At 50.6% G+C, this 115,343-nt stretch carries 111 protein-coding genes and 2 pseudogenes (2 of these 113 only partly in view); 46 read left to right on the forward strand and 67 right to left on the reverse strand.

The window, feature by feature from the left end; genetic code table 11:
- The 12 genes and pseudogenes from M975_RS23390 to M975_RS10120 form a co-directional block, all read left to right on the forward strand.
- On the forward strand, positions 1 to 995 hold the final stretch of the coding sequence (locus M975_RS23390) for a phage tail protein (RefSeq protein WP_064559078.1). It extends 1,273 nt beyond the left edge of the window; the window shows 995 of its 2,268 coding nt (coding positions 1,274–2,268); the start codon falls outside the window, past its left edge; the stop codon is at positions 993 to 995.
- Between the two features lies 1 nt (position 996).
- On the forward strand, positions 997 to 1,398 hold the full coding sequence (locus M975_RS10085) for a tail fiber assembly protein (protein WP_064559079.1): 402 nt from the start codon (positions 997 to 999) through the stop codon (positions 1,396 to 1,398).
- A gap of 141 nt (positions 1,399 to 1,539) precedes the next feature.
- A pseudogene (locus M975_RS23395) lies at positions 1,540 to 2,232 on the forward strand (DUF3383 family protein); the annotation flags it as partial.
- Complete coding sequence (locus M975_RS23405) at positions 2,227 to 3,486, forward strand: phage tail sheath subtilisin-like domain-containing protein (protein WP_342446894.1); 1,260 nt, start codon at positions 2,227 to 2,229, stop codon at positions 3,484 to 3,486. The pseudogene M975_RS23395 and the gene M975_RS23405, both read left to right, overlap by 6 nt.
- A 9-nt stretch (positions 3,487 to 3,495) precedes the next feature.
- A complete protein-coding gene (locus tag M975_RS10095) occupies positions 3,496 to 4,011 on the forward strand; it encodes a phage major tail tube protein (protein WP_064559080.1) in 516 nt (171 codons plus the stop codon).
- Between the two features lie 56 nt (positions 4,012 to 4,067).
- The gene (locus M975_RS10100; RefSeq protein ID WP_064559081.1) at positions 4,068 to 4,400 is read left to right on the forward strand and encodes a phage tail assembly protein; all 333 of its coding nucleotides are present in this window, start codon (positions 4,068 to 4,070) and stop codon (positions 4,398 to 4,400) included.
- 14 nt (positions 4,401 to 4,414) lie between these two features.
- Complete coding sequence (locus M975_RS22380) at positions 4,415 to 4,537, forward strand: GpE family phage tail protein (RefSeq protein ID WP_074388356.1); 123 nt, start codon at positions 4,415 to 4,417, stop codon at positions 4,535 to 4,537.
- Positions 4,530 to 7,385 (forward strand): phage tail tape measure protein, encoded by a 2,856-nt coding sequence (locus M975_RS10105; RefSeq protein WP_064559082.1) that lies wholly within the window; start codon positions 4,530 to 4,532, stop codon positions 7,383 to 7,385. The genes M975_RS22380 and M975_RS10105 overlap by 8 nt, the downstream gene beginning before the upstream one ends.
- Positions 7,385 to 7,849 carry a phage tail protein gene (locus M975_RS10110; RefSeq protein ID WP_064559083.1) on the forward strand — a complete coding sequence of 155 codons (465 nt, stop codon included), beginning with the start codon at positions 7,385 to 7,387 and terminating at the stop codon, positions 7,847 to 7,849. Before M975_RS10105 ends, M975_RS10110 begins: the two co-directional genes overlap by 1 nt.
- Positions 7,846 to 8,946 carry a phage late control D family protein gene (locus M975_RS10115; protein ID WP_064559084.1) on the forward strand — a complete coding sequence of 367 codons (1,101 nt, stop codon included), beginning with the start codon at positions 7,846 to 7,848 and terminating at the stop codon, positions 8,944 to 8,946. Before M975_RS10110 ends, M975_RS10115 begins: the two co-directional genes overlap by 4 nt.
- Positions 8,947 to 9,023: 77 nt before the next feature.
- Entirely contained in the window at positions 9,024 to 9,248 is a 225-nt protein-coding gene (locus M975_RS22385; RefSeq protein WP_074388357.1) for an ogr/Delta-like zinc finger family protein, read from the forward strand.
- Positions 9,249 to 9,357: 109 nt separating this feature from the next.
- The gene (locus M975_RS10120; protein WP_083967875.1) at positions 9,358 to 10,395 is read left to right on the forward strand and encodes a phage integrase; all 1,038 of its coding nucleotides are present in this window, start codon (positions 9,358 to 9,360) and stop codon (positions 10,393 to 10,395) included.
- Positions 10,396 to 10,744: 349 nt separating this feature from the next.
- Here M975_RS10120 and M975_RS10125 read toward each other — a convergent pair whose 3' ends face one another.
- Genes M975_RS10125 through yobA form a run of 3 tightly spaced genes read right to left on the reverse strand, consistent with a single transcriptional unit; the run spans position 10,745 to position 12,363 of the window.
- Entirely contained in the window at positions 10,745 to 11,086 is a 342-nt protein-coding gene (locus M975_RS10125) for a YebY family protein (protein ID WP_064559085.1), read from the reverse strand.
- 25 nt (positions 11,087 to 11,111) lie between these two features.
- Positions 11,112 to 11,984, reverse strand: a complete 873-nt coding sequence (copD, locus tag M975_RS10130; RefSeq protein WP_064559086.1) for a copper homeostasis membrane protein CopD — start codon at positions 11,982 to 11,984, stop codon at positions 11,112 to 11,114.
- A 4-nt stretch (positions 11,985 to 11,988) separates the two neighbouring features.
- Positions 11,989 to 12,363, reverse strand: coding sequence for a CopC domain-containing protein YobA (yobA, locus tag M975_RS10135; protein WP_064559087.1), 375 nt, complete (start codon positions 12,361 to 12,363; stop codon positions 11,989 to 11,991).
- A gap of 158 nt (positions 12,364 to 12,521) precedes the next feature.
- Between yobA and M975_RS10140 the strand changes: the two genes are divergently transcribed.
- The 3 genes from M975_RS10140 (at position 12,522) to exoX (ending at position 14,316) form a co-directional block, all read left to right on the forward strand.
- Complete coding sequence (locus M975_RS10140) at positions 12,522 to 12,752, forward strand: DNA polymerase III subunit theta (RefSeq protein ID WP_064559088.1); 231 nt, start codon at positions 12,522 to 12,524, stop codon at positions 12,750 to 12,752.
- 131 nt (positions 12,753 to 12,883) lie between these two features.
- Positions 12,884 to 13,615: a carbon-nitrogen hydrolase family protein gene (locus M975_RS10145; protein WP_064559089.1), complete on the forward strand. Its 732-nt coding sequence runs from the start codon at positions 12,884 to 12,886 to the stop codon at positions 13,613 to 13,615.
- Positions 13,616 to 13,653: 38 nt separating this feature from the next.
- Positions 13,654 to 14,316, forward strand: a complete 663-nt coding sequence (gene exoX / locus M975_RS10150; protein ID WP_064559090.1) for an exodeoxyribonuclease X — start codon at positions 13,654 to 13,656, stop codon at positions 14,314 to 14,316.
- A 16-nt stretch (positions 14,317 to 14,332) separates the two neighbouring features.
- Here exoX and ptrB read toward each other — a convergent pair whose 3' ends face one another.
- The 3 genes from ptrB to M975_RS10165 all read right to left on the reverse strand — a co-directional run bounded on the left by ptrB (position 14,333) and on the right by M975_RS10165 (position 17,640).
- A complete protein-coding gene (gene ptrB / locus M975_RS10155; protein ID WP_064559202.1) occupies positions 14,333 to 16,381 on the reverse strand; it encodes an oligopeptidase B in 2,049 nt (682 codons plus the stop codon).
- A 93-nt stretch (positions 16,382 to 16,474) separates the two neighbouring features.
- On the reverse strand, positions 16,475 to 17,173 hold the full coding sequence (locus M975_RS10160) for a tellurite resistance TerB family protein (protein ID WP_064559091.1): 699 nt from the start codon (positions 17,171 to 17,173) through the stop codon (positions 16,475 to 16,477).
- Between the two features lie 116 nt (positions 17,174 to 17,289).
- Entirely contained in the window at positions 17,290 to 17,640 is a 351-nt protein-coding gene (locus tag M975_RS10165; protein ID WP_064559092.1) for a YebG family protein, read from the reverse strand.
- 138 nt (positions 17,641 to 17,778) lie between these two features.
- Here M975_RS10165 and purT point away from each other — a divergent pair, with 138 nt between their 5' ends.
- A complete protein-coding gene (gene purT, locus M975_RS10170) occupies positions 17,779 to 18,957 on the forward strand; it encodes a formate-dependent phosphoribosylglycinamide formyltransferase (RefSeq protein ID WP_064559203.1) in 1,179 nt (392 codons plus the stop codon).
- A 154-nt stretch (positions 18,958 to 19,111) separates the two neighbouring features.
- Here the strand turns inward: purT and M975_RS10175 are convergent, their stop codons facing one another.
- The 3 genes from M975_RS10175 to zwf form a co-directional block, all read right to left on the reverse strand.
- Positions 19,112 to 19,750, reverse strand: coding sequence for a bifunctional 4-hydroxy-2-oxoglutarate aldolase/2-dehydro-3-deoxy-phosphogluconate aldolase (locus tag M975_RS10175; protein WP_064511934.1), 639 nt, complete (start codon positions 19,748 to 19,750; stop codon positions 19,112 to 19,114).
- 62 nt (positions 19,751 to 19,812) lie between these two features.
- Entirely contained in the window at positions 19,813 to 21,624 is a 1,812-nt protein-coding gene (gene edd / locus M975_RS10180; protein WP_064559093.1) for a phosphogluconate dehydratase, read from the reverse strand.
- A 379-nt stretch (positions 21,625 to 22,003) separates the two neighbouring features.
- Complete coding sequence (zwf, locus tag M975_RS10185) at positions 22,004 to 23,479, reverse strand: glucose-6-phosphate dehydrogenase (RefSeq protein ID WP_064511936.1); 1,476 nt, start codon at positions 23,477 to 23,479, stop codon at positions 22,004 to 22,006.
- A 412-nt stretch (positions 23,480 to 23,891) separates the two neighbouring features.
- Here zwf and M975_RS10190 point away from each other — a divergent pair, with 412 nt between their 5' ends.
- The gene (locus M975_RS10190) at positions 23,892 to 24,761 is read left to right on the forward strand and encodes a MurR/RpiR family transcriptional regulator (protein ID WP_064511937.1); all 870 of its coding nucleotides are present in this window, start codon (positions 23,892 to 23,894) and stop codon (positions 24,759 to 24,761) included.
- A gap of 130 nt (positions 24,762 to 24,891) precedes the next feature.
- Positions 24,892 to 26,334 (forward strand): pyruvate kinase, encoded by a 1,443-nt coding sequence (pyk, locus tag M975_RS10195; protein ID WP_064511938.1) that lies wholly within the window; start codon positions 24,892 to 24,894, stop codon positions 26,332 to 26,334.
- Between the two features lie 58 nt (positions 26,335 to 26,392).
- On the opposite strand, the gene lpxM is transcribed toward pyk, so the two are convergent.
- The 3 genes from lpxM to znuA all read right to left on the reverse strand — a co-directional run bounded on the left by lpxM (position 26,393) and on the right by znuA (position 29,773).
- Entirely contained in the window at positions 26,393 to 27,367 is a 975-nt protein-coding gene (gene lpxM / locus M975_RS10200; protein WP_064559094.1) for a lauroyl-Kdo(2)-lipid IV(A) myristoyltransferase, read from the reverse strand.
- Between the two features lie 123 nt (positions 27,368 to 27,490).
- Positions 27,491 to 28,813, reverse strand: a complete 1,323-nt coding sequence (mepM, locus tag M975_RS10205; protein WP_074388358.1) for a murein DD-endopeptidase MepM — start codon at positions 28,811 to 28,813, stop codon at positions 27,491 to 27,493.
- A gap of 15 nt (positions 28,814 to 28,828) precedes the next feature.
- On the reverse strand, positions 28,829 to 29,773 hold the full coding sequence (gene znuA / locus M975_RS10210) for a zinc ABC transporter substrate-binding protein ZnuA (RefSeq protein WP_064559204.1): 945 nt from the start codon (positions 29,771 to 29,773) through the stop codon (positions 28,829 to 28,831).
- Positions 29,774 to 29,852: 79 nt separating this feature from the next.
- Between znuA and znuC the strand changes: the two genes are divergently transcribed.
- Positions 29,853 to 30,608, forward strand: a complete 756-nt coding sequence (gene znuC / locus M975_RS10215) for a zinc ABC transporter ATP-binding protein ZnuC (protein WP_064511941.1) — start codon at positions 29,853 to 29,855, stop codon at positions 30,606 to 30,608.
- On the forward strand, positions 30,605 to 31,390 hold the full coding sequence (znuB, locus tag M975_RS10220) for a zinc ABC transporter permease subunit ZnuB (RefSeq protein ID WP_064559096.1): 786 nt from the start codon (positions 30,605 to 30,607) through the stop codon (positions 31,388 to 31,390). Before znuC ends, znuB begins: the two co-directional genes overlap by 4 nt.
- A 61-nt stretch (positions 31,391 to 31,451) precedes the next feature.
- Here the strand turns inward: znuB and ruvB are convergent, their stop codons facing one another.
- From ruvB to aspS, 6 genes are all read right to left on the reverse strand, one after another.
- The gene (gene ruvB, locus M975_RS10225; protein WP_064559097.1) at positions 31,452 to 32,462 is read right to left on the reverse strand and encodes a Holliday junction branch migration DNA helicase RuvB; all 1,011 of its coding nucleotides are present in this window, start codon (positions 32,460 to 32,462) and stop codon (positions 31,452 to 31,454) included.
- 22 nt (positions 32,463 to 32,484) lie between these two features.
- Positions 32,485 to 33,096, reverse strand: coding sequence for a Holliday junction branch migration protein RuvA (gene ruvA, locus M975_RS10230; RefSeq protein WP_064511944.1), 612 nt, complete (start codon positions 33,094 to 33,096; stop codon positions 32,485 to 32,487).
- A 79-nt stretch (positions 33,097 to 33,175) separates the two neighbouring features.
- Positions 33,176 to 33,697 carry a crossover junction endodeoxyribonuclease RuvC gene (gene ruvC, locus M975_RS10235; RefSeq protein ID WP_064559098.1) on the reverse strand — a complete coding sequence of 174 codons (522 nt, stop codon included), beginning with the start codon at positions 33,695 to 33,697 and terminating at the stop codon, positions 33,176 to 33,178.
- Positions 33,698 to 33,740: 43 nt separating this feature from the next.
- The gene (locus tag M975_RS10240) at positions 33,741 to 34,484 is read right to left on the reverse strand and encodes a YebC/PmpR family DNA-binding transcriptional regulator (protein ID WP_064512136.1); all 744 of its coding nucleotides are present in this window, start codon (positions 34,482 to 34,484) and stop codon (positions 33,741 to 33,743) included.
- Positions 34,485 to 34,503: 19 nt separating this feature from the next.
- Positions 34,504 to 34,962, reverse strand: coding sequence for a dihydroneopterin triphosphate diphosphatase (gene nudB / locus M975_RS10245; RefSeq protein ID WP_157093366.1), 459 nt, complete (start codon positions 34,960 to 34,962; stop codon positions 34,504 to 34,506).
- Between the two features lie 116 nt (positions 34,963 to 35,078).
- A complete protein-coding gene (aspS, locus tag M975_RS10250) occupies positions 35,079 to 36,851 on the reverse strand; it encodes an aspartate--tRNA ligase (RefSeq protein ID WP_064559100.1) in 1,773 nt (590 codons plus the stop codon).
- Positions 36,852 to 37,111: 260 nt separating this feature from the next.
- Between aspS and M975_RS10255 the strand changes: the two genes are divergently transcribed.
- The 5 genes from M975_RS10255 to cmoB all read left to right on the forward strand — a co-directional run bounded on the left by M975_RS10255 (position 37,112) and on the right by cmoB (position 40,860).
- A complete protein-coding gene (locus M975_RS10255) occupies positions 37,112 to 37,678 on the forward strand; it encodes a hydrolase (protein ID WP_064559101.1) in 567 nt (188 codons plus the stop codon).
- A 138-nt stretch (positions 37,679 to 37,816) separates the two neighbouring features.
- Complete coding sequence (locus tag M975_RS10260) at positions 37,817 to 38,635, forward strand: DUF72 domain-containing protein (RefSeq protein ID WP_064559102.1); 819 nt, start codon at positions 37,817 to 37,819, stop codon at positions 38,633 to 38,635.
- A 70-nt stretch (positions 38,636 to 38,705) separates the two neighbouring features.
- A complete protein-coding gene (locus tag M975_RS10265; RefSeq protein WP_064559103.1) occupies positions 38,706 to 39,101 on the forward strand; it encodes an MAPEG family protein in 396 nt (131 codons plus the stop codon).
- A gap of 47 nt (positions 39,102 to 39,148) precedes the next feature.
- Positions 39,149 to 39,892 (forward strand): carboxy-S-adenosyl-L-methionine synthase CmoA, encoded by a 744-nt coding sequence (cmoA, locus tag M975_RS10270; RefSeq protein ID WP_064559104.1) that lies wholly within the window; start codon positions 39,149 to 39,151, stop codon positions 39,890 to 39,892.
- A complete protein-coding gene (cmoB, locus tag M975_RS10275; protein WP_064559105.1) occupies positions 39,889 to 40,860 on the forward strand; it encodes a tRNA 5-methoxyuridine(34)/uridine 5-oxyacetic acid(34) synthase CmoB in 972 nt (323 codons plus the stop codon). The genes cmoA and cmoB overlap by 4 nt, the downstream gene beginning before the upstream one ends.
- A 32-nt stretch (positions 40,861 to 40,892) precedes the next feature.
- Here the strand turns inward: cmoB and fumD are convergent, their stop codons facing one another.
- From fumD to cutC, 7 genes and pseudogenes are all read right to left on the reverse strand, one after another.
- Positions 40,893 to 41,105: a fumarate hydratase FumD gene (gene fumD / locus M975_RS10280; RefSeq protein WP_064559106.1), complete on the reverse strand. Its 213-nt coding sequence runs from the start codon at positions 41,103 to 41,105 to the stop codon at positions 40,893 to 40,895.
- Positions 41,106 to 41,205: 100 nt separating this feature from the next.
- Positions 41,206 to 41,424: an acyl carrier protein gene (locus M975_RS10285; RefSeq protein WP_064559107.1), complete on the reverse strand. Its 219-nt coding sequence runs from the start codon at positions 41,422 to 41,424 to the stop codon at positions 41,206 to 41,208.
- Positions 41,425 to 41,441: 17 nt separating this feature from the next.
- Positions 41,442 to 42,878, reverse strand: coding sequence for an AMP-binding protein (locus M975_RS10290; RefSeq protein WP_064559108.1), 1,437 nt, complete (start codon positions 42,876 to 42,878; stop codon positions 41,442 to 41,444).
- Entirely contained in the window at positions 42,875 to 43,996 is a 1,122-nt protein-coding gene (locus M975_RS10295) for an MBOAT family O-acyltransferase (protein ID WP_064559109.1), read from the reverse strand. Before M975_RS10295 ends, M975_RS10290 begins: the two co-directional genes overlap by 4 nt.
- Positions 43,997 to 44,123: 127 nt before the next feature.
- The gene (locus M975_RS10300; RefSeq protein WP_064559110.1) at positions 44,124 to 45,263 is read right to left on the reverse strand and encodes a D-alanyl-lipoteichoic acid biosynthesis protein DltD; all 1,140 of its coding nucleotides are present in this window, start codon (positions 45,261 to 45,263) and stop codon (positions 44,124 to 44,126) included.
- 318 nt (positions 45,264 to 45,581) lie between these two features.
- Positions 45,582 to 45,944 (reverse strand): annotated as a pseudogene (locus M975_RS10305) (DUF1003 domain-containing protein); the annotation flags it as partial.
- 90 nt (positions 45,945 to 46,034) lie between these two features.
- Positions 46,035 to 46,784, reverse strand: coding sequence for a copper homeostasis protein CutC (cutC, locus tag M975_RS10310; protein WP_064559111.1), 750 nt, complete (start codon positions 46,782 to 46,784; stop codon positions 46,035 to 46,037).
- 148 nt (positions 46,785 to 46,932) lie between these two features.
- On the opposite strand from cutC, the gene M975_RS10315 reads away from it, so the two are divergent.
- Positions 46,933 to 48,075 carry a MalY/PatB family protein gene (locus M975_RS10315; RefSeq protein ID WP_064559112.1) on the forward strand — a complete coding sequence of 381 codons (1,143 nt, stop codon included), beginning with the start codon at positions 46,933 to 46,935 and terminating at the stop codon, positions 48,073 to 48,075.
- Positions 48,076 to 48,149: 74 nt separating this feature from the next.
- Here M975_RS10315 and M975_RS10320 read toward each other — a convergent pair whose 3' ends face one another.
- On the reverse strand, positions 48,150 to 48,713 hold the full coding sequence (locus M975_RS10320; protein ID WP_064559113.1) for a VOC family protein: 564 nt from the start codon (positions 48,711 to 48,713) through the stop codon (positions 48,150 to 48,152).
- A gap of 249 nt (positions 48,714 to 48,962) precedes the next feature.
- Here M975_RS10320 and argS point away from each other — a divergent pair, with 249 nt between their 5' ends.
- Positions 48,963 to 50,696: an arginine--tRNA ligase gene (argS, locus tag M975_RS10325; protein ID WP_064511961.1), complete on the forward strand. Its 1,734-nt coding sequence runs from the start codon at positions 48,963 to 48,965 to the stop codon at positions 50,694 to 50,696.
- Between the two features lie 46 nt (positions 50,697 to 50,742).
- On the opposite strand, the gene lpxA is transcribed toward argS, so the two are convergent.
- From lpxA to flhB, 6 genes are all read right to left on the reverse strand, one after another.
- Positions 50,743 to 51,534, reverse strand: a complete 792-nt coding sequence (lpxA, locus tag M975_RS10330) for an acyl-ACP--UDP-N-acetylglucosamine O-acyltransferase (protein WP_064559114.1) — start codon at positions 51,532 to 51,534, stop codon at positions 50,743 to 50,745.
- 298 nt (positions 51,535 to 51,832) lie between these two features.
- The gene (gene bglB, locus M975_RS10335) at positions 51,833 to 52,972 is read right to left on the reverse strand and encodes a beta-galactosidase BglB (protein WP_064559115.1); all 1,140 of its coding nucleotides are present in this window, start codon (positions 52,970 to 52,972) and stop codon (positions 51,833 to 51,835) included.
- Entirely contained in the window at positions 52,972 to 54,561 is a 1,590-nt protein-coding gene (locus M975_RS10340; protein ID WP_064559116.1) for an MFS transporter, read from the reverse strand. The genes bglB and M975_RS10340 overlap by 1 nt, the downstream gene beginning before the upstream one ends.
- Positions 54,562 to 54,832: 271 nt before the next feature.
- The gene (flhE, locus tag M975_RS10345; protein WP_064559117.1) at positions 54,833 to 55,225 is read right to left on the reverse strand and encodes a flagellar protein FlhE; all 393 of its coding nucleotides are present in this window, start codon (positions 55,223 to 55,225) and stop codon (positions 54,833 to 54,835) included.
- Complete coding sequence (gene flhA / locus M975_RS10350) at positions 55,225 to 57,306, reverse strand: flagellar biosynthesis protein FlhA (protein WP_064559118.1); 2,082 nt, start codon at positions 57,304 to 57,306, stop codon at positions 55,225 to 55,227. Before flhA ends, flhE begins: the two co-directional genes overlap by 1 nt.
- A complete protein-coding gene (gene flhB / locus M975_RS10355) occupies positions 57,299 to 58,450 on the reverse strand; it encodes a flagellar biosynthesis protein FlhB (protein WP_064559205.1) in 1,152 nt (383 codons plus the stop codon). The genes flhA and flhB overlap by 8 nt, the downstream gene beginning before the upstream one ends.
- Positions 58,451 to 58,911: 461 nt before the next feature.
- Between flhB and M975_RS10360 the strand changes: the two genes are divergently transcribed.
- The 4 genes from M975_RS10360 (at position 58,912) to M975_RS10375 (ending at position 64,026) form a co-directional block, all read left to right on the forward strand.
- The gene (locus tag M975_RS10360) at positions 58,912 to 59,478 is read left to right on the forward strand and encodes a fimbrial protein (protein WP_342446893.1); all 567 of its coding nucleotides are present in this window, start codon (positions 58,912 to 58,914) and stop codon (positions 59,476 to 59,478) included.
- 135 nt (positions 59,479 to 59,613) lie between these two features.
- Positions 59,614 to 60,309 (forward strand): fimbrial biogenesis chaperone, encoded by a 696-nt coding sequence (locus tag M975_RS10365; RefSeq protein ID WP_064559120.1) that lies wholly within the window; start codon positions 59,614 to 59,616, stop codon positions 60,307 to 60,309.
- On the forward strand, positions 60,309 to 62,864 hold the full coding sequence (locus M975_RS10370; protein WP_064559121.1) for a fimbria/pilus outer membrane usher protein: 2,556 nt from the start codon (positions 60,309 to 60,311) through the stop codon (positions 62,862 to 62,864). The genes M975_RS10365 and M975_RS10370 overlap by 1 nt, the downstream gene beginning before the upstream one ends.
- On the forward strand, positions 62,854 to 64,026 hold the full coding sequence (locus M975_RS10375; protein ID WP_064559122.1) for a fimbrial protein: 1,173 nt from the start codon (positions 62,854 to 62,856) through the stop codon (positions 64,024 to 64,026). The genes M975_RS10370 and M975_RS10375 overlap by 11 nt, the downstream gene beginning before the upstream one ends.
- Positions 64,027 to 64,063: 37 nt before the next feature.
- Here M975_RS10375 and cheZ read toward each other — a convergent pair whose 3' ends face one another.
- The 11 genes from cheZ to M975_RS10430 all read right to left on the reverse strand — a co-directional run bounded on the left by cheZ (position 64,064) and on the right by M975_RS10430 (position 75,742).
- Positions 64,064 to 64,708 carry a protein phosphatase CheZ gene (gene cheZ / locus M975_RS10380; protein ID WP_064559123.1) on the reverse strand — a complete coding sequence of 215 codons (645 nt, stop codon included), beginning with the start codon at positions 64,706 to 64,708 and terminating at the stop codon, positions 64,064 to 64,066.
- 10 nt (positions 64,709 to 64,718) lie between these two features.
- Positions 64,719 to 65,108 (reverse strand): chemotaxis response regulator CheY, encoded by a 390-nt coding sequence (gene cheY, locus M975_RS10385; RefSeq protein ID WP_064559124.1) that lies wholly within the window; start codon positions 65,106 to 65,108, stop codon positions 64,719 to 64,721.
- 17 nt (positions 65,109 to 65,125) lie between these two features.
- Positions 65,126 to 66,175 carry a protein-glutamate methylesterase/protein-glutamine glutaminase gene (locus tag M975_RS10390; RefSeq protein WP_064559125.1) on the reverse strand — a complete coding sequence of 350 codons (1,050 nt, stop codon included), beginning with the start codon at positions 66,173 to 66,175 and terminating at the stop codon, positions 65,126 to 65,128.
- Positions 66,172 to 67,038: a protein-glutamate O-methyltransferase CheR gene (gene cheR / locus M975_RS10395; protein ID WP_064559126.1), complete on the reverse strand. Its 867-nt coding sequence runs from the start codon at positions 67,036 to 67,038 to the stop codon at positions 66,172 to 66,174. The genes M975_RS10390 and cheR overlap by 4 nt, the downstream gene beginning before the upstream one ends.
- 19 nt (positions 67,039 to 67,057) lie before the next feature.
- A complete protein-coding gene (locus M975_RS10400) occupies positions 67,058 to 68,662 on the reverse strand; it encodes a methyl-accepting chemotaxis protein (RefSeq protein ID WP_064559127.1) in 1,605 nt (534 codons plus the stop codon).
- A 42-nt stretch (positions 68,663 to 68,704) separates the two neighbouring features.
- Positions 68,705 to 70,366, reverse strand: coding sequence for a methyl-accepting chemotaxis protein II (tar, locus tag M975_RS10405; protein WP_064559128.1), 1,662 nt, complete (start codon positions 70,364 to 70,366; stop codon positions 68,705 to 68,707).
- A gap of 85 nt (positions 70,367 to 70,451) precedes the next feature.
- Positions 70,452 to 71,429, reverse strand: a complete 978-nt coding sequence (locus M975_RS10410; protein ID WP_064559129.1) for a Csu type fimbrial protein — start codon at positions 71,427 to 71,429, stop codon at positions 70,452 to 70,454.
- Complete coding sequence (locus tag M975_RS10415; RefSeq protein WP_064559130.1) at positions 71,426 to 73,822, reverse strand: fimbria/pilus outer membrane usher protein; 2,397 nt, start codon at positions 73,820 to 73,822, stop codon at positions 71,426 to 71,428. Before M975_RS10415 ends, M975_RS10410 begins: the two co-directional genes overlap by 4 nt.
- Positions 73,798 to 74,550 (reverse strand): fimbrial biogenesis chaperone, encoded by a 753-nt coding sequence (locus M975_RS10420; RefSeq protein ID WP_064559131.1) that lies wholly within the window; start codon positions 74,548 to 74,550, stop codon positions 73,798 to 73,800. Before M975_RS10420 ends, M975_RS10415 begins: the two co-directional genes overlap by 25 nt.
- Positions 74,551 to 74,565: 15 nt before the next feature.
- Positions 74,566 to 75,048 carry a Csu type fimbrial protein gene (locus M975_RS10425; protein WP_064559132.1) on the reverse strand — a complete coding sequence of 161 codons (483 nt, stop codon included), beginning with the start codon at positions 75,046 to 75,048 and terminating at the stop codon, positions 74,566 to 74,568.
- Between the two features lie 121 nt (positions 75,049 to 75,169).
- A complete protein-coding gene (locus M975_RS10430; protein WP_064559133.1) occupies positions 75,170 to 75,742 on the reverse strand; it encodes a spore coat protein U domain-containing protein in 573 nt (190 codons plus the stop codon).
- Positions 75,743 to 76,150: 408 nt separating this feature from the next.
- Here M975_RS10430 and M975_RS10435 point away from each other — a divergent pair, with 408 nt between their 5' ends.
- The 8 genes from M975_RS10435 to M975_RS10470 all read left to right on the forward strand — a co-directional run bounded on the left by M975_RS10435 (position 76,151) and on the right by M975_RS10470 (position 83,049).
- Complete coding sequence (locus M975_RS10435) at positions 76,151 to 77,413, forward strand: dicarboxylate/amino acid:cation symporter (RefSeq protein ID WP_064559134.1); 1,263 nt, start codon at positions 76,151 to 76,153, stop codon at positions 77,411 to 77,413.
- 376 nt (positions 77,414 to 77,789) lie between these two features.
- Positions 77,790 to 78,947: an amine dehydrogenase large subunit gene (locus M975_RS10440; RefSeq protein WP_064559135.1), complete on the forward strand. Its 1,158-nt coding sequence runs from the start codon at positions 77,790 to 77,792 to the stop codon at positions 78,945 to 78,947.
- A gap of 1 nt (position 78,948) precedes the next feature.
- Positions 78,949 to 79,506 (forward strand): MauE/DoxX family redox-associated membrane protein, encoded by a 558-nt coding sequence (locus M975_RS10445; RefSeq protein ID WP_245164394.1) that lies wholly within the window; start codon positions 78,949 to 78,951, stop codon positions 79,504 to 79,506.
- Entirely contained in the window at positions 79,503 to 80,108 is a 606-nt protein-coding gene (mauD, locus tag M975_RS10450) for a methylamine dehydrogenase accessory protein MauD (RefSeq protein WP_064559136.1), read from the forward strand. The genes M975_RS10445 and mauD overlap by 4 nt, the downstream gene beginning before the upstream one ends.
- A 13-nt stretch (positions 80,109 to 80,121) precedes the next feature.
- Complete coding sequence (locus M975_RS10455; RefSeq protein WP_064559137.1) at positions 80,122 to 80,664, forward strand: methylamine dehydrogenase light chain; 543 nt, start codon at positions 80,122 to 80,124, stop codon at positions 80,662 to 80,664.
- The gene (locus tag M975_RS10460) at positions 80,657 to 81,100 is read left to right on the forward strand and encodes a c-type cytochrome (RefSeq protein WP_083967878.1); all 444 of its coding nucleotides are present in this window, start codon (positions 80,657 to 80,659) and stop codon (positions 81,098 to 81,100) included. Before M975_RS10455 ends, M975_RS10460 begins: the two co-directional genes overlap by 8 nt.
- A 2-nt stretch (positions 81,101 to 81,102) precedes the next feature.
- Positions 81,103 to 81,549 (forward strand): c-type cytochrome, encoded by a 447-nt coding sequence (locus M975_RS23210; protein ID WP_209438128.1) that lies wholly within the window; start codon positions 81,103 to 81,105, stop codon positions 81,547 to 81,549.
- Between the two features lie 30 nt (positions 81,550 to 81,579).
- Positions 81,580 to 83,049 (forward strand): multicopper oxidase family protein, encoded by a 1,470-nt coding sequence (locus M975_RS10470; protein ID WP_064559138.1) that lies wholly within the window; start codon positions 81,580 to 81,582, stop codon positions 83,047 to 83,049.
- Positions 83,050 to 83,100: 51 nt separating this feature from the next.
- Here M975_RS10470 and cheW read toward each other — a convergent pair whose 3' ends face one another.
- From cheW to flhD, 6 genes are all read right to left on the reverse strand, one after another.
- On the reverse strand, positions 83,101 to 83,601 hold the full coding sequence (cheW, locus tag M975_RS10475; protein ID WP_064559139.1) for a chemotaxis protein CheW: 501 nt from the start codon (positions 83,599 to 83,601) through the stop codon (positions 83,101 to 83,103).
- A 29-nt stretch (positions 83,602 to 83,630) separates the two neighbouring features.
- Positions 83,631 to 85,652, reverse strand: coding sequence for a chemotaxis protein CheA (gene cheA, locus M975_RS10480; RefSeq protein WP_064559140.1), 2,022 nt, complete (start codon positions 85,650 to 85,652; stop codon positions 83,631 to 83,633).
- Between the two features lie 10 nt (positions 85,653 to 85,662).
- Complete coding sequence (motB, locus tag M975_RS10485; protein ID WP_064559141.1) at positions 85,663 to 86,592, reverse strand: flagellar motor protein MotB; 930 nt, start codon at positions 86,590 to 86,592, stop codon at positions 85,663 to 85,665.
- Positions 86,589 to 87,482, reverse strand: a complete 894-nt coding sequence (gene motA / locus M975_RS10490) for a flagellar motor stator protein MotA (protein ID WP_064559142.1) — start codon at positions 87,480 to 87,482, stop codon at positions 86,589 to 86,591. The genes motB and motA overlap by 4 nt, the downstream gene beginning before the upstream one ends.
- 128 nt (positions 87,483 to 87,610) lie before the next feature.
- Positions 87,611 to 88,189, reverse strand: a complete 579-nt coding sequence (gene flhC, locus M975_RS10495; RefSeq protein ID WP_064559143.1) for a flagellar transcriptional regulator FlhC — start codon at positions 88,187 to 88,189, stop codon at positions 87,611 to 87,613.
- Between the two features lie 4 nt (positions 88,190 to 88,193).
- The gene (gene flhD, locus M975_RS10500) at positions 88,194 to 88,544 is read right to left on the reverse strand and encodes a flagellar transcriptional regulator FlhD (RefSeq protein WP_064559144.1); all 351 of its coding nucleotides are present in this window, start codon (positions 88,542 to 88,544) and stop codon (positions 88,194 to 88,196) included.
- An 806-nt stretch (positions 88,545 to 89,350) separates the two neighbouring features.
- Between flhD and uspC the strand changes: the two genes are divergently transcribed.
- Positions 89,351 to 89,773 carry a universal stress protein UspC gene (uspC, locus tag M975_RS10505; RefSeq protein ID WP_064559145.1) on the forward strand — a complete coding sequence of 141 codons (423 nt, stop codon included), beginning with the start codon at positions 89,351 to 89,353 and terminating at the stop codon, positions 89,771 to 89,773.
- Positions 89,774 to 89,996: 223 nt separating this feature from the next.
- On the opposite strand, the gene otsA is transcribed toward uspC, so the two are convergent.
- The 10 genes from otsA to M975_RS10555 all read right to left on the reverse strand — a co-directional run bounded on the left by otsA (position 89,997) and on the right by M975_RS10555 (position 102,780).
- Positions 89,997 to 91,421, reverse strand: a complete 1,425-nt coding sequence (gene otsA / locus M975_RS10510; RefSeq protein WP_064559146.1) for an alpha,alpha-trehalose-phosphate synthase — start codon at positions 91,419 to 91,421, stop codon at positions 89,997 to 89,999.
- Positions 91,396 to 92,199 (reverse strand): trehalose-phosphatase, encoded by an 804-nt coding sequence (otsB, locus tag M975_RS10515; RefSeq protein ID WP_064559147.1) that lies wholly within the window; start codon positions 92,197 to 92,199, stop codon positions 91,396 to 91,398. Before otsB ends, otsA begins: the two co-directional genes overlap by 26 nt.
- Before the next feature lie 153 nt (positions 92,200 to 92,352).
- Positions 92,353 to 93,618, reverse strand: a complete 1,266-nt coding sequence (locus M975_RS10520; RefSeq protein ID WP_064559148.1) for an HAAAP family serine/threonine permease — start codon at positions 93,616 to 93,618, stop codon at positions 92,353 to 92,355.
- Positions 93,619 to 93,846: 228 nt separating this feature from the next.
- Entirely contained in the window at positions 93,847 to 94,866 is a 1,020-nt protein-coding gene (gene araH, locus M975_RS10525; protein ID WP_064559149.1) for an L-arabinose ABC transporter permease AraH, read from the reverse strand.
- Positions 94,867 to 94,880: 14 nt separating this feature from the next.
- Positions 94,881 to 96,395, reverse strand: coding sequence for an L-arabinose ABC transporter ATP-binding protein AraG (araG, locus tag M975_RS10530; protein WP_064559150.1), 1,515 nt, complete (start codon positions 96,393 to 96,395; stop codon positions 94,881 to 94,883).
- Between the two features lie 95 nt (positions 96,396 to 96,490).
- Complete coding sequence (gene araF / locus M975_RS10535; RefSeq protein ID WP_064559151.1) at positions 96,491 to 97,480, reverse strand: arabinose ABC transporter substrate-binding protein AraF; 990 nt, start codon at positions 97,478 to 97,480, stop codon at positions 96,491 to 96,493.
- A 369-nt stretch (positions 97,481 to 97,849) separates the two neighbouring features.
- Positions 97,850 to 98,407 carry a DJ-1 family glyoxalase III gene (locus M975_RS10540; protein WP_064559152.1) on the reverse strand — a complete coding sequence of 186 codons (558 nt, stop codon included), beginning with the start codon at positions 98,405 to 98,407 and terminating at the stop codon, positions 97,850 to 97,852.
- 43 nt (positions 98,408 to 98,450) lie between these two features.
- Positions 98,451 to 99,656 (reverse strand): glycoside hydrolase family 88 protein, encoded by a 1,206-nt coding sequence (locus M975_RS10545; RefSeq protein WP_064559153.1) that lies wholly within the window; start codon positions 99,654 to 99,656, stop codon positions 98,451 to 98,453.
- A gap of 14 nt (positions 99,657 to 99,670) precedes the next feature.
- A complete protein-coding gene (locus tag M975_RS10550) occupies positions 99,671 to 100,951 on the reverse strand; it encodes an oligosaccharide MFS transporter (RefSeq protein ID WP_064559154.1) in 1,281 nt (426 codons plus the stop codon).
- Complete coding sequence (locus M975_RS10555) at positions 100,948 to 102,780, reverse strand: DUF2264 domain-containing protein (protein ID WP_064559155.1); 1,833 nt, start codon at positions 102,778 to 102,780, stop codon at positions 100,948 to 100,950. Before M975_RS10555 ends, M975_RS10550 begins: the two co-directional genes overlap by 4 nt.
- 229 nt (positions 102,781 to 103,009) lie before the next feature.
- Here M975_RS10555 and M975_RS10560 point away from each other — a divergent pair, with 229 nt between their 5' ends.
- The 3 genes from M975_RS10560 to M975_RS10570 all read left to right on the forward strand — a co-directional run bounded on the left by M975_RS10560 (position 103,010) and on the right by M975_RS10570 (position 106,278).
- A complete protein-coding gene (locus M975_RS10560) occupies positions 103,010 to 103,870 on the forward strand; it encodes an AraC family transcriptional regulator (protein ID WP_064559156.1) in 861 nt (286 codons plus the stop codon).
- A gap of 369 nt (positions 103,871 to 104,239) precedes the next feature.
- Positions 104,240 to 104,743: a non-heme ferritin-like protein gene (locus M975_RS10565; protein WP_064559157.1), complete on the forward strand. Its 504-nt coding sequence runs from the start codon at positions 104,240 to 104,242 to the stop codon at positions 104,741 to 104,743.
- A 191-nt stretch (positions 104,744 to 104,934) separates the two neighbouring features.
- Complete coding sequence (locus tag M975_RS10570; protein ID WP_064559158.1) at positions 104,935 to 106,278, forward strand: anaerobic C4-dicarboxylate transporter; 1,344 nt, start codon at positions 104,935 to 104,937, stop codon at positions 106,276 to 106,278.
- Between the two features lie 39 nt (positions 106,279 to 106,317).
- Here M975_RS10570 and M975_RS10575 read toward each other — a convergent pair whose 3' ends face one another.
- Positions 106,318 to 106,569 (reverse strand): DUF2766 family protein, encoded by a 252-nt coding sequence (locus M975_RS10575; protein ID WP_064559159.1) that lies wholly within the window; start codon positions 106,567 to 106,569, stop codon positions 106,318 to 106,320.
- Positions 106,570 to 106,777: 208 nt separating this feature from the next.
- Here M975_RS10575 and M975_RS10580 point away from each other — a divergent pair, with 208 nt between their 5' ends.
- A complete protein-coding gene (locus M975_RS10580; protein ID WP_064559160.1) occupies positions 106,778 to 107,089 on the forward strand; it encodes a hypothetical protein in 312 nt (103 codons plus the stop codon).
- Complete coding sequence (nadS, locus tag M975_RS10585) at positions 107,090 to 107,383, forward strand: NadS family protein (protein ID WP_064559161.1); 294 nt, start codon at positions 107,090 to 107,092, stop codon at positions 107,381 to 107,383.
- 6 nt (positions 107,384 to 107,389) lie between these two features.
- On the opposite strand, the gene M975_RS10590 is transcribed toward nadS, so the two are convergent.
- The 6 genes from M975_RS10590 to azuC form a co-directional block, all read right to left on the reverse strand.
- Positions 107,390 to 108,367: an ABC transporter ATP-binding protein gene (locus tag M975_RS10590; protein ID WP_064559162.1), complete on the reverse strand. Its 978-nt coding sequence runs from the start codon at positions 108,365 to 108,367 to the stop codon at positions 107,390 to 107,392.
- Positions 108,354 to 109,337: an ABC transporter ATP-binding protein gene (locus M975_RS10595; protein WP_064559163.1), complete on the reverse strand. Its 984-nt coding sequence runs from the start codon at positions 109,335 to 109,337 to the stop codon at positions 108,354 to 108,356. The genes M975_RS10590 and M975_RS10595 overlap by 14 nt, the downstream gene beginning before the upstream one ends.
- A complete protein-coding gene (locus tag M975_RS10600) occupies positions 109,330 to 110,175 on the reverse strand; it encodes an ABC transporter permease (RefSeq protein ID WP_064559164.1) in 846 nt (281 codons plus the stop codon). The genes M975_RS10595 and M975_RS10600 overlap by 8 nt, the downstream gene beginning before the upstream one ends.
- Before the next feature lie 4 nt (positions 110,176 to 110,179).
- The gene (locus M975_RS10605; RefSeq protein ID WP_064559165.1) at positions 110,180 to 111,133 is read right to left on the reverse strand and encodes an ABC transporter permease; all 954 of its coding nucleotides are present in this window, start codon (positions 111,131 to 111,133) and stop codon (positions 110,180 to 110,182) included.
- 66 nt (positions 111,134 to 111,199) lie between these two features.
- Positions 111,200 to 112,792 (reverse strand): ABC transporter substrate-binding protein, encoded by a 1,593-nt coding sequence (locus M975_RS10610; RefSeq protein ID WP_064559166.1) that lies wholly within the window; start codon positions 112,790 to 112,792, stop codon positions 111,200 to 111,202.
- Positions 112,793 to 112,993: 201 nt separating this feature from the next.
- Positions 112,994 to 113,077, reverse strand: a complete 84-nt coding sequence (gene azuC, locus M975_RS22945; protein ID WP_004136622.1) for a stress response protein AzuC — start codon at positions 113,075 to 113,077, stop codon at positions 112,994 to 112,996.
- A 215-nt stretch (positions 113,078 to 113,292) separates the two neighbouring features.
- Between azuC and M975_RS10615 the strand changes: the two genes are divergently transcribed.
- Positions 113,293 to 114,711 (forward strand): MFS transporter, encoded by a 1,419-nt coding sequence (locus M975_RS10615; RefSeq protein ID WP_064559167.1) that lies wholly within the window; start codon positions 113,293 to 113,295, stop codon positions 114,709 to 114,711.
- A gap of 59 nt (positions 114,712 to 114,770) precedes the next feature.
- Here M975_RS10615 and M975_RS10620 read toward each other — a convergent pair whose 3' ends face one another.
- Positions 114,771 to 115,343, reverse strand: the 3' portion of a protein-coding gene (locus tag M975_RS10620; RefSeq protein ID WP_064559168.1) for an RpiB/LacA/LacB family sugar-phosphate isomerase. It continues 66 nt past the right edge of the window; only the last 573 of its 639 coding nucleotides appear in the window; the start codon falls outside the window, past its right edge; the stop codon is at positions 114,771 to 114,773.

Consider the following 115,343-nt stretch of genomic DNA (forward strand, 5'->3'; position numbering starts at 1 on the left):
CAGTCACTGATGCCATTATTAATCTTGCAACTAAGCAGGCGCTAAATGAGGGGCTGGCGCTGAAAGCAGGAACAGATGGCTGTGAACTTGTGGGCTTCTTTGGTGATGATGAAGGTCGTCCCTATGTCAGACGAAAGTCATCGGGCACCAATATCATTCTTGCCACCGCCGACAGTGTAACGCAGCGACTGGAACAGAAAGCAAATCTTGCCAGTCCTGCACTGACCGGAACACCGACAGCACCGACAGCAGCCCAGACGGTGAACAGTACGCAAATTGCCACCACAGCATTTGTAAAAGCGGCTTTGTCTGCCCTGGTCAATTCGTCCCCGGCTGCGCTGGACACACTCAAAGAGTTGGCTGACGCTTTGGGTAATGATGCAAATTTTGCCACGACAATGACTAACGCGCTGGCAAATAAGATTGATGGTGATACCTGCGGGGCGGCGGGGTTTGTTGGCGGTGCGGCAGGCTCGCCATATTTGCGACATAAAACCACCGATACTGTCATCACGATTGCCACTACGGCGGCAATGAATAACGGTCTTGCACTGAAACCCGGCACGGATGGTTGTGAACTGGTGGGCTTTTTTGGTGGTGATAAAGGTCGCCCGTATGTCAAACAGAAATCATCGGGTGAAAATATCGTTCTTGCTACAGCGGAGAATCTTACCAACCGACTTGCTGAGAAAATGGATACCAGTGGTTTTGCCGGAACACTGGGGCCAACAACCGGTAACCAGCAGTTAGGTGCCGGGAAATTAATCGTCCAGTACGGGGAGTTTTCTATCGGTGCTGCTGCGGGTTCAAATACCACCGTCACCTTTAACCGGGCATTTCCAAACGCCTGTGTGGCTGTTATCCCAACGCCGGGTAGCGGGGGTTCCTCAGAACAACTGGGGGCATCCGGGAAAAACAAAACACAGGCAACGATTACAAAAGGGATCGGGGACGTGAATGCACGCGCCGGGTTCTATGTGGCGCTGGGGTACTAATATGAAAAAGATATTTTTTTGCGCGAAAACGAACGGTTTTTATCCTGAAGAATTTCAGGAGCAGTATGTGGATGCAGGGACGTGGCCAGAGGAGCTGACCGAAGTCAGTCATGAGCAGTATCAGTTTCTGATGGGGGCACAATCACACGGGAAAATCATTGTACCGGATGAGGATGGTTACCCCGTGCTGAGTGATCCGGAAACTGACTTTACTGCGGTTGCTGTACAACGACGCGACAGTGAAATGGCATTAGCCAGTGCGCGTATAAATGCACTGACTGACGCGCAGGATGATGGTGATATAACACCTGAAGAAGTGGAAGAGCTTGCCGCATTACGTGAGAAGCGCACCAGACTGCGCCGCCTAGACCTGACCACAGCCCCGGATATTGACTGGCCATAACACATAAATGCTTACCGATGGCCTCCAGTGTGGGGCCGTTTTTTTATGGCTGTTGTGTGAACGCTGACACAATGGCCAGTGCGTGAACCAGCCTCAAAATGACAGCAACATGGAGCGGAAACCTCATGAGGAGAGCCGCACATGCAAGATTACCATCACGGTGTCCGCGTCACCGAGATTAACGAAGGTACGCGCACCATCCGCACAATTTCAACAGGCATCATCGGTATGGTCTGTACCGCTGACGATGCAGACGCTGAAACATTCCCGCTAAATAAAGTCGCCCTGATTACCAATATCCAGAGCGCGATGGCAAAAGCTGGCCGCAGCGGCACGTTGTATAACGCCCTGGATGCCATTGCTGCACAAACTAACCCTGTCGTGGTCGTGGTCCGTGTTGCAGAAGGTCAGGACGCTGCCGAAAACACCAGTAATGTGATTGGTGCTGCGGTTTCCGGTGTTGCCACTCCTGCTTCTTCAGCCAGCCTGACGGGTGCCGCACTCACTCAGAGTGAACTGAATTTTGCAGCCTTCAAAGCCGTGAAAAGCGGCATTCTGAAAATCAGCGTTGATGGCCAGACGCAGTCCTTTGCGGATGTGGATTTGTCAGGTATTGCTGCCGGAACGGATGCCGCCAACATGGCCGCCGTTGCCGCAGCCATTACGGCAAAACTGTCCGGCGCCACGCTGGCCTGGAACGGGTCCAGCTTTATTATGGCATCAGCATCAACCGGCATTCCTTCCATGCTGGGTGTGGCCATGGCAGTCAATGTGGTAACCGACGCCGGTCCGCTGCTGGGACTGGACGCCGCACATAATCCAGTTGCTGTGGCGGGTGCCGCGATTGATGGTAGCAACCCTGCCACCTCCGGCACGCTGACAAGCCCCGCACTGACCTCAAATGAAAAGCTGATCGCCCGCTTCAATGCGGTCAAGAACGGCACACTGAAAATCACCATTGATGGCGCGCTAAAAACCATCACCGGGCTGGACTTTTCCGGTGCGGCTGACCTTGCCGCTGTTGCGGCAGCTGTGACCGCAAAACTGACCGGCGCTACCGTATCGTGGGACCAGTCAGCCGGTAAATTCACTGTCACATCTGTATCTACCGGGGTGAATTCGAAAGTGGTCGCCGCGCAGCCAGTGACCAGCGAAACCGATTTGGGTCCGTTGCTGGGGCTGGATGCTGCACACACGCCGGTCGTGAAAAACGGTACCGCAGCCTCGGCGGCGGTCAGTTCGCCAACGGGCCTGAAAGCGCTGCTGACTGCTGCGCAAAAACTGGGCGTGACACCGCGCATTCTGGGTGCGCCGGGTCTGGACAGTCAGCCGGTGGCGGCAGAACTGATTTCTGTTGCCAAAAAACTGCGCGGCTTTGCCTACATTTCAGCGTGGAACTGCGCCAATTTCGTGGAGGCGATGAACTACCGCGATAATTTCGGTGACCGTGAAGCCATGCTTATCTGGCCTGACTTCATCAACTGGGATACGGCAAAGAACGCCGAAACCATTGCGTGGGCAACCGCCCGTGCGCTGGGGTTGCGTGCGCTGGTTGATGAGCAGACCGGCTGGCATAAGTGCCTGTCCAACGAAGTTGTGCAGGGTGTGACCGGCATTTCCAAAGATGTGTACTGGGACTTGCAGGACCCGAACACCGACGCCGGTCTGCTCAACGGCAAGGATGTCACCACGCTTATTCGTCGTGACGGTTTCCGTTTCTGGGGTGTGCGCACGCTCAGTGCTGACCCACTTTTCCAGTTTGAGTGTTACACCCGCACCGCCCAGGTGCTGATGGACACCATGGCCGAAGCGCATTTCTGGGCGATGGATAAACCGCTCACCCCGTCACTGGCACGCGACATTATTGAAGGTATCAACGCCAAACTGCGCGAACTGGTCAGCCAGGGTTATCTGCTGGGTGGTCAGGCGTGGATTAGTGACGATGCCAACAGCAAAGACACGCTGAAAGCCGGGAAGCTCACCATTGATTACGACTACACGCCGGTTCCACCGCTGGAAAACCTGATGTTACGCCAGCGTATTACCGACTCTTATCTGATGGACTTCACCAGCCAGGCGAAAGGCTAAGGGGATTAAATGGCACTGCCACGCAAAGTTAAATATCTGAACCTGTTTAATGACGGCATCAACTGGATTGGGATTGTGGAATCACTGACCCTGCCGAAACTGACGGAAAAATTTGAGAAGTACCGGGGCGGCGGGATGCCCGGTGCAGTGGATATCAGTCTGGGTCTGGATGATGGCGCACTGGATACAGAATTCACCATTGGTGGTACCGAAGCGCTGCTGTTTAAGCAGATGGGTACCGTCACCGCTGATGGCGTGATGCTGCGTTTTACCGCATCCATTCAACGTGATGATACCGGTGAAATTCAGGCGCTGGAACTGGTGACCCGTGGGCGCCATAAGGAACTGGACTCCGGTGAATTTAAGCAGGGTGACAGCTCTACCACCAAAGTATCCGGCACCAACACCTACGCCAAACTGACCATTGATGGTGAGGTGCTCTATGAAGTGGACCTTATCAACATGATCTGGATTGTGGACGGCAAGGACCTGCTGGAAGCACATCGCGCAGCCATTGGCCTGTAATTATCACGGGCGCGGTCACCGCGCCTGAAACCTTTTCTAAGTAACCGGATAACACCATGAAAGACGACGCTATCACTACCGAAAACACCGAACTGCCAAAAACTGAGGCAACCGTCAAACTGGATAACCCACTTCTGCGCGGCGCTAACACCATCACTGAAATCATTGTCCGCAAACCGCAGTCAGGCGCATTGCGCGGCACGCGCTTGCAGGCGCTGATGGATATGGACGTGGATTCCATGATGATTGTGCTGCCCCGTGTCACCACGCCGTCATTGACCAAAACCGAAATCATGCTGATGGAGCCTGCCGACCTGTTGCAGCTATCTATTGAGTTAGTCTCTTTTTTGTTGCCGAAGTCGGTGACGTTGGATTCCCCACAGAACTAACGGTTGATGACCTGGTGGCAGATATCGCCACCATCTTTCACTGGCCGCCCGCTGTAACCGGTGAAATGTCACTGACGGAGGTTCTGGCGTGGCGGCACAAAGCCATTATGCGAAGCGGAGCCGCCACAGATGAATGACCGTAACCTGCGCTTGCAGGTCGTGATGAGTGCCATCGACAAACTTACCCGCCCGTTTAAACAGGCGCGTGCCAGCACCCAGGAGCTGGCCGCGTCGGTCAAAAAATCCCGTGATGCCTTAACCCAGCTGAACCAGACCAGCGCCAAACTCGACGGCTTCAAAAAACTCCAGGCAGAAAACCAGAAGTTGGGTGACCGCCTCAACTACGCACGCCAGAAAGCCAGCCTGATGAATCAGGAGCTGGGCGCATCCGGTCCACCGTCACAACGTCAGGTGCTGGCACTCGAAAAGCAGCGCCTTGCTGTCCAGCGGCTGGAAGAACGCCAGGGCAAACTACAGACAAAAACCGCCCAGGTTCGCGCCGAGCTTTACCGCGCTGGTATTTCTGCTAACGATGGCGCCAGTGCTACCGCCCGTATAACCCGTGAAACCGAACGCTATAACCGCCAGTTGTCGGAGAACGAAGCGCGTTTGCGACGGGCTGGCGAACAGCAGCGAAAAATGACGAACGCCCGTAACCAGTACAGCAAAACTCTGGAAGTTCGGGACCGGGTGGCGGGTGCAGGTGCGGCCATGACAGGTGCAGGTGTGGCGATAGGTGCGCCGGTCGTGTCTGCGGTGAAAGACTACGCCAGTCTGGAAGATGCCATGAAGGGTGTGGCCAAACAGGTTAACGGTCTGCGCGATAACAACGGCAACCGCACGGCACAATTTTATGAAATGCAGGCAGCCATTAAAACCGCCAGTGAACAGCTGCCGATGCAGAACGGTGCGGTAGATTACGCCGCACTGGTTGAAGGTGGTGCTCGTATGGGGATCGGAGCCAATGCGACATCGTGGGCCGAGCAGAAAAAACAGTTGCTGGATTTTGCCTCTACTTCCGCGAAAGCTGCCACCGCATTTGAATTACCCGCAGACCAGCTGGCTGAGAACCTCGGAAAAATTGCGCAGTTGTACAAAGTCCCCATCAGCAATATTGAGCAACTGGGTGATGTTATTAACTATCTGGATGATAACGCGATGTCCAAAGGGGGCGACATCATTGATGTGCTGCAACGCATGGGGGATACCGCCAACCGCCTGGACTACCAGAAAGCCGCTGCACTCGGCTCGACATTCCTGTCATTAGGCTCGGCACCCGACGTGGCCGCCAGTGCCGCAAAAGCCATGGTGCGTGAATTATCTATCGCCTCCATTCAGAGCGACCGTTTTCAGGAAGGTCTGCAAACACTCAAACTTGATCCGTTCAAATTGCAGAAATCCATGGTCAACGACTCCATGGGCACCATTATGACCGTGCTGGAGCAGGTCAATAAGCTGAAACCGGAGGAGCAAACCCCACTTCTTACTCAGCTGTTTGGTAAAGAGTACGGCGATGACGCCACAAAACTGGCCAATAACCTGACCGAACTGCGCCGCCAGTTGGAACTGACGCAGGGAACAGGTGCTAAAGGTTCTATGCAGAAAGAATCTGATATCAATAAAGATTCTCTGTCTGCTCAGTGGATGCTGGTTAAAGCTGGCACTGAAAATGTCATGAGTGGTCTGGGGGAAACCCTGCGCCAGCCGCTGATGGATATCATGGATAACGTCCAGCGTGTCACCGATGCTATTCGCCGCTGGGTGGAGCGCAACCCGGAGCTGGCTGGCACCATCATGAAAGTAGTGGCTGGAATGGCGGCTCTTGCCGTAGCTTCGGGTGCGCTGATGATAGGGTTTGCAGCAGTGCTTGGTCCGATGGCATTAGTGCGTCTGAGTCTGAAGACGTTAGGCATCCAGTTTATTCCCACTGTCATTTCGGCTGTGACCCGACTGGGTAGCGGTATTTCATGGCTGGCCAGAACACCGTTCACGCTATTGCGTGGTGCATTATCGTTTTTACTTTCACCGCTCAGTCTGGTGCGTACCGGGTTGATGTTTATCGGGAGTGTCATGGGCGTGCTGTTATCGCCCGTTACGCTGGTTATTGCTGCACTGGCAGGCGTGGCACTGGTTATCTGGAAATACTGGCAACCCATCAAGGCATTTCTGGGGGGTGTGGTGGAGGGTTTCAGCGCCGCTGCAGCACCTATCATGGCAGCGTTTGCACCGTTACAGCCTGTATTTGGCTGGATAGGGGATAAGGTAAAAGCCCTGTTTGGCTGGTTCAGTGATCTGCTAACCCCTGTGAAATCAACCGCCGCAGAACTGGATAACGCCGCAGCCATGGGCAAAAAATTTGGTGAATGGCTGGCGGCAGGTGTGAACATTGCACTGACGCCATTACAGGCTGTTGTCAAAACAGTTTCATGGTTACTGGAAAAAATGGGGGTGATAAAAGCTGAGTCAGCCACATTACCGAAATCAGACAGCCTTCAGCGGCCAACCGCCCCAACGGTCACACAAGATGGAAAAGTGCAGCTTCCACCGGGTGGTTTCCCAATGATGTACCCGCGTTTGTATGATTCTGGCGGTTATATCCCGCGTGGCCAGCTCGGTATTGTGGGTGAAAATGGCCCGGAACTGGTGAACGGACCGGCAAATATTACCAGCCGCCGCCGTACTGCTGCACTGGCAGGAGCGACCGCGCTGGCCTTTGGCAGCCTGGCAACACCGGTTGCGGCAAAACCATTGCACCCGTTCAGCCTGCCGGTTCAGGAATACCGTGAAAGCGCACAGCCTGCACGGCAGAGCGGAGCCACAACAGCGGCAGCAACACCGCCACCGACGATTATCAATGTTTACCCAACACCAACCCAAAGCAGCGCTGATATTGCCCGTGAATTGGCCCGTCTGCTGGATGAACGTGATCGTAAAGCGGCGGCCCGCACCCGCAGCAGTTTCAGAGACCAGGGAGGAAATGACTGATGATGATGACACTGGGGATGTTCGTTTTTACACTGAAAACGGTACCGTACCAGGAATTGCAGTACCAGCAACAATGGCGACATGCCAGCAACAGCCGGGTGGGTTTACGCCCAACGTTGCAGTTTCTGGGGCCGGATACCGACACCATTACACTTTCAGGCGTGTTAATGCCATTCATTACAGGCGGCAGCATTTCTATGTTGACTCTGCAACTAATGGCTGCAACGGGTAAAGGCTGGCCGCTGATTGAAGGGTCTGGAACCATATATGGAATGTATGTGATCGAAAGCATCAGCCAGACCAAAAGCGAGTTTTTCAGTGATGGTGCGCCCAGGAAGATTGAGTTTACTCTCACCCTGAAACGTATAGATGAATCACTGGCTTCCATGCTGGGTGATATGTCAGGGCAACTCACTGAACTGAAAGATAGCGCAATAAATATGGCCGGAGGATTATTGTCATGACTGATTTTAGCTTTGTGACCGGCACAGCCCTGATTCCAGCTTTTAGGGTGACGCTTGATGATAAGGACATTACCACTTCACTGGAAGAACGCCTGATTTCACTGACGCATACCGATAACCGGGGGTTTGAAGCTGACCAGCTGGATATTGAATTAGATGATGCTGATGGCCAGTTGCAACTGCCACGCCGTGGTGCGGTATTATCGCTGGCTCTGGGCTGGCAAGATGAACCATTAATTGTTAAAGGCAAGTTTACCGTTGATGAGGTTGAGCATTCTGGCAGCCCGGACAGATTAACCGTTCGTGGCCGCAGTGCGGATTTCAGGGAAACACTGAACATCAAGCGGGAGCGTTCATGGCATGAAACCACCGTTGGCGCAGTGGTGAATGAAATAGCCACCCGCCATAAACTCACCGCAGCGCTGGGTAAAGAACTGGAAGCGCAGGCGGTGGAACATTTCGACCAGACCAATGAATCTGACGGTAGTTTCCTGATGCGCCTGGCAAAAGAGTATGGCGCCATAGCGGCCATCAAAAATGGCAATCTGTTATTTATTCGTCAGGGGCAGGGTAAAACCGCCAGTGGCAGACCATTACCGGTAATGACAATTACCCGTTCAGTCGGTGATGGACATCGGTTCAGCCTGGCTGACCGTGGCGCTTATACCGGGGTTACTGCCAGTTGGTTACATACGCGAGAGCCAAAGAAAAAAGAAGCGGTGAAGGTAAAGCGCCGCCGTCGCAAAACCACGAAAAAAGAAACCAAAGCCCCAGAACCCAAGCAAGGGGAATACTTAGTGGGTTCTGATGAAAACGTATTGGTGTTGAGCCGGACCTATGCGAGCCGGGCGAATGCCGAACGGGCAGCTAAAACAACATGGGAGCGGATTCAGCGCGGTGCTGCTTCGTTCTCAATACAGCTGGCAAAAGGTCGTGCTGATTTATTTCCTGAATTACCCGTCAGGGTGAATGGCTTCAAAAGCCAGATTGATGAAGCTGACTGGATTATCACAACAGTGACAAACAGCATTAGTGATAGCGGATTCACGACTTCACTGGAGCTTGAGGTGAAAATTAGCGATTTAGAGATGGGGTGATTCATTTGCAAGTTTGATTTCGCATTTGCATACATCGTATGTAAAATGACTGAATTAAACTCTGGGAGGTTGAAGTTATGATGAATTGTCCTAAGTGTGGTCAAGCGGGCCATACCAGAAGTAGTCACTCGGCTTCAACTACTACTAAAGAGCGCTATTACCAGTGCCAGAATATCAACTGCGGAAGCACATTCATCACACTTGAAACGTTCGTCAGATATATTGCCAGACCAGAGTTAGTTTTTGCCGCCCCGCCCCATCCAACCAGCGACGGTCAGGAAACATTCATTTTTGAAGCATAATCTATCCCGCCACGGCGGGATTTTTATTGTGTGAATTTGCAAAATCAAACATTGAATACTGGTTTTGTATACAGTAGATTTCATAAACTTGATTTAGCAGGATTACCACATGACCGTACGCAAGCAACCTGATGGCCAATGGCTTTGCGATGTCTATATTGATGGACGGGGCAGCAAGCGAGTTCGCAAAAAATTTACTACCAGAGGTGAAGCTCTGGCCTTTGAAAATTACCAGCTGGAACAGGTAAAAGAGAAACCCTGGTTAGCTGATAAAGAAGACAATCGACGCTTAAGTGAGTTAATTGAACTTTGGTATAAATTGCATGGATGTTCTTTAAATGACAAAAAAGGACGTTTGGGCAAACTTAATATTATCTGCAATGGGTTAGGTGACCCAATAGCATCGCAGATAACAGCTAAAGATTGGGCGCATTATCGGGATAGACGACTCACCGGCCAGATTGCTAACGGTTATAAAACCAGTGAAAAATCACTCAAGGTTTCCATCGGAACGGTCAACTGTGAACATGCTTTTCTACGAGCAGTGTTTAATGAGTTAACCCGGCTTGGTGAGGTTAACTACCCTAACCCACTCAAGAATATTCGTGAGTTTGATGAGCCTGAAAAAGAGATGTCCTGGCTTACTGACGATGAAGTGAAAAGATTGATGGGTGCGTGTCGTGGTCATGGAAATCCTGAATTAACCCAGATTGTAAAAATCTGCCTTTCCACCGGTGCACGCTGGAGTGAAGCGGCAAATCTTAAGAAATCTCAACTCTCACCTAATAAGATTACTTTCGTAAACACGAAGGGCAAAAAAAACCGAACAGTTCCAATATCTGATGAGTTATATAAAGAGCTCATCAGCCGTGACGGTAAGCCTTTTGAGCAATGTTACCGCCAGTTTTATCGCGTAATAAAAATTGCCGAACTTCAATTACCAGAAGGCCAAATGAGTCATGTACTTAGGCATACATTTGCAAGTCATTTTATGATGGGAGGTGGGAATATTATTGTCCTGCAAAGAATTTTGGGGCATTCTGATATTCGAGTTACGATGCGTTATGCCCATTTTGCGCCTGATCATCTTGAGGATGCGCTTATATTAAACCCGCTCAGTAAGCTTGGCGGGGCGTCCACAAAGTGACTACAGAGCATCATATTGGGTGTAATGGAGTGCAACAGGATGTGCGGTAAGTAACTGAATTTATTATAAGTCGCTGATTTTAATCAGCGAATAAAAAAAGACCGAATACGATTCCTATATTCGGTCCAGGGAAATGGCTCTTGGGAGAGAGCCGTGCGCTAAAAGTTGGCATTAATGCAGGCAGACATCGCCTTGCCTTCTAAGAATAGTTTACCGGCGCAGGTTTTCCAGTCCGGCGCAAAAGTGTTCGGAAAAAAACTGCGTTACAGGTGACATTTAAGATAAAAACCGCAATACCCGGTTGATGGGTATTGCGGTTTTTTATTGCTGATGAATAAGTTAGCGCGTTTTAGCTACATAACTTTTCTGCACGCTCAATAAATGGAGCAAGGCTCTTTTTTTGCCCTGGCATGTTCGGATCATCAATCTGAATCACAGATATTGGTTGACCAGTTGTTTTGCCGCTGCTGACTTGTTGCTGTGCTACGTCATTTAATGGGTATTGCATCAATGTGCTGGGGTTGATTGCAAACAATGCGTGGCCCGGGCGACAACTTAACATCACCTCTTCGCGGTTAAATGCCCAGTTATCTTTACCCATTTCGAAACGGCTAACGGTGATAATCTGTGGTGCGGCTAACGCACTCCCCGCACAGGCCAGCAATAACAACGTCAAAATACTTTTTTTCATGAATGTCTCTTGAGCTCAAACACTTTCAGTACGGTTCCCAGGTCGCGAAAATGCTAACCGCAAGGAGAACCAGCACCGACAAAATGACTTCCAGCCAGGTTAACTGGATAAACTGTTTTGTTGCTGTTGGTGCTCGATTAAAGCGCGGCACCAAAAAATAGCGGTTATACAAGGCGATGATAACCATCACGGCAACAAAGACAACCTTCACCAACAGGAAGCGCACATAGTCGCTTTCCAGGGGCAATGACCAACCCAAAATCATCAGGGAATTGATTAAGCCGCTCAGCAATATGGCGGCAACTGCCAGGTGCCCGTACCGCGAAAAACGCATCATCGTGGTAATCGCCGCCTGTCGCCATTGAGGTTTATGTGCCATACGCATACACATTAACAGCGGCAGTAATCCCCCAACCCACCAGCCTGCACTAAGTAAATGCACAGCATGGTTTACACGTTGTAAGCCACCCACGAAACCTTCGCGCATCGCCGCGTGCCCAACGCCCGCCAGTAAAATCAGCTGTGCCGCCGCCAGAATAAGCAACATGGGCTGTAAGATGCGGGGTTTAATCAGTAATACTACGACGGTAATAACGCCCAAAAGGATCTGCCATAGCCACACAGAACCAAAACGAGTGCCAAGCACGGCCAGCCAAATCTGGGGGTTGATAACATCTCGCCAGCCGCTGCCCATCATTCCAGCCTGAGCGCATAGCAGCAATATTGCGCTTAGCGCTGTCATCCACACGGCAGAATGCCACAGCCATTTCAAACGACGAATAATCACGGGTTTAAATTGCTGTGGCGCCAGGAACGAGCACGATATGGTGCTGCCCAGCAGCACCATAAGAGCCGTGAAATGAATAAATCGCAGCGCGATATAAAGACCAGGCAACATCGGTTTATTTCACCGAGAAGTGGTACTTCCCTTTTGTCTTATGCCCGTCAACCGACACGACATGCCAGTCAACTTGATAATCACCCGGTTTCATTGCTTCTTCGACCGGAACAATCAGCTGCTTGTCATCTTTTTCGTTACGTTTAGCCGTACCCGTTTTCACCACAGCTTGCTGTGGCCCGGTCAGCGTAAGTCCGCTAAAATTCGCCTCAACACCTTCAGAAAAATTAAGGGTGATCGCCTGAGGTGAAGCCGTCACTGCCGCATCTGCCGCCGGATACTGGTGCTTTAAATGCGCATGGGCAAAAGCAGCGCCGGGTACTGCGAGGGCGGCAAAGAGTGTAGAGAGGGTAAAGAGACGAGTTCGAGTGAAAGCCATATCAACTATTCCTTTTTCTTATTCGAGACGGCAAAAGGATAACCTTGAGGCCAGGTTAAGTCGAGATGAGAACAGCTATCAATGATTGAATATTGCCGTAAAGGGTTGTCATCTACGGCAGCAACCAGTACCTTTGCGGCACAAAACAGGAGGCCAATATGAACCACAATCTTGCTGAATTACCAATGGACGAAATGGATAAGATCAATGTGGATCTTGCCGCGGCAGGAGTAGCCTTTAAGGAGCGCTACAATATGCCTGTTATTGCTGAAGTCGTCGAACGCGAGCAACCCGCGCACCTGCGTGATTGGTTCAGAGAAAGGTTGATTGCACATCGCCTGGCGTCGGTAAACCTGTCGCGTCTGCCATACGAACCTAAAGTGAAATAAATATTAGCGGTACTAAACTTCCTTACATAATTGGTGTTAAGATTTTTCTCGGTTTAAATATCCAAACACAGGAATTACCTGTAGCGGCCATAGGATGATGGCCGTTAGGTAGATAGATTAAGGAAGAACGTATGCCTTTCTGGAATGTTGCTGCGGCGCAGTATGGCGCCACGCCCAATGACCTTGATTCGAATATCTCACATCATCTGGATTTTGTTCGTTGCGCCGTTGCCGAACAAATCGATCTATTAATTTTCCCCGAGCTATCTCTCACCGGTTTCAACGTTGAAAATCAGCACCAGCGCGCCCTTCACTTTACCGATGAACGACTCAATCCGCTGCAAAATGCTGCCGTTGAACACCAAATGACCATTGTGGTTGGCTTACCTCTACAATGCGAAAAAGGCGTTTCACCCGGTTCCGTGGGCTTTTTACCTGACGGTTCCCGAGTTGCCTGCTGCAAACCACTCGCCCGCGATATCGACCTGCCCGGCCAACACACGCCGCTGGTTGGCATGCACAACCGTAGCGTGGCGATGGGTTTTAGCACCGACAGCGATGAAGAAACCGGGCCGCGCAGTGCAGCTGAAATGGGTGCAAGTCTCTATGCCACGGGGAAATTCATTAATGAAATCAGCTACCAGAAAGATGAAATGTATCTGCAACGCTGGGCCCATAAATACAATTTGCCCGTTTTATTAGCTAACCACGCGTTTTCTAGCGGCGAATATCGGTCTGCGGGGCGCAGTGCTTGTTGGGACGATCGCGGTGAATTAGTTGTTCGCGCCGATCATGGCGAGCTACTTGCAGTTGGAAGACGTGATGCAAAAGGTTGGCACGGTGAAATCATTCCATTACGCTAGCGCATAAATGAAATTCGCGAAGGTTTGATGGAGTAAGTATGCTGCGCATTATTGATACGGAAACCTGTGGTTTACAGGGTGGCGTGGTGGAAGTGGCGTCCGTCGATATCGTAAACGGTAAAATTGTAAACCCGATGAGCGATTTGGTACGACCGGACCGCCCTATTAGCTACCAGGCAATGGCCATCCATAAAATTACCGAAGAGATGGTAGCGGATAAGCCATGGATCGAAGAGGTTATTCCACGCTATCACGGCAGCCCATATTATGTTGCGCATAACGCCAGTTTTGACCAGCGTATGCTGCCTGAACTGCCCGACAGCGAATGGATTTGTACTGTGAAACTGGCGCGCCGTTTATGGCCAGGCATTAAGTACAGCAATATGGGTTTATACAAGTCACTCAAGCTGAACGTAGAAACGCCTGCCGGTCTGCATCATCACCGCGCGTTATTTGACTGCTATATCACTGCCGCATTACTGATTCGCATTATGGATGAGTCAGGCTGGACGCCGGACCAAATGGTGACCATTACTGGCCGCCCGGCGCTGGTCAAAACTATGGCTTTTGGCAAATACCGTGGTGAACCTATTGCCGAAATTGCGGATAAGGACCCGGGCTACTTGCGCTGGATGTTAAATAACATCAAGGAACTCGCACCGGATCTCAGAATGACGCTAAAGCATTATCTCGAAGATTAACTAAGTACTTTCCCGATTACCCTGGCAGCGTGCCTTGCGCCAGGGCAATCAGGAAGGCAAATTCCAGTGCCACGCCCTCATAAGATTTAAATCGCCCCGACTTCCCGCCATGCCCTGAGTCCATATCCGTGCACAGCAGCAGCAAATTGTCATCGGTACGCATCTCGCGTAGTTTAGCGACCCATTTTGCCGGTTCCCAGTATTGCACCTGCGAGTCATGTAAGCCGGTGGTCACCAGCATATGCGGGTAGGTTTGTTGACTGATTTGATCATACGGGCTGTATTGTTTGATGTAGTGGTAGTACTCAGGATCTTGCGGGTTGCCCCACTCTTCAAATTCGCCAGTGGTCAGCGGAATTGACTCATCAAGCATCGTCGTCAACACATCAACAAAGGGAACCTGTGCCACCGCACCGTGGAACAGCTCCGGGCGCATATTAATCGCGGCACCTACCAGCAGGCCACCCGCGCTACCGCCCATCGAATAGAGCAAGTTTTCATTGCCGTATCCCTGTTTAAGCAAGCTGTCACAAACATCGAGATAATCATTGAAGGTGTTCATTTTCTTCAGGTACTTACCATCTTCGTACCATTGCTGGCCCAGCTCGCCCCCTCCCCGTACGTGGGCAATCGCAAAAACAAAACCACGATCTAACAGGCTCAAACGACTGCTGCTGAAATCGGCATCCATGCTGCTGCCATAGGAACCATAACCGTAGACCAGTAACGGGTTTTTCCCTCGCTGGAAGTGGTCGCGGTGGTAGACCAGGGAAACCGGCACCTGCACACCATCACGCACCGTGACCCATAAATGTTCGCTGCGGTAATGGCTGGCATCAAAACCCGCCACTTCAGTTTGTTTGATCACGCGACGCTCGCCGGTATCCATATCCAGCTCAAACAGCGTATCAGGGGTTGTCATTGACGAGTAACCGTAACGCAGACGTGAAGACTCTGGTTCAGGGTTGTGCCCAAGCCATGTTACATAAGCCGGATCGTCAAAGGCTATGCCGGTGACTTCATGCGTTTTGCGATTAATTTGCCGCAGGCTGGTCAGCCCTTGCTGACGCTCCTCAACCACCAGCCAGTCAGTAAACAGGGTAAAGCCTTCCAGCATCACCTGCTCACGCGGAGGAATCAGCTCTTCCCATTGGCTTTCATCACGCACTTTTGTGCGGTACAAACCAAAGTTTTTGCCTGCACGGTTAGAGCGGAGATAGAAATGATGCTGATAGTGATCAAGCGTGTATTCGTGGTCTTTGCGGCGCGGTGCAAAACTCTGCGGTTGCGCGTCTACCAGTTCAGCATCGAGCAACAACACTTCGCTGGTCGTGGCGCTGCTGAGGTAAATCAGCACGAAGTGCTTCGACGTGGTTTTATGGACGCTGACATAAAACATTTCGTCTTTTTCTTCGTAGACTAATTCATCTTCAGACGATGGGTGCCCTACGGTGTGGCGCCAGACCTGGAAAGGTAATAACGTTTTCGGGTGCTTGCGAACGTAGTAAAGCGTGGCGGAATCATTTGCCCAGACAAAACTACTTTCAACATTATCCAGCACTTCCGGATACCAGTTCCCCGTTTCCAGGTTACGGAAGCGCAGGCCGTACTGGCGGCGAGAAAGAAAATCTTCGGCCAGTGCCATGACGGTGTTATCAGGCGTAATACTCATGCCGCCCATGGTGTAAAACTCGCTGTGGGCCGCGCGGCGGTTACCATCAACCAGCGTGCTCCACTCTTCCCACTCCTCCGACACCACAGACTGGCGCTGATAAATAGCGTATTCATTACCGGTTTCGAAAACCTGACGATAGCGATAGCCATTTTGCGTGTAAGGCGCTGACACATCACGCTGGGGAATACGGTCGATCATCTCTTTGAGCAGACGTTCTTGTAACGCCTGTTGCGTGCTCATCACCTGATGGCCGTAGTCATTTTCCTGATGAAGATAATCAAGGACCTGCGCATCTGCACGCTCGTCGTCGCGCAACCAATAATAGTTATCGATGCGGGTATCACCATGTACGGTCATGGTATGCGGAATTTTTTTAGCTTTTGGTGGCATGTCGATTTTCATTTTTGAGTTAACACCCTGTAAGGGTGGCAAATTCAGACAGCCTTGCAAGCGTAACGTAGGATTTTGAGAAAAAAGCCGGGGTTAACCCGGCAGATCGCGTTTTTGTTGCTGGATATCGTGTTCAATGCCTTCGCGCACATCCTGTGGGATTTTTAAGGCATCACCCAGCGCGTTGAGATAGCTGCGTTCCATAAAATGATCGATATCGATTGCAGCACAGCTCAGGAAGTAAAGCTCCAGTGCTTCTTCTTCATTATTAACGCCTTCGACCAGGCGTTGAGGATCGAGTGGCTGATCGATAGCCTGCTGGATAAGGTTTCGCCCCGGCCCTTCAATCCCTGCATCACGAAGCTGCTGTTCAATGATCTGGCGTTCTTTGTCGTCAATGTGCCCATCGCTTTTGGCAGCGAATACGAGTGCCATAACCAGGCGTTGCGTACGAACATCAACCGGTGACTGCTGCTGCCCAAACTGCGGCTCACCCTGATGGGCTTCACGCACTCGGTCTTTGTACTTGTTCCACAGGACACTTCCCGCCACCGCACCACCGCCGACCAATAACGCGCTGGTGCCGAACTTTGTCAGTAGTTTCCGTGACGATTTGCTCGCCAGCAGCAAACCCGCTAACCCACCCAGTGCGCCAGGCACCAGTAACTTACTCAACCCCTGAGAGCCATTACCCTGGGGAGAATGTGAGGATTGATTTTGCCCGGTGTGATTCTGGACGGATTGCGTCGCTTGCCCCAGCATAGACTGAAGTTGCTGTAACCAATTGCTCATAGAAGACACCCTTTGTGAGAACTTAACTTCTGAGGTTAAGCGAAAGGCTGTCAAGAAGTGTCTGATGAGGCTAAAGATGAGAAAAGAACCGCGCCGGTAAACCGACGCGATAACACTCAGGCCGCTTTCGTGCGCTTACGTGGGTGTTCAGCCACTTTATCGTCTGCAACAGACTCTTCAGTGTTATCGGCTTCATCTGCGGGTTCACCGGCAGTTTCAGTACTTTCCAGTTCTGGCAATTTACCGCTTTTCAGCACGCTGGACAGCACGTCTTTGTTTTCTGCCATCCACATAGCCAGCACATCGCTTTGCCCTTCTTCGAAAGCAACAGGGCTGTGTACGAGCCACTCGCTCAACACTTCTGCCAGATCGAGCATTTTGTCGTAGGCGTCTGCATCTTTTTTACTGGCAAAAGACATTTTTTCTTGCCCCTCTCGTACAACAACGTATTTGATTTCAACCGCCATTTTGCAGCTCCGGTTTAACTGTTTATTTAAACAGTGTAATGATATTACCCCTGCTGTGCAAGCGGGAAAATCACTGTGCACGCAAACGTTTTCGTTTATAATTCGCCGGTCTATTTTCTCCGTTCGGGTATACAGATTATGTCAATTTTGGGAACAGCGCTTCGTCCTTCAGCTACACGAGTCATGTTGTTAGGATCAGGTGAATTAGGAAAAGAAGTGGCTATTGAATGTCAGCGTTTGGGTCTGGAAGTGATTGCCGTAGACCGCTATGCCGATGCCCCCGCGATGCATGTTGCTCACCGCAGCCATGTCATCAATATGCTGGACGGTGCCGAGCTTAAAAAACTGGTTTCCGTAGAAATGCCGGATTTCATCGTTCCCGAAATTGAAGCGATCGCAACAGACATGCTGGTTGAGCTTGAGCATCAAGGTCAGTGCGTGGTGCCTTGCGCGCGCGCAACCAAACTGACCATGAACCGCGAAGGTATTCGCCGCCTGGCCGCAGAAGAACTCGCTCTGCCAACCTCTAGCTTCCGCTTTGCCGATAACGAAGCTGCATTTTTACAGGCAGTTGAAGAAATCGGCCTGCCTTGCATCGTTAAACCGGTGATGAGTTCTTCCGGCAAAGGGCAAAGTTTTATTCGTACAGCCGACCAGTTAGCCAAAGCGTGGGAGTACGCTCAGGAAGGCGGTCGCGCAGGTAAAGGCAAAGTTATTGTCGAAGGTGTGGTGAATTTCGATTTCGAAATCACCCTGCTGACGATTAATGCTGTCGATGGCGTACATTTCTGTGCCCCAATCGGCCACCGCCAGGAAGACGGTGACTATCGCGAATCCTGGCAGCCGCAACAAATGAGCGATGCAGCTCTTGCCCGTGCGCAAGAAATTGCTGAAAAAGTGGTGAAAGCGTTGGGGGGTTACGGTTTGTTTGGCGTCGAACTTTTCGTGTGTGGCGATGAGGTTATTTTTAGTGAAGTCTCCCCTCGCCCGCACGACACCGGTATGGTGACGCTTATTTCTCAGGACGTTTCGGAGTTTGCATTGCACGTCCGCGCTTTCCTCGGCTTGCCGATTGGTGACATTCGCCAGTATGGCCCGGCAGCTTCTGCGGTGATCCTTCCAGAATTGAGCAGCGATAACGTGCAGTTCGGTAATGTGGGTGCGGCAGTAGGCGCAGGTTTGCAAGTACGGCTTTTCGGTAAGCCTGAGATTAACGGTAAACGCCGAATGGGTGTGGCACTGGCAACAGGTTCCAGCGTGGAAGATGCCATTGCACGTGCTATCGCTGCAACCAAAGCCATAATCGTCAAAGGATAAAAAAAATCCCCGCTCATCTGAGCAGGGATTCAATAACACGAATCATTCGAGTCGTAGGAAGGCGGCAAGAGAACGAATCCCCGGGAGCATAGATAACTATGTGACCGGGGTGAGTGAACGTAGCCAACGCATCTACGGCTCGAAGGATGACGTGTTATTTCGCGCCTTCGACAGCTTCACGGGCGAGAGTAGTAATACGATCGTAATCGCCAGCTTCCAGCGCGTCAGCCGGAACCAACCATGAACCACCGATACACAGCACGCTTTTCAGCGCCAGGTAGTCACGGTAGTTAGCCGGTGTGATACCGCCAGTTGGGCAGAAACGAACCTGAGAGAATGGACCTGCGATAGCTTGCAGCGCTTTGGTGCCGCCATTTGCTTCAGCCGGGAAGAATTTGAATTCTTTCAAGCCGTAGTCCAGACCCAGCATCAGTTCAGAAACAGTGCTGATACCTGGGATCAATGGAATGGAGCCTTCGGTTGCTGCTTTCAGCAGTGGCTCGGTCAGACCTGGGCTGATGGCGAACTGCGCGCCAGCTGCAGTCACTTCTGCCAGTTGCTCTGGGTTCAGAACGGTACCCGCACCAATAATCGCTTCTGGTACTTCTTTAGCGATTGCACGGATTGCGTCCATTGCGCATGGAGTACGCAGAGTCACTTCCAGAACGCGCACGCCGCCAGCAACTAATGCTTTAGCCATTGGTACTGCGTGTTCCAGTTTGTTAATTACGATAACCGGGACAACCGGTCCTGTTTTCAGGATCTGTTCCGCAGTAGTTTTCCAGTTTTTCATCTCAAGCCTCTTCAACCAACTTTATAATTCGTTTCCAGCGCAGCAAGTGCTGCATCCGGTCCTTAAAATTTAATGCAGGTCGCGCCCTGTTCCGCGCCAGATAACTGCTCGCGTAACGCGCTAAATAGTTCACGGCCGGTTCCAACACGATCCGCGCTGAGATCCGGGTGGTATGCAGTGCGTTTTTCCAGCTCGGCATCATCGACCAGCAATGTCAGTTCACCCGTTTGCCCGTTGACGCGAATCATATCGCCGTCCCGGACTTTTGCCAGTAGCCCACCATCATAAGCTTCTGGGGTAACATGGATGGCAGAAGGCACCTTACCTGAAGCGCCCGACAGCCGTCCATCAGTGACTAACGCTATTTTGAAACAGCGGTCCAATAATACCCCAAGTGGCGGCATAAGTTTATGTAATTCTGGCATGCCGTTAGCTTTTGGCCCTTGATGGCGGACAACAACCACGCAATCACGGTCCAGATGGCCTGCTTCAAAAGCCGGTAAAACGTCATGCTGGCTTTCGAAAATGACCGCAGGCGCTTCAATAATTTGGTTTTCTACCGGCACCGCAGAGGTTTTCATTACCGCACGACCCAGGTTGCCGCTGAGGACTTTCGTGCCGCCATGTTTAGAGAAAGGTTTTTCGAAGGTCGCGATAACATCAGTATCGAGCGCGGTTGTTGCGCCTTCACGCCATGCCAGCTGGCCGTTATCCAGCCACGGTTCCATGGTGTAGTGATGCAGACCAAAGCCCGCAACGGTGTTGACATCTTCATGCAGCAAACCGCCTTTGAGCAATTCGCGCATCAATACCGGCACGCCGCCCGCCGCCTGGAAGTGGTTAATGTCCGCAGGACCATTCGGATACAGGCGAGCCAATAATGGCACCACATCAGAGAGATCAGAGAAATCATCCCAGTTGATGATAATCCCCGCCGCACGTGCCATCGCCACCAGGTGCATAGTGTGGTTGGTGGAGCCACCTGTTGCGAGCAAAGCAACAATGCCGTTCACAACCACTTTTTCATCAATCATTTTGCCGATTGGCATCCACTCGTTGCCGTTTCCGGTCAGGCGTGTCACCTGGCGTGCTGCGGCTGCGGTTAATTCATGACGCAGCGGTGCATCAGGGTGAACGAATGAAGAGCCCGGCAACTGCATGCCCATAAACTCAACCACCATCTGGTTGGTGTTCGCTGTACCGTAGAAAGTACAGGTGCCCGGCGCGTGGTATGACGCAGCTTCCGACTCCAGCAATGCCAGGCGGTCAACTTTGCCTTCGGCGTACAATTGGCGAATACGTACTTTTTCTTTATTTGGCAAGCCACTCGCCATTGGGCCTGATGGCACAAATAGCGCCGGGAGGTGACCAAATGACAACGCCGCCATGGTTAAGCCCGGGACGATTTTGTCACACACGCCGAGATACAGCGCGCCATCGAACATATTGTGAGACAGGCCAATTGCGGTAGACATCGCAATAATTTCGCGGCTGAGCAACGACAGTTCCATACCATCCTGCCCCTGCGTCACGCCATCACACATAGCCGGAACCCCACCTGCAACTTGCCCTACCGCGCCAACGGAATGCAGCGCTTTACGAATCTGGTCAGGGTAATACTCATACGGCTGGTGCGCGGAAAGCATGTCGTTATAGGACGTAATGATCGCAATGTTGTTACGCAGCATGCTTTTCAGCGCAGCTTTATCTTCTGGCTGGCAAGCCGCAAAACCGTGGGCCAAATTACCGCAGGCAAGCTCTGAGCGGTGTACGGTTTTGCTCTTCGCTTTTTCTATGCGCGCCAGGTAAGTTGCACGCGTTTCGCGTGAACGTTCAACGATGCGTTTTGTTACGCGTAACAAATCAGGATTCATAACAGGTCCTCATAAAGTGGCTGCCGTCGCTTTGGGCAGGGGGTCGGCATTACCGGCTCTATTTTCTTCTCGCGAGGCGGCAATCCATACCATCAGGGCAAAATCGCTTCAGCTAGTGTAAATAAAAAAGCCCTGCTGGTGAATCCAGTCAGGGCTTTTAAATTAAAAAATTTGCACCACTTTAGTGTTAGATCATGTTACCGGTAAAATATGAATCATTTGTTACGTAGTTTTTGCAAAATAACACCTACTCCATCCGCTAAATCATTCGAGTTGCAGGTAGGCGGCAAACGATCGAATCCCGATGAGCTTACATAAGTAAGTGATTCGGGTGAGAGAGCGCTGCCAACACCCCTGCAACTCGAAGGATGACGCGGATTTATTCGAACTCGTTCCACGAACGCCCATCACGGGTGATCATTGCCACGGATGCCACCGGTCCCCAGGTACCAGCCTGATAAGGTTTAGGTGCATCGTTGTCCGCAGCCCAAGCCTCAGTGATGGAGTCGACCCATTTCCACGCTTCTTCCACTTCATCACGACGCACGAACAGTGCCTGAATCCCACGCATGGTTTCCAGCAACAGGCGCTCGTAAGCATCTGCCAGATGTGACTCGTTGAAGGTTTCGGAGTAGCTCAGATCAAGCTTAGTGGTTTGCAGGTTGTGCTTGTGTTCAAGCCCTGGCACTTTGTTGAGCACCTGAATATCCACACCTTCGTCCGGTTGCAGACGGATGGTGAGCTTGTTCTGTGGCAAATCTTGCCAGGAGTCTTTGAACAGGTTCAATGGCGGGCTTTTGAAATAGACCACGACTTCAGAGCACTTGGTTGGCAGACGTTTACCGGTGCGCAGGTAGAACGGGACTCCTGCCCAGCGCCAGTTATCAATATCAACACGGATGGCGACAAAGGTCTCGGTGCTGCTGCTTTTGTTCGCACCTTCTTCTTCCAGGTAACCCGGGACTTTTTTACCCTGCGCAAAGCCTGCGGTGTACTGGCCACGGACAGTTTTCTCGCGCACATTGCTACGGTCGATACGGCGCAGGGATTGCAGTACTTTTACTTTTTCATCGCGAATATGGTCGGCGGTGAGATCGGACGGCGGAGACATGGCAATCATGCACAGAATTTGCAGCAAGTGGTTTTGAATCATGTCGCGCATCTGCCCGGCCTGGTCAAAGTAACCCCAGCGCCCTTCGATACCCACTTCTTCTGCTACCGTGATTTCCACATGATCGATGGTTTTGTTATCCCAGTTATTGGCAAACAGGGAGTTCGCAAAACGCAACGCCAGCAGGTTCAGTACCGTCTCTTTACCTAAATAGTGGTCGATACGATAGACCTGGCACTCTTCAAAATACTCGCCAACCTGGTCGTTGATTTCCTGGGAAGTCGCAAGCGAGGTGCCAAGCGGTTTTTCCATCACGACACGAGCAGGTTTAGCGTTGAGTTTCGCCTTGCCCAGACCTTTGCAGATTGCGCCAAAAGTATTCGGTGGCATCGCAAAGTAGTTGATGGTGACGCGATTTTGCTGATCGAGCATTTTACCTAGTTTGGTAAAGGCTGCAGTATCGTTAACATCCAGGTTGCAAAAATCGAGACGGCTGCTCAATTTATCCCACAGGCTTTCGTCGATCTTTTCCTTCATAAAGGTTTCGATCGCTTCGCGCACTACTTTGGTATAAGCCTCTTTATCCCAATCAGCGCGGCCCACGCCCAGGATGCGAGTCTCCGGGTGGATCTGACCTGCCTTCTCCAGTTGATACAGGGATGGCAGAAGTTTCCGACGCGCAAGGTCGCCCTTTGCGCCGAAAATCACCAGGTCACATGCCTGAGCTGTCTGTGTTACCGCCATGTCTTTTCTCCTCGTTTCGGATGTCCGGGATCTCCCATCATACTTCAAGCTGCAGGGGTGTTGGCTGCAGCTCGAATTATTGTGGGATGTACCGGCCCGTTTGTAATTTAATTACAGAACAATGTACTGCTTTTGCTGAATTCAGGTAAGTCTTCAGCCATTATTTGATCGCATTCATGAACAAGATTTGGCCACCAGTGCCATTTCACGGCGATTAATCGAATTTTTCGAAGTTTCGTTGTTGATGTATATCATGTCTAAAGTTAGACGCTGATCATGTAATGAAAAAAAACAACATCATTACGCTGATTAACTTGTCCAATCGCTAATGGGCAAGCGTATATTCTTGCTAAATCGTGCCACGATTTCTCCATTTGTTGAAATCGATAAAATCCATGAGTGCCGGACACCTATGAATATGCTGGACAAAATCCAGTCTCAACTGGAACACCTTAGCAAATCAGAACGTAAAGTCGCAGAAGTGATTCTAACCGCACCGCAAGATGCCATTCACTCAAGCATTGCCACTCTCGCCCGCAGTGCTGACGTCAGCGAACCGACAGTCAATCGCTTTTGCCGCCGCCTCGAAACCAAAGGCTTCCCGGATTTTAAATTACATTTAGCGCAAAGTCTGGCTAATGGCACTCCTTATGTAAACCGGAATGTTGACGAAGACGATAGTGTTGAAGCTTATACCGGCAAAATCTTCGAATCCGCCATGGCCAGTCTTGACCAGGTACGGCAATCGCTGGATATGGCCGCCGTCAATCGCGCAGTCGACCTCCTCACTCAGGCGAAGAAAATCGCCTTTTTTGGTCTGGGATCTTCTGCCGCCGTCGCGCATGACGCGATGAATAAATTCTTTCGCTTTAATGTGCCCGTTATCTATTCCGACGATGTCGTCCTGCAGCGCATGAGTTGCATGAATTGCAGCGAAGAAGATGTTGTGGTGCTTATCTCACACACCGGGCGCACAAAAAATCTTGTTGAACTGGCTCAACTGGCACGAGAAAACGATGCCATTGTGCTGGCGATAACATCTGAAGGCTCGCCACTGGCCCGCGAAGCGACACTCTCTTTATTGCTTGATGTCCCTGAAGACACTGATATCTATATGCCAATGGTGTCACGGCTTGCACAGCTCACGGTTATTGATGTGCTGGCGACAGGCTTTACTTTGCGTCGTGGTGCGAAATTCAGAGATAACTTGAAGCGAGTCAAAGAAGCGCTCAAGGAATCGCGTTTTGATAAGGGGCTGTTTGTCTCTGGCGAGAACAAGTAAGTTTTTATAACAAAGCTGTAACTTTTTAGGTCATTCGGTTAAGTTGTTGCTTTGCGTTTTCAACGCACGCTGATTTACCGAATCTTTTGTTAACGCAACACCAAAGTTGTTTCAGTCAACGGAGTAATACATGTCCAGACGGCTACGTAGAACCAAAATCGTTACCACTTTAGGCCCGGCCACAGATCGCGACAATAATCTGGAAAAGATTATCGCAGCTGGCGCTAACGTGGTGCGTATGAACTTTTCCCACGGCACCGCAGAAGATCATCAGATCCGTGCCGATAAAGTTCGTGAAATTGCAGCGAAACTGGGGCGTCATGTCGCTATTCTGGGCGATCTGCAAGGGCCGAAAATTCGGGTTTCTACCTTCAAAGAAGGTAAAGTTTTCCTTAACATCGGCGACAAATTCCTGCTTGATGCCAACCTGGGCAAAGGCGAAGGCGACAAAGAAAAAGTCGGTATCGACTATAAAGGTCTGCCAGCTGACGTCGTGACCGGTGACATCCTGCTGCTTGATGATGGCCGCGTACAGTTAAAAGTGCTCGAAGTACAAGGCATGAAAGTGTTCACCGAAGTCACCGTGGGTGGCCCGCTGTCGAACAACAAAGGTATCAACAAGCTGGGTGGCGGCCTGTCCGCTGAAGCGCTGACCGATAAAGACAAAGCCGATATCCTGACGGCTGCGAAAATCGGCGTTGATTACCTGGCGGTTTCCTTCCCACGCTGTGGCGAAGACCTGAACTACGCTCGTCGCCTGGCGCGTGAAGCGGGTTGTGATGCGAAAATTGTCGCTAAAGTGGAACGTGCCGAAGCCGTTTGCAGTGAAGAGGCAATGGACGATGTGATTCTGGCCTCCGACGTGGTGATGGTTGCCCGTGGTGACCTGGGCGTTGAAATCGGCGACCCGGAACTGGTCGGCATTCAGAAGACCCTGATTCGTCGTGCACGTAAGCTCAACCGTGCGGTGATCACCGCGACTCAAATGATGGAGTCGATGATTACCAACCCAATGCCAACGCGTGCTGAAGTGATGGACGTGGCGAACGCCGTTCTTGATGGCACCGATGCAGTAATGCTTTCTGCTGAAACGGCTGCGGGCCAATACCCTGCTGAAACCGTTGCTGCGATGGCGCGTGTTTGCCTGGGCGCAGAGAAAATCCCAAGCATCAACGTTTCCAAGCACCGTCTGGACGTACAGTTCGACAACACAGAAGAAGCGATTGCGATGTCTGCGATGTATGCAGCAAACCACCTGAAAGGTGTGACTGCAATCATCACTATGACAGAGTCAGGCCGTACAGCGCTGATGACTTCACGTATCAGCTCCGGTTTGCCAATCTTCGCGATGTCTCGCCATGAGCGTACACTGAACCTCACCTCTTTGTACCGTGGTGTTACGCCTGTGTTCTTTGATAGCCCAAGCGACGGTGTTGCAGCTGCAAACGATGCAGTCAATCTGCTGCGTGATAAAGGTTACCTGGTTTCTGGTGACCTGGTTATCGTCACCCAGGGCGATGTAATGAGTACCATTGGTACCACCAACACCACGCGTATTCTGTGTGTTGAGTAATCCATCCACAGCATAAAAGCAAAAGGGGCCAATCGGCCCCTTTGTTATTTCTTATTCTTTATTTCTTAGGATACAACTCTTTGCGGCGGTAAGGTTCAGTCTCCCCTTCCTTGCGCGTTTTGAGCAATTTCAGTATCCAGGTGTACTGTTCAAGATTCGGCCCAACCAAAACTTCAACTTCTTCATTCATGCGACGAGCTATGGTGTGGTCGTCTGCATCAAGCAGGTCATCCATCGGCGGACGAATATGAATATCCAGGCGATGTGTCTTGTTGTTGTAGACAGGGAACAGCGGTACAACGCGCGCACGAGATACTTTCATCAGTCGGCCAATCGCGGGCAACGTCGCTTTGTAGGTGCCAAAGAAATCGACAAATTCACTGTGCTCGGGCCCGTGATCCTGGTCTGGCAGATAATATCCCCAATATCCCTGACGCACAGAGCTGATAAACGGTTTAATGCCGTCGTTACGCGCATGCAGGCGGCCACCAAAACGACGGCGCACAGTATTCCACATGTAATCAAATAGCGGGTTACCCTGGTTGTGGAACATCGCCGCCATTTTCTGCCCCTGCGAGGCCAGCAGCATCGCAGGAATATCCACCGCCCAGCCGTGTGGTACGAGGAAAATAACATTTTCTTCGCGCCGCTTTAGCTCATCGATAATCTCTTTGCCGTGCCAGTCAACGCGCTGCATGACTTTTTGGGGATCTTTAATCGCCAGTTCAGCCATCATCACCATCGCTTGAGGGGCGGTAGCAAACATTTCATCGATAACGGCTTCACGATCAGCTTCCGGCATCTCCGGGAAGCAATACAGCAAGTTTATTTGCGCACGACGGCGCGCACTTTTACCAAAGCGCCCGGCAATACGCCCTACTTTGCCCAGCAACGGGTCACGCAGTGACGGCGGTAACAATGCAAGTCCTGCGAAAGCGCCCACGCCTAACCAGGCGCCCCAAAATTTCGGGTGCAAGAAGGCCTTTTGAAATTCAGGAATAAACTCACTATGGCTTTTTTTTGCTTTTTCCATGCATATTCTCACTGCGGCATCAAATCATTGATGACATGAATTTGTAAGTATCTTAGCGGGGTAATGCCTTTCAGACAAAGAAAAAGCCGGTCACTGAGTACCGGCTTTGTTCACAGCGTCTGATTAATTCAAACTGAGCTGTGGTGTCACTTCGCGAACCTGAGCCAGATAATCGTTACGATCCGAGCCTGTCAGCCCTTCGGTACGCGGTAATTTCGCGGTTAATGGGTTCACCGCTTGTTGGTTAACCCACACTTCATAATGCAGATGCGGCCCGGTTGAACGACCGGTGTTGCCGGAAAGCGCAATACGATCGCCACGTTTCACTTTTTGACCAGGCTGAACCAACAGTTTCTTCAGGTGCATATAGCGTGTGGTGTAGGTGCGACCGTGACGGATAGCGACAAAATACCCCGCTGCACCGCTACGTTTTGCCATCACCACTTCACCATCACCCACCGCAAGCACTGGCGTACCTTGCGGCATCGCAAAGTCGACACCTTTATGCGGTGCCACTCGCCCGGTTACCGGGTTTAAGCGGCGCGGGTTAAAGTTTGAAGAGATGCGGAACTGCTTGGCTGTTGGGAAACGCATAAAGCCTTTCGCAAGACCCGAGCCGTTACGGTCATAGAATTTGCCGTCATCAGCACGAATAGCGTAATAATCTTTACCGCTGCTGCGCAGGCGCACGCCAACCAGTTGGCTTTGTTCGCGTTTACCTTCGAGCATTTCACGGGACATCAGCACTGAGAACTCATCGCCTTTCTTCAGTTTTCGGAAGTCCATCTGCCACTGCATCGCTTTGATAACCGCACTGATTTCAGCAGTGGTTAAACCGGCATCTTTTGCGCTACTAACGAAACTGCCGCCAACAGTGCCTTTCATGACATTGTTGACCCACTCGCCTTGCTGCATTTCGCTGCTGAGTTTGAAGGTGCTACCTGAACGGTCATAAGTGCGCGTTTCACGGCGCGACATTTCCCATGTCAGACGCTGCAATTCGCCATCATCGTTCAGCGTCCAGGAGATCTGTTGGCCGATTTTCAGGTTACGCAGGTCTTTATCCACCGTGGCAAGCTGGCTGATATCGCCCATGTCAATGCCGTACTGGTTCAGAATGCTGCTGAGCGTATCACCGGTCGATACCACGTATTCGTGCACCCCGGTTTCACCCGCGGTTTTATCGTCCAGCTCATCTTGTGGAATGGTGTCGTCTTCCGCATCGGGAGACTGATCTAAGGGTTCACTGGCTTCCGGAAGTAACGAGCGAATGTCGTTTTTTTCAAGCTCAATGGTTTTGATTACCGGGCTGGCTTCAGGGTGATACACGTACGGCCGCCAGACAGCGACCGCAAGTGTAAGTACTGTAAGAGACCCCAGCATAACGCGGTGGGGCCGGGACAAATTGTCGAATGCCAGGGCGACAGAGCGGGCTATCTGTTGCACGTATTCACTTCCTCATTAATCTCCTTTCAGGCAGCTCGCATATTGGTTCGCAAGCCCGTTCAAAAACTGCATATAGCTGTTTTTGCCGAGCTTGACTTCAATCCCCAGTGGGTCCAGCGTTCCGTTTCGAACGTTAGTGCCACGGGCTACGGCATTAATTACTGCTGGCCTGAACTGCGGCTCAGCAAAAACGCACACGGCTTTTTGCTCAACCAACTGTGTTTTGATGTCATGTAAACGCTGCGCACCAGGTTGGATTTCTGGGTTTACGGTAAAGTGACCAAGTGGCGTTAGACCGTAATGTTTTTCAAAGTAGCCATAGGCGTCGTGAAAAACGAAATACCCTTTTCCTCTGAGGGGCGCGAGCACGCTACCAACTTGCTTATCGATGTTGGCTAATCCTAACTCGAAACTTTGCAAGTTGGCGTCAAGTTTGGCTCTATTTTGGGGCATAAGTTCCACTAATTTATCGTGGATTGCAACCGCTGACAGCCGCGCCACCTCTGGCGAAAGCCAAATATGCATGTTGTATTCACCGTGATGGTGATCTTTGTCACTATTTTCGGCTGAATGGTCATGTCCTTCGTGACTATCACCATCGTCGTCACTCCCCTTCATGAGCAAGGGTTGTACGCCTGGTAAAGCGGCCAGTTGCACTTGTTTTTGTTCAGCTAATTGGCTAACTGACTTCTGCATGAACGCTTCCATTTCTGGACCGACCCACACGACTAAGTCCGCGCTTTGTAAGCGTTTTACATCAGACGGACGAAGTGCATAATCATGCTCAGAAGCGCCATCTGGCAGTAAAACTTCAGTCGGTGTGACGCCATCAGCAATCGCTGCAGCAATAAAACCTAACGGTTTAATAGAGGCGACTACAGCGGCCTGTGCCGGTACAGCAGCGGCACCCAGAAAAGCAGTTGTTAAAGCTGCGCAAAGAAATGAGTTTTTATGTAACATAATGCGACTTTTCATCGTTATGAATATGAGATGTGTGATATTATAACATCCGCTAACTTCTGCAACCCCTGAAATTGTCATGACAAATCTGGTATCACTGGAAAATATCTCTGTTTCTTTCGGGCAACGCCGTGTGCTGTCTGATATTTCACTCGATCTCAAACCGGGTCGCATTCTGACGCTGCTTGGGCCAAACGGTGCAGGAAAATCAACGCTTGTCCGAGTGGTACTGGGCCTGGTAGCACCTGATGAAGGCGTTATCAAGCGAGACCGCGACCTGCGAATTGGTTATGTGCCGCAAAAACTACATCTGGATGCCACCCTGCCTTTAACCGTTAGCCGGTTTATGCGCCTGCGTCCGGGGGTGAAAAAATCCGATATCCTGCCCGCCTTAAAACGCGTTCAGGCGGCACATCTGATTGAAGCGCCGATGCAAAAACTCTCTGGCGGCGAGAATCAACGCGTTCTGCTGGCCCGTGCATTGTTAAATCAGCCGCAGTTATTGGTGCTTGACGAACCCACTCAGGGCGTTGATGTTAACGGGCAACTGGCTCTGTATAACCTGATTGATCAATTGCGCCAAGAGCTGAATTGCGCAGTGATGATGGTTTCTCACGACCTGCATTTGGTGATGGCGAAAACCGATGATGTGCTGTGCCTGAATCACCATATTTGCTGTTCTGGCACGCCAGAAGTGGTGTCTATGCATCCGGAATTTATTTCTATGTTTGGTGCGCGTGGTGCAGAGCAGTTAGGGATTTATCGACACCACCATAATCATCGTCACGATCTTACCGGACGTATCGTTCTGCGCAGAGGGAATGGCCAGTCATGATTGAATTGTTGTTGCCCGGCTGGCTTGCCGGGATTTTGCTGGCGTGTGCTGCTGGCCCGCTCGGCTCATTCGTGGTCTGGCGTCGGATGTCCTACTTTGGTGATACCCTCGCCCACGCTTCTTTATTAGGCGTCGCTTTCGGCCTGCTGCTCAATGTAAACCCATTTTATGCCGTGATTGCGGTCACCTTGATGCTGGCGTTAGGTCTGGTGTGGCTCGAAAAACGCCCACATTTGGCGTTAGATACCTTGCTCGGGATTATGGCGCACAGCGCATTGTCGCTCGGCCTGGTTGTGGTCAGCTTAATGTCTAACGTGCGCGTCGATTTGATGGCCTATCTGTTTGGCGATCTACTATCGGTCACCATGCCGGATATTATCTCTATTGCATTGGGTGTTGCGGTGGTCGTTGGCGTACTGCTGTGGCAATGGCGCAATCTGTTGTCGATGACGATTAGTCCGGACCTTGCCCATGTGGACGGGGTTAATCTGCAACGGGTGAAGATGTTGCTGATGCTGGTGACAGCGTTGACGATTGGTGTGGCTATGAAGTTCGTTGGTGCGCTGATTATTACTTCGTTGCTGATTATTCCTGCGGCAACGGCGCGCCGCTTTGCACGCACGCCTGAACAAATGGCTGGCTTTGCTGTGATTATCGGGATGCTTTCAGTAACAGGTGGGCTAACGTTCTCAGCATTCTATGACACACCTGCCGGGCCTTCAGTGGTACTGAGTTCGGCGGTGTTGTTTGTTCTGAGTATGGCGAAGAAGCAGGCTGCATAATATCTAAAGTGGATACCGACTGCCCCTCACCCTCTCCCCAAGGAGAGGGAACTGTCCGGTTTCAAGGCTGAGCTGGCGGTATAATCCCAAAGTGAGTCCAGGCTCTTGGCGTTGCGATACGCCCACGTGGAGTTCGTTGCAAAAAGCCCTGCTGGATCAGGAAGGGTTCCAGTACATCTTCAATCGTTTCACGCTCCTCGCCAATTGCCGCCGCGAGGTTGTCCAGCCCGACCGGGCCACCAAGGAACTTGTCTATCACCGCCAGCAATAATTTGCGGTCCATATAGTCAAACCCTTCGGTATCAACGTTGAGCATATCCAGTGCTTGCGACGCTATGTCACCATTAATGGTGCCATCATGTCTGACTTCCGAAAAGTCACGCACACGACGCAGCAGACGGTTAGCAATACGCGGAGTCCCACGCGCACGACGCGCCACTTCTAACGCACCCTCCTCGCTCATCTCCAGCCCCAGCACGCTCGCACTGCGGCCAACAATGTGCTGCAAATCAGCGACCTGATAAAACTCGAGGCGCTGCACAATGCCGAAACGGTCACGCAGTGGAGATGTCAGAGAACCGGCACGGGTAGTTGCACCAATCAGAGTAAAGGGTGGCAAATCAATTTTGATTGAGCGTGCGGCCGGGCCTTCACCAATCATAATATCGAGTTGGTAATCTTCCATTGCCGGATACAGCACTTCTTCCACAACCGGTGAAAGACGGTGGATTTCATCAATGAACAACACGTCATGCGGTTCAAGGTTGGTCAGCATCGCCGCCAGATCCCCTGCTTTTTCCAGCACAGGACCGGAAGTGGTTCGCAGGTTCACGCCCATTTCGTTGGCAACGATATTCGCCAGTGTGGTTTTACCCAACCCTGGCGGGCCAAAAATTAACAGATGATCGAGCGCATCCCCACGCAGTTTTGCCGCCTGGATGAAAATTTCCATCTGCGAGCGTACCTGCGGTTGGCCGACGTAATCCGCCAGAAAACGCGGGCGAATCGCGCGGTCAATTAACTCATCAGGGGTGATAGTATCTGGAGAAACCAGACGGTCTGCTTCAATCATCCTTCATCTACCTCAAGGGGCTTCAAAGTGCTGCGCGTAATGCTTCGCGGATCAGGGTTTCACAATCGGCACCGGCTTTGCCGACTTTGCTGATCATGCGGCTGGCTTCTTGTGGTTTATAGCCCAGCGATACTAGCGCCGCAACCGCTTCTGATTCGGCGTCGTCTGTTGCGCCACTTTCTGGAGCGGTCAGCACCAAATCTGACGCCGGAGTAAACAGGTCGCCATGCATGCCTTTAAAGCGGTCTTTCATTTCGACAATCAAGCGCTCGGCAGTCTTCTTACCTACACCTGGCAACTTAACTAATGAGCCAATTTCTTCGCGTTCAACAGCATTAACGAACTGCTGTGCCGACATACCAGAGAGGATAGCCAACGCAAGTTTCGGGCCAACACCATTCACTTTGATCAGCTCGCGGAACAGGGTTCGTTCTTGTTTGTTATTAAAACCGTAGAGCAGTTGCGCGTCTTCACGCACCACAAACTGGGTAAACACCACCGCTTCTTTACCGATTTCCGGTAATTCATAGAAGCAAGTCATTGGCATGTGTACTTCATATCCAACGCCGCCCACTTCCATTAATACCAGCGGTGGCTGTTTTTCCAGGATGATGCCTCTGAGTCGTCCAATCACAATCTGCTCCTGCGTTTAGCGGTTATGCCAAAAATTTTGCCTATCATACAAAAAAGGCTGGATAAATATCCAGCCTTAATTACTTGAGCCGTCCCCGCGCCAGGTTAAGCCGCGAATCGCTCATCTGCATCGAGTTCTGCGTCACATGGCAATGCGTGATAGCAATGGCCAGCGCATCGGCCGCATCCGCTTGTGGGTTGGCCGAGAGTTTCAACAAAGTGCGTACCATATGCTGAACCTGGCTTTTCTCGGCACTACCGATGCCAACGACCGTCTGTTTAACCTGACGAGCCGCATACTCAAACACCGGCAAATCATGATTTACAGCAGCAACAATGGCCGCGCCGCGCGCCTGACCGAGTTTCAGTGCAGAATCGGCATTCTTCGCCATAAACACGGATTCAATGGCGAAATATTCTGGCTGGAACTGAGTGATGATTTCGCTCACCCCCGCGTAGATAAGCTTCAAACGCGAGGGTAAGTCGGTAACCTGAGTACGAATACAGCCGCTACCTAAATAGGTGAGCTGCCGACCAGTCTGGCGAATGACACCATAACCGGTAACGCGTGACCCCGGGTCGATGCCGAGAATAATCGTCATCACGCGTTCCTCATAAACAGATGTACGGTTTCAGGCAACACCATTACAGAGTTGCCGCAACCTCGTCAGAGATCTCGCCGTTGTGATAAACCTCTTGCACGTCATCGCAGTCTTCCAACATGTCGATAAGGCGCATCAGTTTCGGTGCAGTTTCTGCATCCATATCTGCTTTGGTAGATGGGATCATGGAAACTTCGGCTTCGTCTGCTTTAAGCCCTGCGGCTTCCAGTGCATCACGTACTGCCCCCATCTCTTCCCAGGCAGTGAACACGTCAATTGCGCCATCGTCGTATGCAACAACATCTTCAGCGCCAGCTTCAAGAGCGGCTTCCATCAGGGTGTCTTCGTCTTTGCCAGGAGCATAAGAGATAACGCCTTTTTTGGTGAACAGATAAGCAACAGAGCCATCAGTTCCCAGATTACCACCGCATTTGTTGAACGCATGGCGCACTTCTGCCACGGTACGGTTACGGTTGTCACTCAGACATTCAACCATGACTGCTGAACCGCCAGGACCGTAACCTTCATAAATGATGGTTTCCATGTTGGCGTCTTCATCACCACCCACACCACGTGCGATTGCACGGTTTAAGGTGTCACGCGTCATGTTGTTGGATAACGCTTTATCAATGGCTGCACGCAGACGCGGGTTAGAACCCGGATCACCACCGCCCAAACGGGCTGCGGTTACCAACTCACGGATAATTTTGGTGAAAATTTTACCGCGTTTGGAATCTTGCGCTGCTTTGCGGTGCTTTGTGTTGGCCCACTTACTATGACCTGCCATAAAAATATCTCCAAAATGGCTACCTTGCGGCAGCATTAATTACAAACTCTTCAATCGCTTGCCGGTTGCTCCACGACTTGGTCATAGCAGCCGCAGCTTGTGCGTCTGTCCATTCCCATGCCAGATGTTCCGAAATGGTAATCGGCTGTTCGTTTGGCAGCGCAAGACAGAACCAATATTCCGTATTGCGCGTAATTCCCGGCGCATAGCGATGACGTAAATGTGTAAAAATCTCGAATTCCACACAGCGTTGGCAGTCAATCAAGGCCAGTTGCTCTGAGACAACATCAATATCGACCTCTTCCTTTACTTCACGCTGTGCAGCATACAGCGCGGTTTCACCCTCTTCTATGCTGCCGGTAACCGACTGCCAGAATTCAGGATCATCGCGCCGCTGTAACATGAGCACCCGTCCGGTGTCTTTAGCGAAAATCACTACCAGTACCGAAACGGGACGCTTGTACACTTTATCCTTCACGTTGCCTCTTTGTTGGCTGCCTTCATTCATCCCACTCACATAGTTATCTATGCTCATGGGAATTCACTCAGTTGCCGCCTCGATGCAACACGAATGATTGCGTGTACGGAGGCCATTTATTCTTTCTCAGCCTTTTTCAGCACGGCAATACCCAGCTCAGTCAACGCTGTTGGGTTTGCAAAGCTTGGTGCTTCAGTCATCAGGCATGCTGCTGCGGTTGTTTTAGGGAACGCGATAACATCACGGATGTTGTCGGTGCCGGTCAACAGCATAGTCAGGCGATCCAGACCAAATGCCAGGCCTGCATGCGGTGGTGTACCGTATTTCAGGGCGTCGAGCAGGAAGCCGAATTTCTCGCGCTGGTCTTCTTCAGCGATACCCAGAATACCGAACACAGTCTGCTGCATCTGGCCGTTGTGGATACGCACGGAACCGCCGCCCACTTCATAACCGTTGATAACCATATCGTATGCGTTCGCAACCGCAGCTTCCGGATCGGCCGCCAGTTCTTCTGGTGACATATCTTTCGGCGCGGTGAACGGGTGGTGCATTGCGGTCAGGCCACCTTCGCCGTTGTCTTCAAACATTGGGAAGTCGATAACCCACAACGGTGCCCAGGCTTTTTCATCGGTGATGCTCAGATCTTTACCGATTTTCAGACGCAGTGCGCCAAGCGCATCAGCAACCACTTTCTTGTTATCTGCGCCGAAGAAGATCATGTCGCCGTCTTGTGCGCCAGTACGGGTCAGAATCGCTTCAACGATTTCTGCGTTCAGGAATTTAGCTACCGGGCTGGTGATGCCCTCGATGCCCTTAGCACGCTCATTCACTTTGATGTAAGCCAGCCCTTTCGCGCCGTAAATCTCAATGAACTTGCCGTAGTCGTCAATCTGTTTACGGCTTAACTGTGCGCCACCTGGCACTCGCAGTGCAGCAACGCGGCCTTTAGCATCATTTGCCGGGCCCGCGAACACTTTAAACTCAACGTCTTTGAGCAGGTCAGCAACGTCCACCAGCTCCATTGGGTTACGCAGGTCTGGTTTGTCAGAACCGTAACGACGCTCCGCTTCAGCGAAAGTCATGATCGGGAAATCGCCCAGGTCAACGCTTTTCACATCAAGCCACAGGTCACGAACCAGTTTTTCCATCACTTCACGCACTTGTGGTGCAGACATGAAGGAGGTTTCAACATCGATCTGGGTAAATTCTGGCTGACGGTCAGCACGCAAGTCTTCGTCACGGAAGCACTTAACAATCTGATAGTAACGGTCAAAGCCAGACATCATCAGCAGCTGTTTGAACAGCTGTGGAGACTGTGGCAACGCGTAGAATTTACCTTTATGCACACGGCTCGGCACCAGGTAGTCACGCGCGCCTTCCGGTGTGGCTTTGGTCAGCATTGGGGTTTCGATATCAAGGAAACCGTGGTCATCCATAAAGCGACGCACGAAGCTGGTGATTTTCGCACGCGTCTTCAGGCGGTTTGCCATTTCCGGGCGGCGCAAGTCCAGGTAACGGAATTTCAGACGCGCTTCTTCGGTGTTGACGTGGTTAGAGTCAAGCGGCAGTGCTTCTGAACGGTTGATGATGGTCAGGTCGGTTGCGAACACTTCCACTGCACCAGTTGCCATATCTTTGTTGATGTTTTTTTCGTCACGCGGGCGCACGGTGCCGGTGATTTGAATGCAGAACTCATTACGCAGTTCGGAAGCAAGCTGGAACGCGTCCTGACGGTCTGGATCGAAAAACACCTGCACGATGCCTTCGCGATCGCGCATATCAATAAAGATAAGGCTACCGAGGTCACGACGACGATTGACCCAACCACACAGTGTTACTTGTTGTCCCACATGGGATTGATTGAGCTGCCCGCAATATACTGTACGCATGAGATATCCCTTAAATTAGCCGCTCACTGTCCACTACCTGCAACGGTGGCCACTATTTTTGTCTGTCATCTATTGATAAAAAAGGGGGTTATTATACTGGAAATAATGCCCCGCGATAAGCCCGATACGACTGACTGGCGTGTTTGAAAGCGCCTTGTTCTGGTAAAACTCACAAAAATTAACAAAATATGTAAACTATCGCGCTCATGTTCCGTCGTAAGGTATTACGCGATAACCTCATTTTGACCCGGAGTCACCGAATGTTAGAACTGAATTCTTCCCGAACCGCGCTGGTTGTGATTGATTTGCAGGAAGGCATCCTGCCATTTGCGGGCGGCCCGCACAGTGCACAGGATGTGGTGGCTCGTTCGGCAAAGCTTGCTGAAAAATTCCGCGCGAAGGGTGCGCCGGTAATCATGGTCCGCGTGGGCTGGTCAAAAGATTTTGCTGAAGCACTCAAGCAGCCTGTTGATGCACAAGCGGGCGCACATGCTCTGCCTGAAAACTGGTGGGTTTACCCACAAGCGCTGGGTAAAAAAGAGAGTGATATTGAAGTGACTAAACGCCAGTGGGGCGCATTCTACGGCACGGATTTAGAACTTCAGTTACGCCGCCGTGGCATTGATACCATTGTGCTGTGCGGTATTTCTACCAATATCGGCGTGGAGTCCACTGCGCGTAACGCGTGGGAACTGGGCTTTAACCTGGTCGTTGCCGAAGATGCCTGTAGTGCGGCCAGCAGCGAACAACACCAGGGCAGCATGACGAATATCTTCCCGCGTATTGGCCGTGTTCGTAGCACTGAAGAAATTATTACTGCTTTTTAATTGACCTCGTTTCTACCCTATATCATCCGAGTTGTAGGTAGGCGACAAGGGAGATTATCCCGACGAGCTTACTGAAGTAAGTGATTCGGGTAAGCGAACGCAGTCAACACCCCTACAGCTCGAAGGATAACGGGTAGAATGATATATATCGGCCTTCCGCAATGGTCGCATCCGCATTGGGTGCGCCTTGGCATAACTTCTCTTGAAGATTACGCTCGCCATTTTAATTGTGTGGAAGGCAACACCACGCTCTATGCCCTACCCAAAGCAGAAACGGTGTCGCGCTGGCACAATATGACCGATGACGACTTTCGTTTCTGCTTTAAATTCCCGGCAACCATTTCCCATAAGGCAGCACTTCGCCAGTGCGGTGACCTGACCGCCGAATTTCTTGACCGCATGTCGCCGCTTGCAAACCGCATCGGGCAATACTGGTTACAGCTTCCGGCGGCCTTTGGGCCGGCTGATTTACCTGCGCTGTGGAATTTCCTCGACGCGTTGCCGAAAGATTTCACCTACGGTGTCGAAGTTCGCCACGCTTCATTCTTTGATAAAAGTGCTGGCGAACAAGCCTTAAACAGAGGTTTGCATCAGCGTGGCGTTAACCGCGTGATCCTCGACAGCCGCCCGGTCCATAGCGCAAAACCTGATAACGAAGCCATTCGTGACGCGCAACGTAAAAAGCCGAAAGTGCCGGTTCATGCTCTGGTTACCGCGAACAATCCGTTAGTGCGATTTATCGGCAGCAACGACATGCAGCAAAATCAGCTGTTTTTTGATGTCTGGCTAAAAACCCTGTCTAAATGGGCACAAAACACTACGCCCTACCTGTTCTTGCATACCCCAGATATTGGCCAGGTGCAGGACCTGGTTCATGCGTTATGGCCGGGCTTGCAACAGGCTTTTCCGGCGGTTGGCAACGAACCTGCGATCCCAAAACAAAACTCACTATTTTAGTAATAGCGACAGTTAACAGGTTGCACTGCTATCATAGGCGGTGCTGGTACTATCTCTAAAGGATGTGGGTATGGTAAGCGCGCTCTACGCCGTGTTGGGTGCTTTGTTGTTAATTAAGTTCTCGTTTGATGTTGTTCGTATGCGTTTGCAGTACCGCGTCTCTTATGGTGACGGTGGTTTTAGCGAACTACAGAGCGCAATTAGAATTCATGGTAATGCAGTGGAATATATTCCTGTCGCGTTGCTGCTTTTATTATTGATGGAAATGAACGGCGCTGAAACCTGGATGGTGCATGTTTGTGGGCTGCTGCTCATTGCTGGTCGCCTGATGCACGCACACGGTTTCCATCATCGTTTAATTCGCTGGCGTCGCTCGGGTATGAGTGCCACCTGGTCTTCTTTGATCCTGATGGTGCTCGCCAACCTATGGTATATGCCATGGGAGTTGGTTTTCTCGCTGCATTAACGCAAAATATGCCCCTTTCGAAATTTCGAATTTCCGGATTTAACATTATGTCTGACCGCGATACATTGTTTTCAGCCCCAATCGCCCAATTAGGTGACTGGACCTTTGACGAACGCGTGGCTGAAGTCTTCCCCGATATGATTCAACGATCGGTGCCGGGCTACTCCAATATCATTTCGATGATTGGCATGCTGGCGGAGCGCTTTGTCGCTCCGGGCAGCCAGGTTTATGACCTTGGCTGTTCGCTTGGCGCGGCAACGTTATCCGTGCGTCGTAATATCCAGCACGACAATTGTAAAATTATCGCGGTAGATAACTCCCCTGCTATGGTCGAGCGCTGCCGTCGCCATCTTGACGCGTTTAAAGCGCAAACCCCAGTTGATGTTATCGAAGGCGATATCCGCGATATCGTTATCGAAAATGCCTCGATGGTGGTGCTGAATTTCACGCTGCAATTCCTTGAGCCTGATGATCGTAAACTGCTGCTGGAAAAAATCTATCGGGGCCTGAACCCAGGTGGCGCGTTAGTGCTGTCGGAAAAATTCAGTTTTGAAGATGGTGAAGTCGGTGAATTGCTGTTCAATATGCACCACGATTTTAAACGTGCGAACGGCTATAGCGAGCTGGAAATCAGCCAAAAACGCAGCATGCTGGAAAATGTCATGCTCACCGACTCTGTCGAAACACATAAAAAACGCCTCAAACAAGCCGGATTTGACCACGCAGAATTATGGTTCCAGTGCTTTAACTTTGGCTCTTTGGTTGCACTGAAATCAGGAACGTCTGCATGATCGACTTTGGTAATTTTTATCAGCTTATCGCTAAAAGCCCGCTGGCTCCTTGGCTGGAAACGCTTCCTGCGCAAATTGCCACCTGGCAGCGCGAGAATCTGCACGGCCAGTTCAAACACTGGTACAACACCGTTGAATACCTGCCAGAACTGGCACCGTATCGCCTGGATTTATTGCATAGCGTTACCGCTGAATCTGAAACGCCACTCAGCGACGGGCAACGTCTGGGGATTGAAAAGTTATTGCGTAACCTGATGCCATGGCGCAAAGGGCCGTATTCGCTGTATGGCGTAGACATCGACACCGAATGGCGTTCCGACCTGAAATGGGATCGTGTTTTACCGCACATTTCTCCACTCACCGGGCGCACAATTCTGGATGTCGGCTGCGGTAGCGGCTATCACCTGTGGCGTATGATTGGCGCAGGCGCGCATTTAGCTGTGGGTATCGACCCAATGCAGCTGTTCGTTTGCCAGTTTGAGGCTGTGCGTAAACTGCTGGGCAACGACCAACGCGCGCATGTGTTGCCGCTGGGCATTGAACAACTCCCGGAACTTAATATCTTCGATACCGTGTTCTCTATGGGCGTGTTGTATCACCGCCGCTCACCGTTGGACCACCTTTATCAGCTTAAAAATCAGTTAGCTAAAGATGGCGAACTGGTGCTGGAAACGCTGGTTGTGGAAGGCGATGAGAACACCGTGCTGGTGCCGGGTGAACGTTATGCGCAGATGCGCAACGTCTATTACATCCCATCTGCTCTGGCGTTGAAAAACTGGCTTGAGAAATGTGGCTTTGTTGATGTGAAAATCGTCGATCATTGCTATACCACCAGCGAAGAACAGCGCCGCACCAGCTGGCTGACGACCGAATCACTGGCCGATTTCCTCGATCCGAACGATAGCAACAAGACTATTGAAGGTTACCCTGCCCCACTGCGAGCAGTGTTGGTCGCGCGTAAACCGTAAAAATGTGAAGTAAGGCCGGACCCCGGCCTTACTTACTTCGCCGCAAACCCAAGCGCGCGAATGACTTCGTTCATTGCAGCACTGGTCAGTGCCGAACGTTCAATCTTACTGTTGGCAGACATTGCTCTGACCACACCCGCTATGACAACGTGTTTTGGCTCCTGGCCAAGGTCTCGCATCTCCAGTACCACTTTCCCAACTACGCGGCACATCTCATCGTAAAGCTCTTTGTCTGTGATACCCATACTACCCTCCAGTGTTTAAAGAGAGCCTAACACGTTTAAATCATTAAAATAAAAAAAGCCCCAGCAAAACGCCGGGGCCATAAAGTAGTAAATCTCGTCTTCAGGCGTTTTCTTCAAGCCACGCAGCCAACGTTGCTGGTGTCTTCAACACTGTCGCCACATCCGTTGGTGGAATGGCACAGCCAAACTCAGCCTGGACTTCAAGAACCACATCAACTGCTGTAATAGAGTCAAGGATATCGGATTCAATCAGCTCATCCTGGAAACCCACTTTGCGCGACAATACGTTTTCAAATAATGCTAAAACTTTCTGTTCCATTTTTATTCCTTAGATTATCAACAGGTACGAGCCTGCGCATCGAGTAATTTGCGGTCAATCTTCCCGTTAGGGTTGAGAGGTAATATGTCCATGACGACAATCTGAGATGGCACCATATAAGACGGTAACGTTTTGGTGAGATTAGCTTTGATCTCTTTCTCAGAAAGCGATGAAGAACAAAAAGCAGCAAGACGCAGAACGGCCCCGTCTTTTTTCGTCAGCGGTAACACAACCGCTTCGCTAATTCCTGAAAGCGCTAACAGGCGGTTTTCGATTTCATGAATTTCAATGCGATAACCGTTCATTTTAATCTGGCTATCGTTGCGCCCCTGGCAATATAAATGCTCTTTATTAATACGCCCAAGATCGCCCGTTTTATAGCCACGCCACTGTTTGCTCTCATTCCATAACAGTTTCTCGCTATTTTCTTTCGCCAACCCGAGATAGCCACGCATGACGTTCTTACCCCAAATAATTAATTCATTATCTGCGGTTATTTCCATTTCAGAATGCGGCATCATCTGGCCAATTGGCAGAAGATCACATTCGCTTTTAAGCATTTCATCGCTGATTTCAACGACCGTCGTGGCAATGGTCGCTTCCGTCGGGCCATAAGAATTGAGTATTTTGGCTTCAGGAAAAAGACGACGTAGATGCTTTACCAGTGCTTTACTGAGAACTTCACCGATAAAAATAAAGACTTTCAGGTCCGTTAAATATTCAGCACGAAATTCGGGAAGTAGCAGTTTTTGATATGCAAAAGAAGGGGTCGAAACCCAGGCAGAAACCTTTTTCTGCTTTAACGTCGCCAGCCAGTTTTCAGCTGCGATATCCTCTTTTGCGTTAAGAACGATATGCCCGCCAGTCGCAAGGTTTCCCAGCAGTGGAATTAAAGACAGATCGAAGCTAAATACCGCATGGTTCATCAGCACCGGGGTTTCAGGCAGAGAAAAATCACTGCGCACCCACAGCATGAAATTCCATACACTTTCACGGCCAATCTGCACCCCTTTTGGTTTACCCGTACTGCCTGAGGTAAACATAATGTAGGCTAAATCCTGCTGTTCCAGTTCTTGAGCCTCGATACCGGTCGCCACAAAACAACGCAGCCTGACATCATAATAGTAAGGCGCACTGGCTAATTCACAGATCTCTTTCAGGCGTTCTGCCGGGTAGATATTATCCACCGGGATATAAGGAATGTTATTGAGCAGGCAGCTATAAATAGCGCAGGCAAATTCCGCTTGCTGGTGACCATAAAGGACAATGGGTATATTTGGGGATAAATTTAGCCCGGCGAAGCGCGCCTTCCAGTCAACTACGGCTGAGCTGAGCTCCTGCCAGGTCAGGCTATTATCACTGCCAGTGATTGCTAATTGGTGACCGTTTTGTGGTTCAAGTAAAACCGCCTGCAGATAATCATTGAGTTGTTGTAAATCAGAATTATTAATCATACTGGAGACATTCCACTAAAAATATAAAGAGAGACTGCCGCACTTGCTAAGGTTAAAACCCGCCCCGTCAGGACAATCAGTGGTTTTTGTAACCAGCTGGTCATTCGTGGGCTACGCTTTGCAAGCCAAAGAATCATATTGTGGATAACGGAAATACCGCCGAACAATGCACCACTGACAACATAATTAAGCTCGAGGCCATTCCAGGCGCCCATACAAAATAATGTGCAAAAAATACCGATGTTTTGTGCCGTGACTTTATGGTTTCTGAAGAAATCTATCTTCATCAGATTCATATAAATCGGCATAAAGACCACATCACGAAGCCATTCCGACAGGCTAATATGAAACCTGCGCCAGAAATCCTGCGGGTTCTTTGCCAGTAACGGCAGGTTAAAGTTGGCGGGAAGATTGAGCCCGAACAAACGCCCTGCACCAATCGCCATATTGCTGTAGCCGGCAAAATCGAAATAAAGATAAAAGCTATAGGCCAGCGACATCACCACCCAAACCGTCAAGGTAACTGGACGGTGACTCCAGTGGCTGATAATGAAATTATCAATCAGCATCGCAAACAGAAACTTCTGCACGATGCCATAGAATATTTGCTCCATTGACTGCAAAAAAACCGCAGTCGTGAGGCGAAAATTGGGTTTAGAAATATCCTGTACCCAACTACGCCAGCGGTACATCGGCCCCGCCAGAATAATGAAAGGTAAAAAGAGATAGCTAAAATACTGGAAGAAATTACGGGAGTCTTTCTTGTTGCGATAGAGTAAAACATCTACCGCTCTGAAGGTCATAAATGACAACCCGAGCATACCCCAGTGGTTATTTAAATGTAGTTTTACCAGTATCAGTGGCAGCAAACTCAAGATGACTGATTGCCAGGTTTTAAGCCATGTTTTGTCTTTTAATGTGGCGATGGTATACAAATAACCAAACATTAAAATGGGAATAGTGATCTGGCTTTTGAAGACATATCCCCATACGGCAAACAGCGCAAAAGCAGAAAACAGTGACGCATAAGTCAGGCGGTTGCCCAACAGACGGTTAGCTGCTGTAAAAAGGAGCGAACTGGCAAATAACACAGCAAAGAAAGGTGCGCTTGTGTACATTCTCTTATTCCTTAAAACTGCTGGTATTCAAAATGCAGCTTCAGATTCATGCTGTTATCAATTGATGACCAGGCAACAATGGTGATCATCAAAAAGAAATAGAGGAAAAAGAGTCGAATCGCTTTTTTCATTTGTTAAATGCCTCTGCAATATAATGGTCCATTGCGACCCATGCTAATTCGGTTGGATGAAGACGATCCCAATTCCATCCAGGTTGATATATTTGGTCGTACATATCAAAATATGGAATATCATATTTTTTCAGTGTCTGTTGGATGAAGCGATCGGTCGGCTGGAATTTTTCAGTATTCTTTAAAGCCCACGAGTTGAGCGGATCGATAATCACGACTACATTGACCTGGCGCTCGTGCAGCAGCTTTATCATCGCTGTAAACGCCTCTTGTTCTGGATGCGATGGAGGCGCGGTATACCAATCTTCTACTGTTTTATCGTCTGCAAATATGTCTTTATCCATCCATAACGTGGCCGCACTTTCATGACGAGCACGATTCAGTTGTTGGGCCAACTGCAATTCAGCGTTCCAGTCAATATTCGACCAGCTATCGCGGGGTGCAGGCCACGGCTGCATATTCGATTGACCAAAATGGGCAAATGACAAGAAATAATTTCTGATCAATTCACAGAATGATGAGAACTGATATTTAATTTCGCGCCAGACAATTTTGTAATGCCAGCCAAAAATGTGCATCTGGCTAAACGTCAAATGGTCAACATCTTGCGGGTCGATATGGGTTAAATAGTGGGTCAAGATGGGATGCATTGTTGCATCCGACATCAATGGTTTAAATACCGAGTCAGGGAAATGATCAGCGAAAATTGTTGGTGGGATGCCATCAAAAAAGAAACTATCAGGTGACAATAACAACACCAGTTTCGTTTTTGGCGACAGTTCTTGTTTAAAGCGCGTCAACAAAGCAAGCTGCGTCATGTTATCGACAAAGCTGTCACCGTAGGCAACGGTCGGTTGATGCAGTTTTGTATTGAAGAAATTATAGACCGCAAAATGCTCATCTTCAGAGGTTGAAACTTCCGATGCCCCGAGGAAAAATATCGCATTACCATTTAAAGCATGCGAAATGGTCGCCATTTTCTCAGACTGAACTTTGCGCGTGCCTTCCATTGTTTTAATGAGTGGTTGAAATTTTAGCGCAGGTTGTAAGCTATTAATAAATGGCGGTAGGGTTAAGACCAAAGCAGCAAGGATCGCCATGGAAACATGCAATAAAATAGCTTTATTTATTTTCATAATAAACACAACTTTGTCGACACTAAATAAAAATAGAAAATATTATTCTATCAACATTCTTAAATGGATTTTAATAATAAAGAAATGAACTACTCTATTCCTTGAGTGATTGGTATCCGTATGTAACGCTTTGTACAATGCAGCAATTTCGAAATACGTGGTTAACAATTTCACCACATAACGTAGGCAGGATAGAGTGGGCATTGTGCCATGTAAATATGAAGGAATTATGGTGAATTTTTGTAGAACTGATGCTGGGTCAAGGGAAACTGAAAGCCCGCAAAGGGCCCATAGCCACAGGAAAGAGTTACCGTATTTCTATTTAATTAATTGCTTATGCAGTTGATCTGTGATGATTTCGATACGTTCTGTTAGCTGCTTAGTCACGTTAGTCAGCTCAGTATTCATCTCAATCAATTTAATCATCTGTTCGGCTTGTTCGGCCGCAAATTTTAATCGTTTTTCATTTGCTTGAGCTAAATCTTCACGGTGTAATGCATCGGCTTCCCCGTGCGCTTTATCCCTTTCCGCCTGGCGTGTCTGGGCCAGCAAAATGAGTGGCGCCGCATAAGCGGCCTGCAGACTGAATGCCAGGTTCAGCAAAATAAAGGGATAGAGATCAAAATGGCTCACACCCGTCACGTTGAGAACTATCCAAACTAAAACGATGATATATAGATAAAAAAAGCCCCAGCAAAACGCCGGGGCCTGGTACGAGCTGCATCACATGGGCGACATGATGCGCGGTCAAAAACGGTTAGCCTTTATGCTTCAAGTTGCCGATTCGCTGGCAACCAACACGGCTTTCATTGCCGCTACCACATCGCCATCAACGCAGTAACGGTTAAACTCATCAGCTTCCGCATCGGCACTCATCGACACACCCGCTTTACGGTAACGCATCGGTGACGGTACGGTTTGCCCGGCGGAGCTGTGCATTTCGTCAATGCCTTGATCGACAAACTTTTTCAAGTTGCTCAATCTCACACCCGCACCCGCCATAATGATTGGAGCACGGGATTGCTGTTTTAGTTCCCTAAGGAGTGAAAGTCCTAGCTCAGCATTCTGTTGTTGGCCCGAAGTGAGGATGCGCGCCACACCTAATTCGGTAAGTTGCTCCAGCGCCTGATGGGGGTTATGGCACATATCAAACGCGCGGTGGAACGTCACGGCCATCCCTTTAGCCTGCTCCATGACTCGCTTCATGCGCGGCATATCGATATGCCCCTCGCCATCTAACATACCGATTACCAGCCCCGGATACCCCAACTCACGCACGAACGCGATATCTTCAAGCATGGTGTCAAACTCGGCGTCGGTGTAACAAAAGTCACCGCCGCGCGGGCGAATAATCGGATGCACGGGAATCGAAACCCGTTCTTTAACTTTACGCAGCACCCCGGCTGAAGGGGTTAAACCGCCCTCTTTGGGTGCTGAACATAATTCAAGTCTGTCCGCTCCGGCAAGTTGCGCTGTGACTGCACAGTCAATTCCATAACAACATATCTCAAGCAAAGGCATTGATTACTCCTTAAAATCTTTAGCCTGGCGGTTGTGCCAACTGTTCAGAATGATAATCTGAAACCGCGATCACAAAAAGGTAGCTGTGCTCTGAATCATTCGAGTTGCAGCCAACACCCATGCAACTTGAAATATGACGAGTACAATCATGGCATTCAATTTTGATGAAGGCATCGACCGCCGTCACAGCGACAGTTCGAAGTGGAATAAATTTGGTGATGACGTGTTGCCTATGTGGGTGGCAGATATGGATTTTCGTTCACCACCCTGCATTCTCGAAGCCCTGCATCAACGGGTTGAGCATGGCGTTTTTGGTTACGGCAACCGGCCGCAAGAGTTAGTCGATGTTGTGGTTGAAAGAATGGCCAACCGTTACCAGTGGCAGATTAAACCTGAATGGATTGTCTTTTTACCGGGCATTGTCGCCGGTTTGAATTTGAGTGTTCGTGCCTTCACAACGCCTGAAGAAACTACCATCGCGCCAACGCCAATTTACCCGCCATTCAGAAAGTCATCGGCCTTTGCCAGCCGTCCACAACTCAATGTGCCCTTGCGCCTTGAAAATAGTCGCTGGGTGATGGACTTACAGGCAGTGGAGTCACAGCTCACCGGCAAAGAAAAATTGCTGATGTTGTGCAACCCGCAAAACCCAGGCGGCACCGTCTACACACGTGAAGAACTTGAGCAGCAACTGGCGTTCGCCCAACGCCACGACATGATTGTCTGCTCAGATGAAATTCACTGCGATTTGTTGCTCGAACCGGGCGCGAAACATATTCCTTTCGCCACACTCAGTGCTGATGCCCAGCAACGTTCGATCACCCTGCTTTCGCCATCCAAAACATTCAATATTGCCGGGCTGGGCGCTTCACTGGCCATTATTCCCGACGCGCAATTGCGTAAGCAGTTCAATACGGTAAGGGATGGGATTGTGCCGAGTGTCGATGTCCTGGCACTAACTGCCGCCATCGCTGCATGGCGCGATGGCGAGCCGTGGTTGCAGGAGTTACTGCCGTATTTGCGCCGCAATCGCGACACGCTGGTGAGTGCTGTTAACGCTATGCCAGGTCTTAAAATGACATCACCACAAGCCACTTATTTGGGATGGGTGGATGCCAGCGCTTTGCCGGTTGAAAACCCGACGCTGTTCTTCCAGAAAGCGGGTCTGGGTTTTTCTCCTGGTGCTGATTTTGGAGAAGCGAAATTCGTGCGCATCAACTTTGGCTGCACGTCTGCAACGCTTGAAGAAGCCATTAAACGTATGGATGCCGCGGTGAGAACGGTCTTGTAGAAAGGGGGATAAACGCCACGCCACCCAACAATTCATGTGCTTTATCGGGTGGCGTTTTACTCTTATCTGTTCGGCTAATCTTGTTCGCTGGCGACAATCTCTTCAATAGACCACGGGTGGAATTTAATGGTGACTTTGCCGTCGGTCACTGCAAGCGTTGGGTTTGGCAGGCGCTCACGCTCACCTTTTGGCGAACTGGTTTTCACCGAAATCCCCGTCTGGCGTAAACCCGCATCAGACATCAAATCCAGCGCGCGTGCATTCAGCGTTTCAGGTTCTCCCGGTAATACTATCTCTACGTGCTCCCAACCTTCGTGCGGGTAACGTTTTTCACCCGGCCACGGCAGTTCAACCACGCTAAATTCCCAGTGCGCAACACACACCGGCTCGTTGAGTTTAAACAAGCAGATAGGCCGATCGTTGATGATGTTTTCCGACAGCAACGTGCCGCATTTTTCTAGCCCCGTGCGCCAACGCTCAGCCGACGTATTTTGATGGCAGCGCAACGAAATGTGATCGGCCACCAGCGGTGCGATTTCAAGATCAAGCCGCGCGGCAAGTTCTGTTAACGCTTGTGTAAATCGCGGGAGATCCGCTGAAATATCATGCAGTTCTTCAATTGTCTGCCAGTTGGCCATCAAGCTTTCCTCTCAAGTCACGAATGCGGGCTAATCTACCAATTCAGGCCGATATCACCAACACCCGAAACGGGGCTATATTTCTGAATGGTTATTCACTATACCGTTGATATTAGTCCAGGGCGCACGGGGCAAGGCTTTTGCTGACTAAGGCGGGTAAATACAGTTATACTTACGCCCTAATTTTATCCCCAACGATACGGCTGCTGTAAATTACTGGCGGCCCCAAGAAAAATGTAAGGTATCCAGGTGAATATTCAGGCTCTTCTCTCAGATAAAGTCAGTCAGGCACTGATTGCCGCAGGTGCGCCTGCGGATTGCGAACCACAGGTTCGTCAGTCAGCAAAAGTTCAGTTCGGCGACTATCAGGCTAATGGCGTGATGTCAGTTGCGAAATCACTGGGCAAGCCACCACGACAAGTCGCAGAGTTGGTCATTGCCAATCTGGATTTGACTGGAATTGCCAGCAAAGTTGAAATCGCCGGCCCAGGCTTTATCAATATTTTCCTCGACCCTGCTTTCCTGGCTAAAAATGTCGACGAAGCTGTTGCTTCTGACCGCGTTGGCGTGAATACCGTTGCGCCACAAACGATCGTGGTCGACTATTCCGCACCAAACGTAGCGAAAGAGATGCACGTGGGTCATATCCGCTCCACTATCATTGGTGATGCTGCGGTGCGTACGCTGGAATTCCTCGGCCATAAAGTTATCCGCGCCAACCACGTGGGTGACTGGGGCACGCAGTTCGGGATGCTGATCGCGTATCTTGAGAAGCAGCAGCAAGAAAACGCAGGTGAAATGGCGCTGGCCGACCTGGAAGAGTTCTATCGTGCAGCCAAGAAACACTACGACGAAGACGCAGAATTTGCGGAACGTGCTCGTGCATACGTCGTAAAACTGCAAGGCGGCGACGAATACTGCCGTGAAATGTGGCGTAAGCTGGTCGATATCACCATGACGCAGAACCAGCAAACCTACGATCGCCTTAACGTGACGCTGACCCGTGACGACGTCATGGGTGAAAGTCTTTATAACCCAATGCTGCCAGGCATCGTGGCAGACCTCAAGGCGAAAGGTCTTGCGGTCGAGAGCGAAGGCGCAACCGTGGTTTACCTGGATGAGTTCAAGAACAAAGACGGCGACCCAATGGGCGTCATCATCCAGAAAAAAGATGGCGGCTATCTCTACACCACCACCGATATTGCCTGTGCGAAATATCGCTATGAAACCCTGCATGCAGACCGCGTGCTTTACTTTATCGACTCCCGCCAGCATCAGCACCTGATGCAAGCATGGACCATCGTGCGTAAAGCCGGTTACGTTCCAGAATCTGTCACCCTGGAACACCAGATGTTCGGCATGATGCTGGGCAAAGACGGTAAGCCGTTCAAAACCCGTTCTGGCGGCACGGTAAAACTGACCGATCTGCTCGACGAAGCCATGGAACGTGCTCGTAATCTGGTGGCAGAGAAAAACCCGAACATGCCTGCGGATGAGCTGGAAGCGTTAGCGAAATCTGTCGGTATTGGCGCAGTGAAATACGCCGACCTGTCGAAAAGCCGCACCACCGATTACATCTTTGACTGGGATAACATGTTGGCCTTCGAAGGCAACACTGCACCGTATATGCAATATGCATACACTCGCGTGCTGTCTGTGTTCCGCAAAGCTGAGATTGATGAAGCTGAGCTGCTCAAAGCGCCGGTAGTGATTCGTGAAGACCGCGAAGCACAGTTGGCTGCACGCCTGCTGCAATTTGAAGAAACGCTGAACGTGGTTGCGCGTGATGGTACACCGCACGTGATGTGTACTTACTTATATGACGTGGCAGGCCTGTTCTCTGGCTTCTACGAGCATTGCCCGATTCTGGCAGCCGACTCCGAAGAAGCGCGTAACAGCCGCCTGAAACTGGCTCTGTTAACCGCGAAAACGCTGAAGCTGGGTCTGGATACCCTGGGTATCGAAACCGTAGAACGTATGTAATAGCAAAAAGCTCGTCGCCTGATGCGACGGGCTTTTTCAAATCACATTAGCGAACAATTCCCCGCGCTGACCGCGCAAAAAACCGATCATAAAGGCCAATCACCGGGAAATCACTTTCCAGTATTTTCAACGACCTTTTCACTTCTTCTATCGACAATGCCTGGTTGTAAAACCGCTCATACATTGCGTAAATCAAATCCTGTTGCTCTTTATCTAACGCCTGGAACACGCTCGACTCAGCAGCAATCCCCTTCGGCACCGCATGGTTCCCACCTGCCATCACAAACGGCGGCACATCCTGAACCACACCTGACTGATCGAGAATTTTAACTCCGCTTCCCAACATGCAGAATTGGTGGATAGCACACATAAAACCCACCTGCGCACCATCATCAAGCTCAACGTGCCCGGCAAGCCCGCTGTTATCACCAATCATAGTGCCATTACCGACGACACAGTCATGACCGATATGTACGCCATTGAGAAAGCGATTGTCATTGCCGATGAGCGTGGCGCTAAGCCCCTGAACCGTTCCACGGTGAATAGTGGCATTTTTACCGAACTGATTTCGGTCGCCAATCATTACCGTTGTGGGTTCACCCGCGTATTTAAGGTCTTGATTCACTTCACCTATGGACGAAAACTGCCCGAAAGTATTGTGACAGCCGATTGTTGTCAGGCCGGTAATCACCGAGTAAGCACCGACAACAGTTCCTTCGCCTATGACGACGCCTGCGGAAATAACACAAAACGGGCCAATACTCACATGCGCACCAAGCACCACGCCTGGTTCGACAACGCTATTACTGGCCACCCGGGCTAACGGGGAAATAGACATCAAATTATCCTGATGACGGCACGAAACGGAGAACGCCAGTCATCGTTTGGTTATTAATCCAGAGTCGGGATCAACAAGAAAAGAGGGGCCGAAAGGGAAGCTCCGCTTCGCCATTCGCATAATCGTTAAGGAGGGTAAAAACCAGTGAAGGGCTTATCGACAGCGGCAGCATAATGAATTGCACGGCACAATACGCCATTTATTTATTATTAAATTGGAGGAACTTTATCGGACTTGCTGGCAGGTTTGATTTAGCAGTAGTTTGCAGGCCCGGTTCTCCCAGGCCTGCCGTGTGGGCTTACAAATAAATTCGCAGATATTCACCTAAACAGAGTATCGCCATCGCCTGTCCATAGGGCATAGAAGTCAGCGGGATCTGGCGATAAAACTCCAGATTGCTGCCCATTCCGGTACCAAATGAAACCTGCAACAACTCCCCTTCTGCCGAGATATTTTTGACGATACCTTTCATCGCCTTTTCCGCTACATCTACATACTCTTTGCCTATATAGCGCTTACGAATGCCTTTCAGAATGCCGTATGCAAAACCGGCTGTCGCGGATGCTTCCAGGTAGGAGTGCGGGTCGTCGAGCAGCGTGTGCCATAAACCGCTGTCGTCCTGGCATTTCGCCAGTGCCGCCACCTGACTTTCCAGCACCTGCACCAAATAACGGCGCACCGCATTGTTTTCAGGCAAATCCACCAGCTCCAGGAAATCTGGAATGACGATAGTCAACCAGCTATTACCACGTGCCCAACGCGCCTGCGCAAAGTTATGGTTGCCTTCATAGTTCCAGCCGTGGAACCACAGCCCGGTTTCCCGGTCCATCAGGTTCTGAACATGCAGTAAGAATTGGTAGGTCGCTTCTTCCACGTATTCAGGGCGGCCCAGCAGCTTGCCAATTTTCGCCAGTGGTAACACAGTCATCATCAGCGTGTCGTCCCACATTTGCTGATGGTTCTCTTCGGCAAGGGTTATGTGCTGCATGCCGCCGTGCTCGGTGCGCGGCATCTCGTACATTGCCCACTCAGCCCAACTTTCAAGCCAGGGTAAATACGAAGGATCGCGCGTTTCTTCGTAGCGATAAGCCAACGTCAGGAACGGTGCCATGGTATTGACGTTTTTGGTGGTGGCCCCTTCAGCAAAACGATCGGCAAACCAGCCATCAATAATCTCACACATCTTCTTATCGCCCGTCTGGCGATAGTACTGATACATGCCATACAGACCCACACCGTGCGTCCACTCCCAACCCGCCCAACCTTTGGTATCAATGACTCGTCCGTCATCCAGTCGCAGCAAGAATTGGCCCGTTTCATCCTTAATGTTGATCAGATTGTCCGTCACCTTGTGGATCAGGGTTTTCAGCTCATCCCGGGCAATAAAATGCTCCGGCTGGCACAGTAAAGGGCTGTGTTTGACGGGGTAAATAATCATTAACTTAACCTCTGTGATGTATGCGAATTCATTTCACCAGCCTGTTTAAGCGAAGGTGCCGCAGGCTTATTACGATTGAGATAACCAATATTGTTGTTGCCCCAGAGCGTGTCGTACGGCATACCCGCCAGCAATTCGACGGTAGCGCGCGCTTCAGGGGTGGTGGCTTCCGGAACCGGACGGCCTGCCGCACGCATCTTCGCTGTCTCTTCACGAAGCACGCTGTGCGTTTGCAAATTGAGTTTAAAGCGCAGGGACACTAAGAAACCGCATGCCAGCACCGCAACGGTACCAAAACTTAAAATCATCAAAATGGTGTGACTGACCGCAGGAGGCTGTGTGGTCTGCCCGGATACAAAGCCGGAAAGTTGCATCACAATGCCCACCAGCATCACGGCACCCGCCTGAGATGCTTTACGCGTCAACGTCATGATCCCGGCGAAAATACCTTCGCGACGCTGCCCGGTTATCACTTCATCAACATCAGCAATATAGGTATAGGTATTCCACGGCACGTAGTTGATACCACCGCGACCCAGACCTGCGATTGCAGAAACCAGCATCAGCAGTGAGAAGACATCGCTTAAACCTGCGTAGTACAGCACGGCATAAGAGATAGAACTCAAACCAAATAGCACGACAACCATCCGATACGACGGGGCCGGGCCGTATTTAATACACAGTGGGATCATGCCGATAACCGCAATAAATTGCAGAATCGCCATGGTGCCAAGCAGGCTGGAGGCCATGCTTGCGCTCTGCATCAGGACAAACACCACATAATAGGTAAACACGGCGTTGAACACGTCCTGCGCGATATAACCACCCAGGTACATGCCAAGATGCTGGCGGAAGATCTTAACGCGCAAAGTGGAGGTCAACTCGACATTCAGGCGCTTCATGCTTTGGGCAAACGTCAGTGTTTTCTTCTCTTCTTCTGCACGCAGTGCCGCTTCAGTCCAGTCTGAACGAGGGCGTTCCCAGGTGAAGAACCAGACAAATGTCAGCACGATGGCGCAGATGGTGGCGAATACCAGGCTTGAATAGAAGAAGGAAATTGCGTTGTCTTTACCGAAGTGGTTTAACAAAATACCCGGCAGGAATGCAGCCAGAATCGCAGAGAGTTGCGCCATGGAAATACGCGCGCCAGAGAATTTGGTTTTCTGTTTGAAGTCATCGGTCATTTCCGGAACCAGTGTTTCATACGGCACCAGAATCATGGTGTAGACCACGTCAAAAATCAGATACGTTACCAGGTAATACCAGTAACTCATCTCCCCTACCCACATAAAGCTGTAGCTGAAGACTAATGGGATACCGAGCAATATAAAGAACTTACGGCGGCCAAAACGCTTACCAAGCCATGTCGAACCGAAGTTATCCGTCAGGAAGCCCATCAGCGGACTGACAACGGCATCCAGCACCCTGGCCATCGCAAAGATAAACGTCGCTTCAATCGGTGAGAGGCCACAGAAGGTCGTATAAAAGTAGAGCAACCAGGCGGCGGTCAGTGCCGTCGTCCCGGCACCGAGGAAGTCCCCGGAACCGTAGGCAAGATAATTTGCCAATCCAATCTTACGTGTTTTCATTGCCGTCAAACCCCGTTGCTTTTAGTTATAGGAGATTGCACATCCAGTGCCTTATCAGGCCTGCGAGAACCTTACCCTGCTAAGGTAGAAGGACGGGGCAATTGTTACCTTTTCATTTTTGCCACGGCTTAATGAATGCTGGCAAAAAAACAAAGAGTCCCGGCACTCGTGTCACCGATTTATAAAACAAGGGTTTGTTTTTATCAAAAGCAGAGGTTAGAAATGAGAAGTAGAGAAGAAAAAAACCGCATTTTGAATGCGGCCTTGAGGATTACTGATAATTAACAATCACCTGGTTACTGCGTACTTTTAAGGCAGGAAAAAGCGATCCACCACCGGGGACTTGCCAGACAAAACGCAGCGGTTCGTTTGCTGCAACATTGGTTAACCCACGCGTCGTGCCGCTCTGCCCTTCTATCTCAACACAACGTGCCACCGAACAGAGCCGAACATTTAAACCAGCAGGTGTCGGACCAATAAGTTCATAACGCCAGGCAACCATCGTCATTACGCCGCTAACAGGCTGCGTGGGTGCCAGTGCGCGCGAAGATGCAGCGACACCCCGGTGGCTAAGCGTTGCGCCCACGCCACTGGCTTGCCACGCACCTTCTGCGCTTGCGTGCACTATAAAAGGTAAATACATCAGCAAGAACAAGCGGCTCATTATTTCGCTCCGATAGTCGCGGTCATACGGATGTTACGGTTTTCTGACAGCTCAAGGCTTGAAAGCACCATTAATTGCGGCAAGCTGCGGCGTAAGAAACGCGCCAGCAGTGGGCGCAATGCATGGTTAACCAGCAGCACTGGCGGCGCACCCAGCATCTCCTGGCGTTTGAGCGCTTCCTGCGCCTGCTCCAGTAAACGGTCTGCCAGCCCCGGCTCCAGCCCGCCTCCGCCCTGCAATGCCTGTAACAGTAAGCGTTCCAGCGCCGCATCCAGGCCAATAACCTGCACCTCACCGTTGCCCGGGAACCACTGTTGAGTAATAGCCCGCCCCAGTGCCACACGGACAACCGCCGTTAATTCATGCGGATCATTCTGAACGGGTGCATGTTCCGCCAGCGTCTCAAGGATGGTGCGCATATCGCGAATCGGAACTTTTTCGGCCAGCAGGTTTTGCAGCACTTTATGTAAGGTGGTTAACGTCACCACACCCGGCACCAGATCTTCGGTCAGTTTCGGCATTTCCTGCGTTACGCGGTCGAGCAGTTGTTGTGCTTCCTGGCGGCCAAACAATTCTGGGGCAAACTGCCCAATAAGATGGTTCAGGTGCGTGGCAACTACGGTACTGGCTTCGACCACAGTAAAGCCCTGAATCTGCGCCTGCTCTTTTAGCGCGCTCTCAATCCAGGTCGCCGCCAGACCAAACGCCGGGTCAATTGTCGCCTCACCTGGCAAGCTGCCTGCCGCAGTGCCAGGGTTAATGGCAAGCCAGCGCCCCGGATACGCATCACCACTGCCAATCTCGACCCCTTTCATCAGGATACGATAACGTGCAGGTGGCAAATCCATATTGTCGCGAATATGCACCACAGGTGGCAGGAACCCCATATCCTGTGCGAATTTCTTACGAATGCTGCGAATACGCCCTAACAGCTCGCCATCTTGCTGGAAATCCACCATCGGGATCAGGCGATAGCCCACTTCCATTCCAAGAGAGTCCTCAAGCTGAACATCATTCCAGGTGGCCTCAACCGCCTGCGGATTTTCCTGCGGTTTAACCGGGACCGATGGCGCCGCTGGCGCTTCCATCTGACGGCCTCGCATCCACCATGCCAGGCCAAGTAGCCCCGCAGTAAACAGCAGGAAGACAAAGTTTGGCATTCCCGGCACCATGCCGAGCAACCCAAGCACACCGGCACTTAACAGCATCACGCGCGGGTTATTGAACAGCTGGGTAACCATCTGCTCGCCGACATCCTGGTCGGTTGCCACACGGGTCACGATAACGCCTGCTGCGGTCGAGATAACCAGTGCCGGGATCTGCGCAACCAGACCATCACCGATGGTTAAAAGCGTATAGGTTTCTGCGGCCGCACCCACCGCCATATCATGCTGAAGCACACCGACCAACAGGCCGCCGACCACGTTAATGACCATGATCATCAGACCGGCGACGGCATCACCACGAACGAATTTGCTGGCACCGTCCATCGAGCCGTAAAAATCAGCTTCCTGGGTGACTTCTGAACGGCGTTTTTTAGCCTCTTCTTCACCAATCAGCCCGGCGTTAAGATCGGCATCAATAGCCATCTGTTTACCAGGCATCCCGTCGAGCACAAAGCGCGCGCCGACTTCAGCAATACGCCCGGCACCTTTGGTAATAACCATAAAGTTGATGATAACGAGGATGATAAACACCACGATACCGATGGCGAAGTTGCCGCCGACGAGGAAGTGACCGAAAGCTTCAACCACTTTACCCGCAGCCGCACCACCGGTATGGCCATCCATCAAAATGATACGTGTCGAGGCCACGTTCAGCGCCAGGCGCAGCAACGTGGTAAACAGCAGAATGGTCGGGAAAGCCGCGAACTCGAGAGTTTTCTGGGTGAACATCGCCACCAGCAGAACCATGATCGACAGCGCGATATTAAAGGTGAACAGCAAATCCAGTACAAACGCCGGGAGCGGCAGTACCATCATCGACAAGATCATCAAGATCAGTATCGGTCCGGCAAGAATTTGCCATTGCCCGGATTTCATACTGGCAGGCAGACGCAGTGTTGCGAGCAAATTAGCCATCGGAGTCCTTCTCATTTGCAAAGTCCAGTGCTTCTGGCACTGGAAGATTTTCAGGTTTTTTCGGGATTAACCCGCCAGCGACACGCCAGCGACGAAGTTGCCACACCCACGCCAGCACTTCTGCCACGGCGGAGTACAACTGCCCAGGAATTTGTTGCCCAATTTCGGCATGGCGATACAACGCACGCGCCAGCGGCGGCGCTTCAAGCATCGGGATGCGGTGTTCGTTGCCAATTTCACGAATACGCAATGCCACCAGGCCCGCCCCTTTCGCCAGCACTTTCGGCGCGCTCATTTTGTTTTCGTCATATTGCAAAGCGACCGAGTAATGCGTCGGGTTGGTGACTATCACATCAGCTTTAGGCACGTCGGCCATCATGCGCCGGCGAGCAACCGCGCGCTGTTGCTGGCGAATACGCCCTTTAACGTGTGGGTCGCCCTCTTGCTGCTTAAATTCATCGCGAATATCCTGGCGGCTCATACGCAACTTTTTAATGTTGCTGTAAATCTGGAAGAACACGTCAAAGGCGACCATTGGCGTCAGCCCCAGCACAATCAGCAAGCCGCATACCGCCACCATATTCAGCGCGTGACCTAATGCCGCCAGGGGGGGCTCGCTCATCAGCCGCATCATCTCCGGCCATTTATGAAGCAGATACCAGGCCGTTACGCTACCGACCAGCAGTGCTTTGAGAATTGCTTTCAGTAGTTCAGAACCAGCCTGAGCGGAAAACATGCGCCCTAACCCGGCAATCGGGTTCATTTTGCTGAACTTAAACTGGATTGATTTACCGCTAAACAGCAGGCCACCCAACATCATGGGTGCGGCAATCGCCACAATCACCAACCCAAAAATCAACGGCAGTAACGCCCAAACGGCCTGTTTAATCAGCAGGCTAATTTGGCTGACGATAAGATTGGGGTCGTTAATGATGCTGTGATCAAAGTGCAACCCCGCAGACAACATGGCCGCCAGCTGCCGCGCCAGTGGCTCACCGCCAAGCCAGATGATGCTAATTCCCACCAGCAACATCAGTAATGAGGTTAATTCACGCGATCGGGGGATCTGCCCATCTTCTCGCGCTTTTTCAAGTCGGTGGGGTGTGGGGGCTTCTGTTTTGTCGTCGTCGCTTTCTTCTGACACGCCTGCTTCATCATACAGATATACGTTTAGCAATATGATGCCAGAGCAGGTTACTGCCAATGGGCAGATAAACACACTTTCTCGCAGCCTGTTAGGCTGTTTGATGCTTTAACGCAAAATTAGTGAGCATTATTCACTAATTTTTCATTTGTAATTATTTAAAATCACCACTTGCACACTGATCATTTAATAATCAAACAATGAATAATTGATCACTTTAGCAGCAACAACAAAGAAATACATTCACGCCAAGGATCATTTATTTGAAAACATATTAATACATATATAGATAAAATCCGAAATCGGATTATTTACAAATTGCAAAGAAATAAAATTCACACACAAAAGAATAGATTTCGAATATACTTGCCACACCTTTCGGACGACACGTAATATAATTAACGATACTACTAGGTACGCTTATATATACGTTATGTTCTATCACTATGGAGAATAATATATTGAAAAGGAAACTGTTTGCTGTCTTTATGGCACTAGCTTCCACCACTGCTTTTGCCGCAGAAGACAATGCTGGTAAAATTCATTTTACCGGTGAAATCATTGAACCAAGCTGTGTAATTGTAGGTGATGACGGAACGGATTACTCCGTACCACTTGGAACTTTCCCTACATCACTGTTTGCTACAGTAGGGCAAGAATCAGACCTCGTACCCGTTACTGTTACTCTTAAAGACTGCCCGATTGCCAGCGATGGTCTTCCTCAAATTCAATTAAGCTTTAACGGCCCAACAACTCTTACGGGCTCTGCTACGTTACTAGACGTCAGCAAAGTGACAACAACAGGCACCACCGCTGCTACCGGGATTGGTATTGTCCTTACTGAAGATGTTCCCGATTCAGTTCCTATTAAATTTGATGGTTCTGATGGACAGGTTTTTGTTAAATTGTCTACGAAAGCAGCCGACACTATAAGCACAACGTTAAATGCTCGCTATAAATCATTTGCGGAAACTGTTACTGCAGGCCCGGCTGACGCAGACCTGACGGTTAATATTCTTTATCGTTAATTATTTATTTTTAATACAACCAGTGATTAGCCATGCTGTTAATTACACGTTGTTGTATCTAACATGATAAACCCAAATTTCTATTGGGTTTATCATGTTTAACGAATTTCACTTTGTTTTATAAAGGGCACATTCATGCGTATTTCTCTGCTGACGGTCTTTTTTATGACTTTCACTTTTCCCTTTTGTTCTCATTCGGCAGGGGTTCAGGTTGGACGTACGCGTATTATTTATGATGCCAGCAAAAAAGAGGTGGCTTTGCCGCTCACCAATAAAGAGAAAGATCTGCCATGGCTCATTCAGTCATGGACCGATATCGGTGATGGTAAAACTCGTGGGCCGTTTATTATCACACCACCTCTTTTCAGGCTGGATGCACAAAAAGAGCAAAACCTGCGTATTACCTGGTCAGGCCAGGCATTGCCGACAGATCATGAATCTTTATTCTATATGAATGTACGCACAATCCCCGCCATGGGAAAAGACGAGGATGATAAAAATGTCCTGCGGCTTATTTATAAGACGCGGCTGAAATTATTCTGGCGGCCTAAAGGGTTGCATGGCACGCCTGTTGATACATGTAAAAACCTTCGTTTTATCAATGATAAAAATCATTTGCTTGTAACCAATGATGGTGACTTTTACAGCGTTTTCGATAGCCTGAAAGTGGGGAACACATCTTTGACAAAGGCTGAGTTGGTCGCACCGAAAGCAACCGTGCAATTTGCTCTTCCAACTGCGATAACCAGTTCGAAAGTGTCCTGGCGCTGTATTACTGATTATGGCAATGCGACAGAAGAATTTACATCGGGAATGAAAGATGGTGCTTAATGGCTGCTAATCAATTACGCCTGCGCATTTCTCGATATCTAAAATTATCTCATCCCTTGCTGCAGGGGTTGAGCGGTTTACTTCTCGTTGCAGCCAGTAACACCAATGCCCGAGAGTTTTATTTTGCGCCTTCAACACTAGAAGGTGATGGTTTATCACATCAGGATATTGATCTGTCTTTGTTTTCCAAAGAAAACGGGCAGTTACCTGGCACATACAAGACTAAGATACTAATTAATAATCAATTTTCTGATGATGAATCCATCACATATATCAATAATAAAAGCGGTGCACTATTACCGCAGTTGACACCCAAGCAACTCCGGCAATGGGGTGTCCGCGTTGACGCCTACCCTGAACTAGCAAAGCTCTCTGCTACTGAGGCGTTGCCAGAAGCTATAGGCGACTACATTCCTTTTGCCTCAGCAACTTTCGATTTTAATGCGATGGAATTACGCATCAGCATGCCTCAAGCGGCAATCGACACTCATCGTAATGATAGTATCGATCCTTCACGTTGGAACGATGGTGTTCCAGCCGCTTTTGCCGATTATTCATTCTCCGGGTCACAGCGCGAAGACACAGATAAAACGAGTAGCAGCAGCCAGTATCTTAACCTACAAAGCGGTGCCAATCTTGGCGGCTGGCGCCTGCGTAACTATTCAACCTGGAGCCAATCGGATAGTACTCAGTCCTGGCAAACGATTAACTCCTGGCTACAACATGATATCGCGCTTTTAAAAGCACAGTTTATTGCCGGTGAAAATAGCACCCGTGGTGAAGTTTTTGACAGTCTGCAATTCCGAGGTGTCAATATTGCATCCGACGATCAAATGCTTCCCTATAGCCAACGGGGTTTTGCTCCAATCATTCGCGGCGTCGCCAGTTCTAATGCTGAAGTCTCGGTGCGACAAAATGGCTATGTTATCTATCAGGCAAACGTTGCACCGGGTGCTTTTGAGATTACCGACCTTTTCTCCACAACCAACAGTGCGGATTTAGAGGTCACTATCAAGGAATCCGATGGTACCGAGCATCATTTCACGCAGCCATACTCCAGCGTTGCAATTATGCAACGGCCAGGGAATGTTCGCTACGAAATGACTGTCGCTCGTTATAGGGCAGATGATAATCATGCGTCTAATGAACCGCTTTTCGCCCAAGGCAGCGTCATTTATGGTCTTAATAATTACCTGACTTTTTTTGGCGGCATAACATCAGCAACCAACTATCAGGCACTTAATAGTGGCACAGGTGTTGTTCTTGGAGATTTCGGTTCGATTTCGACAGATTTAACATGGGCTCGCGCGAATCTGGATAATAATGAACAGCATGATGGACAGTCCTGGCGGTTGACATACACCAACAAAATAGAGGCAACAGATACCAACTTTACACTGGCGAGTTATCGATACTCCACGAGTGGTTATTACACTTTTGCCGATGCTAATGAAAAATATGATGCTGAAGACAGTGGATGGTCATTTAACTATAACAAACGCAGCAGGCTGCAGCTTAACCTCAATCAAAATGTATTTGATAGCAACTTGTACATTTCGGGCTACCAGCAAGATTACTGGAAAACCGACCATACAGAACGAAGCATGTCATCGGGTATCAGTAGAGTCATAGGTGGCATCAGCGTCAATCTTACCTATACCTACAGTAAAACCGACGATGAAAAAAGCGATCAGATGATGTCGTTAGCTTTTAGCGTACCTCTATCCCAATGGCTCCCTAAAAGCTGGGCCAGTTACAGTCTCAATACGAGTAAACAAGGTTATACCAGCCAAAATATTGGGCTTAATGGCACACTTCTGGACGATGACCGGTTAAGTTACTCGCTGCACCAAAGCCATACAAATCATGATGGTCAGGATAACAGTAGCGTTTATGGTAGCTACCGTTCGCAGTATGCCAATCTCAACGCAGGTTACTACCTTAGTTCTGACAAATCACAACAATTGACATATGGGATAAGCGGAGCTGTGGTAGCTCATCCGGCAGGCGTTACGCTTTCTCAACCGTTAGGCGATCAATTCGCCATCGTCAGTGCTAAAGGTGCATCAGGCGTACGTTTTACCAATCATCGTGGCGTTCAGACCGATTATTTTGGCAACGCAATCATCCCTTCACTTACACCATATCAGGAAAATGATATTCGTATCGACACCACAAGTCTGCCAGATGATGTGGATACAGATGAAACGACAATGACCGTTGTTCCAAGCCGCAGGGCGGCAGTCAGCACGCAATTTACTGCGCATGTTGGCTACCGGGCATTGATCTCTCTCACCCGGCCTGATGGTCGAATCATTCCATTTGGCGCAATTGCCAGTGTCGACGGATTAGCACAGAGTGGAATTGTCGACGATCAAGGTGTGCTTTACCTTGCAGGCATTGGAGAAAATACCTCCTTAACAGTGAAGTGGGGTAATTCTGCTCAACAGAGCTGTCACACAAATATTGAGCTATCTACTCCCACCGAATCTGTTCCCGGCGGCATTATCCAGACCAGCGCAATCTGCAAGCAAGAGGTAAATCATGCAGGATAAACAACCTACAAGCTTCTTACACATTACGTTGCTTAAATTATTACTTATGCTAGCCCTCCAGGTTTCGCCAGTCACCGTTCAAGCGGCAACTACAGTGTTGCATGATTGTTTCTCTGCACCCGAAACTTACAACATCCATATCGATTCAGAGATTCCTGCGGGTGATAATAGAGATGGGAATGAAGTCAATGTTGACAGCCATCTTGTGGGTGAAGGGTCATCAATGATTGCCAATTGCACTTGCCCAAAGAATCTCTATTCAACCAGCATCGTTTATGAAATAACCGCCGCCGGAAGTCCATTGCCAACTGGCACCAACGGTTATGGCTATCTGACAGACCATCTTGACGTTGGTCTTATAGGTTACTCTGACGCAATAAATTCGCCAGATGGTAGTAACCTGACGTTTATCAGTATTAATACTTATCCCACACCATTATCTGGGATGTCGAAAGCTAATGAGGGTGTGATAAAACCCACTGAAGGAACTAGTGATGTTTGCAGTGCCGCGACTCGACCTTCTGATGTAAGCAGCTCTAAACGTGCATTTAAATGGAATGTTATCGGCTTAACTCTGTATGTAAAAAAAGCATTTCTGGGTGAAGAACTCATCCCCTCAACGGTGGTTGTCCAAAACTATTCCTGCCTCTCATTTGGTAGTTACTGCACCATCAATGATGTACAACAGGTTTCAAACATCCGTGTGGAAGGTAGAATCAGCGCCCCGCTCAGTTGTACGATAAACGCAGGGAGCACCATAGAAGTTGAACTGGGAAATATCGTCTCCTCACAGTTTGTTACGCAAGGCCAACCGCCAGCGAGCTATACACTTAAAGATGTCGATATCTCTTATCATTGCGACGACCCGGCAGCTGGCGATTCTGGCAAAATCAAATTTAGCCTCAGCGCAGACCAGGGGGTTGCTCCGGGCAGCAACAATCTCATCGCTAAGATGCTCGATCGAGATGACATTGGTGTGCGTATGTTTGATCAAAACGACAATGATGTCGTTCTCGACGGTTCTCTTGACCTGCCGGTTACGCTTGACACTGAAGGTAATGGTAAAATAAGTATGAAAGCGGCGCCTGTCAGCATTACGTCAAAAAGGCCGAAGGCAGGGAAATTTGAAGGAAACGTGACCGTGAAAATGGAACTTCGCTGAAACTTGCCGTCCTGCATACGCTGGACGGCAATCGTAATTAAAACCCTAAACTATCCAGCAAATCATCAACCTGGTCCTGACTTGCGACGACACCAGCGGCTGTCGCATTCATTTGCGGGCCATTAAGCAGGCTGTCTGCCGGGCGTTTAGCGCGAGCATCCAGTTCTGGCATGTTTTCCATTAACACCATCAACAGCTGGCGTTCAATTTCCTGAATCACATCCATCATGCGCTTGATGACCTGACCGGTTAAATCCTGGAAGTCTTGCGCCATCATGATTTCCAGCAGTTGGGCATTGGTAAAACTGGTGTGGCTCGGTACGCCTGACAGATAACTGCGTGTATCGGTCACCAGTTCTTTTGCATCACCTAACTCAATCGGGTTTTCAAACCAGGCATCCCAACGGCCATTGAGTGCTTTGGCTTCGGTTTCCAGTTTGTTCTGGTGAGGCTGAGCCAGCTCCACACAGTTTAATGCGCGCTCAGCGGCTTGCGCGGTCATCTGCACCACGTAATCCAGGCGATCGCGAGCATCGGGAATAGCTTCCGCGGCTTCGGCTATCGCCTGGTCAAGCCCCAGCTCGCGCAAGCTGTCGCGCAGCATACGGGTCAGGCTGCCTATCCGAACGATAATATCGCCGGTTGAATGTAACTCTGTCGCGGGATTCGTAGATGAGTGCATGTGCCTCTCCTTACATGCCGAGCTTTTCGAAGATCTTGTTCAACTTCTCTTCAAGAGTCGCTGCGGTAAAGGGTTTCACCACATAGCCACTCGCCCCCGCCTGCGCTGCGGCAATAATGTTCTCTTTCTTCGCTTCGGCCGTAACCATCAGCACCGGCATCGCCGCCATTGAGCCATGCGCACGAATGGTTTTCAGCAATTCCAGACCGTCCATATTTGGCATGTTCCAGTCAGAGATAACAAAACCAAAGCCGCCGCCATTGAGTTTGTTTAACGCATCAACACCATCTTCCGCTTCTTCAACATTGTTGAAACCCAGCTCTTTTAGCAGGTTACGGACAATTCGACGCATGGTAGAAAAGTCATCCACCACCAAAAATTTGAGTTCTTTATCTGCCATTTATTGGGTTCCTTCTGTTAAATACGTATTGCCTGTCCGGCACTAATTTTTATCAACATTTGTTGACTGATTTCGCTTAAATCGACCACTTCGCTAACGCCACCACTGTTAATGGCTTCACGCGGCATGCCGAACACCACACAACTTGCTTCGTTCTGGGCGATAGTCCATGCCCCGGCTTTATGCATTGCCAGCATCCCGGCGGCGCCGTCATTCCCCATTCCGGTGAGGATCACGCCGACGGCATTTCGCCCGGCGAACTTCGCAACGGAATGGAACAGCACATCCACGGCCGGGCGATGCCGGTTCACGGGCGGGCCGTCATGAATCTTGATTTGGTAGTTCGCCCCACTACGGGCAAGCTCCATATGTTTATCGCCAGGGGCGATATACGCATGCCCCGGCAATACACGCTCACCGTCTTCGGCCTCTTTCACCGCAATCTGGCATAACTTGTTAAGCCGGTCGGCGAACGAACGCGTAAAACCTGGCGGCATATGTTGAGTGATTAATACCGCCGGGCTTGAAAGCGGCAGCGGCTGCAACACATGGCGAATGGCTTCAGTGCCACCGGTTGACGCACCAATTGCTATCAATTTTTCTGAACTGAGCAACGGCCCGGCTTTAATCGCCGTGGGCGCTGCAACGGGCGCGCGAGCCGCCAGTTTTGCCTTTGCCGCCGTGCGCACCTTTTCCGCGATAGTTTCGCTGTAGGCCAGCATCCCTTCGCGTATTCCCAGTTGCGGTTTAGTGACAAAATCAATCGCGCCCAGCTCAAGGGCCCGTAATGTCACTTCCGAACCTTTCCCGGTAAGCGATGAAACCATCACCACCGGCATTGGGCGCAGACGCATCAACTTTTCGAGAAAATCCAGGCCGTCCATGCGCGGCATTTCGACATCCAGCGTCAGCACGTCAGGGTTGAATTTCTTGATCAAATCACGCGCCACCAGCGGATCGGGTGCGGTTGCCACCATTTCCATGTCGTCGTGGCTGTTGACTATTTCTGTCATGATCTGGCGCATCAGGGCGGAATCATCAACGCAAAGCACCGTTATTTTTGTCATGATTTTTCCTTACTCAGTCCGTACACGGTCTGCCCGCGCAGCAAAAACTCGCGACTGAGGTTACTGAAGTTTTCCGAATGCCCGGCAAACAGCAATCCGCCCGGTTTTAGCAGCGGCACAAAGCGCTGCAAAATTTGCTGTTGCGTTGTTTTGTCAAAATAAATCATCACGTTGCGGCAAAATATGGCGTCAAACGGACCCGGAATGGGCGCTTGCTTATCGAGCAAGTTTATCGGCGCAAATTCCATATGACTCGCCAGGTCACTGCGCACCCGCACCAGCCCTTCATGAGGCCCGGTACCACGCATGAAATAGCGCTGCATTTGCAGTGGCGCCAGCGTTTTCAGCTCGTCCTGCCGGTAAACGGCACTCTGGGCTTTTTCCAGCACCTGCGTGTCGATATCGCTGGCAAACACCTTCCAGCGTCCCGGTGCCATACCCAGCACATCCGCAAGGGTAATGGCGATAGAATACGGCTCCTCTCCGGTCGAGGCCGCCGCACTCCAGACTTTGTATTCCCCACTTCGTTTACGCGCATGTTCTGCGAGGATCGGAAAGTGATGGCCTTCGCGAAAAAACGCCGTCAGGTTGGTGGTCAGGGAATTAATGAACGCCTGCCATTCGGCATTGCTGCCGTTGGCTTCCAGCATGCTCAAATAGTGCCCGAAATCCTCCAGGCCCAAAGTGCGCAAACGGCGCACCAGACGGTTGTAAACCATGTCGCGTTTGTGATCGGCCAGCACGATACCTGCACGCTGGTAAATCAACTGGCATATCCGGCGAAAATGCGTGTCGGACAGCGGTAGACGCTGTGTCATCTGTAACATTAATGACGTTTGCCCGTTGGACAGTGGTGATGTCATAGCGCCTTCTCAATCACAATCAGGGGGTGACAAGCACCCCGTTGGTTACTAAATCTCTGGTGACGTCGTCGTTGTCGACACTTTCCAGATTAAACACCGATACCACACCGCTCAGATGTTCGGCCTGGCTTGCCAGAGCATCGGTTGCTGCTGCCGCTTCTTCGACCAGCGCGGCATTCTGTTGAGTAACCTGATCCATCTGGCTTACCGCCTGCGCCACCTGTTCGATGCCACGGCGTTGTTCGTCGGATGCAGACGCGATTTCGCCCATGATGTCGTTAACTTGCGTCACCGAACGGACGATTTCCGCCATTGTCGTTGCTGCGGTATCCACCAGTTGCGAGCCTTGCTGCACACGGTCGACCGACTCTTCGATCAGCACTTTGATCTCTTTTGCTGCCTGCGCGCTGCGTTGTGCCAGGTTGCGCACTTCGCCTGCCACCACAGCAAATCCACGGCCTTGTTCACCCGCACGGGCGGCTTCAACGGCGGCGTTAAGCGCCAGAATATTGGTTTGGAAGGCGATACCATCAATCACGCTGGTGATGTCGCCAATTTTCTTCGAACTGCCCGCAATGTCGTGCATCGTGCGGGCAACGTTTGCGGCCTGTTTGCCGCCCTGTTGTGCGGTGTCTGCCGCAGTACGGGAAAGCTGTGCGGCCTGGCGTGCGTTATCGGCGTTCTGGCCCACCGTTGCGGTCAGTTGCTCCATGCTGGCGGCCGTTTCAGCAAGCGATGCGGCCTGTTGTTCGGTTCGGGAAGAGAGATCGTTGTTGCCCGCGGCAATTTCAGCGATCCCGGTGTGCATCGCCCCACTGCCCTGGCGCACTTGCTGCACAGTCTCTTTCAGCGCTTGCTGCATGTTTTTCAGGCTGCGGAAAATCTCGGAGATTTCATTACGCCCATACACGCTTATCGGGCGTGCTAAATCGCCTGCGGCGATGTGCTCAAAGTGGCTACGCACAATATCCAGCGGCTGCACCAGCATACGGCGCGACCAGATAATTGAACCCACCAGCATCAGGATGGCGATCACCGTCACGCTGGCGAAAATAATCGCCGAGATCTGGTAGTTCATTTTGCTGTCAGCACTCGACGCCGCCACGGTGTCATTGATGCTCTGCTGCCAGGCGTTAAAGTAAGCGTCAAAAATATCCTGTGATTTCTGAATCGGCGCACTCAGGAAGTCAGAAAGCTGGTTGCTTTCAAGCCAGGTCGTCTGATGTTGTAAATCATCGCGATAAGCGGCGTAGCTCTGCTTCGTCGATACCACCATATCCTCACCTTCTTTATTTAAAGGTGGGATTTCCAGAAACTGGTTAAACAGCATGTCAGCCTGTTTCAGGCTGCCACGGGCATTTGCCATCAGGCGCTTAATGTCTTCCGGCGGGTAACTGAGTGCCGTCAGCGTACCGGCACGGCTTAAGGCAGTACTGGCCTGCAACAAAGCCGCACGGCTTTGCGTTAAGGTGTCACGTTGCTGGTTTCCGACTTCAACCATTTTAAGATTCTGAAAATCATCCCTGAATGCCCAAAAAGACAATCCATTACTGCCAATCTGCAGCACGCCGCAGACGATCAAGATTAACAACAGAGTGGTCGAAATTCGGATACGGTTGAACATCACAGCCCCTCAGCCGGCACGTCTGCCGGCCATTAATGTTTCTTAGAAAGTTTCCCAGTTATCGTCGTGCCCGCTTACGGCCGGTTTACTCGTTTTGAGCGTCGGCGCAGGCGAAGGTGTGGTGCTAACCGAAGGTGTCAACGCAGGTTCCGTTGTTAAACGGAAGGCTGCGACCAGCTGGTTAAGCATGCTGGCTTGTTCTTCAAGTGCTGCGGCGGCAGAGGCTGATTCCTCCACCAGCGAGGCGTTCTGTTGAGTCACGCGGTCCATTTCTGAAACTGCCAGCGCAACCTGTTCGATACCGTGACTTTGTTCATCAGAGGCGGAGGCAATTTCACCCATGATGTCGGTGACACGCGTCACCGCATTCACGATGTCGCTCATGGTTTCTCCGGCGCTTTCAACCAGCACCGAGCCGGTATCCACGCGGGAAACAGAATCTTCAATCAGCCCTTTAATCTCTTTCGCCGCCTGGGCGCTACGCTGTGCCAGGTTGCGCACTTCACCAGCAACGACGGCAAAACCACGCCCCTGCTCGCCGGCACGCGCCGCTTCTACAGCGGCGTTCAGCGCCAGGATGTTGGTCTGGAAAGCAATGCCGTCAATCACACCAGTAATATCAGCAATTTTCTTCGAGGAACCGGCGATGTCGTGCATGGTTTTCACCACGCCATCCACCACTTTGCCGCCGCGTTGAGCCGTTTCGGAGGCGCTTAATGCCAGTTGTGATGCCTGACGGGCGTTTTCTGCGTTCTGCTTAACGGTAGCGGTAAGCTGTTCCATGCTGGCGGCAGTTTCTTCAAGAGAGGCGGCCTGCTGTTCAGTACGCGATGAGAGGTCGTTATTCCCGGCGGCAATTTCACTCGCCCCGCTGTAGATGGCGTCAGAACCATCGCGCACGCTGCCGACAGTGATGATCAGTTCTTGCTGCATATGGCGCACGCTGGAAGTCAGCTCGCTGATTTCATTGCGGCCAGTGGAAACAATATTGTCCGTCAGGTTGCCGTTGGCGATTTCACGAATATGGCCGATAACCACAGTCAGCGGTTTTAGCAGGATGCGACGCATACCGAACCACACCAGAACGATCACCGCAAACAGGGCTAATGCCAGACCTGCGATTTGCCATTTGGCAAAGTTGTAATCATGGGTGCTATCAATGAACGATTGCTCGTACATGCGATCGTTAAGGGCGATGTAACTGCTGTATTCGGCCTGGAGGGCGTTTTGCAGGCTTTGGGTCGACTGGGCAAAATAGGCGTCCATGTTGCCTGTTTCCAGGTAACCCACCAGTTCGCTCAGGGCTTGATTATAGTTTTTGTAGTCATCATCAATGCCGTTGACCAGCGTTTCAATTTCCTGGCTGGCAGCAGGAACTTGTTTGAATAAGGTGTAATGTTGTTGTGCATCGGCGAGGGATTTTTTGGCGTTGCTCAGCAACTCCGTTTTTGCAGCACTTTGCCCATTGCTGGCATCCATCATCATCCGCGCAGCCGAACGGCTGAGGTTGATGCGGGTTTGCAGCATCAATTCCCAGGTGTTAGCCAGTTCCGATTGCTGAACGCGTAACTCCCTGGAAACTTTAAAACTGTCGTTATTTTGTTTAAGCGAGTTAAAAAACATTCCGCCAGAGATGAGCTGGAGGAGCGCGAACACCACCAGCACCATCATTAGCATGGTGACAACGCGAATACGGTTCAACATATAACACCCTTTTAATGATTTCTTATCGGTGTTATCGGCATGTGGTGCGGAAACTTTACGTGAAACTTTTCAGGCGTGTTGTCATTTAAAACGCGACATCTACCACTAACGTATCGCTGTAAGTCCCGGCGGGTGGTGTCGTTTGCGTAGTCAGCACTTTTGCCACGTAATTGTAATTACGCAGCAACCCATCGGTACTTAACCCTGATGAAGCCGCACTCGCCCAGCGTTCTGCGCCCACACTCCCCCAGCGGTCAGTGCCATTAGATTTGTAGAGTTCATAACTCATATAGTTGTTGCCACTTTTCATGCGCCGCACGCTGCCATTCACATTCAAACCATCATTCACACCCACGGTGTAGGTACTGCCTTTGGTGCAGGTAATTGCGATGCTTTGGGAAACACTTTTGAAATTCTGCACCAGCGGTGCGCTATCAAAACTCACCGCCGGAGCGGTAATGGTGCTGCAATCGTTGCTCACAGTCAGGCTGACGGTGGTGCCCGGTGATCCGTTCCCCGTCTGGTACGCCAGGCATACCGCCACACCGAGGCTGCACACGTTCCAGTCGATTCGGAAATTAAATATCACGCTGTATGGCCCGGCGCTGACGTTCTGCCCGGCTACCGTTGTCAGGTAAATCGGCAAGGTGTAACGCTTACTGGCGAGTAAATCCAGTAGCGAATTGCCACTCCAGGTGTAAGTCCCGCCGACTTTAATTTCGCTGCCTCCGGTACACCCGGACAGAGCACAAACAATGACCGGCACGTTGTCGGTATTGGTTGTGTCGTCGGTTCGCCTGAGCAAACCCCGCGTCCCGGTGCCAATCACCGCCGGCGTGGTCCCAAGATAAGTGAGTTTTATCGAATCCGACGTCAGCAAATTCAGCACTGTGTCGCAATCAACTGAAAACGAAGCGCTGGTGCTCTGAGGCGTTGAGTTAATAACAAACGAGCTTTTGGTGCCAAACGAGGCATTGACTCCGCTCAATCGGCAATCAGCTTGCGCGGATTGGCCGAAAAATAGCAGCAATGCCGCCAGAGTCCACACGCAGCGGCCCGTCATCTCGCTGCCGCCTGGCACACCAAAGGGCCATAAGTTTTGAGTTTGTGAGCAGGGTTATTTTCGAGCCGTAACGTGGCACTACAATGTTTTCCTTCCGGCGTGGTGACCGTGAGTTGATTGACCTGGCTGAGGTTTTCGAGGTAGACGATACCGTCATATCCCACGGGTGCAGGCGGTTGTAATGACCGGTAAACCTGGCTTGAAACCGGCAGGTTTACTCCGCGACTGTCTTGCAAAATCACACTGGCGGCAATCTCTTGCTCCATTGGGAAATCAAGTAAATAACCAGAGTGACGACGTAACGCCACGCGGCGTTCGGTATCTTTGATACGGGTATCGGCCGGTAAGTTAAGGGTGTTGATGCTGTAATTTGCCGGGTAATACGATGACACGCCGCTTATTAGCAGGTAACCGTCGTCGTCAGTGGTGCCTATCGGTTGATTTTCGAAATTCACCGTAACGTCGCCATATCCCTCGGTACTGACCACCACAAAGGCATCGTTAATACGGTTTGCCGCCAGCAATGTGTTGTCCATCAGGACCAGTGAGCCAGACATTTCACCCCACTGGGTGTAGTTATCTCGCTGCCCATAGACGCCGCCCTGCAACTCGACTTTGTTGTTACGCCAGCCAAGTGTGGCCTGCTGGTAATCGTCGTCATCACTCAGATGTGCATACGCCATGTTCCAGCTGAACCCACCGTTACTTGGCATGGCGTGGTTGTAGTTCACTCGTTGGGCGCTACCCGCATCCGGCGTGCTTTCCACGCTAAATGCCGCGCTGTCTGCGCCACCCAGCGGCACCTGCAATGACAGCGCGAGGCTCCAGCCATTTTGTTCGGGATCATGGCTTGCAGCCAGATAAAAGCTGCTGTTTCCCCACAGGTTTTTACTCCACGATAAATTAAGCAGCTGTGTTTTTTCATCGTCAAAACTGCGCACGTCGATCCACGCCGCACCGATGTTGCCAAAACTGCCAAAGTTGAAAGAGAGTGAGTATTGATCGGTGCTGCGACTGAGGCTGGCTATCGGCTGGTTATTTTCGTCATACATGTCGGGGGAGTCGTAGAGCGCAAGGTTGCCGAAACTGCGGTCACGGTGGCTGTGCTGCGTTCCGATGTTGAACCAGTTGGTGTTGTACTGATAACCCCAGTTCACTTGCTGACCGCTCTGGCCGCGCATTTCACTGTGCGACCAGGCACCATTAACCACGCCAAAATGCCCCAGTTTCACCAGCGTCCCCACGCCACCTAACGCCAGTGATTCTGCGCCTTCAGCATGGCTTTCCAGCGTCCAGAAATCGTTAACACCGTAGCGGTACGAACCACTGACCGCCGCCGGGCCGTAAGAAAAATTGTCGATGCCGTAGTCACGCCGCAAGCTGCCAAGCGTTAAAGCCCCGTCGCTCAGGCCGGGTTTAAGTAATTCACTGGCGACATAAAACGGTAAGGTGGTGGACACCTGGCGGCCCAGCGCATCGGTGGTCACCAGCACTGCATCGCCGGAACCATTAATGTAGGGAAGATTGGTCAGAGTGAACGGGCCGGGTTGCAGGTCGGTACTGCCGCTGCGATAGCCGTTGATAAAGACATCTACCGTGGAAGGCACCGCCGCTTCGCCGGAAAATGCCGGTAGCGGATAAGTGATGAGATCGGGGCGCAGTGAGAAATCACGGCCAATTGACACGCCACCCATGCGCACGCTGTTGCTCCAGCTTAATGCGTCGCTCACCACGTCGCCCGCCGACCAGCTGATAATATCGTCTTCGTCAGTACCGGTTAAGGTGGTGTCGTAACGCCGGTAACCCTCGTTGCCTGCCGAATCCTCGCCGGTGATATTCTGGCCAAACGTCCCTGTAGAAGAGAGACTAAGGTTACCGCTGAACATCCGTAATTCATGCCACAACGACGCCTGGCTGCCGCTGCTTTGAGCATGATTCGCGTAGAGATCGTAGTTGAGTAGCGCCCCGCTACCGCTCAAAGGCTTGAAACTGTCATCCTGTTTGCCAAGGGCGATGGCCTGGCTCGGCAACCATTCATTGGGAACGGTCATCAGCAGCCGTTGCCCGCTGCTGTCATATTGTGTTTTCACCTTGTTCATTGCTGAGACATTCACTTCGTCCGAGGTGAATTTGTCACCCGGTAGTCCGGCGCGCTGAAGATCGGCGCGGCTGACAAAAAACTGCCCGTTGCGCTGGGTAACAGGCACCACCCGTCCACTGTCCCACTGGTTGAAAACCAGCGATAAATGAAACAGCACACTCTGGTCCAGAGTTTGTGCCTCAGGGGGTGCCGGCAACGCATCATCTTCAGGCGCCGCCATGCTGCACAGCGGCAGAGAAACGAGAAGCATCGCCATGGGTAATCGACTCAATTGACCGGAGAGGATTGCCATTGTTCGGAACGAGCATTAATCGTTGCAGACAATTGGTCAGGCCGGGTAAATGAGGCGGGCAGCGGCCATTCACGCTGGCTATTCGGTAACACGTAGCCCATCAGGCCGTCAGTCAGTGTCCGTTTTTGGCTCCCCTGGCGCAAAGTGACTTTGCTTAACCGGGCGTGAACGCTTCCACGGTTAGTGACTTGTAACGTCGGCTGGCCATTTTCAGTCGTCACGCGCCACGACAGTTTTGCCGGTTCCGTGTTGGCGTGGTTACTGGCCGCTTTTTCAATGTCCATACCTGCGCCATAGGAAAACAGTGGGATGGAATAACGCATCTGCAATTTCAGGCCAATTTGCGGTTTGTTATTGTCCGCAGCTTCGGGGATTTCATCGACCACGATGCGGTAAGCCTGTTCCTGGCCCGGTGGCACCACATTCTGTTTGATTAAGCGGATGAGCTGTTTTCCGCCCCCTTCAATGCGCACAATCGGCGGGCTTGCCACGACATCCTGTTGTGCCTGGTATTTTTCATGCCCTTCCTGCTGCGACCAGCCCACTACGCGCACTTGCATCGTTGTCGGGGATTGACTTTGGTTTTGAACCCACAGTTCTGCTGCTTTTGCATCGGCATCAAGATAAGGGTCAATGGGCCAGATAAGGATATTCCCGGCCGCCAGAGCCTGTGCGCTGGCAAGACAACCTGCGGCAAGCAACAGTTTACGCGAATGCCATTGCATCATTGTTTTCTCCCTTTGTTACCATGACAACGTCACAGTCAGTTGGTCGGTGTAAGTGCCCGCAGGGCTAAACCCCGTTAATTGCGCCGCACCAAAAATCGGTAACGTAATGTTGTTACTGTTGCTGTAAGTAATCGCCACCGCCTGGTTGACCAGGATTTCTGTGTTGGCGGTCAGTGCACCGCTGGTATACAGCCGATACGGCACCGCTTCTGTGCTGCCAGTGCGCACCATATTGCGCAGCGTGGTGTAATTTTTGCCGCCATCTATGGTCATGCTTAACGCCACCCCCGGCGTGCAAGCCAGTGCCAGCGAGGTGTCAGGGAGTAGCGCACTGCTTCTGACGCCGTTTTCTACACCGGTATGGCTGCCAAAATTCAATGTGCCAAATATGCCGCCAGTGCCACTGGCTACCGAACAGCCAGGCGTTATCGTCGCCCCCACCTGAAATGACTGCGTTGTTACCGCACTTGCCGGAAGCGCAATCATCATTCCCCACATCAAAGCGTGAAATTTATGCAAAGCGCGGCCCTCAGCAGCGGTAACTGTCTGCTTTTAAATTCTAAAAATGATAGAAAAATGAGTACCCGAAATTATTCGGGTGAGTGAGCAGCTACAGGGTTCAGTACGTCACACTGACATTGATGATGTCTGAGTAAGTCCCGGGTTTCACCGTGACGCTATTCCCGCCACCGACAATGCGCCCGTAAACAATGTAGTTGTCGACGCCGGCGGTCGTGGATGCTTTCGGAACAGCCGCATTGTTGGCGATCACATTATTGAACGCCGTGTCGCTATAAATGCTGTACGCCACACCTTGTGTCGCATCAGTTGTATTGACCAGGTAACGGGCGGGCGTGCCCGGTGTACCGACGGTAGTGCCAGGGGCTGCGTTAGTGCTGCCCGACACCTGCACGGTGTAAGGTGCACCAGATGTGCACTGGATACTAAAGCTATTACCGCCAGCAGCGCCCGAAAGCACGGTCGTCAGCGTAGAAAATGTGGCGGGATGTTCACCAAAATTCAGCGTACCAAAGTTGATACCATCCTGAGAGGGCGAGCCGTTGATCAGGCAGCCATTGGTCAGTACAAGTGTCGCAGTAATGGTACCGCTGCTGGTTACCACCGCCTGCGCCCCGCTTATTCCACACAGTAAACCACTGCCACAAAGCAACAAAAGTGTGTGCGTTTTCATTGTTAAGCCCTCATTTGGCACATCCGATGCCCTGTGGATTTCCAGGGCGATGAATACGCTAACTTATTGAAATTTAGTTTAGGTATGCCGAAATGACCAGAGACTGAGTGATAAATCACCTTGATGTATGATTGCAAAATTTTCTTATTTCAAATCAACCAACTAACCACGAAACGCCCGAGGAACCGCTGAGGGGAGACAGAAATATTAATATTGTTTTCGTGAGTGTTGTCACGTTGTTACATAAGAAGTTCTGAATTAACAATTGCGACAAAAAGTAAAAAATAGTTGAATCCTGCCGCGCTTTGCTTCAATTTATGGGCCGAATAGATATTGGACAATCATAATTATTATATATAGTTCAATAGGTTAAATAAATGTTACCAACTCGATGGGGAAATCAGGTAAGTGTCTAATTCAAATAAACTCACGCTCTTTATTCTTCTGTTCATGTTTGCCGGGATCCTCTCGGGCGCGGCTATCCATGAATACGCTGCCGCAGACAACATCAAAAGTTATGCCGAAAACATCACGCTGTTTACCGACATCTTTTTACGTCTGATAAAAATGGTTATTGCCCCGTTGGTGTTTAGCACACTGACTGTCGGCATCATGAAAATGGGTGAAACCTCCACTATCGGCCGCGTAGGTGGTAAAGCGATGGTGTGGTTTATCTCTTCGTCTGTGCTGTCTATCCTGATTGGCCTGTTCATCGTCACGCTGCAACACCCGGGCGCAGGCATGAACCTTCAGGTACCTGCGGGTGACGTGCAGACCGGTCTTGCCGTCAGCGGCATGAACCTGAAAGCCTTTATCTCACACACCATTCCAACCAGCATTGCTGGCGCGATGTCGAACAACGAAATCCTGCAAATTGTGGTGTTCTCTCTGTTCTTCGGCATTGCTGGCGCATCACTGGGCGAGAAATTTAACACGCCGTTAGTGGCCGCCCTGGATGTGGTTTCCCACATCATGTTGAAAGTCACCGGCTACGTAATGTACGTGGCACCGCTGGCTATCTTCGCAGCCATCTCTTCTGTTGTGGCCACCGAAGGTTTAGGCATTTTGCTCAACTACGCCTCCTTCATTGGCGGTTACTACCTTGCCATTATCCTGACCTGCATGGTGCTGATTGGCGTGGGCTACATGGTGCTTAAGCGCGATGTCTTCCGTCTGATTGCGATGCTGAAAGACCCGGTTCTGGTGGCGTTTACGACCAGTAGCTCCGAAGCGGCTTATCCTAAAACATTGGATCAGCTCACGCGCTTTGGTTGTTCGCGTAACATTGCATCCTTTGTTCTGCCAATTGGTTATTCGTTCAACCTGGTCGGTTCGATGGTGTACTGCTCTTTTGCTTCCATGTTTATCGCTCAGGCGTACAACATCCACCTGACTTTCTCTGAGATTGTGGTGCTGATGCTGACGTTAATGCTGGCATCGAAAGGCATTGCAGGCGTGCCGCGTTCTGCACTGGTTGTGCTGGCGGCGACCATTCCAAGCTTCAATATTCCGGTGGCGGGTATTTTGCTGCTGATGGGTATCGACCACTTCCTCGATATGGGCCGTTCGGCGATCAACGTTCTGGGTAACGGGGTTGCCACCGCGATGCTGTCGAAGAATGAAGGTGAGCTGGAAGAGCAAGTGGAAACGGGTGAGCGAGTAGAAGCGTAACTCTCTTCGTCTTTAATAAGGTGGGTACACGCAACCTACTCACCTTATTCATTTAAAAGTGGTTAGTAATAACTGACCACATATCCCATCAGTTCTAACTGCCACAACACCTCACAAATAAAATAATAAGTTTTACAACAATTAGTTAGATCAACGAGTCCTTTCCCATTTATCAATCCTGCGCGTACTTTAAGTGCATCACCTGCACTCAAAGTGATCAGCCATCATAAAAAATATGTATTACTCAAACGCTTGAATTCAAAACAAGCGAAGCGGGAGTCTATTTCTGTATTTATCTATCGGATTTTCTTATTCCCATCGATGTGGCATTTAGTTTGCAAAGATGTGAATACCAATTTAACGAAAGGTAAATTTTATGAAAAGTAATGTAGTTTGCTGCACATTGCTCGCCACGGTATTTCCTCTTCTTTCTGCTCAAGCCAGTACACCCTTTAAGCCAGAACGCATTGGTGTTGAGAAAGAAATAAAACCCGGACCGAATGTTTATGTGATGGACCAAAGCTGGAGTGGCAGTACCAATATTACCGTTGTCTCCGCAGAAAACATGAAAACTAAAGGGAATATCTCCACCGGGCTTATCGCTCAAATGCTGCTCTCAAATGACAATAAACAACTTTATACCGCATCGGTTTACCCCAAGCGTATTGTCTGGGGGGAAACCGATGCTGTGGTTCAGCGTTTTAATATTGCCTCGCTTTCTCTGCTCAAGGAAATGAGCACCTCGCCAAAAATGGCACAAGTCTCCGCCAATATTAATACCTTCAAACTCAGTACCAATGAAAAATATGCGCTGGTACAAAACGCCACTCCGGCGGCATCCGTCAGCGTGATAAGTTTAGAAAGCGGGAGCCAATTGCTGGAAATACCAACGCCGGGCTGTTGGGGTATTTACCCTTCGCAGGATGACAACCGCTTTAGCTCATTATGCGGCGATGGCACCGTGACCAGTTATCAAATCAGCGACGACGATAAAAACTACCAGGCGACGAAAAGCGACAAGGTTTTTGACTCCGATAAAGATGCGCTGTTTATCAGTTCACAACGCGACGGTGACAACCTTATTTTCACCTCATTCAATGGCTCGCTTTATTTAATTAATGATAAAGAAGCCAAAGCCACGCTTAGCGATAAATTCAGCTACACCAAAGGCACGAAAGGCAACTGGGTTCCAGGCGGCTTTGAAGTGCTGGCGCTGAACAAACCGACCAATTTGATGTTCGTGAGCATGCATCCCAAAGGTAAAGAAGGCAGTCATAAAGATGGCGCCAAAGAGATTTGGGGCATCGACATGAAAAGCCACAAAGTCGTCACGCGCGTGAAAACCAAAGATGCCCTCTCCATTGCGGTTTCACAAACCCAGAAACCTGAGCTGTTTGCCTTAAGCGAAGGAGAAAATGGCGAAGGCGGCACGGTGCTGAAATACACCTTCAAGGGCGAGAAGTTTGTCGGCAAAGAAGTCGGTAAAGCCAAGGGGTTAGGCAGCTTCAACCAGATGTTGTTGGTGGACTACTAATATGGCGGCGCAACTGATGAGCCAATGCCATTTTATGTTGATGGCTTTTCTGGTGCTGCTGTTTTGCCAGGCAGCATTGCATAAAGCCACCAGCCTGTGGCGCTTTTCCGGCTATGTCGCCGATTATCACCCACGGCTTGAAGCATTCAGCTTTCCGCTGGCAGGTGGCCTGCTGGCTGCGGAATGTGCGGCAATTGTTTTAAGTGTTATTCCGTCGACCTCAACCGCCGGGCAATGCCTTCTCGCGCTACTGCTCGCCGTCTACACGCTGGCTTTAGCAACGGCGTTAATCAGCGGGAAAACGCAGATTGTCTGCGGCTGTGGTGAAACCCCGGTGCAAGTGTCAACTCGCGCCATCGTCCGCAACCTGTGCTTGCTCGGCCTTGCCGCCGTGATGCTCGGCATGCCGGATGGTCACATCAGTAATCTGGCGTTGGGTGTCGCTCTCACAGCAGGTTTCATGTTGTGGGTGGCCTATTTACTGACTGAACAACTGCAACACAACAGCGATTTAAAACAACGTCTGACAAATCCGAATCCCGATCAGGAGTCTTTATGAACAGCGTTATTCTTTTTGCTCTCGCCGTGCTTTTTGTTCTGGTGCTGTTATTAATCGTTGCCTTTCTGGCGCTATCTCGTCAGGTCGGTGTGTTATTCGAGCGCATTACCCCTGTCGGGGCGATGATTAATAATAATGGCCCGGCGTCGGGTGAAACATCAGCCGTGTTTAACCTGCCCTCTTTAAATAAAGGCATGGTGACAATTGGTGGTTTGCAGAATAAACACCAGTTAGTGCTGTTTGTTTCCCCATCGTGCCCAATTTGTAAAGTGCTGTTCCCCGTTATCAGGAGCATAAATAAATCGGAAGGCTGGCTCAACGTGGTATTAGCCAGCGACGGTGATGAACAAGCACACCGGCAGTTTATTGAGCATCAGCAACTGAGTGATATTCCGTATGTATTGTCGCCAGAATTAGGCATGGCCTGGCGCGTGGCGAAACTGCCCTTCTCCGTATTACTCGATGAACAAGGAAAAATCGTTTCTAAAGGGCTGATTAACAGCCGCGAACAACTTGAAAGTCTGTTTAACGCCAAAGAAAGCGGATTCGCCTCGCTGCAGGATTACGCGCATAACGTCTCAACCGCCAGTTTGAATCATTAATTCGGAGAACAGTATGAAGCTATTTGCTCAATTATTTGCCGTGATGGATAAACTATCGGAAAAAGGCGCTCGTCATTCTGCTCGTAATATGGGGCGTCGCCATTTTCTGGCTAAGACCGGCGTTTTTTTAGTTGGCGCGGGCGTCATGCCGCTATTGCCCTTTGACCGGACGATGGGCAAAGCCTTTGCGGCCGATAAGCCCAAAGCCGTAGACAATGATAATGACTGTAGTTACTGGCGCTACTGCGCACTGGACGGCAACTTGTGTTCCAGTTCAGGCGGCAGCATTACCACCTGCCCACCGGGCGCTGAAGCCTCGAAAGTGGCGTGGGTCGGTACTTGTCGAAACCCTCATGACAACAAAAACTACCTCGTTTCCTATAACGATTGCTGCGGTAAGGCTACGGTAACGAACTCGGTGAACTGTTTCACCAGCGAAGGAGAGCGCCCGGGGTATCGCATGGGGTTACACAACGACATCAACTGGTGTATGGCGAACACCAACAAAGGCTATCACTGCACCGTTGCAACACTGGTGGGGATTGCCAATGAATAACACCTCTTTTGCCTGGCTTGCGGGGCTCTTCGCCAGCACCCTTTCCCTTAGCGCCCTGGCGTCCGACGGGCACGAAAAATTCGTTAATAACTGCTCCGGCTGCCACGGACTTGAGGCCGAAGGTATTCCAGGGCTTGCACCTGCACTCAATAACCCGGACCTGTGGAACAAGCTGGGTGCCAAACGCAATGAGTACATTGCAGGCGTTGTGACGGGTGGTCTGAGCGGCAAACTAAAGTCCAAAGGCAACGATTACGATGGTCTGGTCATGCCGCCGCAGGACTTTATCGAAACCGCGGATCTTGTCGATATCACACGTTATGTCATCAACGATGTGAACAAAGTGGATGGCGCACCTGACGCGACGCTCATCAACCAGCTGAAAAGTGCTCCGAAATCTCATGAAGATCTGCATAAACTGCGCAACGGGGGTTAATCATGGCGACGACTTCCGGCGTGACCTCATGGCTTATCGCTGCGTTGTCGTTAGCAAGCCCCTTATGCCATGCCCTCGGAAACACCCCTGAGCAGAACTACATTCTGAAATGTTCAGGGTGTCACGATATGGATGGTTCCGGGTCAGTGAGAGGGGGCATCCCCCCTCTTCCTGGGTATATCGGGGCATTTGTTAATGACCACGATGGACGAAGCTATTTACTGCATGTGCCAGGTGTCATCTCGTCTGGCCTGAATGATGAACAACTTGCGGTGTTGATGAATTACCTCAACCAAAAATGGGGGGATAAACACGCCGTTGCGTTCACCGAGACAGAAGTGCATCAGATTCGTTCTCAACCCATAAATGATGTTGTGAAATTTCGCCGCCAAATTGTAAATCGTTTTGTCGCCGAAGGCATCGCCACCGGGGATTATCCCTGGCCGTAACGACAGCAAAAGTTAATTCATGGAACCGTTATGCAAAGACGCCAATTCTTAAAATATTCCCTTTCGTCTGTGATGCTGGCGGGCGTTATTCGCACCGCCCAGGGTGATGAGCCTGTTCCGACCAGCGTCCCTGATTTACTTGCACAAAGCGATTTTATTTCCGGCAACAGCCTTCGGGACCTGCCGATATTGAAAAATGAATCCAATGCAAAAGGCGAATTTATCGGCACTCTCACCGCCAGTGAATGCCAGAAACAGTTCACAAGCAACACGCCACCCACAACCTGCCAGGCATACAATGACGTGCTGCCAGGGCCGTTAATCGAACTTGAGGCGGGCATGAAAGTTCGCATCACTTTCGTGAATAACCTGGGTTCCCCAAGCACAATTCACTGGCATGGTTTACCGGTTCCTTCCGATCAGGATGGCGGCCCGGATGACCCAGTAGCACCGGGTGCGTCGAAAATTTACCAGTTCCAGTTGCCGGAGCGTATTTCGGGCAGCTACTGGTATCACCCGCATCCGCTTGAAGGTTCGGCTCAGCAAATAGCGACCGGACTTGCAGGCCCGATAATCATCCGCGACCCACAAGAAACATTAGCGCATCTGAAAGAGAGCCATTGGGTTATCAGCGATCTGCGTCTTGATCCCAAAGGCGCCATACCCGCGCATAACTATGCTGACTGGGTTGATGGGCGCGAAGGCGAGTTCGTATTGTTAAACGGCCAGTATCAACCGACTCTGACGCTGAACAGTGCCCAGCGTGTTCGTATCTGGAATATGTGCAGTGCGCGATATCTGAACCTCTCCTTGCCAGGCTGCCAGATAATTCAGGTCGGTTCAGATGGGGGTTTAATGGAAAAAGCACTGCCAGCTCAGAACGATATTTTGCTGGCGCCGGGTGAGCGCATGGAAGTGCTGATTACCGGTAATTCAGGGAAATTCACCCTCAATCTTTTACCCTACAACCGCTACCCGATGATGAGCAAGCCGCCGCAAACCGCCCAGGAACTGGCGCAGGTGACTTTCGAAAAGACAGCAGCACCTGCTGCACTGAGTACAGCGCTGCGCGCGATCGAGCCATTGCCTGAAGGCACCAATGTATTACGTGCGGTGATGAGTGAAAAAATGGGCGATATCATGAAAAACAAAGGTGGTACGCCACCGCGCGCATTTTTGATCAATGGCAAAGACTTCAATCTCACCCGCATGGATCTGCACAGTGAAGTGGGAAAAGTTGACCACTGGCAAATCATCAACGCGACGACAATGGACCACCCATTTCATATCCATGGCGGGTCATTTCAGGTGATTCAACGGGTGTGGCGCGGTCAGAAAACAACGCCGCCGTGTCTGGCATGGAAGGATACGGTTAACTTGCAGCCAGGCGAAACGGTGCATGTTTTAATGTTGCAGGATAAACCCGGCATGCGCATGTTCCACTGCCATATTATTGAACACGAAGAGTTGGGAATGATGGGTAATTTGATGGTTGTTTAGGTGTGCAGTATTCCCCTCACGCGGCTACACGCCTGCGTGAGGGGGCAAATCTTACGCCACGCGAACCGCGCTATCGACCAGCGCCATCTCTTCACTGTTAAGCAGCTTTTCGATATTGACCAGAATCAGCATACGGTCGCCCAATGCGCCAAGGCCCGTCAGGTATTCCGTGGAAAGCGTTACGGCAAATTCAGGTGCCGGGCGGATTTGTTCAGCTGTCAGAGACAACACATCCGACACGCCATCGACCACAATCCCTACAACACGTTGGCCGAAGTTCAGTACGATAACCACCGTGTTGTCGTTATATTCCACGTCGTCTTGCTCAAACTTAATACGCAGATCGAGGATCGGCACAATCACGCCGCGCAGGTTGGTCACACCTTTAATAAAGGCAGGCGTGTTAGCAATACGCGTGACCTGGTCGTAGCCACGTATTTCCTGCACTTTTAAAATATCGATACCGTATTCTTCGTCACCGAGGGTGAAGACGAGAAACTCTTGCCCTACCGTTTCCCCGGTCAATTTGGTCACATTGGTTAATCCAGTCATTTTCTTATCCTATTCTCAAACCCGGAGGATCAGGCGGCGGTGCCGGCCATACGTTGTTCGCGATTCAAACCTTGCAGCGCAGATACATCAACAATCAGCGCAACGCTGCCATCGCCGAGGATGGTTGCCGCTGAAATACCCGGCACTTTGCGATAGTTGCTTTCAAGGTTTTTCACCACCACTTGATGCTGGCCAATCAGTTGGTCAACCAATAGCGCGTAACGGCGCCCGGCGCTTTGCAAAATCACCACAATGCCTTGCGTCGCTTCGGTTTTTGCACCGCTTACATCAAACACTTTCCACAATTCAACCAGCGGCAAGTATTCGCCGCGCACTTCAAGCACGCGCTCGCCACCCGCCAGTGGGTGCAAATCATCTTCTTTCGGCTGCAACGATTCCATCACCGCATTGAGTGGCAGAATAAAGACTTCGTCGCACACTTTGACCGACATGCCATCAAGAATTGCGAGGGTTAGCGGCAGCATAATGCGGATGGTGGTGCCGACATTGGCCTGGGATTTGATTTCAACATGGCCACCCATTTCCTGGATGTTACGTTTCACCACATCCATGCCCACGCCACGCCCGGAAACATCAGTCACTTGTTCAGCAGTCGAGAATCCTGGGGCAAAAATCAGCATGCCCACTTCGTCGTCCGACATGTTTTCGTGCACCGGCATGCCTTGCGACAACGCTTTAGCAAGAATGCGTTCACGGTTCAGGCCCGCACCATCGTCGGAGACTTCAATACAAATATTCCCGCCCTGATGTTCGGCAGAAAGAATTAAATTACCGATGGCCGATTTCCCGGCAGCAACACGTTTTTCAGGTGATTCGATACCGTGGTCGAGACTGTTACGCACCAGGTGCGTTAACGGGTCGATAATGCGTTCAATCAGGCTTTTATCCAGTTCAGTGGAGCTGCCCTGAAGCGTCAGTTCCACCTGTTTATCCAGTTTGCTTGCCAGGTCGCGCACCAGACGCGGGAAGCGGCTGAAGACATATTCCATTGGCATCATGCGGATAGACATTACTGATTCTTGCAAATCACGGGCATTACGCTGTAACTGACCCATGCTGGTAATCAGTTCGCCATGTTCTACCGGATCAAGCTCGTTGGAACGCTGGGCCAGCATCGATTGTGTGATAACCAGTTCGCCCACCAGGTTTATCAGCTGGTCAACCTTTTCCACCGCAACGCGGATACTGCTCGATTCGCTGACGCGCGTCGGTTTAGTTTCCCGCTCGGCACGTGGTGAAACAGCGGCGACTGGCGCAAGCTGCGCAACAACCGGTTGTGGTGCATTCACCGCCACGGCGACCGGTGCTTCTGCGACTGCAACTTGTGCAACTGCTACTTCCGCCTCAGAACTGGCTGCGGTTAACGGAAGAAATTCAATCTGCTCAGGCTCGATAACAAAACAGAGCACGGCGCTGATATCGTCAGCACTGACGGTAGTTTCGATGGTTGCGGTGACGGAGTTCGCCCCTTTTTCCACCTCGCTTAATGTGCCCAGGTTGCCCAACTCTTCGAGCAATAAATCAAGCTCGGTCGACTTCAGTCCGGTTATCGCAATGCGCAAATTGCCGTCGCTGGCAGGCGCCTGGGAGGCGGTCTCTTTTTCTACCACCGTTAATTTTGCCGGGGTCGAAGCACTTTCGCCTTTGGCTTCCAGAGCCAGTTGGCGCAACGCTTTGCAGATATAGTCGAAACTCTCAGCGTCCGGTTCCTGTGAGTTTTTATAGGCGTCCAACTGTTCCTGCATAATATCTTTAGTTTCCAAAAACAGGTTGATGATATCGGTGTTGAGGTGCATCTCACCACGCCGGGCATCGTCGAGCAGGTTTTCCATTAAATGCGTGGTTTCCTGCAAAATGGAGAAGCCGAATGTCCCGGCACCTCCTTTTATTGAGTGCGCAGCACGAAATATGGCATTAAGCAGTTCTGAGTCCGGCGCTTCTGGCAACAGATTCAGTAAGTGCTGCTCCATATCGGCCAGAAGCTCGTCGGCCTCGTCAAAAAATGTCTGGTAAAAATCGCTGATATCCATACTCACGCTATCACCTCGTACCGGATTGTGGCGGTAATGTGTTCTGCGCCGGCACTACCGCCGCAGGTTGTTGGAGAATGCTGACTGGCTGGTTATCGCTTTCTGCGTTTTCATGCACGATGGCCTCTTCAGCTTGTTTGTTCAGTACCAGCAAACTAATGCGACGGTTGATGGCATCCCCTGCTCCGCGGTTGCTCAGGCGCATCGTTGACGCCATCCCGACAACGCGCAAAACTTTGCCGTCGATAAGCCCACCCGAGATCAGTTCACGCCGCGAAGCATTTGCCCGGTCCGCAGACAATTCCCAGTTGCTATAACCACGCTCTCCCATGGCATAAGGCAAATCATCAGTGTGACCAGATAAACTAATTTTGTTCGGAATATCATTCAGTAATGGCGCAATGCTGCGCAGGATGTCACGCATATAAGGCTCAACTTCGGCGCTGCCATTTTTAAACATTGGGCGGTTCTGGCTGTCGATAATTTGTATCCGTAACCCCTCTTGAACCAGGTCAATTTGCAGATGAGGGCGCAGCGCGCGTAACTTTGGATCGGCGTCAATCAGCTGATCCAGTTTGTCACCCAGGCGCTTGAGGCGATTGGCTTCCATCCGCTTTCTGAGATCTTCAATATTAGGCTGTCTTTTCACTTCGCCTTGTTGCTGGGTGACATCATCACCGCCGCCGGGTATTGGGCTCTGGCTGTCGGCGATGCGCTGCCCCCCGGTAATCGCGGCGGAAAGTGGCGTACGGAAATAGTCGGCAATTTGCGCCAGTTCTTTAGGGCTGGAGATGGAAATCAGCCACATAACCAGGAAAAAAGCCATCATCGCGGTCATGAAGTCGGCGTAGGCAATTTTCCATGAACCGTGCGCGCCGCCGCCGTGGCCTTTATGCTTACGGCGTTTTACGACAACAATGGGGCGCGCGTTATGCTTCATACTTCTTCTTCCGTGGCGCGCTGTTGCGCGTTCGGCGAGCGAACAGCACGAACATGTTCTTCCAGTTCAACAAACGATGGGCGCTCGCTGGAGTAAAGGGTCTTACGGCCAAATTCGACAGCAATCGGCGGCGCATAACCATTCAGGCTTGAGAGCAAAGTGACTTTAACGCACTGCATCATTTTGGTCGTTTCAGCGCTTTTTTGGCGCAGAACGGTCGCCAGCGGTGAAATAAAACCGTAGGCCAGCAAAATCCCAAGGAAGGTTCCCACCATGGCGTGCGCAATTAACGCACCCAGTTCACCGGCGGGCCTGTCGGCAGAAGCCAGCGCATGTACCACGCCCATTACGGCGGCGACAATACCGAATGCCGGAAGCGAATCCCCCATGATGGCAAGGCTATTTGCCGGTATTTCAGCCTCACTTTCATGTGTTTCAATTTCCTCATCCATCAGCGCTTCAATTTCAAAGGAGTTCATATTCCCGCTGATGATCAGACGCAGGTAATCAATAATAAATTCCAGCATCAATGTGTCGGCCAAAATACGCGGATAACTGGCGAAGATTTCGCTTTCTTTCGGGTTTTCGATATCACGTTCAAGCGAAAACATTCCTTGCTGGCGTGACTTCGCCATCAAGCGATAAAGCAAGGCCATGAGATCCATATACATGCTTTTGGTGTATTTCGAGCGGCGGAAAAGTAATGGCAACGCTTTTATTGTTGCTTTTATCGCCTTACCGTTATTGCCAACGATAAAGGCCCCAACCCCCGCTCCACCAATGATGATAAATTCAGCTGGTTGATAGAGTGCGCCAAGATGACCACCAGTCATCATATAGCCGCCGAATACTGTCGCGAGAACGACCAGATAGCCTATTACAATCAGCACGAGTACATCCTTCTGCTGTTAAATGTGACGAGGAATCACAAATCAGAGGTGTTTACGGCTCAGCGTGGGGCAAAAAAAAGCAGCGATAATCGCTTATCGCTGCTGGAGTGTTTATCCACACCGAACTGTTAAACGGCCTGTCTGACCTGTTCATCCAGCAGTTGTGGAATAATATCGGCAGTATTCGTAGAAAGTTTACGTCTTTTTACCGCGCGTGATGGCGGCTGGCACAAACTGCAAGCAAAGCTGCCCACAGGCTGGTGTGCATGAGTAATAAAGTTGCCACCGCAGCAGTTGCAACGGCTCAATTCAAGCATGTGACTTTCGACAAAACGCACCAGCGTCCAGGCGCGAGTCAGCGCCAACAACGGCCCGCTTTCCTGTGCAGGGCATTGTTCCAGATACAAGCGGTAAGCTTTTATGACCGCATCGACACCGGTACATAAACCAGTGCGGAGTAAAAACTGCCAGGCATTGCAGAACATAGAAGCATGAATATTTTGCTCCCACGTCATAAACCAGTCGGTAGAAAATGGCAGCATTCCTTTCGGAGGTGGGCTACCACGGAGCTCTTTATACAGTTTGATCAGTCTGCCACGGCTTAATTGCGTTTCACTTTCCAGCATCTGCAATCTTGCACCAAGCGTGATTAATTCCATCGCCAGTTGTATATCGCGGGCTTCCTGAACAATACTTTTTTCGCTCATTTTGCTACGCCCTTTTTTTGCGTGATGCCTCGTCTATCGCGGACACCTCATTTAATAAGCGGGTGGATAACAAAATGCCGGTATGAATTTGCTGTAAATCATCCACACGAGAGTCTTGTGTTAAGCGGGTAATGGTTTGATTGTCATTAAAACGGAACTGACAAATTAATTGATTGGTTTCCGCGAGTTTTACCATTTGCGGCAATGTTAATTCACCCAGTGAAGTGGCCATATCCTCGGTCACTCCCAGGCGAAACATTGCTGAGGCTTTATCACTGCTAATAAGGCGCTGCGCAAGTAATAAATACGACAAATTAATATCGTAGATATGTTTTAACAACTCGGATGTATGCATTGTGTTCATCCTGAAAAACTTACTTTTATACATGCGGCGATGCCGCACCCCGTGAGTCGCCGGGAATCCCCGGTTAAAATTAAAACAACCAAAAAGCCAAAATCATTTGACTGATAATGCGCAACGAATCCACTGGCACAAAAATGTGGTGGAGACTTCCGTGTAAATGCGCGCTTATCCGAGTGTAAATTTTTTGTATGAAATTAAGATTTTTCCTAATTCCGGGCAAACTCTACTCGCAGCCCTGTAGACATACAATGCGGATGCCGCCGAATTTTGATATTTATGTGATAGAGATCACATATTTTTCCTTTATAGGTTACCTGGAAACATCAGTAAGACTTTTCAATTGCGCACTTTTCAACCTAAGTCGAAATATCCGTTACGTTATTATGGAAAAACCTTTTCGTTTAGCTAACAACCTGGTGACTTACTCTCCATAACGCCTCTTCAGTTCCACTTAGCTATGTGATTTATATCGCATTTTTTATTTCATGGTTTAATAAACTACTATCAATTTCATTTTCAGCACATAACACCTTGAAATATCGCCATCCTTTGAGACAAAGGAATAAATTCCCACTGCAAGATGATGACGACGGGAAGCAGATAAAATAATATAAAAGTTTGATGGAAAAATGAACTATCTGTGCAGTTACAAATTCCAACAACTCGCATACATTAGCGTTATTAATCATTTTTCATGAGCAGACTCACATTTCCCATGGTTACTATCGTTGCGTAAATATGGATCTTATAGTAAGTAAAATGTTAACCGTTTGGTTATCTGGCAACAGGAGGTTGTAATGAGCTATCAACATATATTGGTTGCTGTGGCTGTCAGCCCGGAAAGTCAGTTACTGGTCGATAAGGCTGTCTCCATCGCTCAACCGGTAAATGGCAAAATCACACTGATTACGCTCGCATCAGATCCCGAACTTTATAATCAATTTGCTGCGCCGCTTATGGAGAATTTGCGGGAGTTAATGCTTGAAGAGACGCAACTTTTTATTGATGCGTTAATTGAGAAAACAAATTATCCGATATCCGAAACCGTTATTGCGACGGGCGAATTAAGTGAACATATTCTGGCAATATGCCGAAAGGGATCGGTTGATTTAGTGATTTGCGGTAATCACAACCAGACTTTTTTCAGCAAGATAATTTGCTCCGCGAAGGCGGTGGTGGCATCGAGTCAGGTAGATGTTTTATTGGTGCCGTTGAGATAAGGGGAATTTAAGTTAAATTTAGTTACTCCGGGGTAATTTAAGCTAAGTTAAGTTTTAAAAGGGATTATTACGTTCGTTGAAAGGCTCATTTTTTGTAGGATGGTATTTATTCCGTTCACTAAACGTTCAGTGTTCCCAGAAGTTACCGAAACGGTGAACGTGCCAGGGGGATGTCGTTATCCACCTGGCACGTTCACCGTTCATTCACATGACACTGCCCGCCTCACGCTAACTTCGGAAACGTCGCCACCTTCTTATCCAAATGCGACTCATCGCTGCGGGCGGCGGCCTGCTTTAGGTCGTCAATAAACCTTTTCTGCCAATGGTGAATATCATTCTTCTCGATAACCGCCATCATCTCACTATGGCGTGAAATGCGCTCCGCAAGGGGCATGGTCAATGCTCTGTCCAGGGCTGCGGCAACATCATCCCGGTCATAAGGGTTCACAATCAACGCAGAAGACAACTCATTCGCCGCGCCAGCAAATTTCGATAGCACCAACACGCCCGGGTTCGCGGGGTCTTGCGCGGCAACGTACTCTTTCGCCACCAGATTCATCCCGTCGCGAAGCGGTGTGACCAGCCCAACATCAGCGTGACGGAAAACCTTCATCACCAATTTACGGTCAAAGTGCTGGTTCAGATAGTAAAGCGGTGTCCAACCCAACTGCCCATATTTACCGTTGATGCGCCCCGCTTCTGTTTCCAGTTGATGGCGAATGTCCTGATAAGCCTGCACGTCACCACGCGATGTCGGCGCGATTTGGGTGTAACGAATTTTACCGTGATGCTGCGGGTAATTTTCCAGCAATGCTTCAAAAGCGAGGAAGCGTTCAGGCAGCCCTTTGGAATAATCCAGTCGCTCAACGGAGAAGATGTTTTTAATACTGCCCAGTTCCGCTTTGAGTTGGGCAAGTTTAGGCGGCAATGGGCCTTGCGCGCTTTTCTTGATCTCCTCAGGTTCAATACCTATCGGGTAAACTTCAGTCTGGAAGGTGTTACCAAACGCCTGATGCTGGTTTTTACCCGTATTATCAAGGCGCGTCTGACTAGCCACACAATCGAGGAATGCCAGGCGATCATTTTCAGTCTGGAAGCCCAATAAGTCGTATTCACACAATGCTTCGACGAGCTCTGCATGGGGTGGAAGCGCGTTAAACACTTCGGGTGTTGGGAAAGGAATATGTAAGAAGAAACCGATCCGGTGGTTTAGCCCTTGCTTGCGACATTCCGCCGCAAATGGCAGCAAATGGTAGTCATGTACCCACAAGATGTCGTCATCTTCCAGCAGAGGCGTGAGCTTGCTGGCCAGCATAGAATTTACGCGGCTATAACCTTCCCAGGCTTCGCGCTGGTAATCAACCAGATCAAGGCGATAGTGAAATGCCGGCCAAAGTACCGCATTGGAAAATTGCAGATAGTAGCTTTCGTAATCTTCCTGGCTCAGGTTGAATGAAGCCCAGGTAATGTTTCCGCGCTTCGTCTTTTTTAACGCCGCATCGGGATCCCCAACCTCGCCGCTCCAGCCAAACCATAAGCCACCTGCAGCTTTTAATGCACCCAAAATACCCACAGCCAAACCACCGGCACTGCTTTTTTTATCATCCGGTGGTGCAATGCGATTAGAGACTACCACTAAGCGACTCATAATCTTCTCCCCGTAAAATAGCTGACTTTTGTTGTTCTATGTGTTGCGTTAATTTGCCAAGCCAGTGATAAACCATGCGCACATTTGCCAGCCGATAGCTGGCGATGGTTTCGCCACTGCCGACTTTAATGGTCAGCCCGCCAAGGGCATTAACCTGTTTAAATCCTGCTTCATCGGTCAGGTCGTCACCAATGAAAACAGGTGTACGGCCCGCGAAAGGTGCTTCCTGCATAAAAGTGCGAATCGCCGTACCTTTGTTAATTCCCAACGGTTTCAACTCCACCACACATTTCCCCGGTTGCAACGCAAGCTCCGGGTAGCGGTGCGACATTTGCTGCGCCAGTGCCAGAATGGCTTCTGCCGCCTCGGGCGCCTGGCGGTAATGGAGTGCAAATGCCATTCCTTTTGCTTCGAGTTCCGTTCCGGGCAACAGCATTAGCGCCTCGGCTAACTGCTGATGCAAGGCCGCAACGAGCGGTTGGGGAAGTGTGACAACGTGAGTTTTATCATTGATATCGCGGCGTTCAGCTCCATGCACCCCGGCAAGCGGAAAGTGGAATGGAGTAGCAAGCTTATCGAGCTCGACCATTGAACGCCCTGAAATCAACGCCAGTGCTCCGTCACTCATGACAGACATTTTTTGCAGTAACGTGCGCACAGCGGCCGGAATATAGACTTGGTCCGGGTGCGGTTTGATTTCTGCCAGCGTGCCATCGAGGTCGAAGAAAAAGGCAAGATTTCCTGAAAGTAGAGGCGGTACAGATGAAACTTCAGCCACCAGCGGCTCCTCCTTACATGGTTAATTTCGCCACCGTGACGGTAACGATAAATTATGATTAGCCATGTAAGTATAGACAGGGTGACGGGTGTCGCAATTTTCCAGGATAAATCGCCAGGCCGCATTTGGCCTGGCGTTTCGGTGTTGCAGGTATTAGAAGAAGCTGGCGATCAGACCTGAAATCGCGACCAGCCCCATAACCGTAACGAAGATATTGCTCACTTTGCCACGGAATTTCGCCAGCGCAGGCACTTTATGGATGGCGAACATCGGCATGATAAACAGAATCATCGCAATGATTGGCCCACCCAGGGATTCAATCATGCCAAGGATGCTCGGGTTAAGTGTTGCCACCAGCCACAAACTCAGCAGGAAGAACAGTGCAATCACTTTGTTCAGCTTGCGATCATCAAAGCGCTTGCCGTTATGACGGGCAATTTTTTTCACCAGCCCATGCAGGCCTTCACGCGCACCCAGATAGTGGCCGAAGAAGGAGCTGGAAATGGCCAGAATGGCGACCAATGGCCCAAAGATGGAAATCAGCGGGTTATCGAACTTGTTGGCAAGGAAGCTCAGCATCGAAATGTTTTGCTGTTTTGCCGCCATTAAATCTGCCGGAGTCACACTCAATACGCAGCTAAAGACAAACAGCATCACAAACGCCAGCAGAATGGTGGACGTTTTGCGCAGCGTCTGACTCGCTTTTTCATCCGCCAGGTTGCCGTATTCACGACGCTGTGACAGAGCGAAAGAGGAGATCGCCGGAGAGTGGTTAAAGGCAAACACCAGAACCGGAATCGTCAGCCACAGGGTGGTGGTGAAATCCATCGCCGTTGGCACTTGTGAAAGTGCTGCGGTGTTCCAGTGTGGGATCAGATAGAGAGAGAGGAAAAGTAAGATAGCGACCAACGGGTAAACCATCAGCTCGGTGATTTTCAGCATCACCCGCTCACTGGTCAACATGACCGCCATCAACGCGGCAATCAGTACAATCGACAAAATTACACGCGGTGGTGAAGCCATTCCCAGCTGGTTAACCATTAACGAATCAATGGTGTTGGTGATGCCCACGCCATAGATAAGCAGGATCGGGTAGATGGCGAAGAAGTAAAGCAGTGTGATTAAGATGCCCGCTTTCGCGCCAAAATGCTCTTCCACCACTTCGGTGATATCACTGCCTGGGTTACGTGATGATAAGACAAAACGTGCCAGCCCACGGTGAGCAAGCCAGGTCATTGGCCCAACGATCACCGCCAGCGCCACGAGTGGCCAGAAGCCCCCCATCCCGGCATTGATAGGCAGAAAAAGCACTCCCGCTCCGACGGCCGTACCAAAAAGACTCAACACCCAAGTGGTATCAAATTTACGATTTCCGGGTACACGCACTTTACTGCTGATGTAATTAACATCACTGCTCATTGGCTCATCTCCTTGAGGCCGAATTCAACGCAGCAGACTCTACTTTAGTGGCGTGACTATTACAGTGATTTGCATCCGGGTTTTTAGTCGTTTATGGCGGGAAATACTATCTGAATAAGCAATTGTACATTTTAAAACTGGATAATGGCGCTCACGCTTATCTGCCCTGCAACAACTTCACTAAGGCCAGATAAGCGTAGCGCCATCCGATGGTTACACTGTAGAGGGTTACACTGTACGTTTGGCTTTCTGTTTGTAGCGGTCAAAAATTACCGCCGCCAACAGAATCAGACCGCGCACCACATACTGCGAGAACGGCGAAATGTTCAGTAAGTTCATGGCATTTTCTACGGTACCAAGAATTAAAATACCGGCAATGACGTAGGAAATTTTACCAATCCCACCTTTCAGTGACACACCGCCCAATACGCAGGCCGAGATAACAATCAACTCATAACCGATAGACGTCATCGGCTGGCCGCTGGTCATGCGTGATGCGAGAATGATCCCCGCCGCCGCCGACACCAGGCCTGAGAGAATAAAGATGATGATTTTTGTGCGCACGACCGGCACACCCGCCAGGCGCGCGGCCTCTTCATTACCCCCAATCGCCAGCGTGTTACGCCCAAAGGTCGTTTTATTGAGCAGGAAACCAAAGATTATCAGGCAGCCGACTGTCAGCCAGATTGGCGCAGGCAGCCCCAACCAGTTGGCATAACCCAGCGCAAAGAAGCGCTCATCTTCGATACCCACCGCTTTACCATCAGAAATGATGTACGCCAGCCCGCGCACAATCTGCATGGTTGCAAGTGTGGTAATCAAGGCATTGATTTTCAAACGGGCGATAACAAAACCGTTGACCAGGCCACTTAACATGCCCAGTAACAGCCCTGCCGCTACACCAATCCACAGGCTTTCGGTCATGTTGATCACTACGGCGGTGGTGACGCCCGCGCAGGCAATGACCGACGCGACGGACAAGTCAAAATCGCCGGACGCCAGGCAGAACAACATGCCACACGCCACCATTCCGGACATCGAAATGGCAAGCCCTAACCCCTTCATATTCACAAAAGAAGAGAAGTTCGGCACAAATATCGCGCAGGCGATAAACAGCACCGCGAACACCACCAGCATGCCGTAGTTATCCCAGATACGCCCGAGACTCAGTGACGACTTTTTCTTGTTGTCGCCTGATGATGTGTTTGTTGAAGATGCTTTGGTTGATGATGGAGTCAATGCAGACATTTTTCTCTCCTTACTCATGCGGCAGACGCGCTGGTTTTTGGCATCGCCAGGCTTAATGCTTGCTGCTCGTTGGCTTCGCCATGCAGCAGTTCACCGGCTATTTCCCCTTCACGCATCACGATAATGCGATCCGCAAGGCCAAGGACTTCAGGCAAATCACTGGAGGCAAACAGCACCGCCACGCCTTGTGCGGCGAGGGCGTAAATCACGTTATAGATTTCGTGTTTTGCACCCACATCAATGCCACGCGTTGGCTCATCGAGCAGGATCACTTTCATATCTTCGGACAGCCAGCGGCCTAAAATCGCCTTTTGCTGGTTGCCACCGGAAAGGTTCATGATCAGCTGTTCAGCCGTGGGAGTTTTGATATTCAATGAGCGGATGTGCGATGCGGCATTGTCCGCTTCCCAGCGGTTGTTAATCAGGCACCCCGCGCTAATGTGTTTGCGACGCGCGCTGATGTTGATGTTGTCGCGCACTGAGTGCACCGGAATAATACCGTCTGCTTTGCGATCCTCAGGGCACAGCATCATGCCTGCGCGAATTGCATCGGCAGGTTTGTTGATGTTGATAACAGCTCCGTCAATCAGCACTTTTCCTGCGGTAATGCGCGTGCCGCCAAACATGCCTTTCATCAGTTCGCTGCGCCCGGCACCCACCAGGCCAAATAAGCCGACGATTTCGCCGCTACGGACCGAAAGGGAAACAGGTGTGCGCACGCCGGGGGCTTTTACGCCATCAAGACGTAAGCGTTCAGCGCCGTGGTCACGCGCTTTCCAGCCGTATATATCACCGAGATTGCGCCCGACCATTGCCTGCACCAGCGAGTCATGATTCACCTGCTGCATATCGTCGAAGGTGCGCACGTAGCGCCCATCTTTAAACACAGTAATGGCATCGCTGAGAGCAAAAATTTCTTCCATGCGGTGCGAAACGTAAAGGATAACCCGGCCTTCCGCGCGTAACTCGCGGATGACACGGAACAGGTTGTCGATTTCACGGCGTGACAGCGAACTGGTCGGCTCATCGAAGGCGATAACTTTCGCATTGCGCGCCAGCGCCTTGGCGATCTCGACCATCTGCCACTGGCCGATCGACAAATACTTGAGCGGCGTGCTCGGGTCGATATCTAACCCCAAATGCTCAAGCTGCAATTTTGCTTCGTAATTCAGTAAAGAACGGTTCACGAACCCCGCTTTATGCGGGAGTTGGCCGAGGTAGATATTCTCTGCGACCGACATTTCCGGAACCAGGTGCAGCTCCTGGTAAATGATAGCAACCCCGGCATTGAGCGCGGCCGGCGTATTTGCAAATGTGACTTCTTCACCGCGCAGGACAATGCTGCCCTCGGTTGGCGCGTAATTACCGCTCAGGATTTTCAGGAGCGTGGATTTCCCTGCGCCATTCTCCCCCATTAGTGCGTGAACTTGCCCGGCATAACAGTCGAAACTGATGTCCTGTAAGGCTTTCACGCCGGGGAAAGTTTTGCCTATACCACGAAAAGAGAGATACGGTGTGTTCTGTTGCATGATTGACCCTTTGCTTTAGTCGGATGCCGCTGTGCTAATCCGCCCTGGCAAAAGCCGGTCCAGGGGGATGAGTACTGCGACATCCGCTACAGAAGTTACTTGCCGCCGAGGCCTTTTTTCGCCAGTTCTTCTTTAAAGTTGTCGCGGGTGATCAACACCACATCGGTAACTTCGGTGAATTTTGGTGGTTCAGCGCCTTTGGTCACCCAGTTGTAGAGCATTTCGCTACTCTTATAACCGTGCACATCCGGGCTTGGCAGTAAGGAGCCGTAGAAACCGGTAGCCTGCGCTTTAGACAGTTCGCTTATTGCATCCACACCGTTAATACCTACGCCAATCACATCGGGAGCTTTAAAGCCCTGGCCTTCCGTCGCACGCACGCCACCCAGTACGGTGTTATCGTTCATGCCGACAATCAGCCAGTGTTTCACTTCAGGATGCTGCACCAGCATGGAGTTGGCTGCATCAAATGCGCCTGGGATATCGTTCGACTTGGTCGGTACTTTATAGATTTGTTTTTCCGGGAAACCGGCCGCTTTCAGCGCGTCCATAGAGCCGGAAGTGCGGCGGCGAGCAGTGTCCAGCTCGTCAGCCGTGATCGCCATTACCGCAGATTCTTTGACATCCCAGCCGCGTTTTTGCATCTCTTTGTAAAGCTCTTGCCCCTGACGCTCACCGATTTTGGTTGCCGCCATCATCACTAACGGCACGGTATCCATTGGTTTGCCTTTCGCGGTAACAAACTGGTCATCGACGGCAATCACTTTCATGTCGTAGCTTTTTGCTTTCGCAACAATCGCGGAGCCGAGTTTGGGATCAGGAGTGCAAATCACGAAGCCTTTCGCACCGCTGGCGGCCAGGCTATCAATTGCATTCAATGTTTTTTCGCCGTCCGGGACAGCAATTTTAATCACTTCAAAACCGAGATCTTTCCCGGCTTTATCGGCGAATTTCCACTCGGTCTGGAACCAGGGTTCTTCTGGTTGCTTCACCAGAAAACCGAGCTTCATTGTTTCAGCGATAGCGGATTGTGACATAACCGCGGCTATGCCAATTGCCGCCAGCGCTTTAGTAAATTTGTGCATGGTAAACTCCCGCTCGATATTATTATGTGTAGGGTAAGATTTAGTTAAAACAATCCATTAGCTGTCTTGGCTTTAGCTTTCTGAACTTACAATAGTTGTAGCGGGAAATTAATAATCCATAGGAGAGCGCAATCACACCGCAGAAATACAGTAAAAGCGTGCATGTATTCAGCAATTAAAGACATAAAAACGGTGGTATATGTCGGACAAATGAAAAGGGGTTTAGCTGGTTTGTCCATAAATATAGCGATGGACGATGATAAGAATTAAATGGATATAGCAGACACTCATCCACACGACAAAAACCGTTCAGGTTATTTCATGCTGGCGGGAAAAGCATTGCACTCCCCCGCCGCAATTAAAGAGATCTCACCACGGATAATAAATATGTTCCGCATGATCTCGAGCGGGTGCTTCGTCGCCTTCGAGCCGTGCAGCAACGGTCAGGGCAAAATCAAATACTTTGCCAAGCCCTCTGCCACTGATCAGGTTACCGTCTTCCACCACATCAGCATCAACATACACACCATCGGTCACCTGCTGCCATAAATCGCCGGAACAGACGTAACGGCGGCCTTTCAGCAAGCCATTGCCAGCCAATACCCGGGCGGCGGCAGAGCAAATTGGGCAGATGAATTTCCCCTGCTCATCATGGCTGCGCACGAAAGCAACGACACTGGCGCTTTGGGCAAGGAAAACGCTGCCTTCCGGGCCGCCGGGCAAGACAATCGCATCAAACGTGTCGTCAAAACATTCACTCAGCGTGGCATCGGCCACCATTGGAATATCGTGGTAACTCATTACCGCGCGGGTTTCGATACAGGAAAGCGTGCGCACGTTAATTTTCAGGCGACGCAGAATATCGATGGTAACAATGGCTTCCCCTTCTTCAAACCCGGGTGCCAACAAGACAGCAACAGTTTTCATTAAAACTCTCCATGTTGCCCCCGCACCAACGGGGGCGAAAAACTTACCAGTAGAGGCTCCACACCTGGCGCACACGTGCCAGCGCTTCCAGGTAGAAATAGTCTCCCCAACTACAGCACTCATCCACCCCTTTTCCGCTCGCCATATGGTAAACCGAATGTTTCAGCAAGCCTTCGCACGACTCATCATCACGCGCCAGGTAATTATCCGTTAGCGACTGGATAATCCGCAGCGCCATCTCTTCGTAGTGGGCACGATGTTCATCGAGCACCGGCAGCACTTTTACCAGTTCCAGCAAGCCGCAGGCGGTAATGGCTGCCGCCGAGCTATCGCGCACCGCATCCGTTCCGAGCAATGCTAAATCCCAGTGGCAAACGTCATCTTCCGGCAAGCGGTTAATGAAGTAATGCGCCAGGCTGCGGGTGAGATCCACCATGCTTTTGTCACCGGTATACAGGTACGTGAGCAAGAAACCATAAATGCCCCATGCCTGGCCGCGTGACCAACACGATGTGTCGCTATAACCCTGGTGCGTGTTACCAAACCGTGGCTCACCGGTTTTTACATCCATATAAAACGTATGGAAGGTGGATGCATCCGGGCGAACGATGTACTTCGCCGCCTGCTGCGCATGCGCTGTCGCGGCCTGCGCGTAGCGTGCATCGCCGGTTTGCTGGCTTGCCCAATAAAGCAGCGGAAGGTTCATATTACAGTCAATAATCATTCGGCCTTGTTGTTCTGGATCATTCAAATCCCCCCACGCCTGGATGATTTTCGCCACCGGGTTGTAGCGTTCCATCAAAATATCTGCCGCCTGTAATGCGGTCTGCCGTGCAGTTTCATTGCCGGTCAGTCGCCATGCGTTAACGCAAGATAGCGTGTACAAAAAGCCCAGGTCATGTGTCGCAGTTTCGATGCGCTGGTCTAAACGCTGCGCAAAGGAAGGCAAATAACGCTCCGCCGCCTGGCGATATTTATCCTCACCGGTCATCTCCCAAGCAAGCCACAGCTGGCCGGGCCAAAAACTGGTGGTCCATTCCACGTTATCGGTAGGCTTCCACTTGCCCCCTTCACATGCTTCGTTTGGGAATTGGTCACCGACCGCCGCAATGGTTTTATCCAGCTTTTTGGTCACGCTTTGCAGCGCAGTATCCAGCTTACGTTTCAGTGCCAGACGGTCGACCTGGTGCAATTCAATAGGGCGCAGTGGCTCGGTCACCACATTTTCAGTGACTAAAGTACGGGTCATAACGTTTCCTTTAATTAATGTTTTACCGGTTCGACCGGTGCGGTGTTTAAAGCCGAAGAGAAGCTGCTGGATTCATCGCGTTTTGACTGGCAGCGCGAGAGTGTGAATGCAGAAATAAAGGTGAAGACCAGCGCGCAACAGCCCATCATCAAGTAGGTGTGCTCGAAGCCAATTTTGTCGTACAGGTAGCCTGCTGGCGGTGCCACGACAACCGAGCCGACATAGATCATCGCCTGATAACCCAGCAGATACATGGTGGCGTTGATTTTCTTGTGGAAATGTTCGGCGATATATTTGAAAACGGAAATCAGCAGCAGTGAGATCTCAACGCCGTAGAACGGTTTGATTATCGAGATAATCAGCGGATCAGTGGTCAGCCCGGAAGCAATCAGACGCGCCCCCACCACACAACCACAGAACAGCAGCCCTTTTTTTGCGCCGTAATGGTTTACCAGCAGCGGGATGAACATCATCATCACAAATTCCATGCCGGACTGGACGGTACTCAGGTAGCCGTACCACGCATTGCCCTGCTCTTTAGTCGCAAAGAACGAAACGAAATAGCGTGGGAACTGCTGCTCCGCCACGAACATCATCCATGCCACGCCGGCGACATACAGGCTGAACATCCAGAATTTGCGGTTTTTCAAAAGCATCACGACGTCGGCAAAAACGATTTTGTTTGCTGAAATCACATTGTTATTACGCAGTTGCTCATCGCCAATTTTAAGGCTGATAAGCACCAGCAGCATTAATACAGAGGTGGTGCTGCTGACAAGGAAGTTGGCCAGCGGCGTGTAGTTGAACAGCAGGCCTGAAACTGATGCCGCCATTGCCCAACCAAGCGAACCCCACATGCGGATGCGACCAAACTCCAAACCATACAAGCGGCTAAAACGGTCCGCATAAGATTCGGAAGCGGCAACACCGGCATACCAGCCAAGACTCAGGTACAGCGCACCAATCACAATGCCGATGGTGGTGTGTGTGAGCAGAAGCGGTTGGTAAACGGTAACGAAAAACGGGGCCATTAACGCCGAGACCGCACAGACAAAATAGAGCAGCCATTTGCTCATCCCAATTTTGTCCATGATGTAGCCATATACCGGTTTCATCACCACCGCGAAGACACCATTGATGGCGAAAACGCTACCGATGGTAATGCTGTCTAAGCCGACCTTTTGGCTCAGCCACAGGGCATATAGCCCAAAGCTCGATGACCAGGTAAAAAAGTAGAGAAAGATAAAACTGCTCATTTTTATCTGTGCAGTACGCGTGGGTGTCGACGTGTTCATTGGTGTGTCTCCAGAATCAGTTGCTTCTCTTGGTGACCCATCACCAGGCGTACAACACCCTCGCTGATAATGGCTTGCGGGCGGGTTTGCGCATCGAACGCTTGCGTATCGCCAGCCCAAACGGCACTTATTAACAGATGTGTACCGATATTCAGCGCCCCTTTAAGCAACGGAACTGCCGCACGTTCAGCAAACAGCAAGTTGCTATTCGGAGGCGTCAGGACTTGCTCGCCATTGCGCGGTTGCGGGCTTAAACAGTAAATAGCGCTGGTATCGGTGGAGGTGGTAAGCAGGCTTTTTGCCTGCGCCATTTGCGCATGTGGCAGTGGGCGATTCGTCAGGCTAAAGCCCCCTTCCGCACAATCGAGTTCACGGGCCGTTTTCAGGGAATGCACGCGTATTTGCCAGTCGCCCAACGGCAGTAACCAGGTGTCGATGGTGACATCGTTCCACGGCTGCCAACGGCTGAAGATCACGCCATCAGCGGTGGTCACTTGCTGGCAATCGCGACGCCCGCGCCAGTAATTATCTTTCTCCGATAACAACAGCATGGAATCAGGGGCGGCATGATTGAGCCCAAAACGCCCGCGTTCGATGGTGAAACCGTAGCGCGTGGAGTAGGCAAATTTGCAGTATTTGGCTTCGGTATTTACGAAGTTATTGAGTTCGAGCTGCCCGGAAGTCAGCATCCATAAATGGTCAGGTTGATGAACCAGAATTTGTGATGCATGGGCAATGCTGTGGTGGGTTTCACGCGCGGGTAACGGCAATTCCTCGGCCTGCCAGAAATCATCCTGCTCGCCAAGAGCCAGCACCAACATGGTTTTCAGCCCCCAATACGGCGAACCAGGCGCGTTGTAATCCTCAGCCATAATCAGGTTCGGGTAGCTGTAACCCACGCTTATCACGCCATCGCGGTCAAAAAGCGGTTGTTCTAACCACCAGCGCAGGTGGCGCAACACGATGCCTTTCACCACTCCAGGCGAGTACACTTCCAGCCCGGCAAATGCAGCAGCACTCCAGAATGCCGCCTGTGCGAAGCGATAAGTCAGGCTGCGGCCGAAGGGGATCGCGGAACCATCATCAGCAAAGAAATGGATAAAATCGGTGGCAAACTGCGCGGCGCGTTGGCGTAATTTGTTACAGCGCGCCGGGTCAACATCGGCCATTAGCTTTGCATAGATAAGCCCATAGAAATGGAAGCCCATCGAAATGTAGTAGTCACGTGGACGGCCCGGGCCATCTGAATACCAGCCATCGCCCAGGTAATACGCTTCCATAGCGTCAAAGTGTTTTTCCAGCGCATCGGCATTATTAGGCATGCCGCTTTGATGGAAGCCAACCTGAACCAGAATCGGGAAGAAATGCCAGTTGTTGTCTGGAATAGCCTGATTTTCGCTCTGCTTTAGCCACTGCCAGAGGTGATGTTTTTCTTGTTCGTTAAAGTGTGCCAGCAACGGTTCGTGGGCAACGGCCAGCAATAATCCGTAGGCAGCCATTTCGACAATACGCTGATCGTAAGGCTCAACTTCACCCCAGTAATCCGCATGCTCAGGGTTAGTCCCGTTTTTTATCGCCTGAATATAAAAAGAAAATTGTTCCGGTTCATAACCGCCCGCCAGCAGTGGCGTTACGCCCCACAGCAAACGAGAGAAAGTTTCCATATTCGCGATCTGTTGCCCGTAATGGGCAGTGAAATTTGCCAGATCAACGCGACTGGTCTCTTTTTTAAAGAATGGTGAAACGGCATTCAATAATTCATTGACCAGTTTATGAAGATCTCCCCGGTTTTTAAGGGGGTTATTCAGGGTAATATTTTCAGGTTGCACAATGTCCTCCCGCCAGACACGAGAATATTATAAGTTGTTGTTATTCATATTCGTCTTCGCACTGCTTATGTGCGTTGAGGCAAAGAGTAGTCGTTTTTATTGTTTGCTCAGAGTGAACCTCATCACAAAAATAAACCGTTATTTCATTTTCACTGGATTTTTCTATTTCAGAGGGCAATAAATTACAAATCATGGCGTAAAAACTTAAAATTGTTGTCCTGGAGGGGAAATGAGCGAACCACAATTAATGGAGCGGATTACGCTTGATAGCCAGGTTATCTCATTTCATCGCCTGCGGGCATCCAGCGCCCAGTATTATCACTGGCACCAGTGCGTTGAATTTCTATATATTTCAAAAGGATATGGTATCGTTGTGGTGGATAACCAACACTTCACCGCCAGGCCCGGACGGTTATTTATCTTCCCACCGTTTCGACTTCACAAGGTGCATGTCGAGGCCGGTGACAAGAATCAGTATCACCGCACCGCCATGCACATTGAGCATTCATCCGTAATCAGTGCGTTGCACAGCTTCCCGCGCCAGCAGGCGCAGTTGTCAGCACTGGCCGCAAGTCATGTTCCCGCTCAGGTTTACGATCTAAGCGCACAGGCGGAGTTTATGGAGGTGATCCTTGAGCAGTTCGACAAACTCGGCCCCAGCGGGCACACCACCGCCAGCGATGTCGCATTTATGGTGATGCAAATCATGGCCTTTCTACCCGCACAGCCACAGGAGTTGATAACCCAACAACAAACCGTTTCATCACGCATCATGCAATGGGTGGAAAACAATTACGGCGGCAAGTTTTCACTGGATGAACTGGCGCAATCTGTTGGCCTTTCGCGCAGCTACACGTCACGTATTTTTCGCCAGCAAACCGGCGGCAGCATTCATGAATACCTGCTCACCAGGCGTATTAAGAAAAGTTGCGATCTGTTGCGCACTTCGCCGTTAAGCATTGACGCCATCGCCCAGGAAGTGGGGTTTATCGAGGTAACCTACTTTATTACCTGTTTTAAGAAAATGATGAGCCAGACACCGTTGCAGTATCGGAAACAGTCACGTGTACAATTAGCGACACAGGCATGAAATATGATCCAACACAAGAAAGCATCTAAAACAGAAATCATTATTCAGCGATAAATCACAATTCTGATCATTACATTTAATTAATGCCAAATAATCATGAAGTGTAATAATTATTTCATTTGTTATTTTTAATATTTCGCAGTGAATAAGGCTGTAAATAAGGGTAAAACGGTTGAATTAAGAGTTTTGTTACTAACACAAAAGAGGTATTCTTTTTTTATAAATCAGACAGGAGAAGGCCTCAAGGGACATGAGAAGTGTTTTATTTCAAATAAAACAGTGACTATCGACTCCGGTAAATAGCATGAGTTTTTCTTTATTACCTTTCCCAACCTCAACCTGGCGTTCCGATTCAATAAGGAAACTATAATGGCAACATCCGGCATGGTTCAGAGACTGAATTTGCAGATTAACCGCGATTTCTATTCCTCCAATCTCTATTTACGCTTAAGCAGCTGGTGTTCAGAAAAGAGTTTAACAGGCACCGCCACATTTTTAAGAAACCAGGCACAATGCAATGTGACGCAAATGATGCGCATATTTAACTTCATGAAACAGGCGGGCGGCACTCCCATTGTGGGGGCAATTGAAGCACCACAAAGCGAATGCAATTCTCTGGAAATGCTGTTTGAACAAACCGTAGAAGATCACCAGCAACGCTGCGCGACATTAACCACTTTGACCGCTGAAGCAACCGCGCTGAAAGATTACCCGACGCTGACATTTCTAAAGACCATGGACCAGGAGCAACAAGAAGAAGGTTTGCTGCTCAACACCATTCTCGATGAGGTCCGCAATGCGCATAAAGCCGGGTTATGCATGAGCCAGACTGACGAACATCTGACTAATTTAGTGAATCATCAGCAGCACTAACAACTGATGGTCGGGAAGCATTACGCTTACCCGACTTAACTTTTCCCGCCCGGCTTATCACAACCCACCCATTGTTAATAAAATGTTATAATCAATTGTTTTTATTGGATTTTAACAAATTCGATCTGTGTCTCAAAGGTATCCCTTACATTCTGTAATGCTAATAGAATGAGTCACAATAAGGGATTGCCATGATTACCATCGAATTTATTGTCATCATTTTATGTTTACTGGTAGGGACGCGTTTTGGCGGGATGGGGCTTGGTCTCATCAGTGGCATTGGGCTTTTCATCCTCACCTTCATTTTTGGCCTTGAGCCAGGAAAGCCACCGGTTGACGTGATGTTGACCATTCTTGCGGTAATCGGTTGTGCGGCCACATTGCAAACCGCAGGTGGCCTGAATGTCATGATGCAGTTCGCCGAGCGCCTGCTGCGTAAACACCCTCAACACATCACACTGCTGGCCCCCTTCACCACCTGGATGCTGACGTTCCTGTGCGGCACCGGCCATGTGGTGTACACCATGTTCCCCATTATTGCCGATATCGCGCTTAAGAAAGGCATTCGCCCGGAACGCCCAATGGCGGTGGCGTCGATTGCTTCGCAAATGGCGATTACGGCGTCGCCGGTTTCCGTGGCTGTGGTGTCGCTGATTTCGATTATTGCTGCAAACCACGGTATGGGCCACGCCTGGGGCATTCTCGATATTCTGTGCGTTTCAGTGCCCGCCTCACTATTTGGCGTTCTGATTGCAGCCCTGTGGAGTTTGCGTCGCGGCAAAGATTTAGAAGACGATGAAGAGTTCCAGGAAAAGCTCAAAGACCCAAAACAGCGCGAATTTATCTACGGCAGCAGCGAAACGCTGATGAACCAGGTTTTCCCAAAACAGGCGTACTGGTCAACGTGGATTTTCTTCACAGGAATTCTGGTCGTGGTGTTGCTGGGGGCAATTCCGACGCTGCGCCCGGCGTTTGAGATCAAAGGCTCACTTAAACCGCTGTCGATGAATCTGGTTATTCAGATGATGATGCTGATTGCGGGTGCCGTCATGCTGATGGTCTGCAAAGTGAATGCCTCAGCCATTTCAAACGGCGCGGTTTTTAAAGCAGGGATGGTGGCAATTTTCTCGGTATTCGGCGTGGCATGGATGAGCGATACCTTCTTCCAGGCGCATCTCGACGAGTTAAAAATGGCGCTCGAAGGCGTGGTGAAAAGCCACCCATGGACTTATGCCATCGTGCTGTTTTTGGTTTCTAAACTGGTGAACAGCCAGGCGGCAGCATTAACCGCAGTGGCACCGATGGGGCTGATGTTGGGTGTTGAACCGAAGATGCTAATAGCGTTCTTCCCGGCGTCTTACGGTTACTTTGTTTTGCCGACTTATCCAAGCGATTTGGCGTGCATCGGCTTTGACCGCTCCGGCACCACGAAAATTGGCAAATTCATTATTAACCACAGTTTCATTTTGCCTGGTTTGATTGGCGTGAGTTGTGCGTGTGCGGCGAGTTATTTGCTGGTGATGACGTTCTTCTAATGACAAATCGCCCTTGAATAAGGGCGATTTACATTGATATTAATGCGCTTCGCCCTGCGGGGTGAATTTCAACTCAATCAAGCTGATCGCTTTCTGAATTGCGCGGCGGGTCACCGGATCCGCTGCTGCCGGATGAGTGGCGAAATCAATGGTCTTTAATTGGTTCGCCATTTTTTCGCGCACTTCAACCGGAGCAATCACATCGATCACATCCAGAATTTGCTTAATCACTAACTGGCATGCTACCACGTCGGAAACCAGTTCCTGGTCGGCAGATAATTGTTCAGACATCATTTCTCTCCTGTTTCGCAATGGGCGTCATAGTACTCGTGACGGTGTGTGCGAGGCAATAATCCATTCTGGAAGAAGCCTCGAAAATTGCGCAACAACTTTGCGAATTCACTTAGCCTTCGCCATTTTGCATGTTATTTAAGTACGCCATTGACTTACCCATTAATCCTGTTAACCTGATCCTGGCTATAAGCCAATGGCGGATACTATGCTTTTTATCGAAACGCCCATTTTTACAGAGGATGTCGACACGTTACTTACGGAGGAGGAATACAGGTTGTTTCAGGTATTTCTCACTTTATCGCCGGAAAGTGGTGATCTCATTCCACAAACTGGTGGCTTACGTAAGGTGCGCTGGTTGGCGAAAAACAAAGGGAAACGAGGTGGCGTCAGAGTCATCTATTTCCACAAAAATGTCGATAGCACTATCCGGCTGTTGCTGATTTACCCAAAGGGTATCAAAGACGATCTCAGCGAAACCGAGAAACGCTTTTTGCGGCAAATGAACGAGAGGTGGTAAATGGATAAGCAATTGTTCGCACGTCTGTCCGAAAGTATGGCGCAGATGAATGAGATGGTAGAAGGTGAACGCGAGCCATCTCGTGTAACGGAAGTGACCGCAACTCAGGTCAAAGCCATTCGTCAGGCGACCGGGTTATCGCAGGCGGGGTTTGCCCGCTTAATCTCCGTGAGTGTTGATACGCTGAAAAACTGGGAACAGGGCCGCCGTGAACCGACTGGCCCTGCCAAAGCTTTGTTGCGTGCAATTGAGAATGACCCCGAGCATGTCATTCTCGCCCTGGCACCACGCTAAAGACTTTTACTTCCCTTCAAACAACCAGCAGGCCACCCGGTGGCCAGGTGAAATCTCCCGCATCACCGGGGCGTGGCTCTGGCACTTATCCATTGCTCTCGGGCAGCGGTTACAGAACTTACACCCCGGCCAGTCGCTCATGGCCGTTGGCAACTCACCTTTAATGCCGCCTTGATCCAGCATTTGTACATGCGGGTCAGCAACCGGAATAGAGGCCAGCAGTGCCCGCGTGTAGGGGTGCGCAGGTTCGGTATAAAGCGTCTGTGCAGGTGCCTCTTCCACCAGCGCCCCCAGATACATCACACCGATACGGTCTGAGATATGGCGGACCATTGATAAGTCGTGAGCGATAAACAGGTATGTCAGCCCAAGTGCCTGCTGCAAATCCTGCAAAATATTCACCACTTGCGCCTGCACGGAAACATCCAGTGCCGACAACGGTTCGTCGCACAACACAAATTCCGGGTTGACCGACAACGCACGCGCAATACTGATACGCTGGCGCTGCCCGCCGCTGAATTCATGCGGGAAGCGGTTCAGGTGCTCAGCTTTCAGCCCGACTTTTTCCAGCAGTTCCAGCGTGCGTGCTTCGCGCTGTGCTTTGCCATAACCGTGGATTTTCATCGGCTCGGCAATCAACTGCGCGACCGTCATCCCTGGATTGAGTGACGAGTACGGGTCCTGGAAAATAGCCTGCATACGGCGGCGCAACGGTTTAAGTTGCTTATCGCTCATTTTGGCAATGTTCTGGCCCGCGAACTCAATTTCACCGTCGGTGATATCAAACAGGCGCAACACGCTGCGGCCGAGTGTGGATTTCCCACAGCCCGACTCCCCCACCAGCCCGTAGGTTTCCCCCGGATAAATCTCGAAGCTCACGCCATCAACCGCTTTCACCGGTGGCGTTTTGTTAAACCACCCCTGCTGGCTGTGGAAGTATTTGCGTAACCCGTTCACACGAATTAATGGCTTAACGTCCTGCATGGTTCACCTCCGGATCCCATAACCAGCACATTGCCTGGTGACCTTCGCCGATCTGATGCAACGATGGCAGAGTATTACAACGTGCCATGCGCTGCGGGCAACGCTCGGCAAACGGGCAACCCGGCGGTGGGTTAAGCAAGCCCGGAGGCGAGCCTTCGATTGGCGACAGGCGAGTGTTTGCCTCACCCTGAATAGGCAATGATGCCAATAAACCACGGGTATACGGATGTGCCGGGCGATAGAAAATATCTTCCACGCTGCCCTGCTCCATCACCAGCCCGCCGTACATCACCACTACACGCGAACAGACCTGTGCAACCACACCCAGATCGTGAGTGATAAGCATAATCGCGGTGTCGGTTTGCTGCTGAAGCTGTTTTAGCAGGCGTAAAATCTGCGCCTGAATGGTCACGTCCAGGGCGGTAGTCGGTTCATCAGCAATCAGCAACGCCGGGTGGCAAGACAGCGCAATGGCTATCATCACACGCTGGCGCATGCCGCCGCTGAACTCATGCGGATACTGGTTGTAACGCTGTTCTGCGTTGCCAATCCCCACTTGTTGCAGCATGGCGATGGACTTTTCTTTGGCCGCTTTTTTGCTCAGATTCTGGTTACGCACCAGGATCTCGCTCATCTGCTTGCCAATAGTCAGCACCGGATTGAGCGCGGTCATCGGATCCTGGAAGATCATCGCAATGTCGTTACCACGAATATGGCGCATTTGCTCAGGCGTTTTACGCGCTAAATCTTCGCCCATAAAATAGATATGGCCGCCGACTACTTTGCCGTTACTGCCCAGCAATTTAAGCACCGACTTGCAAGTAACGCTTTTACCACAGCCTGATTCGCCAACGATCCCCACGATTTCGCCGCGTTGCACCGCAAAGCTCACCCCGCGCACCGCCTTCACTTCCCCTTCGCGGGTGAAGAAGGAGGTTTGCAGGTTGTCGAATTCCAGTAAATTACTCATCGCGGTTCGCTCCTGGCTCAAAGGCAGTTCGCAATACGTCGCCCAGCACGTTAAAACTCAGCACCGTCAGCAAAATAAGCAGCCCCGGGAACATCGCAAGCCAGGTGGCTTCACCAATAAAGGATTGTGCGTTGTTCAGCATGCTTCCCCATGAGGCGTTTGGCTGTTGCACACCCAGCCCAAGGAAGCTCAGGGTTGATTCCATCAGAATGGCCGACGCGATATTCAGCGTCGCCGCTACCATAATGGTTGGCAAAATATTCGGGATAATATGGCGGGCAATGATGATTAATGGGTGCTCCCCACAGGCACGCGCATAAATCACATATTCACGCTCTTTGACCGATAAGGTTTCCGCACGCACCAGGCGCGACATGCTCATCCACGTCAGCGCACTGATAATCAAAATGATATTGGCGATACCCGGCTTTAAATAAGCATTAAGCACCAGCAGCAGGAAGAAGGCAGGAATCGACATTAAAATATCGACCACGCGCATCATAATGTTATCGATTCGCCCGCCAAAATAGCCGCTAACCGTACCCACCAGCGTGCCGATCAAAGTTGAAAATAACATTGCCAGGAAACCGACCATCAACGAAATCTGGCCGCCGTACAAGGCACGGGTGAAGTAGTCTCGCCCGTAGTCATCGGTGCCAAACCAGTGGCTTGCATCCGGCGGCAATAACCTTGCGGTGAGCGACATCTGGTTTGGATCCCACGGACTGACTGCTGCCAGTAATGCAGCAATGCTGAAAATGACCAGCACCAGTAATGAGAATTGAGCTGGACGATTACGTTTCAGGCCATGTTTAACTTGTTGCCAACGTCTACTCATCGTCTTACCTCAACGCCTTAATGCGCGGATCTGCCACGCGATATAACAAGTCGGCCAATAAGTTACCCATAATCAGCATGGTCGATGACAGCATGATCATCGCCATAATGAGCGGGTAATCCAGTGAGGTTATCGACTGGATCCCCAGCAGGCCCATGCCCGGCCAGGAGAACACGCTTTCGGTGACATACGCCCCGACAAGCAGTTCGCCAAACGAGATACCAAACAAAGTGATAACCGGTAACAGGACGTTTTTAAGCACATGGCGAAAGAGAATAGAGCGACGCGTGGCACCGTATGCCAGCTGCGTTTGTACATAATCAGCCGACAGTTGCGAAATGGTGTTAGAGCGGATGTAACGCACGTAACTGGAGAGGTTGTAAAAGCTCAATGCGATACACGGCAAAATACCGTGGCGAACCACATCAAGCCATGAATCTTCGACACCAATGGTGCGCATGCCCATGCTCGGCAACCAGTTCAGCTGCACGGAAAATACCGTTATCAGCAAAATGCCGAACCAAAAAATTGGCACCGAAATACCGATATAGGCAAACATATTCAGGAAGTGATCAAGCCAGCGGTGTTTATAAGCACCCGCCAGTAAACCCAGCGGAATAGCCAGCACCATCGCCAGAACCAGGGATGCGCCCATCAGGCCGATGGTTGCCGGTATGCGCTCGGCAATCATGGTTAGCACCGGGCGGTGGTAAATCAGTGAATAGCCTAAATCCCCTTGCAGCACATTTTTGAGCCACAACAGGTATTGCATAAACATCGGTTTATCAAGCCCCAGGCTGTGACGGATATGTTCAATATCCTCAGGGCTCATGCGCGGCGTGACATACGCCTGCACCGGGTCGCCGGGTGCCAGTTTGACCAGCAAAAACGACACCAGCGAGATGAAGAAAAGCATCGGTACTAACTGCGCCAGACGCCGTACTAAAACATTGTTCATACTGCCTCAAAATTAACTCATGCAATGAGGGCCTCTCATATGAGAGGCCCTGCAAGATAAAACTTATTATTGTTGGTGGATTTTCGACAGATCCTGGAACATATAAACCGGTTTAGGCTCAGCTTCTTTCGTGCCGCCAAAACGTTTATCTACCGCAACAACCGCGTTGGTATAAGCAATGGGATACCATGCCATATCGTTTGCAACGGTTTGCTGGATTTGCTTATAGATCTCAGCACGTTTGGTTTTGTCGGTTTCGGTCGCGCCCTGGTTCCACAGCGCATCAAACGCCGGATTTTTATAATGCGCGTAGTTATAGGCTTCGTTGCTCATGTACAAAGACTTATAACCATCCGGTTCCATACCCATGATGTAGCCGCTCAGGCTCAGCTCATAAGCGGTGTTTTTCATGTCCAGGCTGCGTTGTGACATCGCGTTAGCATCCATCGGCAACAGCTCAACCGCGATACCGACGTTTTTCAACTGCTGCTGAATATACAGCCCCATGCTTTCCTGGGTTTTGTTGGTGTTGATATATGCCAGGCGCAGTTTAAGATTTGCCGGAGTGCCCGCCTCTTTCAGCAGCGCTTTCGCTTTTTCAACATCGTATTTGTAGGTTTCAACGTCGTTGGTTTGATACAACGTGTCTGGCGTCAGAATAGATGCGGCAGGCTGTGCGTAATCCAGCGAGGTGAATGCCGCCTGAACCAGTTCGTCTTTATTAATGGCATACGCGATAGCCTGGCGCAGCGCCTTGCTCTTCATGCTGTCAACGTTCTGGTTAAACGTCATATACGCCAGACGCCCTTCCGGGTAGATAACGAAGTCAAATTTACCGCTGGATTTCAGACGAGCAACGTCCTGCGGGTCAATCATCTTCATGTTGATTTCGCCGTTTTGCAGCGCAAGGTTGGCGGAGTTGCTGTCTTTGGCAAAACGGTAAGTCACAGCATCCAGTTTCGGTTTGCCATTCCAGTAGTCGTCAAAACGCGTCAGCGCGTAGTACTGACCAGCACGGTACTCTTTAAACTTGAATGGTCCAGAGCCTACAGGAGCATCATTTTTGGTGCTCTTTTCCATGTCGCCACTTTCGTTAGCAAACACATGCTGTGGGATTGGATAGATTTGTACCAGGGTGCCAACAAATGCCGCACTCACCTGTGGAAGCGTGAATTTCACCGTCAGGTCATCAACTTTGCTGACCTGAACCGGTTTATCACCATAAACAAACATACTGCGGAAGAAACTGTGCTGTTTCTCATCAAGCAATTTATTGAAGGTAAACACCACGTCTTCAGCGGTGATGGCCTGGCCATCCTGCCATTTCAGATTCGGTTTGAGTTTTAAGATGTATGAGAGGTTGTCTTCTGAAGGCGTGAGGCTTTCTGCCAGACCCCATTCAATTTTGTCACCGTTGAAGCTATACAGCGGCGCATACAGCGCTTGCATGATAGTCAGCGTAGTACGGTCGCTGGCGTAGAGTGGGTTCATCGCTAACGGATCGCCAGTGGTGACACCAACGATTAAGTTGCCGCCATCCTGGGCTGCTTGTTTTGCTGGAGCAGGTGCTGCCGCAGTATCAGTTTTCGCATCATCACAGCCAGAAAGGGCCAGGGCCAAAGAGGCAAACAGCGCAGATAACAACAAGGGTTTACGCATTTCTTCACGGACTCCGTCTCAATTAGAGCCCGCATAGTGCACCAGCCATACCCACATTGTAAATAAGTGTAAAACGCATAACCTTATGCGAAAAAGTGCTAAAGAGAGAATTGTGGATATAAAGATGAGTATGAAGAGGAAAATGGCAAATTTCAGGCATAAAAAAACCTGCCGGAGCAGGTTTTTCTTCAGTACGGCAGATTAGAACATGCCGCCCGGTGGTACATCTTTGAAGGTCTTGCAGTAGTTTTCGAACATGCTTTTCAGGATTTTGCGCAGTTTCATTGTGTGCTCCAGTTATTATTTTTACAGGTGTTGCTCTTTATGCGTTCAATAATAAGACATCCGTCACATAAATCAATAGTTTTGTGATGCTCATCACACATTTTCAGTGTGGATTTTACAAGTTCGTCACACAAAATGGCTTGCATATCCACGACTTAACTGGTTAATTGGCTCAACAATTTTTTAAAACATTATTTTAATTTTGAACTTCACTCATGACTGACTCATCTTCCCCGGCACCAAAACGTGGCATTTCAGGTATGGCACTGCTGGTCGCAGGTGCTTTCTTTATGGAATTTCTCGACGGGACCGTCATTGCTACCGCATTGCCAGAAATGGCGCGGACGTTTGGCGTTGATGCTGTTGACTTGAATATTGGCATGAGCGCCTATTTGCTCACCCTCGCGGTGTTGATTCCTGCCAGCGGCTGGATTGCCGACAGGTTTGGTGCGCGCAAAGTTTTCACCCTCGCACTCGCTATTTTCACGTTTTCATCCGTTCTGTGTGGTATTGCGAATACGCTTGAGCAGTTCGTTGCGATGCGCATATTGCAGGGCGTAGGCGGCGCACTGATGGTGCCCGTCGGGCGGCTTGCGGTGTTACGCACCACGCCCAAGCATTTGCTTATCACCGCTATCGCCACGTTAACCTGGCCGGCACTCGTTGCGCCGATCATCGGCCCGCCGCTGGGTGGCTTCATCACCAGTTATGCGTCATGGCGTTGGATTTTTTATATCAACCTGCCGCTGGGTTTGATTGCTATGGCGCTGGCCTGGCGGTTGATCCCCGATATTCACGATGACGATCGCCGGCCGTTTGACGGGATTGGTTTTACCGGCACCGCCGTGGCGATGATTAGCCTGGTGTACGGGCTGGAGATGCTGGGGCAGTCGCAAGTGAATGTGCTGCCAACCGTCAGCCTTCTTTTGCTGGGTGCCGCAGCGCTGTGGTTTTCACTCTGGCATTTTAAACATGCTAAACACCCGATGATTCGCCTCGAAGCATTAAAGGTGCAAACCTTTGGCGTGACGATGTACGGAGGGTCACTGTTCCGCACCTCTATCAGCGCGGTGCCATTTTTATTACCGCTGCTGTTCCAGGTCGGGTTCGGGATGGATGCTTTTCATTCCGGCTTGTTGGTGTTAGCCGTGTTCGCCGGAAACCTCGCGATGAAACCGGCAACTACGCCGCTGATTCGCGCATTAGGTTTCAAAAAACTGCTGATGATTAACGGACTACTGAACGTGGCGTCTTTGCTGGCCTGTGCGTTTCTCACGCCACACACCAGCGCCTGGTTAACGATGGCAATCCTGTTCTTCGGCGGCATGTTCCGCTCAATGCAATTTACCGGTATCAGCACCCTCGCCTTCTCCGATGTCCCGTCCACGCAGATGAGCTACGCCAACACGCTTTTCAGCACCGCGACGCAGCTTTCAGTCGGGCTGGGAATCACGCTGGGTGCGATTGGTATTCGCCTGGGTGAGAAAATCAGCCAATGGCTGGATATCACTTCAATTCCGGGTATCACCATCAAACTTTCATTTGTGATGATCACGTTGATTTGCCTGGTGGGGCTGATTGATTTGCTGCGCCTACCGCGAAACGCCGGTAGCAGCGTGTCTAAAAAGCAGTGATTGAAAGGAGAAATAAATAAGGCCAGCAAAAGCTGGCCTTATTCTATTATCAGAAATGATTAAGCAAGGATTTCGCGTACGAACGCTTCAATCTCTTTATTCTGGCAGTTTTCGAAGAAGCACTTCTGGAAACGTTCGCCAGTCACAGCAGTTTTCACAAGCTCCGGGTCGATAGAACGCAGCGTGTCCAGGTAGTTTTCTTTCACCACCGCGGCTTTAACCTGGTTCAGGATACCGGCGTTACGAACCTGTGGCTCTTTACGCTCAATCGGGTAGCCTTCGCCTTTACGGCCAGTGAACGCTTTTTCGAACATGTAACGTACGTTCAGTTCTGCACCCCAGCCGAAGCCTTTAGCGAATGCCAGTGACAGCGCGTTACCGTTGTTGATTTGAGAGAACAGGAAAGCATCGGCTGGATCCATGCAGTAGCCACAAACCACACCAGGGTGAATGTTCAGAGACATCATTGCACCCTGGCCTGTGCCACAACCGGTCACAACGAAATCAACGGCTTTAGAGTTCAACAGAATGCTGGCCATAATACCGAGGTGGATGTAAGTCAGGTGGTGGTCCTGCTCATCGCTCATGCCTACGTTGTAAACCGGGTACTCTTTTTCAGCAGCAACCGCTTG

It is taken from the genome of Buttiauxella brennerae ATCC 51605, assembly GCF_001654925.1.
In the GTDB taxonomy this organism is placed as follows: domain Bacteria; phylum Pseudomonadota; class Gammaproteobacteria; order Enterobacterales; family Enterobacteriaceae; genus Buttiauxella; species Buttiauxella brennerae.

What these genes read in the sequence shown, in the direction of transcription:
- M975_RS10370 (WP_064559121.1), top strand. Translation starts at nt 60,309, where the DNA reads ATGGCTGCTAATCAATTACGCCTGCGCATTTCTCGATATCTAAAATTA.
- M975_RS10445 (WP_245164394.1), top strand. Translation starts at nt 78,949, where the DNA reads ATGGCGGCGCAACTGATGAGCCAATGCCATTTTATGTTGATGGCTTTT.
- nadS (WP_064559161.1), top strand. Translation starts at nt 107,090, where the DNA reads ATGGATAAGCAATTGTTCGCACGTCTGTCCGAAAGTATGGCGCAGATG.
- cheA (WP_064559140.1), bottom strand. Translation starts at nt 85,652, where the DNA reads ATGGATATCAGCGATTTTTACCAGACATTTTTTGACGAGGCCGACGAG.
- edd (WP_064559093.1), bottom strand. Translation starts at nt 21,624, where the DNA reads ATGAATCCTGATTTGTTACGCGTAACAAAACGCATCGTTGAACGTTCA.
- M975_RS10340 (WP_064559116.1), bottom strand. Translation starts at nt 54,561, where the DNA reads ATGAAAACACGTAAGATTGGATTGGCAAATTATCTTGCCTACGGTTCC.
- cheW (WP_064559139.1), bottom strand. Translation starts at nt 83,601, where the DNA reads ATGACTGGATTAACCAATGTGACCAAATTGACCGGGGAAACGGTAGGG.
- pyk (WP_064511938.1), top strand. Translation starts at nt 24,892, where the DNA reads ATGTCCAGACGGCTACGTAGAACCAAAATCGTTACCACTTTAGGCCCG.
- M975_RS10605 (WP_064559165.1), bottom strand. Translation starts at nt 111,133, where the DNA reads ATGAACAATGTTTTAGTACGGCGTCTGGCGCAGTTAGTACCGATGCTT.
- M975_RS10560 (WP_064559156.1), top strand. Translation starts at nt 103,010, where the DNA reads ATGAGCGAACCACAATTAATGGAGCGGATTACGCTTGATAGCCAGGTT.
- M975_RS10285 (WP_064559107.1), bottom strand. Translation starts at nt 41,424, where the DNA reads ATGGAACAGAAAGTTTTAGCATTATTTGAAAACGTATTGTCGCGCAAA.
- M975_RS10165 (WP_064559092.1), bottom strand. Translation starts at nt 17,640, where the DNA reads ATGGCGGTTGAAATCAAATACGTTGTTGTACGAGAGGGGCAAGAAAAA.
- M975_RS10140 (WP_064559088.1), top strand. Translation starts at nt 12,522, where the DNA reads ATGAACCACAATCTTGCTGAATTACCAATGGACGAAATGGATAAGATC.
- M975_RS10160 (WP_064559091.1), bottom strand. Translation starts at nt 17,173, where the DNA reads ATGAGCAATTGGTTACAGCAACTTCAGTCTATGCTGGGGCAAGCGACG.
- M975_RS10300 (WP_064559110.1), bottom strand. Translation starts at nt 45,263, where the DNA reads ATGAAAATAAATAAAGCTATTTTATTGCATGTTTCCATGGCGATCCTT.
- M975_RS10615 (WP_064559167.1), top strand. Translation starts at nt 113,293, where the DNA reads ATGACTGACTCATCTTCCCCGGCACCAAAACGTGGCATTTCAGGTATG.
- azuC (WP_004136622.1), bottom strand. Translation starts at nt 113,077, where the DNA reads ATGAAACTGCGCAAAATCCTGAAAAGCATGTTCGAAAACTACTGCAAG.
- otsA (WP_064559146.1), bottom strand. Translation starts at nt 91,421, where the DNA reads ATGAGTCGCTTAGTGGTAGTCTCTAATCGCATTGCACCACCGGATGAT.
- exoX (WP_064559090.1), top strand. Translation starts at nt 13,654, where the DNA reads ATGCTGCGCATTATTGATACGGAAACCTGTGGTTTACAGGGTGGCGTG.
- M975_RS10590 (WP_064559162.1), bottom strand. Translation starts at nt 108,367, where the DNA reads ATGCAGGACGTTAAGCCATTAATTCGTGTGAACGGGTTACGCAAATAC.
- bglB (WP_064559115.1), bottom strand. Translation starts at nt 52,972, where the DNA reads ATGATTATTTACCCCGTCAAACACAGCCCTTTACTGTGCCAGCCGGAG.
- M975_RS10265 (WP_064559103.1), top strand. Translation starts at nt 38,706, where the DNA reads ATGGTAAGCGCGCTCTACGCCGTGTTGGGTGCTTTGTTGTTAATTAAG.
- znuA (WP_064559204.1), bottom strand. Translation starts at nt 29,773, where the DNA reads ATGTTACATAAAAACTCATTTCTTTGCGCAGCTTTAACAACTGCTTTT.
- M975_RS10295 (WP_064559109.1), bottom strand. Translation starts at nt 43,996, where the DNA reads ATGTACACAAGCGCACCTTTCTTTGCTGTGTTATTTGCCAGTTCGCTC.
- M975_RS10430 (WP_064559133.1), bottom strand. Translation starts at nt 75,742, where the DNA reads ATGAAAACGCACACACTTTTGTTGCTTTGTGGCAGTGGTTTACTGTGT.
- M975_RS10175 (WP_064511934.1), bottom strand. Translation starts at nt 19,750, where the DNA reads ATGAAAAACTGGAAAACTACTGCGGAACAGATCCTGAAAACAGGACCG.
- yobA (WP_064559087.1), bottom strand. Translation starts at nt 12,363, where the DNA reads ATGGCTTTCACTCGAACTCGTCTCTTTACCCTCTCTACACTCTTTGCC.
- araF (WP_064559151.1), bottom strand. Translation starts at nt 97,480, where the DNA reads ATGCACAAATTTACTAAAGCGCTGGCGGCAATTGGCATAGCCGCGGTT.
- M975_RS10145 (WP_064559089.1), top strand. Translation starts at nt 12,884, where the DNA reads ATGCCTTTCTGGAATGTTGCTGCGGCGCAGTATGGCGCCACGCCCAAT.
- M975_RS10460 (WP_083967878.1), top strand. Translation starts at nt 80,657, where the DNA reads ATGAATAACACCTCTTTTGCCTGGCTTGCGGGGCTCTTCGCCAGCACC.
- M975_RS10255 (WP_064559101.1), top strand. Translation starts at nt 37,112, where the DNA reads ATGTTAGAACTGAATTCTTCCCGAACCGCGCTGGTTGTGATTGATTTG.
- cheZ (WP_064559123.1), bottom strand. Translation starts at nt 64,708, where the DNA reads ATGCACTCATCTACGAATCCCGCGACAGAGTTACATTCAACCGGCGAT.
- flhA (WP_064559118.1), bottom strand. Translation starts at nt 57,306, where the DNA reads ATGGCTAATTTGCTCGCAACACTGCGTCTGCCTGCCAGTATGAAATCC.
- ruvC (WP_064559098.1), bottom strand. Translation starts at nt 33,697, where the DNA reads ATGACGATTATTCTCGGCATCGACCCGGGGTCACGCGTTACCGGTTAT.
- lpxM (WP_064559094.1), bottom strand. Translation starts at nt 27,367, where the DNA reads ATGGAAAAAGCAAAAAAAAGCCATAGTGAGTTTATTCCTGAATTTCAA.
- M975_RS10545 (WP_064559153.1), bottom strand. Translation starts at nt 99,656, where the DNA reads ATGACCCGTACTTTAGTCACTGAAAATGTGGTGACCGAGCCACTGCGC.
- cheR (WP_064559126.1), bottom strand. Translation starts at nt 67,038, where the DNA reads ATGACATCACCACTGTCCAACGGGCAAACGTCATTAATGTTACAGATG.
- M975_RS10600 (WP_064559164.1), bottom strand. Translation starts at nt 110,175, where the DNA reads ATGAGTAGACGTTGGCAACAAGTTAAACATGGCCTGAAACGTAATCGT.
- cheY (WP_064559124.1), bottom strand. Translation starts at nt 65,108, where the DNA reads ATGGCAGATAAAGAACTCAAATTTTTGGTGGTGGATGACTTTTCTACC.
- M975_RS10095 (WP_064559080.1), top strand. Translation starts at nt 3,496, where the DNA reads ATGGCACTGCCACGCAAAGTTAAATATCTGAACCTGTTTAATGACGGC.
- znuC (WP_064511941.1), top strand. Translation starts at nt 29,853, where the DNA reads ATGACAAATCTGGTATCACTGGAAAATATCTCTGTTTCTTTCGGGCAA.
- M975_RS10595 (WP_064559163.1), bottom strand. Translation starts at nt 109,337, where the DNA reads ATGAGTAATTTACTGGAATTCGACAACCTGCAAACCTCCTTCTTCACC.
- zwf (WP_064511936.1), bottom strand. Translation starts at nt 23,479, where the DNA reads ATGGCGGTAACACAGACAGCTCAGGCATGTGACCTGGTGATTTTCGGC.
- M975_RS10575 (WP_064559159.1), bottom strand. Translation starts at nt 106,569, where the DNA reads ATGTCTGAACAATTATCTGCCGACCAGGAACTGGTTTCCGACGTGGTA.
- M975_RS10105 (WP_064559082.1), top strand. Translation starts at nt 4,530, where the DNA reads ATGAATGACCGTAACCTGCGCTTGCAGGTCGTGATGAGTGCCATCGAC.
- mauD (WP_064559136.1), top strand. Translation starts at nt 79,503, where the DNA reads ATGAACAGCGTTATTCTTTTTGCTCTCGCCGTGCTTTTTGTTCTGGTG.
- M975_RS10390 (WP_064559125.1), bottom strand. Translation starts at nt 66,175, where the DNA reads ATGACAAAAATAACGGTGCTTTGCGTTGATGATTCCGCCCTGATGCGC.
- tar (WP_064559128.1), bottom strand. Translation starts at nt 70,366, where the DNA reads ATGTTGAACCGTATTCGCGTTGTCACCATGCTAATGATGGTGCTGGTG.
- M975_RS10320 (WP_064559113.1), bottom strand. Translation starts at nt 48,713, where the DNA reads ATGGCCAACTGGCAGACAATTGAAGAACTGCATGATATTTCAGCGGAT.
- M975_RS10415 (WP_064559130.1), bottom strand. Translation starts at nt 73,822, where the DNA reads ATGGCAATCCTCTCCGGTCAATTGAGTCGATTACCCATGGCGATGCTT.
- znuB (WP_064559096.1), top strand. Translation starts at nt 30,605, where the DNA reads ATGATTGAATTGTTGTTGCCCGGCTGGCTTGCCGGGATTTTGCTGGCG.
- M975_RS10520 (WP_064559148.1), bottom strand. Translation starts at nt 93,618, where the DNA reads ATGAGCAGTGATGTTAATTACATCAGCAGTAAAGTGCGTGTACCCGGA.
- flhC (WP_064559143.1), bottom strand. Translation starts at nt 88,189, where the DNA reads ATGAGCGAAAAAAGTATTGTTCAGGAAGCCCGCGATATACAACTGGCG.
- M975_RS10565 (WP_064559157.1), top strand. Translation starts at nt 104,240, where the DNA reads ATGGCAACATCCGGCATGGTTCAGAGACTGAATTTGCAGATTAACCGC.
- motB (WP_064559141.1), bottom strand. Translation starts at nt 86,592, where the DNA reads ATGAAGCATAACGCGCGCCCCATTGTTGTCGTAAAACGCCGTAAGCAT.
- M975_RS10085 (WP_064559079.1), top strand. Translation starts at nt 997, where the DNA reads ATGAAAAAGATATTTTTTTGCGCGAAAACGAACGGTTTTTATCCTGAA.
- M975_RS10240 (WP_064512136.1), bottom strand. Translation starts at nt 34,484, where the DNA reads ATGGCAGGTCATAGTAAGTGGGCCAACACAAAGCACCGCAAAGCAGCG.
- M975_RS10570 (WP_064559158.1), top strand. Translation starts at nt 104,935, where the DNA reads ATGATTACCATCGAATTTATTGTCATCATTTTATGTTTACTGGTAGGG.
- cutC (WP_064559111.1), bottom strand. Translation starts at nt 46,784, where the DNA reads ATGCCTTTGCTTGAGATATGTTGTTATGGAATTGACTGTGCAGTCACA.
- araH (WP_064559149.1), bottom strand. Translation starts at nt 94,866, where the DNA reads ATGTCTGCATTGACTCCATCATCAACCAAAGCATCTTCAACAAACACA.
- ptrB (WP_064559202.1), bottom strand. Translation starts at nt 16,381, where the DNA reads ATGCCACCAAAAGCTAAAAAAATTCCGCATACCATGACCGTACATGGT.
- M975_RS10455 (WP_064559137.1), top strand. Translation starts at nt 80,122, where the DNA reads ATGAAGCTATTTGCTCAATTATTTGCCGTGATGGATAAACTATCGGAA.
- lpxA (WP_064559114.1), bottom strand. Translation starts at nt 51,534, where the DNA reads ATGTCTATTTCCCCGTTAGCCCGGGTGGCCAGTAATAGCGTTGTCGAA.
- M975_RS10440 (WP_064559135.1), top strand. Translation starts at nt 77,790, where the DNA reads ATGAAAAGTAATGTAGTTTGCTGCACATTGCTCGCCACGGTATTTCCT.
- M975_RS10260 (WP_064559102.1), top strand. Translation starts at nt 37,817, where the DNA reads ATGATATATATCGGCCTTCCGCAATGGTCGCATCCGCATTGGGTGCGC.
- M975_RS10110 (WP_064559083.1), top strand. Translation starts at nt 7,385, where the DNA reads ATGATGATGACACTGGGGATGTTCGTTTTTACACTGAAAACGGTACCG.
- M975_RS10125 (WP_064559085.1), bottom strand. Translation starts at nt 11,086, where the DNA reads ATGAAAAAAAGTATTTTGACGTTGTTATTGCTGGCCTGTGCGGGGAGT.
- M975_RS10190 (WP_064511937.1), top strand. Translation starts at nt 23,892, where the DNA reads ATGAATATGCTGGACAAAATCCAGTCTCAACTGGAACACCTTAGCAAA.
- araG (WP_064559150.1), bottom strand. Translation starts at nt 96,395, where the DNA reads ATGCAACAGAACACACCGTATCTCTCTTTTCGTGGTATAGGCAAAACT.
- ruvB (WP_064559097.1), bottom strand. Translation starts at nt 32,462, where the DNA reads ATGATTGAAGCAGACCGTCTGGTTTCTCCAGATACTATCACCCCTGAT.
- purT (WP_064559203.1), top strand. Translation starts at nt 17,779, where the DNA reads ATGTCAATTTTGGGAACAGCGCTTCGTCCTTCAGCTACACGAGTCATG.
- flhE (WP_064559117.1), bottom strand. Translation starts at nt 55,225, where the DNA reads ATGAGCCGCTTGTTCTTGCTGATGTATTTACCTTTTATAGTGCACGCA.
- flhD (WP_064559144.1), bottom strand. Translation starts at nt 88,544, where the DNA reads ATGCATACATCCGAGTTGTTAAAACATATCTACGATATTAATTTGTCG.
- M975_RS10580 (WP_064559160.1), top strand. Translation starts at nt 106,778, where the DNA reads ATGCTTTTTATCGAAACGCCCATTTTTACAGAGGATGTCGACACGTTA.
- M975_RS10365 (WP_064559120.1), top strand. Translation starts at nt 59,614, where the DNA reads ATGCGTATTTCTCTGCTGACGGTCTTTTTTATGACTTTCACTTTTCCC.
- M975_RS22385 (WP_074388357.1), top strand. Translation starts at nt 9,024, where the DNA reads ATGATGAATTGTCCTAAGTGTGGTCAAGCGGGCCATACCAGAAGTAGT.
- M975_RS10410 (WP_064559129.1), bottom strand. Translation starts at nt 71,429, where the DNA reads ATGACGGGCCGCTGCGTGTGGACTCTGGCGGCATTGCTGCTATTTTTC.
- cmoA (WP_064559104.1), top strand. Translation starts at nt 39,149, where the DNA reads ATGTCTGACCGCGATACATTGTTTTCAGCCCCAATCGCCCAATTAGGT.
- aspS (WP_064559100.1), bottom strand. Translation starts at nt 36,851, where the DNA reads ATGCGTACAGTATATTGCGGGCAGCTCAATCAATCCCATGTGGGACAA.
- M975_RS10115 (WP_064559084.1), top strand. Translation starts at nt 7,846, where the DNA reads ATGACTGATTTTAGCTTTGTGACCGGCACAGCCCTGATTCCAGCTTTT.
- M975_RS10420 (WP_064559131.1), bottom strand. Translation starts at nt 74,550, where the DNA reads ATGATGCAATGGCATTCGCGTAAACTGTTGCTTGCCGCAGGTTGTCTT.
- M975_RS10400 (WP_064559127.1), bottom strand. Translation starts at nt 68,662, where the DNA reads ATGTTCAACCGTATCCGAATTTCGACCACTCTGTTGTTAATCTTGATC.
- M975_RS10550 (WP_064559154.1), bottom strand. Translation starts at nt 100,951, where the DNA reads ATGAACACGTCGACACCCACGCGTACTGCACAGATAAAAATGAGCAGT.
- M975_RS10610 (WP_064559166.1), bottom strand. Translation starts at nt 112,792, where the DNA reads ATGCGTAAACCCTTGTTGTTATCTGCGCTGTTTGCCTCTTTGGCCCTG.
- M975_RS10540 (WP_064559152.1), bottom strand. Translation starts at nt 98,407, where the DNA reads ATGAAAACTGTTGCTGTCTTGTTGGCACCCGGGTTTGAAGAAGGGGAA.
- M975_RS10315 (WP_064559112.1), top strand. Translation starts at nt 46,933, where the DNA reads ATGGCATTCAATTTTGATGAAGGCATCGACCGCCGTCACAGCGACAGT.
- M975_RS10120 (WP_083967875.1), top strand. Translation starts at nt 9,358, where the DNA reads ATGACCGTACGCAAGCAACCTGATGGCCAATGGCTTTGCGATGTCTAT.
- copD (WP_064559086.1), bottom strand. Translation starts at nt 11,984, where the DNA reads ATGTTGCCTGGTCTTTATATCGCGCTGCGATTTATTCATTTCACGGCT.
- M975_RS10100 (WP_064559081.1), top strand. Translation starts at nt 4,068, where the DNA reads ATGAAAGACGACGCTATCACTACCGAAAACACCGAACTGCCAAAAACT.
- M975_RS23210 (WP_209438128.1), top strand. Translation starts at nt 81,103, where the DNA reads ATGGCGACGACTTCCGGCGTGACCTCATGGCTTATCGCTGCGTTGTCG.
- fumD (WP_064559106.1), bottom strand. Translation starts at nt 41,105, where the DNA reads ATGGGTATCACAGACAAAGAGCTTTACGATGAGATGTGCCGCGTAGTT.
- cmoB (WP_064559105.1), top strand. Translation starts at nt 39,889, where the DNA reads ATGATCGACTTTGGTAATTTTTATCAGCTTATCGCTAAAAGCCCGCTG.
- M975_RS10290 (WP_064559108.1), bottom strand. Translation starts at nt 42,878, where the DNA reads ATGATTAATAATTCTGATTTACAACAACTCAATGATTATCTGCAGGCG.
- M975_RS10375 (WP_064559122.1), top strand. Translation starts at nt 62,854, where the DNA reads ATGCAGGATAAACAACCTACAAGCTTCTTACACATTACGTTGCTTAAA.
- M975_RS10470 (WP_064559138.1), top strand. Translation starts at nt 81,580, where the DNA reads ATGCAAAGACGCCAATTCTTAAAATATTCCCTTTCGTCTGTGATGCTG.
- uspC (WP_064559145.1), top strand. Translation starts at nt 89,351, where the DNA reads ATGAGCTATCAACATATATTGGTTGCTGTGGCTGTCAGCCCGGAAAGT.
- M975_RS10425 (WP_064559132.1), bottom strand. Translation starts at nt 75,048, where the DNA reads ATGTGGGGAATGATGATTGCGCTTCCGGCAAGTGCGGTAACAACGCAG.